Source organism: Pseudomonas sp. B14(2017) (genome assembly GCF_002113255.1).
Taxonomy (GTDB): domain Bacteria; phylum Pseudomonadota; class Gammaproteobacteria; order Pseudomonadales; family Pseudomonadaceae; genus Aquipseudomonas; species Aquipseudomonas putida_Z.
On record NZ_NEJY01000017.1, the window covers coordinates 56,311 to 169,187 of the forward strand.

The window sequence follows — 112,877 nt, forward strand, 5'->3', positions numbered from 1 at the left end:
AGGGCGGTGCGGAATACCGGCTGGCCAACGGCCGTGCGGCGCTGTTTGCCGAAGTCGATGCACTGATGAAGTGCCCGTGGCTGGTGATCGCCGACCTGGGCAGCCGCCAAGGTCAGCGCGAAGAACGCATCTATCTGGCTGCCGAATTCGATCCGGCGCTGCTCGAAAGCGTGCTGGCCGAACAGGTCGAGCGGGTCGATATCCTCGATTGGGACGAGCGTGAGCAGGTGCTGCGTGCCGAACGCCAGACCAAGGTCGGCGAGCTGGTGCTGGGTCGTGAACCGTTACCCAACCTGGATGACGATGCCCGCGCCAAAGCGTTGCTTGGCCTGGTGCGGCGCAAGGGCCTGAACCTGTTGACCTGGACCCCGGAACTTCGCCAATGGCAAGCGCGGGTGGCGCTGTTACGTCAGCTTGATCTGGACAAAGAGGGGCAAAGCGAATGGCCTGACCTGGGGGACGAAGCGCTGCTGGCGACCCTGGAAGACTGGCTGCAGCCATACTTGGGCAAGGTCTCGCGGCTGAGCCATTTCGCCGCCCTGGATGTGTCTTCGATCTTGCGCAATCTGCTGCCATGGCCATTGCCACAGCGCCTGGACGAATGGGCACCGGCGCATCTGGCGGTGCCCTCCGGCTCGAACATTCGCCTGGACTACAGTGAAAACCCACCGATTCTCGCCGTGCGTCTGCAGGAACTCTTCGGCCTCGCCGATACACCGCGTATTGCCCAAGGCCGTCAGCAGGTGAAGTTGCATTTGTTGTCACCGGCACGGCGGCCGGTACAAGTGACCCAGGATCTGGCCAACTTCTGGCGCACGACGTATGCCGAGGTGAAGAAGGATTTGAAAGGGCGTTATCCCAAGCACTATTGGCCGGATGACCCCTTGGTGGCCGATGCGACCGCGCGGGCGAAGCCGCGCGGCACCTGAATGTGACGCAGAGCGGTTGCCAGATCGGTTGCCTTGTTCAGAGGGTTAGAGATCTGGCTATCCTCATGAATCATGTGATTCGGCCAAAGAAAATTTGTGAAGGCTAAGAAGCCCCAATAGATGTGCGCTTCATCGAAGTGCTCCCTATGAATTAATATTTCGTCAGGTCGAAGGTGACGATCTGACCTTTCTTGACATTCAGCGGGGCTAACGTTTCTTGGTACTCGTCTCGTTTGTAGTCAATGGCGCCCACGCTCTGCCCGCTTTGGTCTCGCAGATGACAGATGAGAGATCCATTGAGCAGGTGCAGTGGCTCGATCATCCAGTAATCGGTGACTTCGGCATACTTGTAGAAGCCGAGGTAGCCATTGCGGCTGACACCCAACTTCTTGTCTGGTTGTCCCCAAAGGTGGATGTGATAATGCAGGCGATCTTCGGTTTTGGAGATATAACGGAACTCCAACAGTGGCGGCAGCGTGCGTCCGCCCAATATTAACCAGTCATCCCCAGGGGAGAAATCAAAGAAACTATCATCGGTTTTGTCGCCACTACGACTAAGCCGAGTATTGGCGTAACCACCGTCGAGGCGCATTAAAAGCCGGCCTCGAAACGATTCGGCATATTGAGTGCTGATTGTTTGCTCCATGACGTTTTCCTCTAATGGCATTGAAGGTGTGTTTACACTAATGCCACCGTCGGGCGTGCGAGCAGAATGAAGATTTTCCCAGATGCCTCAAGCCCCGGCTTCACCTTCCAGCAGCATGAACAGGCGATACAGCACCACGGTACTGAACAGCTGCAGGAAGCCGCTCAGGCTGTCCATGGCCAGTTGGGCACCCGCTGCGGGTTCGGGAAAAGCCATCAGCAATAGCCCGTCGATCAGCCAGATCGGTGCCAGCACCCCCAGCACGCAGATCATGATGCGCATGAAGTGTCCGGTGGTCATGCGTGCGCTCTCGCGCATCGACTGCACCACCGGCAGGCCGCGCAGCACCAGCAGGTACTCGGCGAACACCAGGTTGATCATGATCCACACGCCCGGGAAGATGAACAGCGCCAGGCCGGCCATGATCAGCAGCGAGCTGATCAGGATCAGCAGGGCCAGCTGCGGCCACAATTGCAGGGCTCGGGCGAACAGGTCGCGCTTTGCGATTTCCTGGCCATTGCTGCGGGTGTCGAGGTACAGGATCAGCGCGGCGCTGTACAGCGGGTAGAACAGCAGGCTGATCAGCATGCCGTAGGCCGGCGATGCCTGATCGCCCATCTGCCGGTACAGCAGCTGGGTGAGCAAGGCTTCCAGCACCACCAGCGGCAGGCACAGCTGGAGGATGTTCGGCAGGTGGCGGCGGAAGAAGTACAGGGAGTCGCGCAGGACGCTCAGCGGGTTCATCGGTCTACATCGCATGGCAGTAAAAACAGGGGCATAACTTTAGCCCAAAGCAGGCCTGGGGCTGTCACTTGCTGAAAAAAGTTTCACGCCGCCGGTGATTGAATCCCACGCCTGTACGCCCCATCTTTGACGCTGTCCGTTGTCCGCTCCCCCACGAGGTCGCCCCATGAATACTGAAGAACAAACCCTGATCGACGGCCTGTTCGGCCGCCTCAAGCAAGCCGAGGACCCGAGCCAGCCACGTGATGCGCAGGCCCAGGCATGCATCGAGGAACATGTGCGTCAGCAGCCGGCGGCGCCTTATTACATGGCCCAGGCGATCCTGGTGCAGGAGGCAGCGATCAAGCGCCTCGACGAGCAGAACAAGCAACTGGAAGCCGAACTGAAGCAGGCCCGTGCCCAGGCCGAGGCCGCCCGTGCCGGCAGCGCGCCGAGCAATGGCGGTGGTGGTTTCCTGTCCAGCATCTTTGGTTCGTCTGGGCGCAATGCGGCCCCGGCCGTGCAACAGCAGCGTCCAGCTGCAGCCCCCGTGGCATCTGGCGGTGGCTGGCGTGAGCCGTCGGCGCCGGGCTTTTCCCAGCCACAAACGCAGCAGCCTGGCTTTGGCGCTGCACCGGCACGCAGTGGTGCCAGCAGCTTCCTCGGCGGCGCAATGCAGACTGCAGCCGGTGTGGCGGGTGGTGTGTTGCTGGCGCAGGGCATCAGCAGCCTGTTCAACCACAACTCGCAGCCGGAGGAGGTGGTAGAGGTGATCAAGGAGGAGCCGGCGCCGGCCAGCGACAGCGGTGGCTGGAGCGACTCGGGGGCGCAGCAGCAGGTGGCTGACAACAGTGGTTGGGGCAGCGACCAGGGTGGTTATGCCGACAGCGATTATGGCAGCGATGATGGCGGGTTCTTCTCGGACGACGATTCGTACGTCTGACAGGTCTGGCATACTGCTGGCCAAACCCAGAGGTACATGACAACGCATGGCCGTGTACCTCGGGTTTTCCAGGGGCAACCTGTCAGGGGGCAGGTGCAGCCTGGCAGCTATCGGCGCGTGATAAGAAATGTCGCAATGTCGCCATCGTTCGTATTCAAATAGACATTCCTGTCCGGAGGCATGTGATACAGCGTTTTCACGGTACGGCCCGTATGGTCGCGCAGGCGGCAGCGCAGTGTGTCAGGGCCCCATTCCAGCGGTTCGAGTTTTATCAGGTCGACCGGTGAGTTGGTTCGGTACAAACCAAGATAGCCGTTGCGGCTGATCTCGACCTTTCTGTCGCTGTCGGTGCCCGTGCCGTTGATGTAGACATGGATTCGATCCGTTGTCTCGGAGTGGTATTCGATGTTGAACGTGGTGGGTGCTGCTTGGCGTCCGGTGATCAGCCAGCCTTCCTCCTGGCCGAGCCCGGAAGCGTCGCTCAGCCAGACTGGTTGATCTATCCCCGGTGAGTCGAAAGTCATTATGTCTTTGTACCTGTCTTGTGTGCCGTCCCAGTATTTCCAGACCGACTGACAATGTATGTGCGCCTTGAAAGATTTTGCTTCTGCGATCCAGTTGGTAATGCTGTTACTCATGACTGTTCTCCAATGAGGGAGTTGAACTCCCTATGCGTGGGTACAGTAGTAAGGCGCGGGACCGGGCCGAAGCTTGAAGTACTTCCTTGTTCATTGGCATTGCATGGGCGAGCAAGGCTGGGAGGCGACTACGTGGAATGCCGTCAGCGGTTATGCCAGCGATGATGGAGGGTTCTTCTCGGACGACGATTCTTGCGTTTGACAGGTCTGGCATACTGCTCGCAATTTTGGGGGCGCTTTGCGCCCCTTTCGCGACGCAAGGCCGCTCCTGCAAGGGTACGCGAACCCCTGTAGGAGCGGCCTTGTGTCGCGAAAGGGCTGCAAGGCAGCCCCCTGCATTCCAGGCCGACCAAGGGGTTCCAAGGTGAAAAAGATCGCGCTGTTCGCCGATGTGCAGAACCTCTACTACACCGTGCGCCAGGCCCACGGCTGCCACTTCAACTACACCGCCCTGTGGGCCGATGTCAGCCGCGAAGGCCAGATCGTCGAGGCCGTGGCCTATGCCATCGACCGTGGCGACAGCAAGCAACAGCAGTTCCAGCAGATCCTGCGCAATCTCGGTTTCGATGTGCGCCTCAAGCCCTTCATCCAGCGCAGCGATGGCTCGGCCAAAGGTGACTGGGATGTGGGTATTACCCTGGATGTGATCGACGCCGCCAGCCGCGTCGACCAAGTGGTACTGGCCTCCGGCGATGGTGATTTCGACCTGCTGCTGGAGCGGGTGATACAGCGCCATGGCACCGAGGCGGTGGTGTATGGTGTGCCCGGGCTTACCGCACTGTCGCTGATCCGTGCCGCCACCCGTTATGTGCCCATCGAGGGTGCGCTGTTGCTAAAACACTGAGATTTTTCATGGAACGTATCGCTGTCATCGACTTTGAAACCACCGGCATCAGCCCCGGCGCCGGCTGCCGCGCTACTGAGGTGGCGGTGGTGATGCTGGAGGGCGGGCGCATCGTCGAGCGCTACCAGAGCCTGATGAACGCGGGTGTGCCGGTACCGGCCTTCGTCGCCGGGCTCACTGGCATCACCACCGCCATGCTGCGCAGTGCGCCGCCGGTGGACAAGGTGATGAACGAAGTGGCCGAATTCGTCGGCGGCACCCCGTTGCTGGCACACAATGCCGCCTTCGACCAGAAGTTCTGGGACTACGAACTGGGCCGCATCGGCCGTAGCCGCAGCCAGGCCTTCGCCTGTTCCCTGCTGCTGTCACGGCGCCTGTTGCCGGCGGCACCGAACCACAAGCTGGGCACCCTGACCCGCTGGGCCGGGCTGCCGGATACCGGTACCGCGCACCGGGCCATGGCCGATGCCGAAATGGCCGCCAACCTGCTGCAACACCTGGCTGGCGTGCTGCGCCAGGGCCATGGTGTACAGCAGCTTTCGCACGACCTGCTCTGCCGCCTGCAGAAAACCCCGGCCGCGAAGGTTCGTGAAACCCTAGCCAGGTACTGTTAGGGCTTCTTCTCCAGTTGCGCCAGCGGCACCCGCCGCTCCACAGCGCTTGAGAGAATGATCGAGGTCTTGCTGAAGCCGAACTGCGCGACCCGGTTGATCAGTTCTTCCAGCTCCGGCATCGAACCCACCGCTGCCTGCATGATGACGCAGGGGTCGCCGGTTACCCGGTGGCATTCGGTCAATTGGGGGATCTGGGTCAACGCTTCGTAGGCCTGCTGGTTGCCGTGGCTGGCCAGGCGCAGTTCGATCACGCACTGGATCGGCAGGCCGATCTTGCTCATGTCGACCTTGGCCTGGTAGCCGGTGATAACCCCGCTGGCCTCGAGCTTGGCCACCCGCTCGGCCACCGCCGGCGCCGACAGGTTCACCTGGCGCGCCAGTTGCGCGAAGGTGGCGCGGCCATTGTCGAGCAGGGCGGCGAGCAGCATGCGGTCATACTTGTCCATGGGTTATTCCTGCCTGGTTTCGATTCGATTGAAAAGCATCCGAATAACCATGCAATGCAAAGTGTTCGGGTGATTTAAAGCTGTTTTGTAACTTAAGTTTACACGGTGGCCTTTCTAAACTAAGCCACCCGTAAACGGATTTCGAGTGTTTCCCATGCCTGCCTCCCGTCGCTTCCCGTTATTGCTCATTGGCGCTTTCCTGGCCTTGTACCTGGTCTGGGGCTCCACCTACCTGTTCATTCGCATAGGCGTCGAGAGCTGGCCACCGATGCTCATGGCCGGGGTGCGCTTCCTGATTGCCGGGGGCCTGCTGTATGGCTTCTTGCGCTGGCGCGGTGTGCCGGCACCGACCTGGCCGCAGTGGCGGGCTGCGGGGGCGATCGGTTTCCTGCTGCTCAGCTGTGGCAACGGTGGCGTGACCGTGGCCGAGCATGCCGGTGTGGCCTCGGGCGTGGCGGCACTGGCGGTGGCGACGGTGCCGCTGTTCACCTTGCTGTTCGGCCTGCTGTTCGGGCACCGCAATTCGAAGCTGGAGTGGGCGGGGATCGCCCTCGGGCTGGTGGGTATCGGCCTGCTGAACCTGGGCTCCAACCTGCAGGCAAGCCCGATTGGCGCGGCGCTGATCATTTTTGCGGCGGCGTCGTGGGCATTCGGCTCGGTGTGGAGCAAGACCTTGCCGCTGCCCCAGGGGCCCATGGCCAGCGCCGCGGAAATGCTGGTCGGTGGCGCTGTGCTGCTGCTCGGCAGCGTGCTGTCTGGCGAGCGCATGACGCAGATGCCGACCGCTGCCGGCTGGGGTGCACTGGCCTACCTGGTGTTCTTCGGTTCGATCCTGGCGTTCAGTGCCTACATGTACCTGCTCAAGCACGTACGCCCGGCAGCCGCCACCAGCTATGCCTACGTCAACCCGGCGGTGGCCGTGCTGCTGGGCATCGTCTTTGCCGGTGAGCAGATTGGTGCCGAAGAATGTGTGGCCATGGCGGTGATCATCGGCGCGGTGGTGCTGATCGGCCTGCCGCAGTGGCGCAAGGCACCTGAGCCGGCGCAGCCGTTGAAAGGCGAAATCTGCAAGTAGGCAGGGGTGATGCGGTAAACTTGCCGCCTTCGCTGAACCCCCTGACGGTATTGCCATGAATTTCGCCAAACTCGGCCTGATCGAACCGCTGCTGCGCACCCTGCAGCAACTGGACTACACCACCCCGACCCCGGTGCAGGCCAAGGCCATCCCCGCCGTGCTGGCCGGCCGCGACCTGATGGCCGCGGCCCAGACCGGCACCGGCAAGACCGCGGGCTTTGCCCTGCCTGTGCTGCAGCGCCTGGCGCTGGAAGGCGAGAAGGTGGCCAGCAACTCGATCCGCGCGCTGGTGCTGGTGCCCACCCGTGAGCTGGCCGAGCAGGTGCACAACAACGTGCGCGAGTACGCCGAGAACCTGCCGCTGAGCACCTACGCGGTGTATGGCGGGGTCAGCATCAACCCGCAGATGATGCGCCTGCGCCGTGGTGTCGACCTGCTGGTGGCCACCCCGGGGCGCTTGCTCGACCTGTTCCGGCAGAACGCCGTGAAGTTCAACCAGGTGCAGACCCTGGTGCTGGACGAAGCCGACCGCATGCTCGACCTGGGCTTTGCCGAAGAGCTGCAGTCGGTGTACGCCGCGCTGCCACGCAAGCGCCAGACGTTGCTGTTCTCCGCCACTTTCTCCGACCAGATCCGCATGCTGGCGGGGCTGGCCCTGAACGACCCGCTGAGCATCGAAGTCAGCCCGCGCAATGCCACGGCCACCAGCGTCAAGCAGTGGCTGGTGCCTGTGGATAAAAAGCGCAAGGTCGACCTGTTCTGCCACTTGCTGCGCAAGCAGCGCTGGAAGCAGGTGCTGGTGTTCGCCAAGACCCGCAATGGCGTCGATCAACTGGTGGAGCGCTTGCTGGCCGAGGGTGTGAATGCCGACGGTATCCACGGTGACCGCCCGCAAGCCACCCGCCAGCGCGCGCTGGACAGCTTCAAGGCCCGCGAAATCCAGGTGCTGGTGGCGACCGATGTGGCGGCCCGCGGCCTGGATATCGATGACTTGCCGCTGGTGGTCAACCTTGACCTGCCGATCGTTGCCGAGGATTACGTGCACCGCATCGGGCGTACCGGGCGGGCGGGCAACAAGGGCGAGGCGATCTCGCTGGTGTGTGCGGATGAAGTGCAACTGCTGGCGGCAATCGAAGTGCTGACCCGGCAGACCCTGCCGCGTCATGAAGAGCCGGACTTCATCCCTGACCACCGGGTGCCGATGACCGACGCCAGTGGCCAGGTGATCAAGAAGCTGAAGAAGCCCAAGAAGCCGAAGGAAAACAGCGCCAAGCGCGGGTTGGGGCGCTGGATGGACAGCGCTGAATCAGGCAGTGCGGAGCCGGCGGTGAAGGCGGTGCGCAAGGTGCCGAGCTTCAATGGTGGGGCGCGCAAGCGTAAGCCTTGATTGCCTGACCTGGCCTCATCGCCGGCAAGCCGGCTCCCACAGGTACTGCGCTGCTCTCAAGGCCACTGCTGTACTTGTGGGAGCTGGCTTGCCGGCGATGGGTTGCAAAGCAGCCCCGACAATCTGTCAGGAAACCCGCATAACCCAATCCGCCGCCGCCCGCCCGGCGCGCAAGCCGCTGGCAAAGCACGCTGTCAGCAGATACCCCCCGGTCGGTGCCTCCCAGTCCAGCATCTCGCCGGCACAGAACACCCCCGGCATGCCCTTGACCATCAAGCCCTCATCCAGCCCCTCGAAACGCACCCCGCCCGCGCTGCTGATCGCCTCATCCAGCGGCCGCGTGCGCACCAGCGTGATCGGCAATGCCTTGATCGCCTTCGCCAAGGCACCAGGGTCGGCAAAGGTCGCCTGATCGGTCAGCTCGCGCAACAGCGCAGCCTTGACCCCGTCGATACCCAGTTGGCTGTGCAGGTGCTTGGCCATGGAGCGCGAACCCCGTGGCTTGGCCAGCGCCTGGGCAATCTTGTCCACAGGCTTGTCCGGCAACAGGTCTAGCAGCAACACCCCGTGGCCCTCACGGTTGATGGCCTCGCGCACCGGCGCTGACCATGCATACACCAGGCTGCCTTCCACACCCTGCGCGGTGAGGATGAACTCGCCCTTGCGCGGCGCGCTGCCGGGAACGCTGAGGGCAATGTTCTTCAACGGCGCACCGGCGAACTTGTCCTTGAGCAGCGCGCTCCAGCCTGCCACTTCAAAACCGCAGTTGCTGGGCTGCAAGGGTGAGATATCCACAGCCCGTGCGGCCAGCAGCGGCTGCCAGCTACCGTCCGAGCCCAGTCGCGCCCAGCTGCCGCCACCCAGCGCCAGCACCACCACGGCGGCCTTCACCGCCCGCTCGCCTTGTGGATAAGCAATCCGCAATGCACCCTCGGCATTCCAGCCCAACCAGCGGTGACGGGTGTGGATAACTACCCCGCTGTCGCGCAGGCGCTTCAGCCAGGCGCGCAGCAGTGGCGCGGCTTTCATGTCGGTGGGGAACACTCGGCCCGAGGTGCCGACGAAGGTTTCGATGCCCAGGCCGTGAATCCACTGGCGCAAGGCGTCGGCATCGAAGTCGTGCAGCAGCGCGGCGATTTCGCCCTGGCGCTCGGCATACCGGCTGACGAACGCCGGGTAGGGCTCGGAATGGGTGATGTTCATGCCACCGACACCCGCCAGCAGGAACTTGCGACCCACCGAAGGCATGGCATCGAACACCTCGACCGCCAGGCCCGCCTGGGCCAGTGCTTCGGCGGCCATCAGGCCGGCTGGGCCGCCGCCGATGACGACAGCGAGGGGAGGGGAGGCGGGGCTCAGATCAGGCATGGTGGGCAGCAGGCTGTGGAAAGAGGCGCATTCTAGCGCAGCGTAGCCTGTGGAAGCACTGCTCAAAAAATGATCAGAGCTTTGCAGGCCTTGCCTGTAAAGGGCTGCAGCGCCTTTCCCGCAGGTTATCCACAAGCGGTTCCACAGTCATTGTGAACAACCGATGACGCGTGCCGCGCTGTGATGAAGGATGCCATGGCGCCTGGCCAGGGCTGCGCGGTCCTTGCTGTAGCCACCGCCGATCACGCCCACCACCGGGATGTCGCGGCCCAGGCAGTGGCGCAGCACCGCTTCGTCACGAGCGGCAACGCCTGCATCGGTCAGTTGCAGGTAGCCCAGGGCGTCGTCCTTGTGCACATCGACCCCGGCGTCGTACAGCACCAGGTCGGGTCGATAGAGTGGCAGCAGGTAGTTGAGGGCGTCGTCCACCACCTTCAGGTAGGCCATGTCACCCATGCCGCGGGGCAGGGGGATGTCCCAATCGCTTTGTGCCTTGCGCGCCGGGAAGTTCTGTTCGCAGTGCAGCGACACGGTGATGGCGTCTGGTGTGTCGTGCAGGATGCGCGCGGTGCCGTCACCCTGATGCACATCGCAGTCGAAGATCAGCACCCGGTGTACCCGGCCAGCCTCCAGCAGGTAGCGGCTGATCACGGCCAGGTCGTTGAAGATGCAGAAGCCGGCAGGGTGGTCGTAATGGGCGTGGTGGGTGCCGCCGGCAAGGTGGCAGGCGATGCCGTGCTGCAGCGCCATCTCGGCGCTCAGCAGCGAGCCGCCTACGGCGCGCACGGTACGCCGGGCCAGGGCCTCGCTCCAGGGCAGGCCGAGGCGGCGTTGGTCCTCGCGTGACAGGTCACCGTTCATGTAGCGCTCGATGTAGCTGCGGTCGTGGGCCAGGGCGAGGATGTCGTTGGGGCAGATGTCCGGGCGCAGCAGGGCTTGGTCAGTGGTCAGCCCGCTGTCGATCAAGTGGTCGTGCAGCAGGCGAAACTTGTCCATGGGGAAGCGGTGTTCGGCAGGGAACTCCGGGCTGTAGTCTTCGTGGTAGATCAGCGGCAACGGCATGGGTGGGGTCGCAATCGGGGCCAGTGCTGATCTTGCCATGGCTGGGGCAGCTTTGCTGCCCAATCGCCGGCAAGCCAGCTCCCACAGGTACTGCACAAGGCTAAAAGGCTATGGGATACCTGTGGGAGCTGGCTTGCCGGCGATGAGGCCAGAAAAGGTAGTGCAAGGCAGTTGCCCTGGTAGGCAGGAGCGGTGTCAGTGCTGTTTCGTGGTACTGGCCAGCACCCGTTGCCAGTCCGGTTCGTTCAGGCGGCCGAGGATGCGCGTCTTGCCATTGCCATCCACCGAAACGAACAGCGCACTGGCATAGCCGCTCTCACGCTCGCCCCCCGCAACTTTCTGCTGGCGGGCAAAATGGTCGATGCAGCCGTTGTGGGTCACCAGCACCAGGTTATGCCCCGGTCGTTTGTGTGCCAGCGCTTCGCTGGCGAACTGGCTGTCACAGCTTTCCAGCCAGTCCTCACTGGCCACCGCCTGGCCAAGGATGAAATGCGCGGTTTGCCGTGTGCGCAGTTTCGGGCTGCTGAGCATATCGGCGTTGCTCAGGCCCAGCTGGTGCAGCCCTTGGCCAACACGTCCGGCAGCCTGGCTGCCGGCCACGGTGATGCCGGTGGGGTCGTCCAGGCACGGGCCGGGGGCGCTGTCGCAGCGCTCGGCGTGGCGGATCATCACGATCACCGCACCGTCGGCCCAGTCCTGCAGCAGGCCGCTGTCACTCAATTGTCGTTCGTTGCCAAGGTCCACGATGTGCGTCCTCGTCGCCAGCCAGGTGCTCAACGCCGCCACGACCATGCACAGGCCAAGGGCGGCACCGAGGGCTTTGCGGGTCAGGCGTCGCTTGCGCCGGGCGTGGATGGCTGGGTGCCCCAGGGTGTTGCTCGATAGCATGCGTTGCTCCGTTGGCATGGTCGCGGCTGGCGCGGCGGTATTGGCTGGCATCCTGCCAACAGGCCTGTCGGGGGGCGGTGAAGGGCGTGTGAAAATTGCATTCGGCTGCGCCGGCTGGGTGAAACCTGCACCCGCGCCTACGCTGTAAACTGCAAGACGGTAAAACCGGAGCACGCCCGATGACCCCTATCCTGCAACTGGAAAGCGCGCGGCTGGTGCTGCGCCAATGGCATGACGACGACTTGCGCGAGTTCGCCGCCCTGTGTGCCGACCCGCAGGTGATGCGCTACTTCCCGGCGCCGCTGACGCGCGTGGAGGCAGCCGCGCTGATCGGCCGCGTGCGCGGGCATTTCAATGAGTACGGCTTTGGCCTGTGGGCCCTGGAGCGCAAGGACAGCGGTGCCTTCATCGGCATGACCGGGTTGCTGCACGTGGGCTTCGATGCCGATTTCGCGCCGGCGGTGGAGATCGGCTGGCGCCTGGCACGCCGCCACTGGGGCCTGGGTTTCGCCAGCGAGGCGGCGTGGACCTGCCTGCGCTGTGCTTTCGCCCAATTGCGCCTGGAGGAGGTGGTGTCGTTCACTAGCGAGAGCAACCTGCCCTCGCAGAAGGTCATGCAGGCCATCGGTATGCAGCAGGACCTGAATGGTAGTTTCGAACACCCCCGCCTGCCCGTGGGCCATCCGCTGCGCCCGCATGTGCTGTACCGCATCGACCGCGCACACTGGGAGCGTACCCTGCGCGCCTGAATGCATGGCCATGCCCGGCGCGAATGACAAACCCTGTATCATTTGCCTTCATAAGAGTGCTGTAGAGACCTGTTTGCCTTGCTAGGAGAACCCCCGATGAGTCATGTGTTGGACGACCTGGTCGACCTGTTGAGCCTCGAGTCCATCGAGGAGAACCTGTTCCGTGGCCGCAGCCAGGACCTGGGCTTCCGCCAGCTGTACGGTGGGCAGGTACTGGGCCAATCGTTGTCGGCGGCCAGCCAGACGGTCGAGGATGCACGCCATGTGCATTCGTTGCACGGCTACTTCCTGCGCCCTGGCGATGCCAGCCTGCCGGTGGTGTATTCGGTGGACCGCGTGCGCGATGGCGGCAGCTTCAGCACCCGGCGGGTGACTGCGATTCAGAAGGGCCAGCCGATCTTCACCTGCAGCGCCTCGTTCCAGTACGACGAGGACGGTTTCGAGCACCAGGCGCAGATGCCCGAGGTGGTCGGCCCGGAGAACCTGCCCACTGAAGTCGAGCTGGCCCGGGCCATGGCCGACCAGTTGCCCGAACGCATTCGCGACAAGGTGCTGTGCGCCAAGCCGATCGAGATCCGCCCGGTCACCGAGCGCGACCCGTTCAACCCCAAGCCTGGCGACCCGGTGAAGTACGCCTGGTTCCGCGCCGACGGCAACCTGCCCGATATCCCCGCCCTGCACAAATACATGCTGGCCTACGCCTCGGACTTCGGCCTGCTGACCACTGCGTTGCTGCCCCATGGCAAATCGGTGTGGCAGCGTGACATGCAGATCGCCAGCCTCGACCATTCGCTGTGGTTCCATGGCAACCTGCGTGCCGACGAGTGGCTGCTGTACGCCACCGACAGCCCTTGGGCGGGCAATGCCCGTGGCTTCTGCCGCGGCAGCATCTTCAACCAGGCCGGGCAACTGGTGGCGTCGTCGTGCCAGGAAGGCCTGATTCGCCATCGCAAGGACTGGGCATGAGCCTGGGCGAGGTGCGCAACTGGGTGTTCGACATGGACGGCACCCTGACCGTGGCCGTGCACGATTTTGCCGCCATCCGCGTAGCGCTGGATATCCCGGCCGAGCACGACATCCTCACCCACCTGGCAGCCTTGCCGGCGGACGAGGCGGCGGCCAAGCATGCCTGGCTGCTGGAGCACGAGCGTGACCTGGCGATTGCCTCCACGGCGGCCACCGGGGCGGTGGAACTGGTGCGCGAACTGGCCCAGCGTGGTTGCCGGCTGGGCATTCTGACCCGCAATGCCCGCGAGTTGGCGCATGTGACGCTGGAGGCCATCGGCCTGGCGGACTGCTTCCCGGTGGAGCACATTCTGGGGCGTGACGAAGCGGCGCCCAAGCCAAGCCCGGATGGGCTGCTGAAGATTGCCAATGCCTGGGGTGTGGCACCGGGTGAGCTGGTGATGGTGGGGGATTACCGGTTTGACCTGGACTGTGGGCGGGCCGCAGGGGCGCGCACGGTGCTGGTGAACCTGCCGGACAATCCGTGGCCGGAGCTGGTGGATTGGCATGCGGCCGATTGCCGGGCATTGAAGGTGATGCTGGGCTGAATCTTGTGTTGGCAATGTGGGCCCTATCGCCGGCAAGCCAGCTCCCACAGGGACACCACTAGAGCTGAGACTTGTGCAATACCTGTGGGAGCTGGCTTGCCGGCGATAGGGCCGGACCTGTCTATGCTGAACCCCAATCTATTCCCTGAACGGAGACCTATCCATGACCAGCAAGGCCATCTACGTAAAACCCGGCGGCGGCTACGACAAGGTCGAAGTTGGCAGCTGCGAGGCCCCTGCACCCGGGGCCGGTGAAATCACCGTGCGCCTGCACGCCAGCTCTCTCAACTACCACGATTTCGCCGTTGTCAGCGGCATGTGGGGCCCGAGCGAGCGGCGCATCCCCATGGCCGATGGCGCTGGCGAAGTGGTCGCGGTGGGTAGCGGCGTCACCGAGTTCCAGGTCGGCGACAATGTGGTCAGTACCTTTTTCCCCGACTGGCTCGACGGCCAGGCCAATGTGGAAGGCTTCGCCAGGGTGCCCGGCGACGGTATCGATGGTTACGCCCGAGAACAGGTCACCGCTCGCGCCACCGCCTTCACCCTGGCGCCCAAAGGCTTCAGCCATGCTGAAGCTGCCACGCTGACCACGGCTGGTCTCACGGCCTGGCGTGCGTTGATGAACGACGACCACCTCAAACCCGGCGATACGGTGCTGGTGCAGGGCACCGGCGGTGTGTCGATCTTCGCCCTGCAGTTTGCCAAGCTGGCTGGCGCGACGGTGATCGCCACCTCGTCCAGCGACGCCAAGCTTGAGCGCCTGAAAGCCCTGGGTGCCGACCACCTGATCAACTACAAGAGCACCCCGGCGTGGGGTGAGAAAGTGCGCGAGCTGACCGGCAACCGCGGCGTCGACCATGTGATCGAAGTGGGTGGCCCGGCGACGCTGGAGCAATCGATGATTGCCGCGCGCATTGGTGGGCATGTGTCGTTGATCGGCATCCTCACCGGCGTGGCCGGGCAGTTGCCACTGGTGCAGGCGCTGGTGCGGCAGATTCGCCTGCAAGGTGTGCTGGTGGGCAGCCGCGCCCAGCAGCAGGCGATGGTACGGGCGATCGATGCCAACGGCCTGCGGCCGGTGGTGGACAAGCATTTCGAGCTGGAACAGATCGTCGAGGCGTTCCGTTATCAGGAGAGCAATCGGCATTTCGGCAAGATCTGCCTGACCTGGTAATGGCCGGGGGCTGCTTTGCAGCCCATTCGCCGGCAAGCCAGCTCCCACCTCGACCGTATCGGCCTCGAGCCTTGCGCTACCCCTGTGGGAGCTGGCTTGCCGGCGATCGGGCCGCGTAGCGGCCCCTAGTCCGGCAACAACCGGTCGCGGCTATTGGACAGGTGCAGGCATACCGCTGCCCGCGCCGCGTCCGGGTCCTGCCGACGGATGGCATTGAGGATCGCCTCATGCTCGAGGTTGGCCAGGTACGCCTGCCGCGCCAGCTTCGCCCCGCTGCGTTCGGCCAGGGCCATGCGGTTGCGCGGGATTAGGCCGTTGCCCAGCTGCAACAGCATTTCAGTGAAGTACAGGTTGCCAGTGGCCTCGGCAATCAACAGGTGAAAGCGCCGGTCGGCCTCGATGCAGCTGTCGCCGGCGGCGGCCAGGTCCTGGTAGTCATCCAGCGCCTGGCGCATGCGCCTCAGGTGCCCCTCGTCACGGCGTAGCGCGGCCAGGGCGGCGGCCTGGCCTTCAAGGCCGATGCGCAGCTCCAGCAGGTCGCGCACATTCGCCGCGCTTTCCGCAGCGATGCGCAGGCCGGCCTGGGCCTGGCGCTCCATCACGAACGTACCGATACCGTGGCGTGGCTCCACCAGCCCCGAGGCCTGCAATTTCGACAGGGCCTCGCGGACCACGGTGCGGCTGACCCCATGCTCGCGCACCAGGCTGTTTTCCGAGGGCAACTTGTCGCCTGGCTTGAAGGTACCCAGCAAGATCTGTTGGGTCAGGCTGGAGACCAGGTCATGGGCACGGCTGTGGCCGCGTTTGTGGGCTTGTTCGGTGGCCATGGTGTGATCCGATTGTTGTTGTGCTTGTACGACAAGTTAATCGATAAAAATATTTTTTGCCGATTTTTCCTGCGGTCAAGCCGGTGAGTAGTTTGTCTATTTTTGCAAGTTCGATGCATATAGGCTTTGCGGTGGCTTGTATTTTGTGATTTTTCCGATGTTGCTGATCTTGTCGTACAACTGCGCTGCGCATATGCTCCTCCCCACTGCCATGTCAGACAACCTCGACCCGCACAAAAACAATTAGTGGGAGATCCGCAAGTGAACGATACCCTCGCTCCGTCTGCCCGGAATGAAGGCGACGCCCTGGCCAGCGCCGTGGCCAAGGTCAAGCGCCACGTCCTGCCGCTGTTCGTCATCATGTTCATCGTCAACTACCTGGACCGCGTCAACATCGGCTTCGTCCGCCCCCATCTGGAAAGCGACCTTGGCATCAGCGCCGCGGCCTATGGCTTTGGCGCCGGCCTGTTCTTCATTGGCTACGCGTTGTTCGAAGTGCCCTCGAACATGCTGCTGCAGAAGGTCGGCGCACGGCTGTGGCTGACCCGCATCATGTTCACCTGGGGGCTGGTGGCCACGGCCATGGCCTTCGTGCAGAACGAAACCCAGTTCTACGTGCTGCGCTTTCTGCTGGGCGTTGCCGAAGCGGGCTTCTTCCCCGGGGTGATCTACTACTTCACCCGCTGGCTGCCGGCCGCCGAGCGTGGCAAGGCGATTGCCATCTTCCTCAGCGGCTCGGCATTGGCGTCGCTGATTTCCGGGCCGCTGGCCGGCGCGCTGATGCAGATCCAGGGCCTGGGCATGCATGGCTGGCAGTGGATGCTGTTCATCGAAGGCATGGCCTCGGTGACGCTGTGCTTCTTCGTGTTCTTCTGGCTCGACTCCAGGCCGCAGGACGCCAAGTGGCTGAGCCAGGCCGAGCAGGAAGCACTGGTGGCCACCATCGATCGCGAGCAGCTTGAGCGCGAAGCGGTCGGCGCGGTCAGGCCATCGGCCTGGAGCCTGCTCAAGGACCGCCAGATCCTGCTGTTCTGCCTGATCTACTTCTGCATCCAGCTGACCATCTACGCCGCCACCTTCTGGCTGCCGAGCATCATCAAGCGCATGGGTGACCTCAGCGACCTGCAGGTTGGCTTCTTCAACTCGATCCCGTGGCTGATCTCGATCCTGGCCATGTATGCCTTCGCCGCCGGCTCGGCGCGCTGGAAGTTCCAGCAGGCCTGGGTCGCAGGTGCGCTGGTGATCGCTGCCATCGGCATGTTCATGTCCACCACGGGTGGGCCGGTGTTCGCCTTTGTCGCGGTGTGCTTCGCGGCCATCGGTTTCAAGTCGGCGTCGTCACTGTTCTGGCCGATCCCGCAGGGCTACCTGGATGCCCGCATCGCCGCTGCGGTGATCGCCTTGATCAACTCGGTTGGCAACCTCGGCGGCTTCGTCGCCCCCACCACCTTCGGCCTGCTGGAGCAGCAGACCGGTTCGATCCAGGGCGGCCTGTACGGCCTGGCGGTGACCTCGGTGCTGGCGGCCATTGCCATCTTCTTCGTACGCACTCGCCCAAAGGGCGTCCCTTCCGATGACCTCAAGGCCCCTTCGGCCCTGGGTCAGAGCCATTGATGACTGCGAGACAACAACCATGAACATGCAGACCCTTCACACCAGCACCCCCGTGGTCACTGATCTGCGCGTGATCCCCGTCGCCGGGCACGACAGCATGCTGCTCAACCTCAGTGGTGCCCATGGCCCGTTCTTCACCCGCAACGTGGTGGTGCTGCGTGACAGCGCCGGCAATACCGGGGTGGGCGAGGTGCCGGGCGGCGAGAAGATCCGCCAGACACTGGAGGACGCCCGCAGCCTGGTGGTCGGCCAGCCGATCGGGCATTACCAGCGCGTGCTCAATGCCATGCGCCAGACCTTCGCCAACCGTGACTCGGCTGGTCGCGGCCTGCAGACCTTCGACCTGCGCATCACCGTGCATGCGGTGACGGCCATCGAGTCGGCGCTGCTCGACCTGCTCGGCCAGCACCTGAACGTGCCGATGGCGGCACTGCTGGGTGAGGGGCAGCAGCGCGAGGCGGTGAAGATGCTCGGTTACCTGTTCTACATCGGCGACCGCCAGCAGACCGACCTGGCCTACCGCAACGAAGCCGATGCCGAGGACGACTGGTTCCGCCTGCGCCACGAAAAGGCCCTGACCCCGGACGCGGTGGTGCGCCTGGCCGAGGCCGCCAAGGCGCGCTATGGCTTCAGCGACTTCAAGCTCAAGGGCGGGGTGTTGCGCGGCGAGGAGGAGATGGAAGCGGTAACGGCGCTGGCCGAGCGCTTCCCCGAAGCCCGCATCACCCTCGACCCGAATGGTGCCTGGTCATTGAAGGAGGCCATTGCCCTGTGCCGCGACAAGCACGATGTGCTGGCCTACGCCGAAGACCCGTGCGGTGCCGAGAACGGCTACTCGGGCCGTGAGGTGATGGCCGAGTTCCGCCGCGCCACCGGCCTGCCCACCGCCACCAACATGATCGCTACCGACTGGCGGCAGATGGGCCATGCGATCCAGTTGCAGTCGGTGGACATTCCGCTGGCCGACCCGCACTTCTGGACCTTGCAGGGTTCGGTACGGGTGGCGCAGATGTGCAACGACTGGGGGCTGACCTGGGGTTCGCATTCCAACAACCACTTCGATATCTCGCTGGCAATGTTCACCCAGGTGGCGGCTGCGGCGCCGGGTGAAATCACTGCGATCGACACCCACTGGATCTGGCAGGACGGCCAGCGCCTGACCCGCGAACCACTGCGCATCGTCGACGGGCATGTGCACGTGCCGGCGCGGCCGGGGCTTGGGGTGGAGCTGGATGAAGACCAGCTGGCCAAGGCGCATGAGTGCTACCGCAACATGGGGTTGGGCGCGCGGGATGACAGCGTGGCAATGCAGTTCCTGATTCCGGGGTGGAGCTTCGATAACAAGCGGCCTTGCCTGGTGCGTTGAGGCTGCTGGCCTCTTCGCGGGTGAACCCGCTCCCACAGGTACTGCATATCGCTCAATGTTTATGCAAACCCAGTGGGAGCGGGTTTACCCGCGAAAGGGCCGGAACAGGTTAACCCTTCTCGAAGAAGGCCCGCGCCATCGCCACGAATGCCCCCAGCACCGGGTTGGGGTTATCCCGGCAGAACGCCAGGAAAATCTCCGCCTGCTGCTCCATCCCCACCAATGGCCTGAACACCACCTGCTCCAGGCGCAATGCCTGCGCCGAGGCCGGCACCACCGCGCAGCCCAGCCCCACATTGACCAGCCCCAGTATCGAGTGAGTCTGCCCCAGTTGGTGCAGGTACCGCGGCTGCACCTCATGCCGGGCAAACAGGTTGGCGATGCGGTCATGGAAGTAGCGCCCTTCGTTGGCGCTGTACATCACGAACGGTTGTTCATCGAAATCGCTCGGCCTGAGCCGCTCACGTGCCGCCAGCGCATGCCCGGCGGGCAGGGCGGCGATGAAGGGTTCGCGGTGGATCGGCAGGTACTCCACACGCGCGCTGGGCAGCACCTGGCGCACCAGGCCAACATCGATCAGCCCTGCCTCCAGGTCATGCACCTGGGTGCTGGAGACGCGTTCGCTGAGCACCAGTTCGATGTCCGGCAGCGCCTGCCCGGCATGCACCAGCAAGCGCGGGATCATGCTGTAGGCACCCACTGCGGTGAAACCCAGGGTCAACCGGCCCGCTTCGCCATGAGCGATGCGCCGCGCCGACTGGCTGGCCGACTCGGCGATCTGCAGGATGCGACGGGCGTCTTCGAGAAAGCTCTGGCCCGCCAGGGTCAGCCGCGCCTGGCGGTTGTTACGCTCGAGCAGCAACACGCCGAGGGCATGTTCCAGCAACTGGATCTGCCGGCTCAAGGGCGGTTGGGTCATGTGCAGGCGGGTGGCGGCGCGGCCGAAATGCAGCTCTTCGGCCACGGCCACGAAGCAGCGCAGCTGATGCAGCTCCATGATTCAATTCCTGAATTATTCGATCCAGCATCTATATTAGACCTGTATCAAATGCCGGCCTAGCATCGAGTCATGTCTTCGAACTGCCGGATGCCCACCATGAACGAAAACCCCATCGAAGTGCTGTTGACCCAGCCAGTACCAGAGGCCATCGATGCCCGGCTGGTCAGCGCCTATCGGGTACATCGCCTGTATCAGCATTCCAACCCGCAACAGTTGCTCGACGAAGCAGGCCCGCGCATTCGTGGTGTGGTTACAGGCGGTGCCAAGGGCCTGTCCAATGAGCTGATGGAGCAACTGCCCGCGCTCGAGATCATCGCCATCAGCGGCATCGGCACCGATGCCGTGGACCTGCGCCATGCGGCCAGCCGCGGCATCCATGTCACCACTACGCCGGGCGTGCTCACCGCCGATGTGGCCGACCTGGCCATGGGCTTGATCATTGGCACCTTGCGCCGCCTGGGCGAGGGTGAGCGGCTGGTACGTGATGGCTTGTGGGGCAAGGTCGACCTGCCATTGGCGCGCAAGGTCAGCGGTATCGAACTGGGCATCGTCGGGCTTGGCGAGGTGGGCAAGGCAATCGCTCGGCGTGCCGCTGCATTCGACATGCGCATTGCCTACAACGGGCGGCGCGAGCAACCAGAAACCGGCTACCGCTATGAGGCCGATCTGGTCGAGCTGGCGCGCTCGGTGGATGTGCTGGTGGTTGCAGCTGCCGCCGATGGCGGCCAGGTGCTGGTGACGGCCGAGGTGCTCGATGCACTGGGGCCGGAGGGGTACCTGGTCAATGTGGCGCGCGGCAAGTTGGTGGATGAGAACGCGCTGGTCGAGGCGTTGCGTGAGCAGCGCATTGCCGGGGCTGGGCTGGATGTGTTCGTCGATGAGCCGCATGTGCCGCCGGCGCTGCGTGACCTGAACCAGGTCGTTCTGCAGCCGCATCGAGGCAGCGCCACGCTGCAAACCCGGCTGGAAATGGGGCAGATGGTTTTATCGAATCTCGCTGCTTGCTTCCGCGGCGAGGTTCCCCCGAATTGCGCGTAGGCCCCATCGCCGTCAAGCCGGCTCCCACAGGGACAGCGCATGCCTTGAACACTGCATTGACCCTGTGGGAGCGGCTTTAGCCGCGAAGAGGCCGGTACAGGCAACACAAGGCCCCAAGGGCCACACCTTCTCCGCACAAGAACAATCGCTTCCACCGAGAAGCAAGAGGGTCCACATGAACAGCAAATCCGCCGTCGCCGCACCGCAGGCCGTGGCCGGGATCGGTCGCCATCGCTTCCTGGTCCTGGCACTGATCTTCGTCATCACCGTCATCAACTACGCCGACCGCGCCACCCTGTCGATTACCGGCACCGAGGTGCTCAAGGACCTCGGCCTGGACCCGGTCATGCTGGGCATGATCTTCTCTGCTTTCGCCTGGGCCTACGCCCTGGGCCAGGTACCTGGCGGCTGGTTGCTCGACCGCTTCGGCGCTCGCCGGGTCTACGGCATCAGCCTGATCCTCTGGTCGCTGTTCACCCTGCTGCAAGGGACCGTGGGCTGGATGGGCCTGGCTGGTGTGTCCGCCGCCGTGGCGCTGTTCTCCATGCGGTTCATGCTGGGCCTGGTGGAGTCGCCGGCCTTCCCGGCCAACTCGCGCATCGTCAGTTGCTGGTTCCCCACCCGCGAGCGCGGCACCGCCTCGGCACTGTTCAACTCGGCGCAGTACATGGCCGTGGTGGTGTTCGCACCGTTGATGGCGTGGATGACCCATGCGCTGAGCTGGGAACAGGTGTTCATCTGGATGGGCGTGCTGGGGCTGGCGCTGAGCGTGGTGTGGTTCCGCTTGTACCACGAGCCGCACAGTGCGCCAGGGCTGAGCCCCGAAGAGCTGGACTACATGCGTGAAGGCGGCGCCCTGGTCGACCTGGAAAAGGAACGCAAGACCGCCAAGAGCAAACCGACCCGGGCCGAGCTTGCGCAACTGTTCACCAGCCGTAACCTGTGGGCGGTGTACCTGGGCCAGTACTGCATCACCGCGCTCACCTACTTCTTCATCACCTGGTTCCCGATCTACCTGATCAAGGGCCGTGGCATGACCATCATGGAGGCCGGCTGGGTGGCCGCGTTGCCGGCAATCTGCGGTTTTACCGGTGGCATTCTCGGTGGCTTCGTGTCCGACTGGCTGATCCGCCGTGGCGTGCACCCGTCCAGGGCGCGCAAGACCCCGTTCATCATCGGCATGGGGCTGTCCACCAGCCTGGTGCTGGCCAACTATGTGGACGGCAATGCCGCAGTGATCGCCCTGATGACCCTGGCCTTCTTCGGCAAAGGCCTGGCGGCGGTGGGCTGGGCGGTGTTGTCGGATGTGGCGCCGAAGAAGATGGTTGGCCTGTGCGGTGGCGTGTTCAACGGCATCGGCAACATCGCCGGTATCGTCACCCCGTTGGTGATCGGTTATGTGGTGGCCAGCACCGGCTCGTTCCACAACGCACTCTGGTTCGTGGCCGCCCATGGCGTGCTGGGGATCCTCGCTTACCTGTTGCTGGCCCGACGCTTCGAGCGTACCGGGCAGGCGTAGGCAGACGCCTGGCAACAGAGGCCCCGGGAGACCGGGGCTTTTTTGTGGCTGGCAGAAAGTGGTGATGCCTGCACCGGCCCTTTCGCGGGCTTGCCCGCTCCCACAGGTACACCACAGGTTTGAGGGGCGTGGAAGTAACCTGTGGGAGCGGGCGAGCCCGCGAAAGGGCCAGTACAGCCACAAACACACCCAAATGAAAAACAAAAGCTCCAGACGGCCTGGTGGCGCGATCGGGCATGCCATTCACGACATCTGGCGTTCATGGAAATGCCCTGTCGTGATCGAACAGTTCCGGGGCGTTCTCGTGTAATTTCCCACAGCCCTGCGGGGCTTAAATGAAGCCCGACCTGCACTGACACGTTGCTCTGTGACGCGTGCCAAATATCAACAACAGAGCGCGAGTAACGTGTCGACTTATTGATTTCAAAGGAGATATTTTCGCCTACACCTGCCCGTCCATCCTTGTGTCAGCAAAAAGAGAACAACATCAATGAACACCGTGGGATCTGATGGCAACCTTGCACAAGGTTTCAAGCCACGTCATGTAACGATGCTGTCCATCGCCGGCATCATCGGCGCCGGACTTTTCGTCGGCTCTGGCCACGCCATCGCGGCAGCCGGGCCAGCTACCATAATTTCCTATTTCGTGGCCGGGACCCTGGTGGTACTGGTCATGCGCATGCTCGGCGAAATGGCCGTGGCACACCCGGACACCGGATCGTTTTCCACCTACGCCGAGCAGGCCATCGGCCGCTGGGCCGGCTACACCATCGGCTGGCTGTACTGGTGGTTCTGGGTACTGGTAATCCCGATCGAAGCACTGGCCGCCGGGCATGTGCTGAACGCCTGGTTCCCGCAGGTGGACAGCTGGATATTCGCCCTGGCTTCGGTGCTGCTGCTGGCCGGTACCAACCTGTTCAGCGTGGCCAAGTACGGGGAGTTCGAGTTCTGGTTCGCCATTCTCAAGGTCACGGCCATTCTCGGTTTCATCGGCTTGGGTTTCGCCGCACTGATGGGCTGGCTGCCCAACCGCGAGGTCAGCGGCCTGAGCGGCTTGATGGCCGAGCACGGTGGCTTCGCGCCGAAGGGCTGGTCGGCCGTGGTTGGTGCGTTCATCACCGTGATGTTCAGCTTCATCGGCACCGAAGCGGTGACCATCGCCGCGTCCGAATCCAGCGACCCGTCGCGCAACATCGCCAAGGCCACTCGCTCGGTGATTTGGCGCATCAGCACCTTCTACATCCTGTCGATCTTCGTGATCATTTCGGTGGTGCCGTGGAACGACCCGCAGCTGGCGGTGGTGGGTTCCTACCAGCGTGCGCTGGAGATCATGAACATCCCCAACGCGGCCTTCATGGTCGACCTGGTGGTGCTGGTGGCAGTGACCAGCTGCATGAACTCTTCGATCTACATTGCCTCGCGGATGATGTACTCGCTGGCCAAGCGCGGTGACGCCCCGGCCATGCTCAACAAGACCTCCAAGGTCGGTGTGCCACGCGCTGCGGTATTCGGCAGCACGCTGATCGGCGCGGCCATTGCCATCCTCAACTACTTCGCGCCGAAGGGCGTGTTCGAGTTCCTGCTGGCCAGCTCCGGCGCCATTGCCTTGCTGGTGTACATGGTCATCGCCATTTCGCAGCTGCGCATGCGCCGCCGCCTGGAGCGGGAAAACACCGAGCTGAAGTTCCGCATGTGGCTGTTCCCGTACCTGACCTGGGCGGTGATCCTGTTCATTGGCGGAGCACTGGCGGTCATGATGTTCACGCCTGAACACCGGGCGGAAGTGAGCTCGACATTGGGCCTGGCGATCGTGATTTCCTTCCTGGGGATCGTGACCACGCGGGGCAATGCGCAACCTGTGGGGGTGCGTTCGATGGGGTGATTGAGTTCACCTGGCGGTAGGGCAAAGGGCACCAGTGGATGGGTGCCCTTTGTTTTTTCAGCCCTTCATCATCTTGATGTATCTGATTGCCGCCGGCGCTTTCTCGAAGCGCCGGTGGATCAGGCTAAGCCACGAGCTGGCCTGGCAGTCGACAATACGCCGGTAGTTCACCTGCGGCAGGCTGATGCGTTGCACCACCGACTCTGGCACCACTGCGATGCCTTGGCCGAGTGACACCAGGGTGATCACCGCCACCAGGCTGCCCGGCTGGGGGCCGAGCCTCGGGACGAAACCACCTTGTGCGGCCACCTCCAGCGTGCCGGAGATTTGTTCGGGCAGGATGAAGGTTTCATTGGCCAGGCGCGAGGCCGGGATCTGCGGCACTTCATTTATCCGCGAACTGGCGGGCAGGGCGAGGACGAAACCTTCCTGGTGCAAGGCGATGGCTTCAAGCTCCTCGGGCAGCTCCATCGGTGAGCGCACATAGGCAAGGTCGAGCAGGCCGTCGCGGACCATGCCGGGCAGTTCGGCCATGGGCAGTTCGCGAATGCTCAGGCGCACGCCGGGGCAGGTTTCGCTGTAGCGGCTGACTTGCTGCTGGAGCATGCCCGAGTACGCGGCCGAGGCCACATAGCCCAGTTCTATGCGCCCGCTTTCGCCTCGGGCTGCCCGTTGCGCACCCAGTTGCGCAGCATCGAACTGGCGCACGGCATGTTCGGCCTCGACCAACAGGGCCTGGCCCGCTGCAGTGAGGTTGACCTCGCGCTGGTTGCGTTCGAACAGGCGCACGCCCAGCTCGCGCTCCATGTCCTGGATCTGCCGGCTGAGGGTGGGCGGGGCGATGCCCAGCTGTTCGGCGGCACGGGTGAAGTGACCGTGGCGGGCGACGCAGAGGAAGTAGCGGAAATGGCGGATTTCCATGGGTGTTACCTGCAGGGTAATGACGCGGGCCGCCGGGGCTAACAAGCCTGGGGGCTGGCGGCGTTATGGTGAGGCCAACACTACAAGGCTGGTGGCTTGGCAGCAAAGGCTGCCTGGGAATTGCAGGGGACCGCTTTGCGGTCCATCGCAGGCAAGCCAGCTCCTACAGGTATTGCGCAATCCTTGAAGGCGGAGCGGTCCCTGTAGGAGCTGGCTTGCCTGCGATGGGCTGCAAGGCAGCCCCGGCGATTTGAGCAACCAGCCCTGCATCCGGAGCCTCACCATGCCCTCTGCGCGTTTTACCCTGCTCACCGCCTCCCTGGTCTGCGCCCTGATCATCCTCGACACCAACATCGTCGCGGTCAGCCTGCCCAGCATCGCCCGCGACCTGTCCGGCTCGTTCGCCGATATCGAATGGGTGGTCAGCGCCTACCTGCTGGCCTTTGCCGCCTGCCTGCTGCCCGCTGGCAGCCTGGCCGACCGCTTTGGCCGCCGCCGCATGCTGCTGCTCGGCCTGGCCCTGTTCGGCATCGCCTCGCTGGCCTGCGGCGCGGCGCCCAACCTGCTGTTCCTCGACCTGGCCAGGGCAGCCAAGGGCGTTGGTGCGGCGCTGCTGCTGACCTCGGCCCTGGCCGCGATCGGCAACCGCTTCCACCAACCCCAGGAGCGCATGCGCGCCTGGGCCTTCTGGGGCGCCTGCATGGGCGCCACCATCATCTTTGCGCCGCTGCTGGGCGGGGTGATCGCCAGCACCCTTGGCTGGCGCTGGATCTTCTACATCAACCTGCCGTTGGTGGCAGTGCTCGCAGTGATGGTGCTGCGCAGTGTCGAAGAGTCCCGTGACAGCACTGCGGCCCGGCTCGACCCATGGGGCAGCCTGACTTTCGCCGGCAGCCTGGGTTACCTGATCTGGGCAATGATCGATGCCAACCAGGTGGGCTGGGGCAGTGCGCAAACCCTGGGACGGCTGGTGATCAGCGCCTTCCTGTTCGGCCTGTTCGTCATGGTCGAACGCAGCCAGGATCGGCCGATGATCGACCTGCGGCTGATGCGTAGCGGGCGTTTCGTTGGTGCCTTGCTGGGCATGTTCGCCTACGCGGCCTGCGCCCAGGTGATGATGACCCTGCTGCCGCTTTACTTGCAGAACGGCCTGCAGCTGTCGGCCCTGGCCGCAGGGGCGGGCATGCTGCCGTTTGCCGTGGCCATGCTGCTGACGCCACGCCTGGGTATGCGCCTGGCTGCACACTTGAGCCCGGCGCAGGTGTTCGCACTCGGCCTGGTATTGGTCGGGGCGGGTAACCTGCTGTGTGCCTGGGCCACGCAGCAGGGCGGTTACGGTGCATTCGCCCTGGCCAGCCTGGTGCTGGGTGCTGGTGCCGGGCTGCTGAATGGCGATACGCAGAAGAACATCATGGCTTGCGTGCCGCGTGAGCGCACCGGCATGGCGTCGGGGTTGAGTACAACCACGCGGTTCGGGGCGATCGTGCTGGCCATCGGTGGGCTGGGTGGTGTGCTGGCTGCACGTAGTGGGCAGTTGCTGTATGAGGCCATGGCTGCCGTGGCGCCTGGGCAATCGGGCCAGGTTGCCGCGATGGCTACCCGGGTTGCCGCGGGGGATTTGCAGGCGGCGTTGGCGTTGCTTGAGCCCGGGTTGCGGGAAACGGTGGCACCCTTGGCCCGCCAGGCGTTCATCGGGGGCTTCGAAGCCGTGTTGCAGGTCGCCGGTGTGGCGGCGCTGCTGTTCGCGATGCTGGTCGGCGTGTTGCTGAGCCGGCCGCTGCCGGCCATACCGGAGGTGTTGCTGGCCGAGGGACAATCATGAAGCGTGCGGCGGGGCACCACGACACAGCGACTGGGGGCATCAAGCCCCTCGTCGCGGCATTCGACAATCAATCATTCAACAGCCATGGCTTCAGTTCCTTGAGGTTGCTCACCACCAATTGCTGCGCCTCGGGAAGTACTGCCAGGTTGCGGTGGTCGATCTGGTAACGCTGCAACACGTACTTCACCAGCGCCCTGCGGCTGGGCACCACCAGTTGCCCCTGCGTCATGCCGAAGTCGGTTTCGATGATTGCCTTCTGCGCCGCGTTCAATCGCCCGTCAGGTTCGAAGATGACCGGCACCTCGACATTCCAGTCTTCATCCTGCTCGCGGGTGTTCGGCGATTGGTCGAGCAAGTCTGGCTGCCCACGCAGGCGGCTGAGGACGAAGTCGCGATACTGGCCGTTCTTTTCGCAGTAAGCCCTCACGTGCCAGCGCATGCCGGTGTAGACCAGCGTGTGCGGGGCAATGAGGCGCACCTCCACGTTGGGGGTGTTGAAGGACACGTATTCGGTTTCCAGGCGCAAACCTTCACGGCAGGCCTTGAGCAAGGGGCGCAGCACTTCCGGGCGAATAGGCCGGTCCGGCACTTCCAGCACCCGGGTATGCGCATAGGCCAGTGCCAGCCCGTCGATGTGCGGGGCCCGCTCATTGTTCTGATAAAGCAGGTGCAGGTAGGCGCTGGCGCTGTCGTCGATGAACAGCGGCTTGAACTGCTTGCTTGGTACATAGCCCTTGAGCTGCTTGTCATATGTCAAGTTTTTGGGCGCATGTTCGGTGATGTAGGTATTGATGTCCTTCGACGCCTGCTGGCGGCTGATGCCAAAGCTCTGCATCAGGTGGCCCGTGGTCAGCCGGCCTTCCCACCAGGCAACGGTCTCGATCAAGCGATAGCGAAGTGCCAGGTCCCAGCGTACCTGCTCGATGGATTGCTTGCGTTTCATACCCTCTCCATGTGCGCGATTACTTTACCTGTATAAGTCTACATTCTAGACCTGTCACTAAACACTACATATCGTGTTCCTGTCTTCGAAATAAGTTGAAGTCACGAAAGGAAGTGGACATGACCATGTCTGAAGCGGTTTCAACAGGAGCGTTGGTGTTGATCGGGGTGATCCTGGTGGTGCTCCTGATGCAGTACCTGCGGTTGCGAGAAATCTGGCACCTGGTTTTCGCCTGTCGCCAGGACGCGCGTTGGGCGCGGATATGGGAGATGGAAAACCGGGAGCTACGTGCGGCACAGCGTGCCGACAAAGCGCACATCGCACAGCTGCAAAGCAAGCTGGTGCTTTTGCAGAACCTGGTCTCTGCAGAAGAGTGACAAGGGAAGACATGAACAGACTTGAACGGATCAAAGGCTGCCTGCTAGGTGGCGCAGTGGGAGACGCGCTTGGCGCCCCCGTGGAGTTTCTCGAGTGGCCTGTGATCAAGGCCAGGTTCGGCGCGCAGGGCATCATTGATCTTGCCCCGGCCTACGGCATCACCGGTGCGATCAGCGACGATACGCAGATGATGCTGTTCACCGCTGAAGGCTTGCTGCGGGCTTATGTGCTTGGGAGTTCACGGCAGCGCTGTCATGTTCCGAGCATTATTCATCACGCGTTGCTGCGCTGGCTGATGACACAGGATTACCCCTCGACGATACCGGTGACCACGGATGGCTGGCTGATCAAGCACGTGGAGCTCTGGTCGCGCCGCGCCCCCGACGCAACTTGCCTGAATGCGCTCAAGAGCAGCGGGCGGCTGGGTGCGGTTGCCGAAAACAACAGCAAGGGCTGCGGTGCCCTGGTACGGGTTGCACCCTGTGCATTCTTTGCCCATGCATTTGACTACGCAGCGCAGTCCGGGCGACTGACGCACGGACATCCCACCGGTTACCTGGCGGCAGGGCTGTTCGCCGACATTCTCCAGCGCATTGTCGATCGACAAGATAGCGTGGAGCACGCTGTGACTCAGAGCCTGGCCAGGTACGGGCAGGTGCCTGGCATGGAGGAAACGCGCAGCCTGATCGAGCGCGTGCTGTTCTTCTATTACGAGGGCTATGCACCCACCCCGCAACGCATTGACGATTTTGGCGCTGCTTGGGTCGCTGACCAGGTGCTGGCGGTTGGGTTGTGGTGTGCGCTGACAGCTCGGTCACTCGAGGAAGGGGTAGCCATGGCGGTGAATCACAGCGGCGACAGCAGCAGTACCGGGCTGGTCGTCGGGCACTTGCTGGGTGCGCAACATGGTGCTGCCGCTATCCCTGCCCGCTGGCTCGAGCGCCTGGAACTGCGCCAGGTGATTGCGCAGGTAGCCGAAGATATCGAGCGCATTCCGCGGGAGTATTGTGGGGTTGGCGGGGAGTTTGATCAGCAGATCGAACTGGCTTATCCGGGTAGTTGAGTGCAGTGAAGGCCATGAGTTTGCGCGGGGCCGAGGAGCCGGGATGTTTCGTTTTACAGCCCGCTCCCGGTTCTCGAGTCGAGTGGATGATATTGATATCCACTCGAAATTCGTCGATGAGCCTGTTGATCGCTTGGTCGCCACTGAACTGGGTAGCCGAGATACCTATAAAAAGTAGACCAATCCGTCAAGATGCTGGTCCGGTGGTTTTGAAACTTTATGTTGCAGCTGTTAATCGGTATCATTAAGATTAAATTTCAGGACGCAAGGAGAGCATTGTCCATATAAAAAGAAGGTCATAAAAATAATGCTGAAAATGCTCCTCGTGTATGTTCATCTGCTCGCCACCTGTATTGCCCTCGGTAGGGTCTTGCTTGCCGATCACAAGCTTTGGAGTTGGCGCAAGGAAGCGCTGGATCAGGCAAAGCATGAGTACCTGGAAGAAACCAGGAAAATTGCCACCCTTGCGTTACTGGCTCTTTGGGGCAGTGGTCTGCTGTTGATACTTCAGGGATATCTTCTCGAGGGCGCAGCGTATTTGCTCAACCAGAAGCTCTGGGCCAAGGTTGCGGTTGTCGCGTTGCTGACATTGAACGGCGGCCTGTTGCATCGCATCGGCTTCCCGTTGTTGCAAAAAGCCCCTTTCGTCTTGTTACCGGGTTCCGACCGCGGTCGCCTTGCACTCTTGGGGGCGTTCTCCATGAGTGGTTGGCTGTTCGCCGCTTTTCTGGGGGTAGCCCGAGCCTGGAACCATGTCATGCCATGCATGCATGTGATGGCGGTGTTCACGGCATTCGCTTTGCTGGCTTGTATCGTGGCGCTTGTGGTCGCCAGCACGGCAGGCACCATGGAAACTACGGCTTCATAGTGGCTGTGACACAACTCAAGCGTAAATAGCATGAAACTTCCCGGGCGCAGGAACCAGGCAGCGTATTCGTACCTCCCCCGACTTCGGGGTGAGTTGCCCCACTAATGGGCGTGATACCCCAGCAGTTTGTGGGCCCCATTAACTGAGCGCTTCAAGCGCTGAACAATACCTGCTGGTCTTCCTGTTGCCCCGACATGTTTTTGCGGGGCTGGCAAGCCAATTGCTGAGTGAGCATATCCTGTTCATCAAAGGTGCAGAGTCGGGAAGCAGCGAAGCTGACAGTACCTATTGAGTGATTGCAGGTAACCATCGGTTGGCGGCACAAATACCCCTGGCTACTCAATAGAAGCATTGCTGCGCGCCTCTACAACCGCCCAGGGGAAATGCTTATGAGGCATACGTTTGTGCGGCTGGCACTGCCGAAGTTGTGTTTTCTGGCCTGCCTGCTGATGGCAACGCTGGTGGTGGTAGCCGAGGAACTTCAAGGCAATGACAATCAAGGTAACGAGAAGTGGCTGGAGCCGGCGCGCTCCAGGCTCTTGCATGTGACTGGCGCGATGCCGTTCTTTCCGCATCGGGCCAATACCCCCGGCAACCTGGTTCTCAATGTGCAGGACTTCGACAACGCCCAGGTATGCGGTGCTTGCCATACGGAAATCTACAAGCAGTGGCGCTCATCAATGATGTCCCAGGCCTGGGATGAACCTATCTATCGGGCGTTGCTCAAGCGTGCGAGTGCAGCCACGGAAGGCAAGGTCGACAACTTCTGCACCGGCTGCCATACCCCGATCGGTCTCACGACCGGGCAGATCAATTCGCAAGTCAATCGCTCCTCGATTGAAGACAGCGCCAAGAATCATCCGATGCCAGGGGTCGATTGCGAGTCCTGTCACAACATCAGTGCCCGTACTGGGCTTGATAACGGCGCCTATGTTCTGAGCCCTCGGGCACATGGTAAACCGACCAAGTTCGGCCCGCGCAAAGATGCCGTGTCGCCTTATCACGACACCGTATATTCCGACCTGCACACGCGTTCGGACTTTTGCGGCACCTGCCACAACGTCACGCATCCTTTCAGCAGCGTGGCGGTCGAGCGCACGTATGACGAATGGCAGGAGAGCGCGTACAGCCTTAACGGTGTCACCTGCCAAAGTTGCCATATGCCGGGTTTTGCGGGTAAGGCCGCGATCATGGGGCCGGACCGCGAAGATGTTGCCTCGCATTGGTTCAGCGGGGCCAACGCCATGATGCTCAAGCATCTTGGCCAGGAAGAGGGCGCGCAACGCGCGCGCGACATGCTTGCGCGCGCAGCGGAAATAACCTTCCAGCAACCGCCGGCAGTCATCACGCCCGGGCAATACACCTCGGTAGCCGTCAAGGTTGCCAACGTCGGTGCCGGGCACAAATTGCCGACTGGCTTTCCGGAGGGCCGGGAGATGTGGATCGATTTCCAGGTGCTGGATGCCAGTGGGCGAGAGCTCTATCGGCTGGGCTCGATCAAGGACGGCAAGACCGAGGACAACACGCGAAACTTCAAAGTGCACATAGGCGACAAGGACGGTAATCCGTTGGATGTGGAGGTGTGGAATGCCACGCAAATACTCTCGGACAACCGCATACTGCCCAAGGGTTACGAAATCGGCGAGTTCTCCTTCCTGGTACCGACCGACGCCGTCGGGCCGTTGACCCTGACTGCCACCCTGAACTACTGGCCGTTCTCGCAGAAATTGGCCGACTACCTGCTCGGCAAAGACCAGTTGCAGGTGGAAATCACCCAGATGGCCAAAGTCACACAGAGCGTCCCCCTGTCCCCGATCACTGCGTACCGACCCTAGTGGCATATGTTCATGCGTTGGTGGTGACGATATGGATCGGAAACGCCTGCAATCTGACCAGGCTGGAGGACGCGCTATACCGGTCAGCCCTTGGCGTCATTGGCTGGCTTGGCTTTGCTTTCAGCTACAGCGGCTTCTGCTTTCTGTTTCTCTGCGATCTGGAAGGCCTGCATCGAGGCTTTGCGGGCTGACTCCATGCGTGCGAAGGTCCGATCACCACCGCCGGAGGCCATCGCCAGAGTAGAAGCGGTCAGGGCGGCGGCAACGAAGAGAACTTTCATGGTTTTCATCTGGATATCCTCAAGTAAAACTTTGTGAACTGCTCAGCATGACCCCCAGCACTGTTTGGCTGGAGTGTGCTGTTGTAGGCTGAAATTGAATTTCAGCTATTTCTGGTAATTAACTTGCAGGGTTAGGCTGTCAAGATGATAGTGTTTCTCGCGAATGAACTTTTAATCATTCGCTCATGTCCGTTTTCAGGTGATGGAAACATCATTCGCACTGAATGCGTATGAGGTTTTACTTCCGTTTCTGGGGGGCTTTAACGTTGGGCGGATCAGGCCACGCCAGTAGGAGCTGCGGGGCTTCCACCCCATTCGAGGAAGCGGATCTTGTGAATCTCGCCCTTGCTGTCTTCATAAACTACGGTTACCGGTACCACACCGGTCTTGTCGGATGTATCGGTGCGTTGCAATACGCGTTTCACATCGATGTTCATCCCGTAGTGGTATTCGACGGCAGAGATATGCGCGCCGGGTTCTTGCAGGCTGTTATGGTCAAAGACACTTGGTGCGAGACTGGAAATCACGGCACTTACAATTGTGGCCATGCTCATAAGGCTGTACCTCTAATGAAGTTCGCTTGACAAGGACCTAATCTGACACGCTGAGAAAGTGAAGTTCATTTCACCACGACGAACGCGCTTGGCTGAAACGCCAGTAGTGGCAAAAAACTCCCAGCAATTCCCCGTGCCTGACACATTTCGACCATTCGTCCTTTGACCCCCGTATCTGTTGGGCGAAGTCCGTTTTTGAGGTTGGCCGAGCACGGGGAAGGGCTGTGTGGTGTTCAGCGCATCATGCCGAGTTCGGCATCATCCAGCAGTGCTTTGCCCAAGGCGCAGAGGTAGTGCGCGGCCCAGATCAGCTTCGGTTTGTCTTCCATCAGGCCGTCGATGGTCAGGTCCCGCGCGTAGCCCATCAGTTCCGAGGCTTGTTCACGGGCGTTCTGGCAGGGTATGCCGGGTTCGATGCGGAACAGTGGATGGGTCTGGTTTTCACCTTGGTAGAAGATGGTTTTACCGGCTGTGCATTGGGTGTCTTCGTTGGCCATTGATCTATCTCCCTCGTGTTGCAGATGCTTGTGCTGGCCCTGTCTCCGGCAAGCCCGGTTCTCATGGCAGGGGCCCAGTGGGAGCGGGTTTACCCGCGAACACCGGCGCAGCCGGTGCCATGCACCGCGTTGGATTTTTCGCGGCGGTTCGACGCCTCGATGAATCCGCTCCCACAGGTACAGCACTTGGCATGAAGTGAATCAGTGCAGTGGTTGCGAGACCGCTGGCTTGTGTATTTGCGCCAGCGCTGATTCGAGTAATTTGCGCAGGGCTTCAAGCTCGTGCATCGACGCCATGATCAACAATGACGCTGGCGATCGCGGCTGCATCAGCATCGCCTGCTGCGCTACGGCTTCTGCACAGAGCGCGTAGTCCGAGGCCAGCATGATGGTGTCTTCCAGGGAATGGAGATGGTGGGGTGGGTCGGGGACAATCTTCAGCATATTTTGGTCCTCAGTGGAGCGACCAGCGCTTGCTGTCAAACAAGTGGTGGCAGCCGTGTATGGGTTGACAGACCGGTGAAGACCAAACCGGCGCACACGAGGTGCCCCACACACAGCCGCCATAGGCAAAACCGTGTGCTTGGTCGTCATCAGCCTGTCAAAGCTGGTCGTTGATGTACAACGACCCGACGAGACTAAAACTCTGAAAAAACGACCGCAATGGAAAACAGGCGCTGGGAGTATCTTTGGGAAACGTCCTACGCGAAAGGGGTTAAATCTGATTTTACGGGCTCGCTCAGCCCAAAATCCAAGCACAAAAAAAGACGCCCGAGGGCGTCTTCTTCTTTGGAATTTGGTGGAGCCGGGGGGATTTGAACCCCCGTCCGCCAGTACTCCGCTGTCGGTACTACATGCTTAGCCGTGTCTACTGAGTTAATCCGCAGCCGCCCGACGGGCAGGGTGCTTTGGACGAGTTGGGTAAGTTTTAGTCGCTTTGCCCCCAACGTGCTACACGACGATCCTGTTCTGTATGACAATCATTTCGGGTTTACAGGCATCCCCTGATGATTGCTGGAGCCGAAGCTACCAGGAGAGCGGGCTCAGCTGCTTACGCAGCGAGAGCGTAGCCCTCGTAGTTTTCGTCATTGGCAACTATAGAAAGTTGCAACAGTGGATTTACGAGTTCTGTTACCAACTCGGCATGCACCTAGAGTTTCGCTACCGGCGTCGAATCCTGATCGGCCCCACACTAGCTCTAAGCTAACGCACCTTACGGTACGTGAGGCGGAGTATACGCCATTGCGCGGGCGACGTCGACAGCCGGTCCGGTCGCCCGCTTTTGGGCTCACGCGCCGCTACCGCCGCTGGTGCCGCTGCCTTTCTCGGTTTTTTCCAGGCGCTCCAGGACTTTGCTGGTGATGGCGATGCATTCCTTGGTGTCGCCCGAGGCTTGGGCAGCCTTGGCTTTGTCGACGTGCTCGGTGATGGCCTTGTCCAGGCCTTCGGAGGTAGCGCCGGCGGTGGCCATGCTGTCGTCGATCTTTTGCAGGTTGGCGGTGCACAGGTCTTCGGCGGCGAACACCGGCGAAGCCAGCAGGGTGGCGGCCGCGAACAGGGCCGATAGCGCGGTACCTTTCATGGGAGTCTCCTTCTGGGCCTCTGGAAGGTGGGCCTGTAACGGTGGACTGTGGGGGATTGGCGGGGGTTCAATCGGGATGCTGGCGGGATGGCACCGGCTTTGCCGGTGTTCGCGGCTGAAGCCGCTCCTACAGGTACAGCGTGGGCCCAAAGCCGGCGCGGTACCTGTGGGAGCGGGCGTGCCCGCGAAGCAGGCTGCGCGTTGTATGGCACCGGCTGCGCCGGTGTTCGCGGGCTTGCCCGCTCCCACAGGGATTGCGGCAGCTATCAGGTTTTGCGTTAAACGGTCAGGCCAATGCCGGTGTACAGGTGCAGCGTGGCCCCAAAGCCGGTGCAGTACTTGTGGGAGCGGGCGTGCCCGCGAAGCAGGCTGCGCGGTGGATGGCACCGGCTGCGCCGGTGTTCGCGGGCTTGCCCGCTCCCACAGGGATTGCGGCAGCTATCAGGTTTTGCGTTAAACGGTCAGATGCTACGCGGCCGGGTGACGCGGTCTACCAGGTAGACCAGCCCGTGGTAGTCGATGCCGCTATGGCTGGACAGGCCGATCTCGCAGGTGCGGCTGGTGGAAATACCTTCGCTGCAATACTGCACCGCATCCTTCAGGCTGCGCAGCGAGTGGGCGTTGAGCTCGGGGGTGGTGAAGCCTTTGTCACCGGCAAAGCCGCAGCAGTGTATGCCCTCCGGGATCACCACCTGTTTGCTGCAGCGCCGCGCCAGGTCGATCAGCGCCTGGCTTTCGCCCAGGTGCTGGGTACTGCAGGTCACATGCACGGCCACTGGTTCGTCCTGGGGGGTGAACTCCAGGCGCTCGAGCAGGTGGGTGCGGATGAAGCGCACCGGGTCGTACAGGTCCAGCCGGGTGTCGTTCAGGTCTTGCACCAGGCGCAAAGTGCAGGGGCTGGTGTCGCAGTAGATCGGGTCGAGGCCGCCGCGGCTTGCGTGCAGCAGGGCGGCAATCAGTTCCTGGCGTTTGTGTTCGGCCTGCTCGGGGTAGCCCTTGGAGGCGAACGGCTGGCCGCAGCACAGGCTGTCGGCGTTGTCGGGGAATATCACCTGGTAACCGGCCTTTTCCAGCAGGGCGCGGGTCTTGTCCAACAGCGAGCTTTGCTCGCGGTCGGCATAGGCCGGGCCCATCACCCGCGAGACGCAGGCGGCCAGGTACACCACGCGAGGGCGGGCATCGTTGCTGGCCGGGCCGAAGTCCAGTGGGCGCAGGGGTTGTGGCATCGCCGGGGTCCACTGTGGCAGGCGGCCTTTGCTGGCTTTGTTCAGCGAGGCGCTCAGGCGCCCCAGGCGTGGGGCGCCGAGCAGCTTGCGTGCGGTGTTGGCGGCGGTCAGGGTCAGGCGCGCGCCGCCCAGGGCAGTGTGGAAGTGTTCGGCCAGCCAGTCGGCGGTTTTTTCGTGCTCGGCGGCCTGGCTGCGCAGTTTCTTCACCAGTTCGCCGGTGTTGATGCCGACCGGGCAGCGCTGGGCGCACAGGCCGGTGGCGGCACAGGTGTCGATGCCCTGGTACTGGTAGGTCTGGCGCAGTTCGCGGGTGTCGATGCCAGCGCGCTGTTTGGCCTGGATGTCACGCCACATGACGATGCGCTGGCGCGGGCTGAGGGTCAGGCCTTTGGACGGGCACACCGGTTCGCAGAAGCCGCACTCGATGCACTTGTCGACGATCTCGTCGGCAGCGGGGAGCGGCTTGAGGTTCTTCAGGTGGATGTCAGGGTCTTCACTCAGCACCACATCGGGGTTGAGGATGCCGTTGGGGTCGAGCAGGCGCTTCAGCTTCCACATCAGTTGGTAGGCGTCATGGCCCCATTCCAGCTCCACGAACGGTGCCATGTTGCGCCCGGTGCCGTGCTCGGCCTTGAGCGAGCCGCCGAACTCCACCGCCACCAGTTGCGCCACATCGTCCATGAAGGCCTGGTAGCGGGCGACTTCCTCGGCACTGTTGAAGCCCTGGGTGAAGACGAAGTGCAGGTTGCCCTCCAGGGCGTGGCCGAAAATGATCGCTTCGTCGTAGCGGTGCTTGTCGAACAGCTGGATCAGGCGGTTGACGCCTTCTGCCAGTTGCTCGATGGGGAAGGTGACGTCTTCGATGATGACTGTGGTGCCGGTCTGGCGCACGGCGCCGACGGCGGGGAAGGTGTCCTTGCGGATTTTCCACAGCTGGTTGTACACGGCCGGGTCTTCGCTGAAGTCCACCTGCTGTTCCAGCGGGAAGTCGGCGATCGAGGTCATCACCTGTTGCAGCTGTTCATGCAGCAGGCTCTGGCTGGCGGCGCGGGACTCGATCAGCAGGGCGCAGGCATTGTCCGACAGGCCTTTTACCCACAGCGGCATGCCGGGCATGTTCTGCACCGAGCGCAGGCTGCGGCGGTCGAGCAGCTCCACGGCCGAGACCGGCTGGCGCTTGAGTACGGTCACCGCACGACAGCAGCTTTCCACGCTGGGGAACACCAGCAGGGCGCTGGCCTTGTGCGGGTGGTCGGGCACGGTGTCGTAGGTGACGGCACTGATGAAGCCCAGGGTGCCTTCGGAACCGACCAGCAGGTGCTGCAGGATATCCAGCGGTTGGTCGTAGTCCACCAGTGCGTTCAGCGACAGACCGGTGGTGTTCTTCAGCCGGTATTTGTGCCGGATGCGCTCGGCGAGTGCAGTGTTGGCGCGGGTCTCGCGGCCCAGGCGGGCCAGTGCTTCCAGCAGGTCGGCGTGGCTGGCCTCGAACGCGGCGACGCTGGCCGGGTCTTCGCTGTCCAGGCGCGTGCCGTCGGCCAGCACCAGGCGCAGGCCGGCCAGGGTGTGGTAGGTGTTCTGTGCGGTACCGCAGCACATGCCGCTGGCGTTGTTGGCGACGATGCCGCCGATCTTGCAGGCGTTGATCGAGGCCGGGTCGGGGCCGATCTTGCGCCCGAAGGGGGCCAGCCAGGCATTGGCCTGGGCGCCGATGACGCCGGGCTGCAGGCGGATCTGCTCGCCTTGGCCGCGGATTTCGCGGCCGTTCCAGTTATCGCCCAGCACGATCAGCACCGAGTCGCTGATGGCCTGGCCGGACAGGCTGGTGCCGGCGGCGCGGAAGGTGACCGGCACCCGCTCGCGCTGGGCCAGTTTGATCAGGCCGACCACTTCGTCTTCGGACTCGACGCGCACCACCAGCTTGGGGATCAGCCGGTAGAAGCTGGCGTCGGTGCCGAAGGCCAGGGTGGAGGTGGGGTCGTCGAAGCTGCGTTCGGCGGGGATCAGGCGCTCGGCATCACGCAGGAACGCGGCGGGCAGGCTCATGCAGTCTCCTCGCGGGGCCGTGGCGTCTGTGCGCCACATGCCCCGGGTCAATCAGGCGGTCGTTCTTGCGGGCGGTCAGGCGCCCAGTTCGCGTACCAGCGAGTCGCGGGTGATTTCGCTGATCGACTTGGCGCCGGTCAGCACCATCGCTACGCGCATTTCCTTCTCGAACAGCTCCAGCAGGTTCTTCACCCCGGCCTGGCCGTGCACGGCAAGGGCGTAGAGGAAGGCGCGGCCGATCAGTACGGTATCGGCGCCCAGGGCGATCATGCGCACCACGTCGAGGCCGCTGCGGATGCCGGAGTCGGCGAGGATCTTCAGGTCACCTTTGACCGCATCGGCAATTGCCGGCAGGGCACGGGCGCTGGACAGCACGCCGTCGAGCTGACGGCCGCCGTGGTTGGACACGACGATGCCGTCGGCACCGAACCTGACCGCATCGCGGGCGTCATCGGCATCGAGGATGCCCTTGATGATCATCGGGCCGTCCCAGAACTCGCGGATCCACTCCAGGTCTTTCCAGGAGATCGAAGGGTCGAAGTTGTTGGCCAGCCAGCCAATGTAGTCGGCAAGGCCGGTGGGGTTGCCGCGGTAGGTGGAAATGTTGCCCAGGTCGTGCGGGCGCCCCATCACGCCGACATCCCATGCCCACTCGGGGTGGGTCATGGCCTGCAGCACACGGCGCAGCGGGCCGTTCTTGCCGCTCATGCCAGAGTGGGCGTCGCGGTAGCGGGCGCCGGGTGTCGGCATGTCGACGGTGAACACCAGGGTCTTTACCCCGGCGGCCTTGGCCCGCTCCAGGGCGTTGCGCATGAAGCCGCGGTCCTTGAGCACGTACAGCTGGAACCACATCGGCCGGTCGATGGCCGGGGCCACTTCTTCGATCGGGCACACCGACACGGTGGACATGGTGAACGGAATACCGTGGGCAGCCGCCGCGCGCGCCGCCTGCACTTCACCACGGCGGGCGTACATGCCGGTGAGGCCGACCGGGGCCAGGGCCACCGGCATGCTCAGGGTTTCGTCGAACAGTTTGGTCTGAAGGCTGAGCTCGGACATGTTCTTCAGCACGCGTTGGCGCAGGGCAATGCTGGCCAGGTCCGAGACGTTGTGGCGCAGGGTGTGCTCGGCGTAGGCGCCGCCGTCGGCATAGTGGAACAGGAAGGGAGGCAGCTTGCGTTGGGCCGCGGCGCGATAGTCGGTAGAGGCGGAAATGATCATGGATTCTCGCAGCGTTGCGTGTGGGGATTGCCGGGCGCGCGATGGCGCCCGGCCCCTTTCACTTTAGTGATGAACCAGCATGCCGGTCAGCCAGTAGGCCTGGATCAGGGTGATCAGACCGACGATGGTGGCGAAGAACAGGCTGTGCTTGACGGTGAAGCGGAACAGGTCGGATTCCTTGCCAACCAGGCCGGTGGCGGCGCAGGCCACGGCGATCGACTGCGGCGAGATCATCTTGCCGGTCACGCCGCCGCTGGTGTTGGCCGCTACCAGCAGAGTGTCGTTGACCCCGATCTGGTGCGCAGTGGTGGCCTGCAGCGAGCTGAACAGGGCATTGGACGAGGTGTCGGAACCGGTCAGGAACACACCCAGCCAGCCAAGGAACGGCGAGAAGAACGGGAACGCGGCACCGGTACCGGCCAGTACCAGGGCCATGGTCGAGGACATGCCGGAGTAGTTGGTAACGAAGGCGAAGGCCAGCACCATGCCGATCGACAGGATTGGCCAGCGCAGCTCCCAGAAGGTTTCCTTGAAAGTGGTCAGACCAGTTTTGAAGTTGATCTTCAGCACGGCCATGGAGATCAGCGCCGAGAGGAAGATCGCGGTGCCGGTGGCAGAGATCGGGTCGAGCTTGAACACCGCTGGCATGGCGGTTGGCGCGGCGACGATCGGTGCGGTCTTGATCACCAGTTGGTCGAGGTGCGGGATGGCGAAGTTGAACACGAAGTTGTACATCGCGCCGCCCGGGGCGAAGGCCGCCTTGAACGGTTTCAGGGTCCAGATGGTGACCAGCACGGTGAGGATCAGGAACGGCGACCAGGCCTTGAAGATCTCGCCAAAGCTGTAGGGGCTTGGCTGGCTGCCGCTTGGCTGAACCACGGCGGCGCCGACGCTGCCTTTGGCTTCGGCGAACGAACGCTTGGGCTGCCAGACTTTCAGGAACAGGGTCAGGGCGATCAGGCTGGCCAGGGCCGAGGTGATGTCCGGCAGCTCCGGGCCGATGAAGTTCGAGGTGAAGTACTGGGTGACGGCGAAGCTCAGGCCGGCGACCAGGGCGGCAGGCCAGGTTTCCTTCACGCCACGCAGGCCGTCCATCATGAATACCAGCCAGAACGGCACGAACAGCGACAGCAGCGGCAGCTGGCGACCGGTCATGGCGCCGATGTGGAAGGCGTCGATGCCGGTGACCTGGCCGGCCACGATGATCGGGATGCCCAGGGCGCCGAAGGCCACTGGCGCGGTGTTGGCGATCAGGCACAGGCCGGCGGCGTACAGCGGGTTGAAGCCCAGGCCCACCAGCAGCGCGGCAGTGATTGCCACCGGTGCGCCAAAGCCTGCCGCACCTTCCAGGAAGGCACCGAAGCAGAAACCGATCAACAGCACTTGCAGGCGCTGGTCGTCGGTAATCGACAGCACCGAGCTGCGGATCACTTCGAACTGGCCGCTCTTGACCGTGAGTTTGTACAGGAACACCGCGGCAACGATGATCCAGGCAATCGGCCAGAGGCCGTAGAGGAAGCCATAACCCGCAGCGGCGAATGCCATGTCGACAGGCATCTGGAAGGCGAAGATCGCCACCAGGATCGACAATGCGAGGGTGATGCTGCCGGCCACGTGGCCTTTGAGGCGGAACACGGCGAGGGCAAGGAAGAAGAAGACGATGGGAATGACCGCCGCCAGTGCGGACAGGCCAAGACTACCAAGCGGACTATAGATTTGTTGCCAGGTTTGCATATGGGGTGGCCCCTAATTGTTGTTGGTCAGGCACTGGCATTGGATAATTGGTAAGACCAATTTACAATGGCTGGGCGCTAGGTTAAAAGCGTCTTCGTGGGTGTGTCAATTTGTCCCGTGCAAAACTTTGGTCGCGTGCCGATGAGCGGGCGCCTGGTGGGCAGGGAAAATCGTCGCCTGGTGGGTGTTTGCGCGATCTGGATCGGCGAGAATAGGCGCCCCCTGAAATCTGCCGGGGGTTTGTGGAGAGCATGTGATGGTTTTTGATCAGGTCCGCCAACGGCGCCTGTCCGATGACATTGTCGATCGGTTGGAAGGGATGATTCTGGAAGGCACGCTGACCTCGGGGCAGCGGCTGCCGGCCGAGCGCGTCCTTGCCGAGCAGTTCGGCGTGTCCCGCCCGTCACTGCGTGAGGCGATCCAGAAGCTGGTGGCCAAGGGGCTGCTGGTCAGCCGCCAGGGTGGGGGCAATTTTGTCGCCGAGTCCCTGGGGTCCACTTTCAGCGACCCGTTGTTGCAGCTGCTCGAGCACAGTGCCGAGGCTCAGCGTGACCTGCTCGAATTCCGCCATACCCTGGAGGCGTCCTGCGCCTACTACGCGGCCCAGCGCGCGACCCAGCCGGACCGGGCGCGGCTGAAGGCGGCGTTCGATGCGCTGCAGGACTGCTATGCCAGGGCCGACGAAGTGACTCGGGCGGAGGAGGGCGCGGCCGATGCGCGCTTCCACCTGGCGATTGCCGAGGCCAGCCATAATGCCGTGCTGCTGCACACCATTCGCGGCTTGTTCGACCTGCTCAAGCGCAACGTGGTGACCAACATCGGCGGCATGTACCAGCAACGGACCGAGACCCGGGACATGCTGATCAGCCAGCACCGGGAGCTGTACCTGGCGATAGTCGAGGGCAGGGCGGAGGATGCGCGGGAAGTGTCCAGCCGGCACATTCTGTATGTGCAGGAGGTGCTGGAAGAGGCGCATGAAGAAGCGCAGCGAGTGGCGCGGGCGGAGCGGCGGAGCGGGCGTTGAGATCGGTGTTGGAATCTTCGCGGGCTTGCCCGCTCCCACAGGATATGCGCCGGACCTGAAGGTGGCGCGATACCTGTGGGAGCGGGCGAGCCCGCGAAGAGGCCGGAACAGGCTGAAGAAGAGGTATTACTCTTCCTTGTCCTTGTTCCGCACAGCCCGCTGCAGCTCGCGGTTGGAATCGCGCTCGCGCATGGTGTCGCGCTTGTCGAATTCCTTCTTGCCCTTGCCCAGTGCGATTTCGCACTTGATCAGGTGCTTGCTCCAGTACAGCGCCAGGGCCACGCAGGTGTAGCCCTTTTGCGCCACGGCCGCTTCCAGGCGCTCGAGCTCGCGCTTGTTCAGCAGCAGCTTGCGAGTGCGGATGGGGTCGGCGATGACGTGGGTGCTGGCCGTGGTCAGCGGGGTGATGTGGCTGCCGAACAGCCAGGCCTCACCGTCTTTCAGCAGCACATAGCTGTCAGTCAGGTGCGCCTTGCCGGCTCGCAGGCTTTTTACTTCCCAGCCGGACAGGACCAGCCCGGCCTCGAACTTGTGTTCGATGAAGTAATCGTGTCGCGCCTTCTTGTTCTGCGCGATGGTCCCGGTCGGATGTTTCTTTTGTTTAGCCATAGGGGCGGCATTATAGGCAGTCGCCGCGTCGTCGGCTATGGGATTTCGGTGTGCTTGAGCCACTGCAATGAATACCGGACAATACAGCCCCTGTCTTTGCGACAGAACCTGTTTTCGGCACGCTGCGAAGCGCCGCCACCCAGCCTTGGAAGTGACGCCTGGATGACTACCCATATTCAACGCTCCGCCCTGCTGCCATACCCTGCCCAGGCGCTTTACGATCTGGTCAACGATGTGGCCAGCTATCCGCAGTTCCTGCCTTGGTGCTCGGCCTCGACGGTGATCGAAGCCAGCGACACGCACATGCGCGCCAAGCTCGATGTTGCCAAGGGCGGCATCAGCCAGCACTTCGTCACGCGCAACGTACTGGTGCCGGGGCAGTCCATCGAGATGAACCTGGAAGAGGGGCCGTTCACCCAGTTGCATGGCCTGTGGGTGTTCAAGCCATTGGGGGACAAGGCCTGCAAGATCAGCCTGGACCTGTCGTTCGATTATGCCGGGCCGCTGGTGCGCGCGACCCTGGGCCCGCTGTTCAACCAGGCGGCCAATACGCTGGTGGATGCTTTCTGCCAGCGTGCCAAGCAGCTGAATGCCTGACTGAAAAAGCGGCAACAAAAAGCCCGGACCAGGTCCGGGCTTTTTTGTATCTGCTCGCCGCTTATTGAGGCGAGGTTTCCAGCGGAGCCGGAGTCGGGACCGGGGTGGTCTCGATGGTGTCGATCTCGCGCTGGATGGATTCTTCCACCGAGCCTGGCTTGGCCGGTTTTTCTTCAGGCTGCACGGTTGGCTGTTCTGGCTGGTTGGCCGGGCTGACCGTGGTGTCGCTGCTGCCACCGAGGATTTCCTGGTCGCGGCTGACGCCTGGCATGAAGTCGCCAGAAAGGCTGACCAACTGGTCGCTTTCGTTGAAGAACACGCTCATGCGTTCTTGCTGGCGTTTGCCGCCGCCTGGCTGCAGGCTGTACAGGTAATCCCAACGGTTGGTGTTGAAGGTGTCCTGGATCAGCGGGTTACCCATGATAAACCTTACTTGCCGGCGGGTCATTCCGGGGCGCAATTGGTCTATCATGTCTTGCGTAACGACATTGCCCTGCTGGATGTCGATTTTGTAAACCCCGGGAAACGAGCAACCGGCGAGTGCGAGCAGTCCCACTAGGGTGAGGCTGGTTAGCAAGAGCTTGGTGTTTTGCATCGGTGGGCGACTTCCACTATCTTGGCTGGACAACGTAAACCCCGATCATACCCGTATTAAGAGAAGCTGCGAAGCAGCATCGGCGAGAAAGCTGACCATGGTTGAAAATAGCGAATTGCGCAAAGCCGGTCTCAAGGTGACCCTGCCTCGAGTCAAGATCCTTCAGATGCTCGACTCCACCGAGCAGCGTCACATGAGCGCCGAGGATGTCTACAAGGCGCTTATGGAAGCTGGCGAGGACGTGGGCCTGGCCACCGTCTACCGCGTACTGACCCAGTTCGAAGCGGCGGGTCTGGTGGTTCGCCACAACTTCGACGGCGGTCATGCGGTGTTCGAACTGGCCGATGGCGGTCACCACGACCATATGGTCAACGTGGACACCAGTGAAGTCATCGAGTTCATGGATGCCGAGATCGAGAAACGCCAGCGCGAAATCGTGGCCGAGCATGGCTACGAGCTGGTGGACCACAATCTGGTCCTGTATGTGCGTAAAAAGAAGTAACGATTTTTTATCGTTATGAATGGCAAAGGCGACCTTCGGGTCGCCTTTGTGCTTTCTGAGGCAGAGAGCTGTGTCGTTTGTGCCGGCCTCTTCGCGGGTAAACCCGCTCCCACAGGTACTGCGCAGGCTCAGGTCCGGTGAATATCCTGTGGGAGCGGGTTTACCCGCGAATGGGCCTGAAAAAAGAAGGGTTCAGGCCTTGCCGCTTACCACCATCTTGCGCGCATGTGCCAGGGATTCCTTGGTCAGGTCTATGCCGCCCAGCATCCGCGCCACTTCCTCCACTCGCTCGCGCTTGCCCAGGTTGGCCACGGCGGTATGGGTGGTGTCGCTGTTGCGCACCTTGTGCACGAACAGGTGGTGATGCCCTTGTGCCGCCACCTGCGGCAGGTGGGTAACGGTCAGCACCTGGCCGCGTTCGCCCAGGCGGCGCAGCAGTTGGCCGACGATTTCGGCAGTAGGCCCGCCGATACCGACGTCGACTTCGTCGAACACCAGGGTTGGAATGCGTGAGGTCTGCGCGGTAATCACCTGGATCGCCAGGCTGATGCGGGACAGTTCGCCACCTGAAGCCACCTTGGCCAGGCCCTTGAGCGGTTGGCCAGGGTTGGCGCTGACCAGTAGCTCGATCTGCTCCAGGCCATGAGGCGAAAGGTCTGCTCCCTCATTGGGGGTAAGTGCGATGCAGAAGCGCCCGCCGGGCATGCCCAGGCGTTGGATCTCCTGCTCGACGGCCACTGCCAGCTGCTGGGCAGCTTGTTGGCGTAGTGCGCTGAGCTCGCGAGCCTTCTCTTTATAGTGCTGGGCGAAGGCGGCAAGCTCTTCACCCAACCGCTCGATCGACTCGTCACTGGCGTTCAGGCCCTCCAGCTCTTCCATCAGCTGCTGTTGCAGGTGGGGCAGTTCGGTGGGGTGCACACGGTGTTTGCGCGCCAGCGTATAGATAGTGTCGAGGCGTTCTTCCAGTGCCTGCAGGCGCATGGGGTCGGCGTCGAAGTTGTCGAGGAAACGGTTGAGCTCGCCCACGGCTTCCTCGACCTGGATCTGCGCACTGGCGATCAGGTTGGCTGCTTCCCCCAGTGCCTTTGGCGAGTTGGTGGCGGCACCCAGGCGGTTGAGGCTGGAGGTGAGGGCGCTGAGCACATTGCCCGAATCGCTCTCGCTGCACTGGTCGATGACCTGGCGGCAGATGCCGAACAGGGCTTCGGCGCTGGTCAGGTTCTTGTGTTCCTGCTCCAACTGCTCCAGCTCGTGTTCGCCCAAGCCGAGGTTGTCGAGTTCCTCCAGCTGATAGCTCAGCAGCTGATGGCGGGCGCGCTGCTCGTCGCCGGAGTTGGACAGGCGCTCCAGTTCCAGGCGGGTCTGGTTCCAGCGCTTGGCCGCCAGCTGTACCTGGCGGGCCAGGTCGACGGCGCCGGCGTACTCGTCGAGCAGGCGGCGGTGGGTGTCGGTCTTGAGTAGTGACTGGTGCTCGTGCTGGCTGTGGATATCGATCAGCAACTCGCCCAGCGCCTTGAGGTCGCCGAGCGGGCAGGGCGTGCCATTGATGTAGCCGCGGCTGCGGCCTTCGGCGGTGATCACTCGGCGCAGGATGCACAGGCCGTCGTTGTCCAGGTCGCGCTCGGCCAGCCAGGCATGCGCCTCGGGGATGTCCACCAGATCGAAGGTGGCGAGGATGTCTGCCTTGTCCGTGCCAGGGCGCACCACGCCGCTGTCGGCCCGGTCGCCCAGTGCCAGGCCGAGGGCGTCGAGCATGATCGACTTGCCGGCACCGGTCTCGCCGGTGATGACGGACATGCCGCGGGCGATTTCGAGGTCGAGGTGCTCGACGATGGCGTAGTTGTGAATGGACAGGTGCACCAGCATGGGGCGGCTCCCGAAAGTCAGGTCTGGTTATTTATACAGTACTTTTTTCAGGCCTGCCAATGTCCCTTGGCAGATTCTGTTGCAGCCGGGAAAACCACCTTACCCCTTGAAGCTGGTTTTTCCGGCCCCATATAGCCGACATCCAAGGCGAGCCTGGCTCGCAGTCCACAAAATTGCGCAGGAGAGACCCCATGGCTGACGAACAGCTGAACGAGAAAGACCTTAACGTCGAAGAGACCGGTGCAGGTAATGCTGCCGACGCCCGCGTCCTGGAACTCGAGGAGCAGCTGGCCGCCGCCAAGGACCAGGCGCTGCGCGCCGTTGCCGACGTGCAGAACGTGCGCCGTCGTGCCGAGCAGGATGTCGAGAAAGCCCATAAGTTCGCCCTGGAGAAGTTCTCTGGCGACCTGCTGCCGGTGATCGACAGCCTGGAGCTGGCCCTGGCGCACTCCAGTGCCGACGATGAGCACGTCAAGCAGATCCGCGAAGGCGTCGAGCTGACCCTGAAGATGTTCCAGGACACCCTCAAGCGCTACAACCTCGAAGCGGTCGACCCGCACGGCCAGCCGTTCAACCCTGAGCACCACCAGGCCATGGCCATGCAGGAAAACGCCGAGGTAGAGCCGAACAGCGTGCTGAACGTGTTCCAGAAGGGCTACCTGCTCAACGGTCGTCTGCTGCGCCCCGCCATGGTGGTGGTCAGCAAGGCGCCGAGCGCGGCGCAACCCTCGATCAATGAAAAGGCTTGAAATCCTTCCGGGCATCCCCATCTAGGTGTCAAGCCTTCAAGTATTACTGCAGTTGGCCAAAGTAGTCGCTGCTACCAAATTCAAGTTTCGGGAGAGTTAACATGGGCAAAATCATCGGTATCGACCTGGGGACCACCAACTCGTGCGTCTCCATTCTGGAAAACGGTAACGTCAAGGTCATCGAAAACGCCGAAGGCGCGCGTACTACCCCTTCGATCGTGGCCTACGCCAACGACGGCGAAATCCTGGTTGGCCAGTCGGCCAAGCGCCAGGCCGTCACCAACCCGCACAACACCCTGTTCGCGGTGAAGCGCCTGATCGGCCGCCGTTTCGAAGAGCAGGTCGTGCAGAAAGACATCCAGCTGGTTCCGTACAAGATCGCCAAGGCCGACAACGGTGACGCCTGGGTCGAAGTGAACGGCCAGAAAATGGCGCCGCCGCAAATCAGCGCCGAAGTTCTGAAAAAGATGAAGAAAACCGCCGAAGACTACCTCGGCGAGCCTGTCACCGAAGCGGTCATCACCGTACCGGCCTACTTCAACGACAGCCAGCGCCAGGCTACCAAGGATGCCGGTCGCATCGCTGGTCTGGACGTAAAACGTATCATCAACGAACCGACCGCCGCTGCGCTGGCCTACGGCATGGACAAGGCCAAGGGCGACCACACTGTCATCGTTTATGACCTGGGTGGCGGTACCTTCGACGTTTCGGTCATCGAAATCGCCGAAGTCGACGGTGAGCACCAGTTCGAAGTACTGGCCACCAACGGCGACACCTTCCTGGGTGGCGAAGACTTCGACATGCTGCTGATCGACTACCTGGTCGAAGAGTTCAAGAAAGAAACCGGCATGAACCTGAAAGGCGACCCGCTGGCCATGCAGCGCCTGAAGGAAGCTGCTGAAAAGGCCAAGATCGAGCTGTCGTCCGCTCAGTCGACCGACGTCAACCTGCCGTACATCACTGCAGATGCCACCGGTCCGAAGCACCTGAACGTGAAGATCTCCCGCGCCAAGCTGGAGTCGCTGGTGGAAGGCCTGGTTCAGCGCACCATCGAGCCTTGCCGCATCGCCCTGAAGGACGCCGGTATCGACGTTGCCAAGATCGACGACGTGATCCTGGTCGGCGGCCAGACCCGTATGCCGCTGGTACAGAAAACCGTTGCCGACTTCTTCGGCAAGGAAGCGCGCAAGGACGTCAACCCGGACGAAGCCGTGGCCATGGGTGCTGCCATCCAGGGCGCCGTGCTGGCCGGTGACGTGAAAGACGTACTGCTGCTGGACGTCAGCCCGCTGACCCTGGGTATCGAAACCATGGGTGGCGTGATGACTTCGCTGATCGAGAAGAACACCACCATCCCGACCAAGAAGTCGCAGGTGTTCTCGACTGCCGATGACAACCAGGGTGCCGTGACCATTCACGTGCTGCAGGGTGAGCGCAAGCAGGCTGCACAGAACAAGTCGCTGGGCAAGTTCGACCTGGCTGACATTCCGCCGGCTCCGCGTGGCGTGCCGCAGATCGAAGTAACCTTCGACATCGACGCCAACGGCATCCTGCACGTCAGCGCCAAGGACAAGGCCACCGGCAAGTCGCAGTCGATCGTGATCAAGGCCAACTCCGGCCTGTCGGACGAAGAGATCGAGCGCATGGTGCGTGACGCCGAGGCCAATGCCGAGGAAGACCGCAAGTTCGAAGAGCTGGCCGCTGCCCGTAACCAGGGTGATGCGCTGGTTCACTCGACCCGCAAGATGGTCGCTGACGCTGGTGACAAGGTTACCGCTGAAGAGAAAACCGCCATCGAGGCTGCCGTTGTTGCCCTGGAAGCCGCTGTCAAAGGCGACGACAAGGCTGCCATCGACGCCAAGGTCGAAGAGCTGTCCAAGGTATCGGCACCGGTTGCCCAGAAGATGTACGCCGAGCAGTCGGCCGAACAGCCACAGGGCGGCGCACAGCAGGCCGAGCCGGAAGCCAAGCACGATGACGTGGTTGACGCTGAGTTCGAAGAAGTGAAAGACAACAACAAGCAGTAATCCCTGCATGTTGTCGGCCGGTTCACCGCCGTTTGGCGGTGAGCTGGTAGGATGTCGCCGCGCGGGGGCTTGCTCCCGCGTTGGCGTATCTGGAATTCGAGAATTTTTACAGCATCTGTCAGTGGCCCTGGTGGGCAAAAGGCAGGTGCTGATGGCGCGGCGCAGATGCCAGACGCCCAACAAGGTGCAAATGACCTATGTCCAAGCGTGATTATTATGAGGTACTGGGTGTCGAGCGCGGCGCCAGCGAAGCTGACCTCAAGAAGGCTTACCGCCGCCTGGCGATGAAGTACCACCCGGACCGCAACCCGGGCGACAAAGAGTCGGAAGACAAGTTCAAGGAGGCCAACGAGGCCTACGAAGTGCTGTCTGACGCCAGCAAGCGTGCGGCCTTCGACCAATACGGCCATGCGGGTGTAGACCCGAGTATGGGTGGCGGTGGCGCCGGTTTCGGCGGTGCCAACTTCTCCGACATCTTCGGCGATGTGTTCAGCGACTTCTTCGGTGGCGGCCGCGGCGGCTCGCGTGGCGGCGCTCAGCGCGGCAGCGACCTGCGCTACACCCTGGAACTGAACCTGGAAGAAGCGGTGCGTGGCACCACGGTCAGCATCCGCGTGCCCACCCTGGTCAACTGCCAGCCTTGCGATGGCTCCGGTGCCAAGAAGGGCTCGACCCCGTCCACCTGCCCGACTTGTGGTGGTATCGGCCAGGTGCGCATGCAGCAGGGCTTCTTCTCGGTACAGCAGACCTGCCCGCGCTGCCATGGCCAGGGCAAGATCATTACCGACCCCTGCACCTCGTGCCACGGCGAAGGCCGTGTCGAGGAATACAAGACGCTGTCGGTCAAGGTGCCGGCAGGTGTCGATACCGGCGACCGCATCCGCCTGTCGGGCGAGGGCGAGGCCGGTACCCATGGTGGCCCGACTGGCGACCTGTATGTGGTGATCAACGTGCGTGAGCACGAGATCTTCCAGCGAGACGGCAAGCACTTGTACTGCGAAGTACCGATCAGCTACACCGATGCCGCCCTGGGTGGCGAGCTGGAAGTGCCGACCCTCGATGGTCGGGTGAAGCTGAAGATCCCGGAAGGTACCCAGACCGGCAAGCAGTTCCGCCTGCGCGGCAAGGGTGTTGCCCCGGTGCGTGGTGGTGGTGCGGGTGACCTGCTGTGCCGCGTGGCGGTGGAAACCCCGGTCAACCTCAGCCGCCGCCAGCGCGAGTTGCTCGAAGAGCTGCGTGATTCGCTGGAAGGCGATAGCTCCCACTCGCCCAAGGCCAGTGGCTGGTTCGATGGCGTGAAGCGCTTCTTCGGCGATCTCTGACAAGGAAATGGCTATGCGACGTATTGCAGTGATGGGCGCGGCAGGGCGGATGGGCAAGACCCTCGTCGAAGCCGTGCAGCAGCAGGCTCCCCAGGCGGGCCTGACGGCGGCGATCGACCGCCCGGACAGCTCGCTGGTGGGGGCTGATGCTGGTGAGCTGGCGGCCCTGGGCCGTATTGGTGTGCCGATTTCCGACGACCTGAGCAAGGTGGTCGATGAGTTCGACGTGCTGATCGACTTCACCCACCCTTCGGTAACCCTGAAGAACCTGGCGTTCTGCCGCAAGGCGGGCAAGGCCATGGTCATCGGCACCACTGGCTTCACTCCAGAAGAGAAGCAGCAGTTGGCCGAAGCCGGCAAGGAAATCCCGATCGTCTTCGCCGCCAACTTCAGCGTCGGCGTCAACCTGTGCCTGAAGCTGCTGGATACCGCGGCGCGCGTGCTGGGTGACGATGTGGATATCGAAATCCTCGAAGCGCACCACCGGCACAAGGTCGATGCGCCGTCGGGCACCGCGCTGCGCATGGGTGAAGTGGTTGCCCAGGCGCTGGGTCGCAACCTGCAGGAAGTGGCCGTGTATGGCCGTGAAGGGCAGACCGGTGCGCGTGAGCGTCAGACCATCGGCTTCGCCACCGTGCGTGCCGGTGATGTGGTGGGTGACCATACCGTGCTGTTCGCCGCCGAAGGCGAGCGCGTCGAGATTACCCACAAGGCTTCCAGCCGCATGACCTTCGCCAAGGGCGCCGTGCGTGCGGCGCTGTGGCTGGACGGGCGTGAGCCTGGCCTGTACGACATGCAGGATGTGCTCGAGCTGCGTTAAGCAGTTGGAGTTGTGTTGGCTTCTTCGCGGGCTTGCCCGCTCCCACAGGGATAGCGCAAGCCTTGAGGTTTGTGGAGCCTTGTGGGAGCGGGCAAGCCCGCGAAGAAGCCAGCACAGATGTCAGCCTGTCGCATTGATGTGTTTTAGAGGCACATCCGCGGTAGACCGAAAACGCACTTTTCTGTAAGCTACAGCTTTAGTGTGTCCACTAAAAGCGCGCAGCGAATTGAATTCAGCACATGAAAGCGGGGTGACGTGTCCATACGTCACTCCGCTTTTTTGCAACCTGCGATCGCCCTTTCATGCTTGATTTACGGGAGGTCTTCTTGACAAAGCCAGCCATACTCGCCCTTGCCGACGGCAGTATTTTCCGCGGTGAAGCTATCGGTGCCGACGGTCAGACCGTTGGTGAGGTGGTATTCAACACCGCTATGACCGGCTACCAGGAAATCCTTACAGACCCTTCCTACGCGCAGCAAATCGTTACCCTGACCTACCCGCACATCGGCAACACCGGTACTACCCCGGAAGACGCCGAGTCGAACCGCGTCTGGTCCGCTGGCCTGGTCATCCGTGACCTGCCGCTGCTGGCCAGCAACTGGCGTAATACCCAGTCGCTGCCTGAGTACCTCAAGGCCAACAACGTCGTCGCCATCGCTGGCATCGACACCCGTCGCCTGACCCGAATCCTGCGTGAAAAGGGCGCTCAGAACGGTTGCATTCTCGCCGGTGACAACATCAGCGAAGAAGCCGCCATCGCCGCTGCCCGCGCCTTCCCGGGCCTGAAGGGCATGGACCTGGCCAAGGTCGTTTCCACCAAGGAACGCTACGAGTGGCGCTCCAGCGTGTGGGAACTGAAGACCGACAGCCACCCGACCATCGAAGCCGCTGACCTGCCATACCACGTGGTCGCCTTCGACTACGGCGTCAAGCTGAACATCCTGCGCATGCTGGTTGCCCGTGGCTGCCGCGTGACCGTGGTGCCGGCCCAGACCCCGGCCAGCGAAGTGCTGGCACTCAACCCGGACGGCGTGTTCCTGTCCAACGGCCCTGGCGACCCCGAGCCGTGCGACTACGCCATCCAGGCGATCAAGGACATCCTCGAGACCGAGATCCCGGTATTCGGCATCTGCCTGGGCCACCAGCTGCTGGCCCTGGCCTCTGGCGCCAAGACCGTGAAAATGGGCCACGGCCACCACGGTGCCAACCACCCGGTCCAGGACCTGGACACCGGTGTGGTCATGATCACCAGCCAGAACCACGGCTTTGCCGTTGACGAGGCCACCCTGCCGGGCAACGTCCGCGCCATCCACAAGTCGCTGTTCGACGGCACCCTGCAGGGTATCGAGCGTACCGACAAGAGCGCGTTCAGCTTCCAGGGCCACCCTGAAGCGAGCCCAGGCCCGACCGACGTCGCGCCACTGTTCGATCGTTTCATCGATGCCATGGCCAAGCGCCGCTGAGCATCCTGCTTCAAGGCCCCGGGCCGGCTTGCGCCGCGCCCGGAAGCGCCTGACCCAGATTGTTCAAAGCGGCTTGCCGACTGACCCCGGATTTGAGTGACAACCATGCCAAAACGTACAGACATCAAAAGCATCCTGATTCTCGGCGCTGGCCCGATCGTGATCGGCCAGGCCTGCGAATTCGACTACTCCGGCGCCCAGGCTTGTAAGGCCCTGCGCGAGGAAGGTTTCCGCGTCATCCTGGTGAACTCCAACCCGGCCACCATCATGACCGACCCGGCCATGGCCGACGCCACCTACATCGAGCCGATCAAGTGGCAGTCGGTGGCCAAGATCATCGAGAAAGAGCGCCCGGACGCACTGCTGCCGACCATGGGTGGCCAGACTGCACTGAACTGCGCCCTGGACCTGGAGCGCCACGGCGTTCTGGAAAAGTTCGGCGTGGAAATGATCGGTGCCAACGCCGACACCATCGACAAGGCCGAAGACCGCTCGCGCTTCGACAAGGCGATGAAGGACATCGGCCTGGAGTGCCCGCGCTCCGGTATCGCCCACAGCATGGAAGAAGCCAACGCCGTCCTCGAACGCCTGGGCTTCCCGTGCATCATCCGTCCGTCGTTCACCATGGGCGGCACCGGTGGTGGTATCGCCTACAACCGTGAAGAATTCGAAGAAATCTGCGCCCGTGGCCTGGACCTGTCGCCGACCAAGGAACTGCTGATCGACGAATCGCTGATCGGTTGGAAGGAATACGAGATGGAGGTGGTCCGCGACAAGAAGGACAACTGCATCATCGTCTGCTCGATCGAGAACTTCGACCCGATGGGCGTGCACACCGGTGACTCGATCACCGTTGCCCCGGCACAGACCCTGACCGACAAGGAATACCAGATCATGCGCAACGCCTCGCTGGCGGTGCTGCGTGAAATCGGTGTGGAAACCGGCGGTTCCAACGTGCAGTTCGGTATCTGCCCGAACACTGGCCGCATGGTCGTGATCGAGATGAACCCGCGCGTTTCGCGTTCCTCGGCGCTGGCTTCCAAGGCCACCGGCTTCCCGATCGCCAAGATCGCTGCCAAGCTGGCTGTCGGCTATACCCTCGACGAACTGCAGAACGACATCACCGGCGGCCGCACCCCGGCGTCCTTCGAGCCGTCGATCGACTACGTCGTCACCAAGCTGCCGCGTTTCGCCTTCGAGAAATTCCCGAAAGCCGACGCCCGCCTGACCACCCAGATGAAGTCCGTGGGTGAAGTCATGGCCATCGGCCGTACCTTCCAGGAGTCCCTGCAGAAAGCCCTGCGCGGCCTGGAAGTCGGCGCCTGCGGCCTCGACCCGAAAGTCGACCTGGCCAACCCTGAAGCCAGCAGCATCCTCAAGCGCGAGCTGACCGTACCGGGCGCCGAGCGAATCTGGTACGTGGCCGACGCCATGCGTGCCGGCATGACCTGCGAGCAGATCTTCGACCTGACCGGCATCGATATGTGGTTCCTGGTGCAGATGGAAGACCTGATCAAGGAAGAGGAGAAGGTCAAGACCCTGGCCCTGTCGTCGATCGACAAGGACTACATGCTGCGCCTCAAGCGCAAGGGCTTCTCCGACCAGCGCCTGGCCAAGCTGCTGGGTATCACCGACAAGAACCTGCGCCGTCACCGCCACAAGCTGGAAGTGTTCCCGGTGTACAAGCGCGTCGACACCTGCGCTGCCGAGTTCGCCACCGACACCGCCTACCTGTACTCCACCTACGAGGAAGAGTGCGAGGCCAACCCGTCGACCCGCGACAAGATCATGATCCTGGGTGGCGGCCCTAACCGTATCGGCCAGGGTATCGAGTTCGACTACTGCTGCGTACACGCCGCACTGGCGCTGCGTGAAGACGGTTACGAGACCATCATGGTCAACTGCAACCCGGAAACCGTCTCCACCGACTACGACACCTCCGACCGCCTGTACTTCGAGCCGCTGACCCTGGAAGATGTGCTGGAAGTGTGCCGCGTCGAGAAGCCGAAAGGCGTGATCGTCCACTACGGCGGCCAGACCCCGCTGAAACTGGCCCGCGCCCTGGAAGAAGCCGGCGTACCGATCATCGGTACCAGCCCGGACGCCATCGACCGCGCCGAAGACCGCGAGCGCTTCCAGCAGATGGTTCAGCGCCTGAACCTGCTGCAGCCGCCAAACGCCACCGTGCGCAGCGAAGAAGAAGCCATCAGCGCCGCTGGCGGCATCGGCTACCCGCTGGTAGTGCGCCCGTCCTACGTGCTGGGCGGCCGTGCCATGGAAATCGTCTACGAACTGGACGAGCTCAAGCGCTACCTGCGTGAAGCCGTACAGGTGTCCAACGACAGCCCGGTACTGCTCGACCACTTCCTCAACTGCGCCATCGAGATGGATGTGGATGCGGTGTGCGACGGCACCGACGTGGTGATCGGCGCGATCATGCAGCACATCGAACAGGCCGGCGTTCACTCCGGTGACTCGGCGTGCTCGCTGCCACCTTACTCGCTGAGCAAGGAAGTGCAGGACGAAGTCCGCGTACAGGTCAAGAAAATGGCCCTGGAGCTGGGCGTGGTCGGCCTGATGAACGTGCAGCTTGCCCTGCAGGGCGACAAGATCTACGTGATCGAAGTCAACCCGCGTGCTTCGCGTACCGTGCCGTTCGTCTCCAAGTGCATCGGCACCTCCCTGGCTATGATCGCAGCCCGCGTCATGGCCGGCAAAACCCTCAAAGAGCTGGGCTTCACCCAGGAAATCATCCCGAACTTCTACAGCGTCAAGGAAGCCGTCTTCCCGTTCGCCAAGTTCCCGGGGGTTGACCCGATCCTCGGCCCTGAGATGAAATCGACCGGTGAAGTCATGGGTGTCGGTGACAGCTTCGGTGAAGCCTTCGCCAAGGCCCAGATGGGAGCCAGCGAAGTGCTGCCGACCGGCGGTACCGCCTTCATCAGCGTGCGTGACGACGACAAGCCGCAAGTGGCTGGCGTTGCCCGCGACCTGATCGCCCTGGGCTTCGAAGTGGTTGCAACTGCCGGCACTGCCAAGGTTATCGAAGCGGCAGGCCTGAAAGTGCGCCGTGTGAACAAGGTGACCGAAGGTCGCCCGCACGTGGTCGACATGATCAAGAACGACGAAGTGTCGCTGATCATCAACACCACCGAAGGCCGCCAGTCGATCGCCGATTCCTACTCGATTCGTCGCAATGCGCTGCAGCACAAGATTTACTGCACCACTACCATTGCGGCCGGTGAAGCCATCTGCGAGGCGCTGAAGTTCGGTCCGGAAAAGACCGTTCGTCGCCTGCAGGATCTGCATGCAGGACTGAAAGCATGAGCATTACCAAGTACCCGATGACCGTCCAGGGCGCTCGCGCCCTGGAAGAGGAGCACCTGTTCCTGAGCAAGACCGAGCGCCCGCGCCTGAGCCAGGCCATCGGAGAAGCGCGCGAACTGGGCGACCTCAAGGAAAACGCCGAATACCATGCCGCCCGTGAAGAGCAGGGCATGGTCGAGGCGCGTATCCGCGATATCGAAGGCCGCCTGCAGAACTCGGTGGTGATCGATGTGACCACCATCCCTCACACCGGCAAGGTGATTTTCGGTACCACCGTGGTGCTGGCCAACACCGAAACCGATGAAGAGGTGTCCTACCAGATCGTCGGCGAGGATGAAGCTGACGTGAAGCAGGGCAAGCTCTCGAGCGGTGCGCCGATTGCCCGTGCCATCATCGGCAAGGAAGAAGGTGATACTGTCGTCGTCAAGACGCCTAGCGGGACGGTCGAGTACGAGATTGTCGAAGTCAAGCACATCTGACCGGCGCCTGCGGGCGCCATCCCTCGAGGGTATCCTCTGGCAGCTGGCCCAGGTTTTCTGGGTCGGTGGCTTGTGGGTGTTTCACGTGGGGCTGGTGCCCGCGCTCAAGGTCAGTGGTCTGGCGCCGCTGCTGGTGCAGGATATCGCCGGGCAGATCGACCGCTGGTTGATCGGTGTGGCGCTGCTTGGCTTGTTGACCCAGCTGGCGGTGCTGGCAAGGGTGGACGGCCTGTCGGCCTGGTGGCAGCAGTTCCGTGGCCAGATGCTGTTGCTCGGCTTCGGTGCCTGCGTGGGGTATTACACCTTGCGCTACGGTATTTCCGTTGGCGAGCGCTGGCAGCTGCTCTGTTTCCTGGTGCTGGGCTTTTCCGGCATCGTGCTGGTGGCCCAGCCGGTTCCGGTCAAGGTGCGCCGCTAAGCAGCTCGAGATCGCTGGGGCCGCTTTGCGGCCCATCGCCGGCAAGCCGGCTCCCACACCGACCGCATCGAATTCAGGCCATGCGCCGTACCTGTGGGAGCTGGCTTGCCGGCGATGGGCTGCGCAGCAGCCCCCGTGCCGTTACTTGTAACGGTGGATATTGGACAGCTGCTTGTTCGGCTGTGGGTTCTTGCGGTAGATCAGGGCTTTCTTGCCAATGGTCTGCACCAGTTCGGCACGGCCGGCCTTGCACAGTTCGGCAATGGTCTCGGCCCGCTCTTCGCGGTCTTCCGAGCGAATTTCGACCTTGATCAGCTCATGGTCGACCAGGGCGCGCTCCAGTTCGGCGATGACGCCTTCATTCAAACCGTTGCCAGCAACGATCAGGACCGGCTTCAGGTCATGACCAATGGACTTGTATTGCTTCTTCTGCTCGTTATTGAGCGGCATAATCTGACCCTTTCCGTCTGATTCTGTAAAATTGACCGGCATTTTACCCGAGGGCCACCGGCTCCGCCCAGTCAATCACGACGCATATCATCGAGGTGCCCCGTGGTACAACGTTCCAAAAGCAGCGCAAACTGGCTGCGAGAGCATTTCAACGATCCTTTTGTGAAACAGGCGCAAAAGGATGGCTACCGCTCGCGTGCGAGCTACAAATTGCTGGAGATCCAGGAAAAGGACCGGCTGATCCGCCCAGGCATGAGCGTGATCGACCTCGGCGCGGCTCCTGGTGGCTGGTCGCAGGTGACCAGTCGTCTGATTGGTGGCCAGGGCCGCCTGATCGCGTCCGACATCCTGGAGATGGACTCGATCCCCGATGTGACCTTCATCCAGGGCGATTTCACCCATGATGAAGTGCTGCAGCGCATTCTCGAGGCCGTCGGCGATTCGCACGTGGACCTTGTGATTTCCGACATGGCCCCCAATATGAGTGGTACGCCTGCGGTGGACATGCCGCGTGCCATGTTCCTCTGCGAGCTGGCCCTCGATCTGGCAACCCGCGTGCTGAAGCCCGGCGGCGATTTCCTGATCAAGATTTTCCAGGGCGAAGGTTTTGACGTGTACCTCAAGGACGTGCGCAGCAAGTTCGACAAGGTACAGATGCGCAAGCCGTCGTCGTCGCGTGACCGTTCCCGCGAGCAGTACCTGCTGGGCAGGGGTTTCAAAGGGGCATGAAAGGCGTGAAGCGTGGTGGCCGATAGTTATTTCCAATCGGCCGCTGCGTCAGGATCGTCCGAACTTCGTGTAGTCTAGCTTTCACAAAGGGTTACAGACGGTGCCTGCGGCTGCGTAGGTAATGTAGTAAGTTAGGGCGATGAATATCATGCGAGGAACGGCTGCGTCGTGCGCCGACCTCAGAGGGTAGCGAATTGAACGACATGGCAAAGAATCTGATCCTGTGGTTGATCATCGCAGCTGTCCTGGTGACAGTGATGAACAACTTCTCCAGCCCTAACGAGCCGCAGACCCTCAACTATTCCGACTTCATCCAGCAGGTCAAGGATGGCAAGGTCGAGCGTGTGACCGTCGACGGCTACATCATTACCGGCAAGCGCGCCGACGGCGACAATTTCAAGACCGTTCGCCCGGCCATTACCGACAACGGCCTGATCGGCGACCTGGTCGACAACCACGTCATCGTCGAAGGCAAGCAGCCTGAGCAGCAGAGCATCTGGACCCAGCTGCTGGTGGCGAGCTTCCCGATCCTGGTGATCATCGCCGTGTTCATGTTCTTCATGCGCCAGATGCAGGGCGGCGCGGGCGGCAAGGGCGGGCCGATGAGCTTCGGCAAGAGCAAGGCGCGCCTGCTGTCCGAAGACCAGGTCAAGACCACCCTGGCCGACGTTGCAGGTTGCGACGAAGCCAAGGAAGAGGTTGGCGAGCTGGTCGAGTTCCTGCGCGACCCGGGCAAGTTCCAGCGCCTGGGCGGCCGTATCCCGCGTGGCGTGCTGATGGTCGGCCCGCCCGGTACCGGTAAGACCTTGCTTGCCAAGGCCATCGCCGGCGAGGCGAAGGTGCCGTTCTTCACCATCTCCGGTTCGGACTTCGTGGAAATGTTCGTCGGTGTCGGTGCCAGCCGTGTGCGCGACATGTTCGAGCAGGCCAAGAAGCACGCCCCGTGCATCATCTTCATCGACGAGATCGACGCCGTTGGTCGCCACCGTGGCGCCGGCATGGGTGGCGGTCACGACGAGCGTGAGCAAACCCTCAACCAGTTGCTGGTGGAGATGGACGGCTTCGAAATGAACGATGGCATCATCGTCATCGCCGCTACCAACCGTCCGGACGTGCTCGACCCGGCTCTGCTGCGCCCCGGCCGCTTCGACCGCCAGGTGGTGGTTGGCCTGCCGGACATTCGTGGTCGTGAGCAGATCCTCAAGGTGCACATGCGCAAGGTGCCGGTCGGCGAGAACGTCAACCCGGCGGTCATTGCCCGTGGTACCCCTGGCTTCTCCGGTGCAGACCTGGCCAACCTGGTCAACGAGGCCTCGCTGTTTGCCGCGCGCGCCAACAAGCGCCTGGTCGAAATGAAAGAGTTCGAGCTGGCCAAGGACAAGATCATGATGGGCGCCGAGCGCAAGACCATGGTCATGTCCGAGAAAGAGAAGCAGAACACTGCCTATCACGAGGCTGGCCACGCCATTGTCGGTCGCCTGGTGCCTGAGCACGATCCGGTCTACAAGGTTTCGATCATTCCGCGCGGTCGTGCCCTGGGCGTGACCATGTTCCTGCCGGAAGAAGACCGCTACAGCCTGTCCAAGCGCGCACTGATCAGCCAGATCTGTTCGCTGTACGGCGGCCGTATTGCCGAAGAAATGACCCTGGGCTTCGACGGTGTCACTACCGGCGCGTCCAACGACATCATGCGTGCCAGCCAGATCGCCCGAAACATGGTGACCAAGTGGGGCCTTTCCGAAAAACTCGGCCCGCTGATGTACGCCGAGGAAGAAGGCGAGGTGTTCCTGGGCCGCAGTGCTGCCAGCCAGCACGCCAGCGTTTCCGGCGAAACCGCCAAGCTGATCGACTCGGAAGTGCGCAGCATCATCGACCAGTGCTACGCCACGGCCAAGCAGTTGCTCACCGACAACCGTGACAAGCTCGATGCCATGGCCGAAGCGCTGATGAAGTACGAGACCATCGACGCCGAGCAGATTGACGATATCATGGCCGGCCGTACCCCCCGCGAACCGCGCGACTGGGATGATGACTCGGCTTCGGGCAAGCCTGCAGCCCAGGGTGATCGCCCGGAATCGCCGATCGGCGGTCCAGCGGCTCAACACTAAGGGCATCTATGAGCTCAGCGCAGTACCCGACCCGGTTGCCTTGCGGCAACCGGGTTCTTGATTTGTCGCGTACCCATGTCATGGGTATTCTCAATATCACCCCTGATTCCTTCTCCGATGGCGGGCGCTTCAACCAGCGCGACGAGGCGTTGCGTCATGCCGAAGCGATGGTTGCCGCAGGCGCCACGCTGATCGACATCGGCGGCGAGTCCACGCGTCCGGGCGCGCGCGCGGTATCGGTGACCGAGGAGCTGGAGCGGGTAGCCCCCATGGTCGAGGCGATCAACAGCCGCCTCGATGTGGTCATCTCGGTCGATACCTCCACCCCGGCGGTCATGCGTGAATCGGCGCGCCTCGGTGCCGGGCTGATCAACGACGTGAGAGCCCTGGAGCGCGATGGCGCCCTGGACGCTGCCGCGGATACCGGCCTGCCGGTATGCCTCATGCACATGCGCGGCGAGCCGGGTAACATGCAGGACGACCCACATTACGAAGATGTGACCGCCGACGTTACGCGTTACCTTGAGCAGCGAATGGCCGCCTGCGCTGCGGCGGGCATCGACGCAAACAGAATCATCCTTGATCCGGGCTTCGGTTTCGCCAAGACACTGGCGCACAACCTGAGCCTGTTCAAGCATATGGAAGCGCTCTATCGCCTTGGGCGCCCGCTGCTGGTGGGTGTTTCACGCAAGAGCATGATCGGCCTGACGCTGGAACGTCCGGTCGGCGAGCGGTTGTACGGCAGCCTCGCGCTGGCGGCGTTGGCCATGACCAAGGGGGCGAGCATCCTTCGTGTCCATGACGTGGCCGAAACCGTTGATGTGGTGCGCATGATCGCTGCGGTGCAAAACGCCGAATAAGAACATTGGAGTCCCTATGAGCAGAAAATACTTTGGTACCGACGGCATTCGTGGCCGTGTCGGCGAATACCCGATCACGCCTGACTTCATGCTGAAGCTTGGTTGGGCGGCCGGCATGGCCTTCCGCAAGCAAGGCCACTGCCGGGTGCTGGTTGGCAAGGACACGCGTATTTCCGGCTACATGTTCGAGTCCGCACTCGAAGCCGGCCTGTCCGCGGCAGGTGCCGACGTGATGCTGCTCGGGCCGATGCCTACGCCGGCCATCGCCTACCTGACGCGTACCTTCCACGCCGAAGCCGGCATCGTCATCAGCGCCTCGCACAACCCGCACGATGACAACGGCATCAAGTTCTTCTCGGGCCAGGGGACCAAGCTGCCGGACGAAGTCGAGCTGATGATCGAGGAATTGCTCGACCAGCCGATGACCGTTGTCGAGTCGGGCAAGCTGGGCAAGGTTTCGCGCATCAACGATGCCGCCGGCCGCTACATCGAGTTCTGCAAGAGCAGCGTGCCGAGCAGCACCAGCTTCGACGGCCTCAAGCTGGTGGTCGATTGCGCCCATGGCGCCACCTACAAGGTCGCGCCAAGCGTGTTCCGCGAGCTGGGTGCCGACGTGACCGTGCTGCATGCCCAGCCCGACGGCCTGAACATCAACGAAGGCTGTGGCTCGACTCACATCGAATCGCTGCAGGCTGCCGTGCTGGTCGGTCATGCCGACCTGGGCATCGCCTTCGACGGTGATGGCGACCGCGTGCTGATGGTCGACCACACCGGCGCCATCGTCGATGGTGACGAACTGCTGTTCATTATCGCCCGCGACATGCAGGAGCGGGGCAAGCTGCAGGGCGGGGTAGTGGGCACGCTGATGAGCAACCTGGGCCTGGAGCTTGCGCTGAAGGAGCTGGATATCCCGTTCGTGCGGGCCAAGGTCGGTGACCGTTATGTCATGGCCGAGCTGCTGGAGCGTGAGTGGCTGGTCGGTGGTGAAAACTCTGGGCACGTCGTGTGCTGCAATCACACCACCACTGGTGACGCGATCATCGCTGCGCTGCAGGTGCTGATGGCACTCAAACGTCGTGGCGAAACCCTGGCCCAGGCTCGTCAGGCCCTGCGCAAGTGCCCGCAGGTGCTGATCAATGTGCGCTATGGCGCCAGCAAGGTCGACCCGCTGGAGCACCCGGCGGTCAAGGAAGCCAGTGCCAAGGTGACCGAGGCCTTGGCCGGCCGCGGCCGCGTGCTGCTGCGCAAATCCGGTACCGAGCCGTTGGTGCGGGTGATGGTCGAGGGCGAGGACGAAAGCCAGGTGCGTGCGCACGCAGAAGCGTTGGCCAAACTGGTTGGCGAAGTTTGTGTCTGAAGGCGCTTGCCAGCGCAGATAGGGTTGGGTACTATCTGCGCCCACTTTGACCGACGAGGTAAAGCATGCGTCGCCCTATGGTAGCTGGTAACTGGAAGATGCACGGTACCCGCGCTAGCGTCGCTGAGCTGACCGAAGGCTTGAGAAATCTGGCCTTGCCGAGCGGAGTGGAAGTCGCGGTGTTTCCACCGGCCTTGTTCATCAATCAAGTGATCGATGGCCTGGCAGGCAAGGAAATTACTGTCGGCGCACAGAATTCTGCAGTACAACCCGAACAGGGTGCGCTGACCGGAGAAGTTGCTCCGGAACAGCTGGTTGAAGCAGGCTGCAAGTTGGTGTTGATTGGCCATTCGGAGCGTCGCCAGATCATTGGTGAAACCGACGAAGTGCTCAATCGCAAGTTTGCAGCGGCCCAAGCCAAAGGTTTGAAGCCAGTGCTTTGCATCGGGGAAACCCTTGAAGAGCGCGAGGCCGGCAAAACGCTCGAAGTTGTCGGGCGTCAACTAAGCAGTATCATCGAGGCATTCGGTGTTAAGGCTTTTGCCAATGCAGTAATTGCCTATGAGCCTGTATGGGCCATTGGCACTGGCCTTACGGCCACGCCACAGCAGGCCCAGGATGTGCATGCAGCCATCCGCGGCCAGCTGGCGGCAGAAGATGCTGAAGTGGCTGCGAAGGTGCAGTTGCTCTACGGCGGCAGCGTGAAGGCGGCCAATGCGGCCGAACTGTTCGGCATGCCGGATATCGATGGGGGGCTCATTGGTGGAGCTTCCCTGAACGCAGACGAATTCGGTGCAATTTGTCGCGCCGCAGGAAACTGAACAAATGCTGGAAACAGTCATCGTTGTTTTTCATCTGTTGGCAGCGCTGTCGCTTGTAGTGCTGGTTCTGTTGCAACAGGGTAAAGGTGCGGAAGCAGGTGCATCTTTCGGCGCGGGTGCTTCAAATACCGTGTTCGGGAGCCAGGGCTCTGCAACGTTCCTGAGTAAATTAACTGCTATACTCGCTGCCACTTTCTTTTTGACAGCACTTGGGTTAGGATACTTCGCGAAGCAACAAGCTCACCAGCTTAGCCAAGCAGGTCTTCCAGATCCAGCAGTGCTAGAAGTGAAAGAGCCGCAGAAACCGGCAGTTAATGATGATGTACCGGTGCTCCAGCAGCAGAAGAGCGAAACCACTCCTAATACGGGTGATGTACCTCCTCCAGCACAAGAGCAGAAGTAACGGGTTTCAAGTAGTAGTATTGCCGAGGTGGTGGAATTGGTAGACACGCAACCTTGAGGTGGTTGTGCCCATAGGGTGTAGGGGTTCGAGTCCCCTTCTCGGTACCAATTAAAGCTTGAGAGCCCGCTTTAGCGGGCTTTCTTGCAGGTGAAGGTTCGGATTTGACCCTCAGGAGGGTTCGGTCTTATACTTTTGCCCCAGCTTTGTCGCGGGGTGGAGCAGCTTGGTAGCTCGTCGGGCTCATAACCCGAAGGTCGTTGGTTCAAATCCAGCCCCCGCAACCAGCTTCAGCGGAGCCCCTTTTCAGGGGCTTTTTGCTAACCGAACAGTTTTCGGCGTCGTTGTCCAACGGCGCTTTCAGGGATGGGCGCTTCGCCCATTTTTTATTTGCACAGCATGCACGAGGGGGTTCAGGTGTCGAGCAAGCTAGAACAGTTGCAGGCCTTGTTGGCCCCGGTTGTCGAGGGTCTGGGCTATCAATGCTGGGGGATCGAATACGTTTCCCAGGGTAAGCATTCGGTACTGCGCATCTACATCGACAAGGAAGGCGGCATCCTGGTGGACGACTGCGAAGCGGTCAGCCGTCAGGCCAGCGCAATTCTCGATGTGGAAGATCCGATCAGCAGTGAATACACCCTCGAGGTGTCTTCTCCAGGCATGGATCGCCCACTGTTCACTCTGGAACAGTTTGCCTCGCATGCCGGCGAACAAGTGAAGATCAAGCTGCGCTCACCCTTCGAGGGTCGTCGTAACTTCCAGGGCCTTCTCCGCGGTGTGGAGGAGCAGGACGTGGTGGTCCAGGTGGACAATCAAGAGTTCCTGTTGCCGATCGACTCGATCGACAAGGCCAATATTATTCCCAGTTTTGACTGAGACGTGCCGGGCCCGGCGGACTATCCGGGCCCAATGGCTTGCGCAAGGCGAGGCGTACGATGAGCAAAGAAGTACTGCTGGTTGTTGAATCGGTATCCAACGAAAAAGGTGTACCGCCCGGCGTCATTTTCGAAGCGCTGGAAGTGGCACTGGCCACTGCAACCAAAAAACGTTTTGAGGACGAAGTCGACCTGCGTGTGGAAATCAACCGCCACACCGGTAGCTACGAGACCTTCCGTCGCTGGACCGTGGTCGACGAAGCCGATCTTGATGATCCGGCGATCGAGACCTGGTTGAGCAAGATTCATGAAACCCACCCTGAAGCCAAGGTCGGTGACGTGATCGAAGAGAAGATCGAGTCCATCGAGTTCGGTCGTATTGCCGCCCAGACCGCCAAGCAGGTCATCGTGCAGAAGGTCCGTGAGGCCGAGCGTGCCCAGGTGGTCGATGCCTACCGCGAGCGCGTTGGCGAGATCATCTCCGGCACCGTCAAAAAGGTTACCCGCGACAACGTCATCGTTGACCTGGGCAACAACGCCGAGGCCCTGCTGGCCCGCGAAGACATCATTCCGCGTGAGACCTTCCGTGTTGGCGTGCGCCTGCGTGCGCTGCTCAAGGAAATTCGCACCGAGAACCGTGGCCCTCAGCTGATCCTGTCGCGCACCGCGCCACAGATGCTGATCGAGCTTTTCCGCATCGAAGTGCCGGAAATTGCCGAAGGCCTCATCGAAGTCATGGCTGCCTCCCGTGATCCGGGTTCGCGAGCCAAGATCGCCGTCCGCTCCAAGGACAAGCGCATCGACCCGCAAGGCGCCTGCATCGGCATGCGTGGTTCGCGCGTCCAGGCCGTATCCGGGGAGCTGGGTGGTGAGCGTGTGGATATCGTCCTGTGGGACGATAACCCGGCGCAGTTTGTCATCAACGCCATGTCGCCGGCTGAAGTCGCGGCGATCATCGTTGATGAAGATGCCCATGCCATGGACATCGCCGTTGCCGAGGACAACCTGGCCCAGGCCATTGGTCGTGGCGGTCAGAACGTTCGCCTGGCCAGTCAGCTGACCGGCTGGACCCTGAACGTGATGACCGAGAAGGACATCCAGGCCAAGCAGCAGGCCGAAACCGGTGACATCCTGCGCAATTTCATCGATGAACTGGAAGTCGACGAGGAGCTGGCCCAAGTGCTGGTCGACGAAGGCTTCACCAGCCTCGAAGAAATTGCCTACGTACCGTTGGAAGAAATGCTCAACATCGATGGCTTTGACGAAGATATCGTCAACGAGCTCCGCGCTCGAGCCAAGGACCGTTTGTTGACCAAGGCCATCGCTACCGAAGAAAAACTGGCAGACGCCCATCCGGCTGACGACCTGCTCTCCCTCGAGGGCATGGACAAGGACCTGGCGGCGGAACTGGCGGTGCGCGGCGTGGTTAACCGCGAAGACCTGGCCGAGCAGTCGATCGACGATCTGCTCGACATCGACGGCATCGACGAAGAGCGTGCCGGCAAGTTGATCATGGCCGCCCGAGCCCACTGGTTCGAGTAATTAGGCGCGGCCTGAGGAGAGAAGTGCATGACGCAAGTCACGGTGAAAGAACTGGCCCAAGAGGTCGAGGCACCGGTAGAGCGCCTGCTGCAGCAGATGCGTGAGGCAGGTCTGCCGCACACCGACGCCGGTCAGGTAGTGACCGACAATGAGAAGCAGACCTTGCTGACTCATTTGAAGAGCAGCCACAAGAGCAAGGCGGAAGAACCGCGCAAGATTACCTTGCAGCGCAAAACCACCAGCACCCTGCGTGTCGCCGGTAGCAAGAGCATCAGCGTAGAAGTACGCAAGAAGAAAGTATTCGTGCAGCGCAGCCCGGAAGAAATCCAGGCTGAGCAGAAGCGTGAACTGGATGAGCGCCGCGCGGCTGAAAATGCCGCTCGCGAGAAGGTCGAGGCCGAAGTTCGCCAGCGCAACGAAGAGCAGGCTCGCCGTCAGGCCGCCGATACCGCTGCTGCAGCCCCTGCGCCTGCCGCCAAGCCAGAGGCGGCGCCTGCCGCTGCCCCGGCCCCGGTAGTTGCCGACGCCCCGGCGTCCGAAGACGCCGCAGCCCGTGCTGCCGAGCGCAAGAAGGACGAAGCCCGTCGCAACGAAGGCCGCACCCGTGACGAAGACCGTCGTGGTGGCGAGCGTCGTGGCGAGGCCCCGCGCGTGTCGATCAAGGTCAAGGTCAAGGAGAAGGAAAAGGCTCCGACTCCTCGTGCCGCACCGCGCACCACCGATGAAGAGAGCGATGGCGTACGCCGTGGCCGCGGTGGCAAGAGCAAGCTGAAGAAGCGCAACCAGCACGGCTTCCAGAACCCGACCGGTCCAGTCATCCGTGACGTGACCATCGGCGAGACCATCACCGTCTCGGAACTGGCCCAACAGATGTCGGTCAAGGCCGCTGAAGTGGTCAAGTTCATGTTCAAGCTGGGTACCCCGGTCACCATCAACCAGGTGCTCGACCAGGAAACCGCTCAGCTGGTCGCCGAAGAACTGGGCCACAAAGTGACCCTGGTCAGCGATACCGCCCTGGAAGACTCCCTGGCCGAATCGCTGAAGTTCGAAGGTGAAGTCGAATCGCGTGCGCCGGTCGTTACCGTCATGGGTCACGTTGACCACGGCAAGACCTCGCTGCTCGACTACATCCGTCGTGCCAAGGTTGCCGCTGGCGAAGCCGGTGGTATTACCCAGCACATCGGTGCCTACCACGTGGAAACCGACCGCGGCATGGTCACCTTCCTCGATACCCCAGGCCACGCTGCGTTCACCGCAATGCGTGCCCGTGGTGCCAAGGCTACCGACATCGTCATCCTGGTGGTGGCGGCGGACGACGGCGTGATGCCGCAAACCCGCGAAGCCGTTCAGCATGCCAAGGCAGCTGGCGTTCCGCTGGTGGTTGCGGTGAACAAGATCGACAAGCCGGGTGCCGATATCGATCGCATCCGCAACGAGCTGGCCGTCGAAGGCGTGACCTCCGAGGACTGGGGTGGTGATACTCCGTTCGTCAAGGTTTCGGCGAAGATGGGTACCGGCGTCGACGAACTGCTCGAAGCTGTCCTGCTGCAGGCCGAGATCCTCGAGCTGACCGCTACCCCGACCGCTCCAGGTCGTGGCGTGGTTGTCGAATCGCGTCTGGACAAGGGCCGTGGCCCGGTGGCGACCATCCTGGTTCAGGACGGTACCCTGCGTCAGGGCGACATGGTCCTGTGCGGTTCCAACTATGGCCGCGTGCGCGCCATGCTCGACGAGAACGGCAAGCCTGTGAAGGAAGCCGGCCCGTCGATCCCGGTCGAGATCCTCGGCCTGGACGGTACCCCGGAAGCCGGTGACGAGCTGTCCGTGGTTGCCGACGAGAAGAAGGCCCGTGAAGTTGCCCTGTTCCGTCAAGGCAAGTACCGCGAGGTCAAGCTGGCCCGTGCTCACGCCGGCAAGCTGGAAAACATCTTCGAGACCATGGGTCAGGAAGAGAAGAAGACCCTCAACATCGTCCTCAAGACCGACGTGCGTGGTTCCCTGGAAGCACTGCAGGGTTCGCTGTCGGGCCTGGGCAACGACGAAGTTCAGGTACGCGTGATCGGTGGCGGCGTCGGTGGTATCACCGAGAGCGACGCCAACCTGGCGCTGGCTTCGAATGCAGTACTGTTCGGCTTCAACGTGCGTGCCGATGCCGGCGCGCGCAAGATCGTCGAGCAGGAAGGTCTGGATATGCGTTACTACAACGTGATCTACGACATCATCGAAGACGTCAAGAAGGCCCTGACCGGCATGCTCGGCAGCGATGTTCGCGAGAACATCCTGGGTGTCGCCGAAGTACGTGACGTGTTCCGTTCGCCGAAGTTCGGCGCCATCGCTGGCTGTATGGTCATCGAGGGTACCGTGTACCGCAACCGTCCGATCCGCGTACTGCGCGAAGACGTTGTGATCTTCGAAGGTGAACTGGAGTCGCTGCGTCGCTTCAAGGACGACGCCTCCGAAGTGCGTAACGGCATGGAGTGCGGTATTGGCGTGAAGAGCTACAACGACGTCAAGGTCGGCGACAAGATCGAAGTCTTCGAGAAAGTCCAGGTTGCTCGTACCCTTTAAGGGTGAGCAGGGCGCCAGCCCCCGCCGCAGGGCGGTGGGCAGTGCCTCAGTAGGTAGCGCCCGGTCAGGCATCAGCCTGACCGGGCGTTTGCCGCTTTAAGTTACAGGTAGCAAGAATGGCCAAAGAATACAGCCGTACCCAACGTATCGGTGATCAGATGCAGCGCGAGCTGGCCGAGCTGATCCGCCGTGAAGTCAAGGACCCCCGCGTCGGTCTGGTCACCATCACCGCTGTGGATGTCAGCCGCGACCTAGGCCATGCCAAGGTCTTCATCACCGTCATGGGCGAAGAAACGCCAGACGCAGTGCAGCAGTCGCTCAAGGCCCTGAACAGCGCCGCCAGCTTCCTACGCCTGCACCTGGGCCGCTCGATGCAGCTGCGCAGCGTGCCGCAACTGCATTTCCACTTCGACGAAAGCGTCAGCCGCGGTGTCCACCTGTCGGCACTGATCGAGCGCGCGGTCGCCGAAGACCGTCTGCACAAGGATGCCGACAAGCCGGACGCCGAGGAGTAAGCGGTGGCCCAGGTCAAACGTATCCGCCGCAACGTCAGCGGCATCATCCTGCTCGACAAGCCGCTGGGCTTCACCTCCAACGCTGCCCTGCAAAAGGTGCGCTGGCTGCTCAACGCGGAAAAGGCCGGCCACACCGGCAGCCTCGACCCGCTGGCAACCGGCGTGCTGCCGCTGTGCTTCGGCGAAGCGACCAAGTTTTCGCAGTACCTGCTCGATTCCGACAAGGGCTACGAAACGGTCATGCAGATGGGGCAGACTACCAACACCGGTGATGCCGAAGGTGAGGTGCTGCAGAGCCGCGAGGTGACCGTTGGTCGCGCCGACATCGAGGCCCTGCTGCCGCGTTTTCGTGGCCAGATCAGCCAGATACCGCCGATGTACTCGGCGCTCAAGCGTGACGGCCAGCCGCTGTACAAGCTGGCACGTGCAGGAGAGGTAGTGGAGCGCGAGGCGCGTTCTGTTACTATTGGCCGCTTGGAGTTGCTCGAGTGCGAAGGCACCCGTGCACGGTTGAGCGTAGGATGCAGCAAAGGCACCTATATCCGCACCCTGGTGGAGGATATCGGCGAGGCCCTTGGCTGCGGCGCCTATGTCGCCGAGCTGCGCAGGACCCAGGCCGGGCCTTTCGCACTGGCACAGACGGTCACCCTCGAGGAACTCGAACAGGCCCACGCCGAAGGCGGCAACGAAGCGCTCGACCGCTTCCTCATGCCCTCGGACAGCGGCCTGCAGGACTGGCCGCTGGTGTGCCTGTCCGAACACAGTGCGTTCTACTGGCTGCATGGGCAGGCGGTACGCGCGCCGGACGCGCCACAATTTGGCATGGTCCGGGTACAGGATCACAATGCACGCTTCATCGGTATCGGTGAAGTGAGCGAAGACGGGCGCATTGCGCCGCGTCGGCTGATTCGGTCGGAATGACCGAAACCGCGAGGCCAGGCAGTTGCCAGGCCCCACGGCACCAAGGGTGGCTGTCAGTAGGCACGGTCACACCTTTTTTATTAATACAGGGATTTGTCCCTGGCCTATTGGACCCCGCATGCGGGATCCGTTATCAGGAGAAGCCAAATGGCCCTCAGCGTTGAAGAAAAAGCTCAGATCGTTGCCGAATACCAGCAAGCCGCCGGCGATACCGGTAGCCCGGAAGTGCAGGTTGCTCTGCTGACCGCCAACATCAACAAGCTGCAAGGCCACTTCAAGGCCAACGACAAAGACCACCACTCCCGTCGTGGTCTGATTCGTATGGTCAACCAGCGTCGTAAGCTGCTGGACTACCTGAAGGGCAAAGACACCACTCGTTACAGCGCCCTGATCGGTCGCCTGGGTCTGCGTCGCTAATAGCGGCCTGGCCAGTGGTGTGCATGGCGTGTCGCAGGCTTCGGCAGGGCTGTTTTGCAGTGCTGCCGTTGGACACGCCACGCGTATCTCCGAGGTTGGCAGCCTGGCAATGCTGAGCGGATTTTCCGCTTGGTGCCAGGCTCCCAGCCTCGTGTTGTATCTGGACGGTCAATGGGGCCGATTCCCCGTTCTGCCCAAGAATTCGCAAGAAACCAGTTCCCCCAAGAGCCACTGAAAAAGGTAGGAAACCGTGAACCCGGTAATCAAGACTTTCCAGTTCGGTCAATCGACCGTTACTCTCGAAACGGGCCGTATTGCCCGTCAGGCAACCGGCGCCGTGCTGGTGACCGTCGACAACGACGTCACCGTGCTGGTGACTGTGGTAGGCGCCAAACAGGCCGATCCAGGCAAGGGTTTCTTCCCGTTGTCGGTCCACTACCAGGAAAAGACCTACGCCGCCGGCAAGATCCCGGGTGGCTTCTTCAAGCGTGAAGGCCGTCCTTCCGAGAAAGAGACCCTGACCTCGCGCCTGATCGACCGTCCGATCCGTCCGCTGTTCCCGGAAGGCTTCATGAACGAAGTGCAGGTCGTCTGCACCGTGGTTTCCACCAGCAAGAAGACCGACCCGGACATCGCTGCGATGATCGGTACCTCGGCTGCCCTGGCCATTTCCGGCATTCCGTTCGAAGGCCCGATCGGCGCCGCTCGCGTTGCCTTCCACGAAAGCACCGGCTACCTGCTGAACCCGACCTACGAGCAACTGGCTGCCTCGAGCCTGGACATGGTCGTTGCCGGTACCTCCGACGCTGTACTGATGGTTGAATCGGAAGCCAAAGAGCTGACCGAAGACCAGATGCTGGGCGCCGTACTGTTCGCCCACGACGAATTCCAGGCCGTGATCCAGGCCGTCAAGGAACTGGCCGCCGAAGCCGGCAAGCCGACCTGGGACTGGCAGCCAGCCCCAGCCAACGTCGAGCTGATGAACCTGGTGCGTGGCGAGTTCGGCGAAGCCGTTTCGCAGGCCTACACCATCACTCAGAAGGCTGACCGTTACAACCGCCTGGGCCAGCTGCGCGACGAGGCTGTTGCCCGTCTGAGCAACGAAGAGACCGGCCCTTCCGCCGGCGCCATCAAGGACATCTTCGGCGAGCTGGAATACCGCACCGTCCGCGAGAACATCGTCAACGGCAAACCGCGTATCGACGGCCGTGACACCCGCACCGTGCGCCCGCTGAACATCGAAGTCGGCGTATTGCCGAAGACCCACGGTTCGGCGCTGTTCACCCGTGGCGAAACCCAGGCCCTGGTCGTCGCGACCCTGGGTACTGCCCGTGACGCCCAGCTGCTGGACACCCTGGAAGGCGAGAAGAAAGACCCGTTCATGCTGCACTACAACTTCCCGCCATTCTCGGTGGGTGAGTGCGGCCGCATGGGCGGCGCCGGCCGTCGTGAAATCGGCCACGGCCGCCTGGCCCGTCGTGGCGTGCAGGCCATGCTGCCGAGCGACAGCGACTTCCCGTACACCATCCGCGTGGTATCGGAAATCACCGAATCCAACGGTTCCAGCTCCATGGCTTCGGTCTGTGGTGCTTCCCTGGCCCTGATGGACGCCGGTGTACCGATGAAGGCACCGGTTGCCGGTATCGCCATGGGCCTGGTCAAGGAAGGTGACAAGTTCGCCGTCCTGACCGACATCCTGGGTGACGAAGACCATCTGGGCGACATGGACTTCAAGGTAGCCGGTACCGCCAAGGGTGTTACTGCGCTGCAGATGGACATCAAGATCAACGGCATCACCGAAGAGATCATGGAAATCGCCCTGGGCCAGGCCCTGGAAGCGCGCCTGAACATCCTCGGCCAGATGAACCAGATCATCGCCCAGTCGCGTAGCGAGCTGTCGGCCAACGCCCCGACCATGATCGCGATGAAGATCGACACCGACAAGATCCGTGACGTCATCGGTAAAGGTGGTGCCACCATTCGCGCCATCTGCGAAGAGACCAAGGCTTCGATCGACATCGAAGACGACGGCTCGATCAAGATCTTCGGCGAAACCAAGGAAGCGGCAGAGGCTGCCAAGCAGCGCATCCTGGGCATCACCGCCGAGGCCGAGATCGGCAAGATCTACGTCGGCAAGGTCGAGCGCATCGTCGACTTCGGTGCCTTCGTCAACATCCTGCCTGGCAAGGACGGCCTGGTGCACATCTCCATGCTGAGCGATGCTCGCGTCGAGAAAGTCACCGACATCCTGAAAGAAGGCCAGGAAGTCGAAGTACTGGTACTGGACGTGGACAACCGCGGCCGTATCAAGCTGTCGATCAAGGACGTTGCCGCGGCCAAGGCCTCGGGCGTCTAAGCGACTGCCACGCAACAGGAAAAGGGCCCTTCGGGGCCCTTTTTTCATGGGCGAAAGGGAACCTTTTGCGGACTTGCATCTTGCATGCAGGTTTACCGTGCAGATTGCAAAATGCACGACGACGGGAATGCTGGTTTTTCGCTAACTTATTGATTTGAAAGGAAACAAGCGAAGCGAAAAATCTGGCACAGCGCGTGCAACTACCTTCATATCTGACGCCAGGACATACGGCGCAGACCTTTCGAAAAACAGGAGTGACTCACATGAAGAAGTTCGCCATTGCTGCCGCTACTGCTACCGCCCTGACCCTGACCATGGCTAACGGCGCATTCGCTGCAGAGCCAACCCAGGCTCCAGTCATGTTGGCCGCCAATACCGTGGACAACGCCAAGCAGGAAGGATCTGACACCTGGATCACCACCAAAGTGAAAGCGGACCTGCTGACTGAAAAAGGTATTCCAGGCAGCGACATCAAAGTCGAGACCAGCCAAGGTGTCGTCTCGCTGTCGTCTGACGTGGCGGTGACTCAGTCCCAGAAAGAAGAAGCTGTTCGTATTACCAAGAACATCAAAGGCGTCAAAAGTGTGATGTCGGACGGCCTGAAAGCCGAATAAGGAATGTCCCGTCGGCCAAAAGGATTTGGCCACCTTCGCTCCGAGCCCCGGCTATTTGCCGGGGCTTTTCATTGGTGGCTAGTACACCGGATTACGCGCAATCACATCACTCTCGAAGCATTCCTGCTCGACGATCAGCGGCTCGACCAACGGCCGGCTATCGCGAAAGTGCGCAGTCTGCGTATGCGCGTCATACGCCGCATCATCGCGGTAGATCTCGTACAGGTAGATGACCTCCGGCTCGACCCGGTCCTGCGACACATCGAACACCAGACAGCCAGGTTCGTTGGCAACGGAAGCCGCGGCATTGACCTTGATCGCAGTCAGAAATTCCTCGGCGCAACCGGGCTTCACTCGGGTCTTGATGAACAGGCTATACACAAGGCTCTCCTTTTGTTTTAAATTCTATTGTGAATTGTATACAAAAATGGAGACTCGCCAATGTCCGAATTGCCTGCACGCCCTGGCCGCCTGAACGGCCTGCGTCATATTGCCTTGTTGGTACCCAACCTGGAGGAGTGTGAACGCTTCTACGTCGATGTGCTGGGCATGGAAGTGCTGAACCGCGCCAACGAAGACCTGGTGTATCTCACTTGTGGTAACGACAACCTGTCGCTGGGGCGCGGGGCAGGGGCGGCCAATGGGTTGCAGACCCTGGACCACTATGGGTTCATCGTCGATAGCGTGGAGGAGCTGGAAGCCTGGTACCAGTACTTCAAGGCGCACGGCGTGACCTTGCTGGACCGGCCGTTCAACCATGGTGACGGGGCGCACAGCTTCCACCTGTTGGACCCGGCAGGGAACAAGGTGCAGCCGTTGTACCATCCGGCGGTGTCGGGGCAGCGTTTGGTGTGAAGCCTGTACCGGCCTCTTCGCGGGCTTGCCCGCTCCCACAGGTACTGCACAGGCCTTGAACTGTGTGCGGTCCCTGTGGGAGCGGGCAAGCCCGCGAAGAGGCCAGACCTGCTAGTAGAAGTTACTCGGCATCCAGATGCATCGGCGTCACCACCCGCCCATCGCTCTCGGCCTGGCCCAGGTTGGTATCGATGAAGTACACCCGGTCATCTTCCAGCTGGCCTTTGTCCACCAGGTAATCCTTGATGCTGCTGGCCCGCTCCTGGCCCAGCGTGCGCAGTAGCGCAGTACTCTCGGCCCAGGACTTGATCACCGCCTCGCGCAGCTTGGCGGTGCGCTCGTCGCGGCCCAGTTGCTCCCATTCGGCAGGCGGCTGCTGCTTCAGGCGGTTACGGTAGATGCCTTCGAGCATCGCCGGTTTGTCACTGTCGTCGACCACCAGCATCGAGGCATTGGCCGGCACCTTGTCACCGCGACGCTGCAGGATCTTGTACCAGGTGGCCTGGTACTCGCGCTCCAGGCGCTGCTGGGCGATCAGCGGGCCATCGCTGGCCTGGGCGCTGGTGCCTTCGATTTCCAGGCGCAGTTCCGGGCGTTCCTTCAGGGCCGACGCCAGCTTGTCCAGCGATGCCTGGGCGTCGCTACCGAGCTCGCTGGAGCCCGGGGCGAAGGCCACGTTGCCCAAGTCTTCCGAACCACCGCCGGCAACCAGCCCGCCAATGAACTTGAACGGTGCCTGCGCCGCACGCAACACCAGGTTGCGCAGGGTTTGCCAGACGATCGGCATCACGCTGAACTGCGGGTTGTTGAGGTCGCCGGACACCGGCAGCTCGATCGAGATCTTGCCTTCGGTGTCCTTCAGCAGCGCCACCGCCAGGCGGATCGGCAGGTCCACGGCGTCCGGGCTGTCGACCTTCTCGCCCAACTGCAGCTGCTCTACCACCACCTTGTTTTCGGCCTTCAGCTGGCCATTGGTGATCAGGTAGTGCAGGTCGAGGTTGAGCCGGCCCTTGCGGATGCGGAAGCCGGCGAACTTGCCGGAGTAGGGGGTGAGTGTGGTCAGCTCGACCCGCTTGAAGCTGGTGGCGATGTCCAGGCTGGCCAGCGGGTTGAACGGGTTGAGGGCGCCTTTGATGGTGACCGGCGCGTAGCGGTCGACCTTGCCCTTGACGTCGACCTTGGCCGGCACCGGCTTGCGGTTGTCGATGGTGCCGATCCGGCCGTTGAGCTGCTGGATGGCCGTCGCGAAGTTGGGGGTGAGGGACAGGTCGGCGAAGTTGGCCGAGCCGTCGTTGATGTCGATCTGGCCGATGTGGATGCCCAGCGGCTTGTCGTTGCTGGCAGCGGCCGGCTTGGCCTGGCTGGTCGTCGGGGCGCCGGCCGGCTGCGGGATCAGCAGGTCGTTGATGTTGGTGGTGCGGTCCTCGTTGATGATGAAGCGCGCATAGGGTTGCAGCAGAGTCACCTTGTCGATCGACAGCGCATCGCCGTGCACGTAGGACAGGCCGTCGACGTTCACTTGCTGCCATTTGACGAAGTCACGGCTCTTGATGGTGTCGAGGGTGTGCAGCTGGCTGACCTGTGCCTTGCCGGTAACACTGAAGGCCAGCGGTGCGGTGTTCTTCAGGTCGACCTTGAGGTCGCTGGCGAGCATGCCGCTGCGCAGCTCCAGCAGGATGAACGGGCTGATATAGGCCTGGGCCACTCGCAGGTCGATGTCGCGGGTGCTCACGTCCAGCTTGGCCCAGATGGGCGCCAGGTTGACCTGGCCGGCCGCCTGCAGTTTGCCTTGCTTGCCCACGCCGGTATCGAGCTTGAGGGTGAAGGGCGACTTGTTGAGGCTGTCGAAACCTTGCAGGTCGGCGTTGAGCGGGCCGACGTCGAGGGCCACTGGCTCCTTCTGGGTACGGTCTGCCAGGTGCACCAGGTAGTTACGCAGTTGCACATCCTTGAGCAGCACCTGCCAGGGTTTGCTCGGCTCCTTGGCGGCTTGCTGTTCGGGCGTGGGTTCGGCGGCTGCCGGCTCGGCCTTTTCCTTCGGCGTAGCCTTGGCCGGCTGGCTGGCGAACAGCTTCTGCCAGTCAAGCTGGCCGTCCTTTTCCAGCGCAGCCCAGGTTTCCAGTTTTTCGCTGCGGATCTTGCCCACGGTGACCAGCTGCTTGACCAGGTCGACCGAGGTTTCGCTTACTTCCAGGCTGGCCAGGTGTGCCAGCGGGCGGCCATCCGGGGCCTTGATGGCAAACGGGGCGATGCGCACCGACGCGTTGTCCAGCAACAGTTCGGTCTGTTTGGCAAGGTTGAGCTTGTAGTGGGTGTCGAGGCTGACCACGCCCTCTTCCAGCACCAGTGGCACGGCATCGCGCACATAGGGCCAGAATGCCTTCATCTTGCCTTCGGTGATCTTCAGTGTGCCTTCAGAGGCGATCGGGGCCAGGCTCAGGGTACCTTTCCAGTCGATGCGCCCGCCGTTGGGGCCGATGGCCACCAGGGTCATGTCGGCATTGTCGTTGGGCAGGGTGCTGAGGTTTTTCAGCTCCAGGTTCATGTTGTCGTAGAGGAACTCGATCGGCTCGCTCGGGCGCAGGTCCTCGAAGTGCAGGTAGCCGTCGCTGAGCTTGATGCTGCCGATGCGTAGCGGGAACGGGTCGCTGGGCGGCTCGTCAGGCTTGGCTTCGCTGGCTGGCAGTTTGAACAGGCGGGTCAGGTTGAGGGTACCGTCCTTGGCGAACAGTACTTCGTTGCGTGGCTTGACCAGTTCCACTGCGTCCAGGTGCAGGGCACCGCTCCACAGGCTGTCGAGCGAGAGGTTGGCGTACAGCCGCTCGAAGCCGACCTGCTCCTTGCCCGGCTCGCCGATCTGCAGGCCCCACAGCGTCAGCTCGAGGCTGAAGGGGTTGAGCTCGATCCGTTCGAGGTGGGCAGGCACGGTCGCGTACTGGGCCAACTGCTGGTTGGCGATGCGCAGCGCGACACCGGGGAGAACGAGAAAGCCGAGAAGGCTGTAGAGGGCTACGAGGGCCAGCAGTGCGCCAGCGGCGCGAGTCAATCCTTTGTACATGTGTCGCTTCGTCTGTCTAAGCAGGAGAGCTTGGAGTATGGCACGTTAAATCAGTTCCGCTGAGGCGACCATTTGACCTCATTCGATACCCATGCGCCGTTTGGCCCGATGCGCCGAGCCGTCGCGCATCGCCCAGCGCAGTATCGGCGCGGTGCGTTGCAGCCCCAGGCGGATCATGCGTCGCTGCAACGGGCCGTGCTGCAGGCCGAGCATGGCCTGGGCCCAGGCCGGCAGCAGGTCGATGCCGGCGTGCAGCATCAGCTTGCCCACTGGCTGTGCCAGGCGGCTGGGGGCGGGGGCATCGAGCAGGATGCCGACCACCTCATGGCTGCGGGCGTCGCAGTGCAACTGTGGGCGCATGCGCTGCAGGTAGTCCTCGACTTGCTGGCACGAGCGCGGCACGTCGCGGGCGCCAAGACGCTCGGCAATCAGCGCGATCTCTGCGTAGTAGGCATCCTGCTCGGTGCGCGCAAGGTGCGGGTTGCGGTAACGCAGGTGGGCGGCGAGGAAGCTGCTGACTTCCGCCACATGCACCCAGGTCAGCAGGTCCGGGTCGCTGGCCGCATATGGGCGGCCATCCGGCGCGGTGCCGGTCACCTGTAGGTGGATGGTGCGCACCTTGTCGATCAGCCACTCGGCATCGCGGGTGGCGCCGAAGGTGGTGCCGGAGATGAATTGGCTGGTGCGGCGCAGGCGGCCGAGCAGGTCTTCACGGAAGTTGGAATGGTCCCACACCCCGGCCAGGGCCAGCGGGTGCAGCAATTGCAGCATGAGGGCGCTGATGCCACCGACCAGCATGCTCGGGAAGTCGCCATGTACCCGCCAGCTGATACTGTGCGGGCCGAACAGGCCGGGGTCGCCCTTGGGCGATTCCAGGTCGAGCTGGCCGAGGGCCAGCCCGGTAAGGCTCATGACCTGGGTTTCGATGCGGCGGCGAAGGGCTTCCATGGCGACCTGTGGTTCAGGGCGGCCATGAACAGCGGCCGCCGGTTACTGGTTGAGGCGTTTGTCGATCAGGCCCTGCACCACGCTTGGGTCGGCCAGGGTCGAGGTATCGCCCAGGTTGTCGAGTTCGTTGCAGGCGATCTTGCGCAGTATACGCCGCATGATCTTGCCTGAGCGTGTCTTGGGCAGCGCCGGGGCCCACTGGATCAGCTCGGGCTTGGCGAAACTGCCGATTTCCTTGCTGACCAGGGCCAGCAACTCGGCCTTGAGCGCGTCGTCCGGCGTTACGCCATTCATGGGCGTGACGAAGGCGTACACGCCCTGGCCCTTCAGGTCGTGGGGGTAACCGACCACCGCCGCTTCGGCGACGCTGTCATGCAGCACCAGCGCGCTTTCCACTTCGGCGGTACCGATACGGTGGCCGGAAACGTTGATCACGTCATCGATACGCCCGGTGATCCAGTAGTCACCATCGGCATCGCGGCGGGCACCGTCGCCGGTGAAGTAATAGCCGGGCATCGGCTTGAAGTAGGTGTCGACCATGCGCTGATGGTCGCCATAGACGCTACGGATCTGCCCGGGCCAGCTGGCCTTGATCACCAGCAGGCCGGCACCGGGGCCTTCGATGAGCTTGCCCTTTTCGTCCAGCAGCACTGGTTGTACGCCGAACATGGGCTGGGTGGCACAGCCGGGCTTGAGCGACTGCGAGCCGGGCAACGGGGTGAGCATGATGCCGCCGGTTTCTGTCTGCCACCAGGTATCGACGATGGGGCAGCGCTTTTGCCCGACTTCCTCGAAATACCACTCCCAGGCTTCGGGGTTGATCGGCTCGCCGACGCTGCCCAGCAGGCGCAGGCTCTGGCGTGAAGTGTTTTGCAGCGGCGCGGAGCCTTCGCGCATCAGCGCGCGCAGGGCAGTCGGGGCGGTGTAGAAGATGTTCACCTGGTGCTTGTCCACCACTTGCCAGAAGCGCGAGGTGTCCGGGTAGTTGGGTACGCCTTCGAACATCAGCGAGATCGCGCCATTGGCCAGAGGGCCATAGACGATGTAGCTGTGGCCGGTGACCCAGCCGACATCGGCGGTGCACCAGAACACCTCGCCGTCTCGGTAGTCGAACACCACCTTGAAGGTGAGGGTGGCCTGCAGCAGGTAGCCGCCGGTAGTGTGCAGCACGCCTTTGGGTTTGCCGGTGCTGCCGGAGGTGTAGAGGATGAACAGCGGGTCTTCGGCGCCCATCGGTTCGGGAGCGCAGTCGTCGCCGGCCTTTTCCGTTGCCTCGTGGTACCAGAGGTCACGGCCTTCGGCCCAGGCGACATCGCCGCCGGTGCGGCGCACCACGAATACGCTACTGACCGCGGGGCAGCTGGCCAGGGCCTTGTCGACGTTCTGTTTCAGCGGGATGCGTTTGCCGCCGCGCACGCCTCCATCGGCGGTGATCACCGTACGGCAGTCGGCATCGAGAATACGGTCGCGCAGGGCATCGGGCGAGAAGCCGCCGAACACCACCGAGTGGATGGCACCGATGCGGGTGCAGGCAAGCATGGCGAAGGCGGCCTCGGGGATCATCGGCATGTAGATGCACACCCGGTCGCCTTTCTTCACCCCGCGTGCTTTCAGCGCATTGGCCAGGCGGCAGACCTGGCGGTGCAGTTCGCGGTAGGTGATGGCCTTGGAATCCTTGGGATCATCACCTTCCCACAGCAGGGCGGTCTGTTCGCCGCGTCGGGCCAGGTGGCGGTCGATGCAGTTGTAGCTGACGTTGAGCTGGGCGCCGTCGAACCAGCGGGCGCTGCCGGTCCTCAGGTCGCATTGCTGCACGCTCGACCAGGGTTTTATCCAATCCAGGCGCTTGGCCTGTTCGGCCCAGAAGGTGTCGGGGTCATCCACCGACTGGCGGTAGAGGCGGCGGTACTCATCGGGGTTGAGGGCGGCGGACTGGCTGACGGCCAGGGCCTGGGGGTAGTTGCGGATATCGAACATGGCGGGTGGTCCTGCTCTTGTAAGGGGCGATGGACTGCAACGGCTATTCGATAGGACAGTGTAGCCAGAGGTGATGTTCCTTGAGGGTAGACTCGGTCCCTGTAGGAGCGGCCTTGTGTCGCGATGGGCCGCAGAGCGGCCCCGGGATCTCAGCGCTGGCGCATCAATTGTTGGGGCCGCTCTGCGGCCCATCGCGGCACAAGGCCGCTCCTACACGGAGCGACCGTGTGACGGCTTTGGGATCAACCGCGGTGACGGCCGCGGAAGTAGTTGATCAGGCCTTGGGTAGAGCCATCTTCGGCGCTGTCTTCCAGGCTGCCGACCAGGCGTTGGTAAACGCCCTTGCCCAGCTCCTTGCCCAGCTCCACGCCCCACTGGTCGAAGGCGTTGATGCCCCAGATCACGCTCTGTACGAAGACCTTGTGCTCGTACATCGCCACCAGCGCGCCCAGGCGGCGCGGGCTGATGCGCTCCACCACCAGGGTATTGCTCGGGCGGTTGCCCGGGATGACCTTGTGCGGGGCCAGCTTTTCGATATCCGCTTCGTTCAGGCCCTTGCCACGCAGCTCGGCTTCGGCTTCCTCGCGGGTCTTGCCCAGCATCAGCGCCTGGCTCTGCGACAGGCAGTTGGCGTACAGCCACTGGTGATGGTCGGCCACCGGGTTGAAGCTCACCACCGGCACGATGAAGTCGGCCGGAATCAGCTGGGTGCCCTGGTGCAGCAACTGGTGGTAGGCATGCTGGCCGTTGCAGCCGACGCCGCCCCAGATCACCGGGCCGGTGTCGGTTTTCACCGGGGTGCCGTCCTGCAGCACGCTCTTGCCGTTGGACTCCATGTCCAGCTGTTGCAGGTGCTTGGTGATGTTGCGCAGGTAGTGGTCGTACGGCAGGATCGCGTGGCTCTGGGCGCCCCAGAAGTTGCCGTACCACACGCCCAGCAGGGCCAGCAGTACCGGCATGTTCTTTTCGAACGGTGCGGTCTGGAAGTGCTGGTCCATGGTGTAGGCACCGGACAGCAGTTCCTTGAAGTTGGCGGTACCGATGGCCAGGGCGATCGGCAGGCCGATGGCCGACCACAGCGAGTAGCGCCCGCCCACCCAGTCCCACATCGGGAAGATGTTTTCTTCACGGATGCCGAAGGCCACGGCGGCGGCCTTGTTGCTGGAAACGGCGATGAAGTGGCGGTACAGCTCGGCTTCCGAGCCGCCCTGGGCCAGATACCAGGTACGCGCGGCCATGGCGTTCTTCAGGGTCTCGAGGGTGTTGAACGACTTCGACGAGACGATGAACAGGGTGGTTTCGGCGCGCAGGTTGGCCGACAGCTCGTGGAACTCACTGCCATCGATGTTCGCCAGGTAGTGGCAGCGCACACCGCGCTGGGCGTAGGGCAGCAGCGCCTCGGAGACCAGCTCGGGGCCGAGGAACGAGCCACCGATGCCGATGTTGACCACGTCGGTGATCGGTTTTTCGCTGTAGCCGCGCCACAGGCCGTCGTGGATGCGGCCGACCAGTTCGGTGATCTGGTTGAGCACCTTGTGCACTTCCGGCATGACGTTCACGCCGTTGACACTGAGCTTGTCGCCCACCGGCCGGCGCAGGGCGGTGTGCAGCACCGGGCGCCCTTCGGAGGCGTTGATGATTTCGCCACTGAACATCGACTTGATGGCGTCCTGCAGGCCCACTTCGTTGGCCAGGTTCACCAGCAGGTCGCGGCTTTGTTCGGTGATCAGGTTTTTCGAGTAGTCGAGGAACAGGCCGCAGGAGCTCAGGGAGAACTGGTCGAAGCGCTTGGTATCGGCGGCGAAGGCTTCGCGCATGCTGAAACCTTGCATGGCGTCGCGGTGTTGCTGGAGCGCCTGCCAGGCGGGCAGGGCCGTGACATCGTGGGGTGTACGGTAATACGCCATTGCGCGGGGTTCCCTTGGTGCGTGGTGAGACCTTGGACACGGCACTCATTGCCGGGTTCAGGCTGGCACCATTATAGGCAAAGGCCACTTGCAGGGAATGGGTATGGCGGGGAATTTGGGGGAGGCAACTGTCTTGTATTGCCTGTATTGGCCTCATCGCCGGCAAGCCAGCTCCCACAGGGATAGCGCATGGATCGAGGCCGATGCGTCGAGGTGTGATTTGGGGCGCAGCGGTCTTTGTGTTACCGGTACTGGCCTCATCGCCGGCAAGCCAGCTCCCACAGAAATAGCGCATGGCTCGAGGCCGATGCGGTCGGGGTGTGATTTGAGGCGCAGCAGTCTTTGTGTTACCGGTACTGGCCTCATCGCCGGCAAGCCAGCTCCCACAGGAATAGCGCATGGCTGGCCGATGCGGTCGGGGTGTGATTTGGGGGCGCAGCGGTCTTTGTGTTACCGGTACTGGCCTCATCGCTGGCAAGCTCCCACAGGGATAGCGCATGGCTCGAGGCCGATGCGGTCGAGGTGGGAGCTGGCTTGCCGGCGAATGGGCTGCAAGGCAGCCCAAGGCCGTTACGCGGTCTTCACTTCCAGATGCAGGTACAGGTTGTCGATCAACCGTGTGTTACCCAGGTAAGCCGCCGCAATCACCACCAGGTCTCGATCATCGATCACTGCCGGGCGCAGGCTCACGGCATGACGCACTTCCAGGTAATCCGGCCGGAAACCAGCGGCGGTCAACTGCGCCTGGCCTTCGGCAACCAGCGCGGCAAAGTCCCGTTGGCCACGGCCGATGCCAGCAGCGATGTGCTGCAGCGTGCGGTACAACGCTGGCGCCGCAGCACGCTGCTCAGGCGTGAGGTAACCGTTGCGCGACGACAGCGCCAGGCCGTCCTCGGCCCGCACGGTGGGCTCGCCGATGATCTGGATCGGCATGTTCAGGTCTCGCACCATGGCACGGATCACCGCCAGCTGCTGGAAGTCCTTTTCACCGAACACGGCAAGGTCGGGCTGGACCATGTTGAACAGCTTGCTGACCACGGTGGCCACGCCTTCGAAATGCCCGGGCCGGCTGGCGCCGCACAGGCCTTCGGAAAGGTGGGGCACGCTGACGCGGGTTTGCACGCTCATGCCGTCGGGGTACATCTCTTCGACACTGGGCGCGAACAGCAGATTGCAGCCAGCCTGGAGCAGGCGCTCCTGGTCGGCGGCCAGGGTGCGAGGGTACTTGTCGAGGTCTTCGTTGGCGCCGAACTGCAGCGGGTTGACGAAGATGCTGGCGACCACGAAATCGGCGCGCTGCGCAGCCTTGGTCACCAGGGCTGCATGGCCGCTGTGCAGGTTGCCCATGGTCGGCACGAAGCCGATGCGCTTGCCTTCACCGCGGGCGCGGGCGACTGCGGCGCGCAGTTCGCGGACGGTCTTGACTGTATTCATGCACTGAACCCGTGTTCGCTGCCTGGGAAGCTGACTTGCTTGACCGCCTCGACGTAAGCGACGAGGGCGCTGTGGATATCCGGCTGGCCTTGCATGAAGTTCTTCACGAACTTCGGTACCCGGCCGCTCAGCGACAGCCCGAGCATGTCGTGCAGGACCAGTACCTGGCCATCGGTGCCGCTGCCGGCGCCAATGCCGATCACCGGGATGGATACGGCACTGGTGATTTCCGCCGCCAGTTCGCTGGGCACGCATTCGAGCAGCAGCATGGCTGCACCGGCCTGTTCCAGGGCGATGGCGTCGGCGCGCATCTGCCGGGCCTGGGCTTCATGGCGGCCCTGCACCTTGTAGCCGCCCAGCACGTTGACAGTCTGCGGGGTCAGGCCCATGTGCGCGCACACCGGCACGCCACGCTCGGCCAGCAGGCGGATGGTCTCGGCCAGCCAGGCAGCGCCTTCGATCTTGATCATGTGGGCGCCGGCCTGCATCAGCGTGGCGCTGTTGGCGAAGGCCTGCTCCGGGGTGGCGTGCGCCATGAACGGCAGGTCGGCGAGGATCAGCGCGCCGTCGTTGCCACGTTTGACGCTGGCGGTATGGTAGGCCATGTCCGCGGTGGTCACCGGCAGTGTGCTGTCGTGGCCTTGCAGGACCATGCCCAGCGAGTCGCCCACCAGCAACACTTCGACACCGGCCTGGCTGGCGGCCTTGGCGAAGGTCGCGTCGTAGCAGGTCAGCATGGTGATTTTTTCACCCTTGGCCTTGAGGCCATTGAGGGTGGTCAGGGTTACTTCAGGCATGTAGGAAATTCCTCGTTCAGGCGCTGTAAGAAACGACTGCATTCAACGCGTGTAGTCATCTTCCGGAGCGGCACATCATCGCGCGTGATGTTCGGGCACAGGTCCGTCCGGGCCTAAATACGGGTATGCGGCACTTTGGTGCCACACGGGACGCCTATAGTCGTGAGCGAGGTTGGGGAAGTCAATCACCCTGTTACCGCATTGTTACGATCAGGGTGTTACTGGCGTTACCGCGCCAGTGTGCAAGGCTGGAACGCCCGGTTTACAGGCGTTCCAGGCCGACGAACGGGCAGTCGTCGAGCAGTTGCGCGAGGGCGCGGCCATCGGCCAGGCGGAAATCGCCCGGTACCAGTTCCGCCAGCGGGTACAGCACGAAAGGCCGGGCATGCATGTGGTAATGCGGCACTTTCAGGCGCGGCTCATCGAGCACCTGGTCGCCGAACAGCAGGATGTCCAGGTCCAGCGTGCGCGGGCCCCAGCGTTCCTTGCGCACGCGGCCCTGATCGTTCTCGATGGCCTGCAGTGCATCGAGCAGGGCCAGCGGTGGCAGGGCGGTGTCCAGGGCGGCGACGGCGTTGGTGTAGCGCGGCTGGCCGGGCAGCAGCGAATCGCTGGTGTACAGGGCCGAGGCCGCCACCAGGCGTGTGGCTTCGACCTGGTCGAGGGCCTGCAAGGCGCTGCGCAGCTGCTCGGCAGGTGCGTCCAGGTTGCTGCCCAGGCCGATATAGGCGCGGGTACTCACTCGAACGCCTCGTCGCCACTGCGCTTGCGCTTGCCACCGCTACGCTTGCGTTTGCGCGGGCCGGCGCCGGTGCCTTCGTCACGGCTGCCCAGCTCGCGGATCATCTCGCGGCGCTCGCTGTCGTTGGCATCCTGGTAGTCGGTCCACCACTGGCCGAGGTCGTCGGTTTCTTCCCCGGCGCTTTCGCGCAGCAGCAGGAAGTCGTAGCCGGCACGGAAGCGCGGGTTGTCCAGCAGCATGTCGGCGCGCTTGCCGCTGCGGCGTGGCAGGCGCTCCTGCATGTCCCAGATCTCGCGGATCGGCAGGGTGAAGCGCTTGGGGATGGCGATGCGTGCGCATTGCTCGGCGATCAGGTCGTGGGCCGCACCGTTCATGGCCGGGATCGGCGGCACGCCCTGGTTCTGCAGGTGTAGCACGCGGGCCGGCAGGGCTGGCCACAGCAGCGCGGCGAAGAGGAAGGCCGGAGTTACCGGTTTGCCTTGCTTCACGCGCAGGTCGGTGTTGTTCAGCGCCTGGCTGATCAGCGTGTGGGTGTAGGTCGGGCGCTCGTCCAGGGCATGCGAACTGGCCGGGAACAGCGGCTCGAACAACTGCAGGTCGACCAGCATCTCGAAGACGATGGCGCCCTGGCCGGAGAGGAACAGCTTGAGGCTCTCTTCGAACAGGCGCGCTGGCGGAATCTCGCGCAGCAGTGGGGCCAGCTCGCGGATCGGCTGGACCGTGTGCTTTTCGATGCCGAAGTCGAGCTTGGCGGCGAAACGCACCGCGCGCAGCATGCGCACCGGGTCTTCCTGGTAGCGGTGGGTAGGGTCACCGATCAGGCGCAGCAGGCGGTTGCGAATATCGTGCACGCCGTTGGCGTAGTCGAGGATGCGCTCGCTGACCGGGTCGTAGTACAGGGCGTTGATGGTGAAGTCGCGACGTTGCGCGTCCTCTTCCAGGGTGCCGTACACGTTGTCACGCAGGATGCGGCCACTGGCATTGTGCGACGAACGGTGGCTGTCGCCCTGGTCGTCTTCCGAGTGGTGGGCGCGGAAGGTGGCGACTTCGATGATCTCACGGCCGAAATGCACGTGGACCAGCTTGAAGCGGCGGCCAATGATGCGCGCGTTGCGGAACTCGGCACGGACCTGTTCGGGGGTGGCACTGGTGGCGACGTCGAAGTCTTTCGGCGTGATGCCCAGCATCAGGTCGCGGACACAGCCACCGACCAGGTAAGCCTGGTAACCGGCGCTCTGCAGGCGTTCCACGATGTTCACCGCATGGCGGCTGAACTGGTGGCGTTGCAGCGAGTGCTGGCTCTTGTTGATCACCTCAGGCGTGGTGCGCCTGTGGTGCGGGCCCGGTACGGGCGGGCGGAACGACTGGAACAGCTTCTTCAGCATGGGATGCACTGTTTGAAGGAATGTTCGGCCAAGAATAGGAGAATGGCCGCATGATGGGCGGGGATTCTAGCATTTACTCAAGGAATGGTGTAGGCGGGTAGCAGGATGCATGCCGGAAGGGTAGAAACGACAAGGGGAGCCTAAGCTCCCCAAGAAGTCGTTGCGTGCTCTTATTGTTTTTTTGCTGGGCTTCTTGTTTTTGTTGAGTGCCCTGTCCACAAATCTCGAAGCTTGTGGACGACCCCCAATCCAGGGGTTAAGAGCAAACGGATTGCTTTGGTCGCTGATGTCACGTTGATCTGTCGATCCAACCAGTTCAGGCGCTGCTTTTTAGTGCAGTTTTTATTGTTCTCTGCCTGGTTGTGGGGCAAGCCCCAAACACGCATCCTCTCCAAAAGAATCAGTTAGCTGCGCCTCCGCCGTCTTGTTTTTATTGTGCGTGAGCCGTTTCGTCTTGTTCTTATTCTGAGTTGCAGTGCTTGTTATTGTTCTTGTACCAGACATATAGCAGGTGCCGTGCCAACTTTTGCAAACCCAGTAAAATCAAGGGGTTGGAGGTGGCGAGCAGTTTTTCAGCGGTCGAAAATGTCGAAATTTCGTTACCGTACGCCTCGGGAACTGTTACGGCGGAAAGCTTGGGTAACAGATTTTTGCGGGGGCTGATGTGTTACCTGGGGTGTGTGCGCTGGCTTTGCCGGCCCTTTCGCGGGCTCGCCCGCTCCCACAGGGGTTGCACCACCCTTTAGGGCAGTGAAATTCCTGTGGGAGCGGGCGTGCCTGCGAAGAGGACGGAGAGGTTGTAGATAGGGGCAGGAGGAGCCTCCCGCCCAGGCAGCGCGCTTACTCGCTGGTAGCGTTACTCTTGCGCCGCGGGATACCCAGGCGCTGGCGGCGTTCCCACAGGCACTTGCGGCTGACCCCGAGCTTGCGGGCCAGTTCGGTCTCGGTCATGTGGTCCTGGTGCTCGAGCACGAAGTGCTGGAAATAGTCTTCCAGCGACAGGTCCTCGGTCGGCTCATGGCTGGCATTCGCCGAACTGGCCACGACCAGGGCGTTGTCGAGGATTTCGTCCTCCTCCAGGTCACCTAGCTCGATGTCGATGCCCAGCAGGTCGGCGGAAATTTCTGCGCTCTCGCTGAGGATCACCGCACGCTCAACGGCGTTTTCCAGCTCTCGCACGTTACCCGGCCAGCTGTAGTGACGAATGGCCTGCTCGGCTTCGGCCGAGAAGTGCAGGTCGTCGCGGCCGATGCGCGCGCTCTGGCGGGCGAGGAAGGCGCTGGCGATCTCGTTGACGTCGCTGCCGCGCTCGCGCAGGGCAGGCAGTTTCAGGGCGATCACGTGCAGGCGGTAATACAGGTCTTCACGGAACTGGCCGGCCTTGGCCAGGTTCTTCAGGTCGCGGTGGGTCGCGGCGATCAGGCGTACATCGACCTTTTGCGACTGTACCGAACCCACCCGGCGAATCTCGCCTTCCTGCAGCACGCGCAGCAGGCGGGCCTGGGCTTCCAGCGGCAGTTCGCCGATTTCGTCGAGGAACAGGGTACCGCCATCGGCAGCTTCCACCAGGCCAGCGCGCCCGGCGCTGGCGCCGGTGAACGCGCCTTTCTCGTGGCCGAACAGCTCGGACTCGATCAGTGTCTCGGGGATGGCTGCGCAGTTCACCGAAATCATTGGTGCCTTGGCCCGACGCGACAGATTGTGCAGGGCGCGTGCGACCAGCTCTTTACCGGTGCCCGACTCGCCCTGGATCAGCACGTTGGAGTCGGTGGGCGCGACCTTGCGGATCTTGCTGTACATGTCCTGCATTGGCGGGCACGAGCCGATGATGCCGATTTCGCCATTGGCGGCTGCCGCGCTGCCTTTGTCGGCCGGGGCGGCCTTGCCATTGGTGGCGCGTGGCTCGGCCGCCGGTGCGGCAGCCGGGGCGTTCTGCCGGTCGCGCAGGATACGCGCCACCGCTTGCAGCATCTCGTCGTGGTCGAAGGGCTTGGCGATGTAGTCCACCGCGCCCATTTTCATCGAGTCTACTGCCGAGCGCAGGCTGGCGTAGCTGGTCATGATCAGCACCGGAGTGCCCTGGCCGAGCTTGATCAGTTCGGTGCCGGGCGCGCCTGGCAGGCGCAGGTCGCTGACGATCAGGTCGAAGGTGGCAATGCTGAAGCGTTCCTGGGCTTCCTGCACCGAGCCGGCTTCGCTGACCTGGTACTGGTTCCGTTCGAGCAGGCGACGCAAGGCCGAGCGGATGATGGTTTCGTCTTCGACGATCAGAATGTGCGGCATTGATTCAATTCTCTCGACGGTCTCGAATTTCAGGGGACGTCGCTACGACATGCCGGGGCAGGGTCACGCGGATCCGGGTGCCACGTTGCCGTTCGATATCGGCCGGGCTGTCGATGGTGATTTGCCCATAATGCTCTTCCACGATGGAATAGACCAGAGCGAGCCCCAGTCCGGTTCCTTCGCCCGGGTCCTTGGTGGTGAAGAAGGGTTCGAACAGGCGGTCCATGATGTTCTTCGGGATCCCGCTGCCTTCATCCTCGACGATCAGGTCGACGGTGTGCTCGCTGACTTCGCTGCGCACGCGCACGGCGCTGCCGGGCTTTGATGCGTCGCGGGCGTTGGAGAGCAGGTTGATCAGCACCTGGGCCAGGCGCTGCGGGTCCCCTTCGGCCCAGTGCTCCGGGTCGCAGAGGTTGAAGAACTGTACTTCGAAATTGCGCCGGTTCAACGCCAGCAGACCGATGGCGTCCTGCGCCACTTCGGCCAGGCATACCGGCTCTTCGCTGTTCTGGTGGCTGCCGCCGGCATGGGCGAAGCTCATCAGCGACTGGACGATGCGCGATACCCGCTTGGTCTGTTCGAGAATCTGGCTGGACAGCTCGATGATTTCGCCATCGCCCTCACGCTCCTCGCGCAGGTTCTGCGCCAGGCAGGCGATGCCGGTTATCGGGTTGCCGATCTCGTGCGCAACGCCGGCGGCCAGACGGCCGATGCTGGCCAGGCGTTCGGAGTGCACCAGCTTGTCTTCCAGCGCCTGGGTTTCGGTAAGGTCCTCTACCAGCAGCACCAGGCCGCTGTTGCCCGGGGCCAGTGGCTCGTCGATGGCCGCCTTGTGCAGGTTCAGCCAGCGCGGCTGGCCGTCCAGCGCCAGGCGCTGCTTGTGCAGGTGCTCGTCGGGCACGTTGATGAAGCCTTGCAGCAGGCCGCGCCAGGGTTCGCTGATGGTGACCAGGCGCGAGCCGACCACGTGCTTGGCAGCGATGCCGGTGAGCTCTTCCATGGCCTTGTTCCACATCAGGATTTCCTGGTCCTTGGCCAGCGAGCAGACGCCCATGGGCAGTTCCTGCAGGGTCTGGCGGTGGTAGCGGCGCAGGGCGTCGAGCTCGGCGGCCAGGCCGGTCAGGCGCGAGTGGTAGTCTTCCAGGCGGCTTTCGATGAAGTGGATGTCCTCGGTCACGTAGTTTTCGTTACCGGACTTGTACGGCAGGAAGGTCTCGACCATGTCCTGGGCCACGCTCGGCCCCATCAGGCCGGACAGGTTGGCCTCGATACGGTCGCGCAGGCGGCGCAAGGCATAGGGGCGGCGCTCGTCGAATGGCAGGTAGAGGTCGCGCAGGGCCTGCTCCACTTCCTTCTGCGCGGCCTTGGCACCCAGCGGCTTGGCCAGTTGGGTGGCGAACTCCTGTGGCGAGGCAGCGTGCAGTTCGCGGCGTTGCGGGCGGCGCACGTTGTCCACCGCGCAGGCTTCGGCGGCGCTGACCTCTTCGTTGCTGGCGTTGGTGAACAGCGAGATCAGGGTGAACAACAGCACGTTGGCCGCCAGCGAGGCGATGGCCGCCATGTGCCAGCTGGTGTCGTCCAGCACGTAGATCATGTCCAGCAGCGGGATGTAGAAGCCCTGCAGGTTGCCCAGCAGTGGCAGCAGCATGGTCACCATCCACACCAGGGTGCCGGCCAGCAGGCCGGCGATGAAGCCACGGCGGTTGGCAGTCGGCCAGTACAGTACCGACAGCACGCCCGGCAGGAACTGCAACGTGGCCACGAAGGCGACGATGCCCAGGTTGGCCAGGCTCTGATGGTTGTTCTGAGTCAGGTAGAACATGAACCCGGCGGTGATGATGGCGACGATCAGCGCGCGGCGGGTCCATTTCAGCCAGCGGTAGATGTTGCCTTCGGCCGGCGGCTGGTACAGCGGCAGCACCAGGTGGTTGAGGGCCATGCCCGACAGCGCCAGGGTGGTGACGATGATCAACCCGCTGGCGGCCGACAAGCCGCCGACGTAGGCCAGCAGCGCCAGTGCCTGGTTGTTGGCGGCAAGCCCCAGGCCCAGGGTGAAGTACTCGGGGTTGGTGGTGGCGCCCAGGCGCAGGCCGGCCCACAGCACCAGCGGCACGGCCAGGCTCATCAGCAGCAGGAACAGCGGCAGGCCCCAGCTGGCGCTGACCAGCGAGCGCGGGTTGAGGTTTTCGGTGAAGGCCATGTGGTACATGTGCGGCATGACGATGGCCGAGGCGAAGAACACCAGCAGCAGGGTGCGCCATGGGCCTTCCTGCAGCGGCGTATGCAGAGCCGCCAGGGCGGTCTGGTTCTGCAGCAGCCACACTTCCAGTTCGTGCGGGCCGCCGAACACGCCATACAGGGCGTACAGGCCGATACCGCCCAGGGCCAGCAGCTTGATCACCGACTCGAAGGCGATGGCGAACACCAGCCCTTCGTGCTTTTCGCGTGTGGCGATGTGCCGCGAGCCGAAGAAGATGGTGAACAGGATGATCAGCGCACAGAAGGCGAAGGCCACCCGTGCCTTGACCGGTTCACCGGTGAGGATGCTGATCGAGTCGGCCACCGCCTGGATCTGCAGGGCCAGCAAGGGCAGCACGCCGATCAGCATGATGATGGTGGTCAGCGCCCCGGCCCAGGTGCTGCGGAAACGGAACGCCAGCAGGTCGGCCAGCGAGGACAGCTGGTAGGTACGGGTGATCTTGAGGATCGGGTAGAGCAGCACCGGCGCCAGCAGGAACGCACCGGACACCCCCAGGTAACAGGCAAGGAAGCCGTAGCCGTACTGGTAGGCCAGGCCCACCGAGCCATAGAAAGCCCAGGCACTGGCGTACACGCCCAGCGACAGGGTGTAGGTCAGCGGGTGGCGAATGATCGAGCGCGGGATCAACCCCCGCTCGCTGATCCAGGCCACGCCGAACAGCACCATGAGGTACGCGGCGCTGATCAGGATCATCTGGGTCAGGCTAAAGCTCATCGGCATCTCGTTGGCTCTGCAGGATGAAGGTGACGACGATCAGGATCAGCCAGAGCAGGTAAGGGCGATACCAGGCTCCGGTCGGTTCGATCCACCAGTCCATGATGGCCGGGGAGAACAGGTAGATCCCCACGACCAGAAGCAGGACCAAACGATAGATGTACATGCTGGCCTCGATGGTTGGGCGCTGCGGGCTTGGACTTATTATTGGCGCAAATGGCTGGGCGGATGCTAGCGGGAATCCATAGTGTTCGCCAAGAGGTTGAATTTATTGGGCTTTTGTTTTTGAGGGGTGGGTTGCCTGTTCTCGCCCTATCGCCGGCAAGCCAGCTCCCACAGGATCACCACAGGATCTGAGTGCTGCGCTGTACCTGTGGGAGCTGGCTTGCCGGCGATAGGGCCGGTAATGCCTCAGCGCAAATCAGCCTCTGGCACCGTGGTCCGCTGTGCAATCGCCTCGGGCCGCCACTGCTTGCGAGCTACCGCCAATACCTCCGCCGGCGTTGCCAGCAACAACTCGGGGTCTGCTTCCTGCCCCAGCGCCCGCAACGCCCGCAGCAATAGCGGTGTCGCCTGGTCCGCCTGCAGCGGCGGCGAGCGGTACGACTTGCCCAGCTTGTGCCCGTCCGGCTGCACGATCAGCGGAATATGCAGGTAACGCGGCTGCGAAAAGCCCAGCAACTCTTGCAGGTACAGCTGGCGCGGGGTGTTGTCGAGCAGGTCGGCGCCACGCACGATGTCGGTAACACCTTGCCAGGCATCGTCCAGTACCACCGCCAGCTGGTAGGCATACAGCCCGTCGCGGCGCTGGATGACGAAATCGCCCACTTCACGCCCCAGGTGCTGCTGGAACTCGCCCTGCACGCGGTCGGTAAAGCGGTAGATCAGCTCTGGCACGCGCAGGCGGATCGCCGCGCCTTCCCGAGCATGCCCGGCGTTGCGGCAAAGGCCCGGGTAGATGCCGTTGTAACCCTCAAGCTGCTTGCGCGAGCAGGTGCAGGCGTAGGCCAGGCCCATGTTGAACAGGCGGTCGACCACCGCGGCATAGGCATCGTGCCGCTGGCTCTGGAACACCACTTCGCCGTCCCACTCCAGGCCGTAGCGCTCCAGGGTCTGCAGGATGGCATCGCGAGCACCGGGCATTTCCCGAGGCGGGTCGGTGTCTTCCATGCGCAGCAGCCAGCGGCCGTTCACGGCGCGGGCATCGAGCCAGGAGGCGAGGGCTGCGACCAGCGAGCCGAAGTGCAGGAAGCCGCTGGGGGTGGGGGCGAAACGCCCGATGTAGCTTGATTCGGTCATGGTCAGGCTGGGCATATAAATGAAACGGGGCGCATGATGCGCCCCGTTCAGGTGGAAAGAAAGATCAGCCTTTGCCGACCGTCTTTTCCTTTTTCTCGGCGATTTCCTTGCAGTCGAAGCACAGGTCGGCGGTAGGGCGGGCCTCCAGGCGACGCAGGCCGATCTCGATGCCGCACGATTCGCACCAGCCGTACTCGTCGGCCTTGATCTTGTCGAGGGTCTTGTCGATTTTCTTGATCAGCTTGCGCTCGCGATCGCGGTTGCGCAGCTCCAGGGCGAATTCTTCTTCCTGGCTGGCACGGTCGGCCGGGTCGGGGAAGTTGGCTGCCTCGTCCTTCATGTGGTCCACAGTGCGGTCGACACTGTTCATCAGCTCTTGCTTCCAGGCGCCGAGAAGCTTGGTGAAGTGCTTTTTCATGGGCTCGCCCATGTACTCTTCACCCTTGGTTTCTACGTAGGGCTCGACACCGTACATGGTCTGGGCTTTTTGCTTTTCTACGGTGGACATGAATAGACCGCCTCTCACTCATCTGATCCAATGCGCAGGCTGCTCCATCTCCGGCACCCGCCGGCCCTGCGACTGCGAGCCGCCGAACTTACCAGATAGATCGGGGGTGCGCTACCCCGCCCGATCCTGGTAATTGACAGCGGCGCGAGCCGCACGTTCGGTGGCGTGCAGAGGTAGAATCTCCAGTTTAGACCCAATTGAGAGAAGGTCATGGCCCACCCCTACAGTGCGCGCAGCCGCGCCATCGAACCCTTCCACGTCATGGCGCTGCTGGCCCGGGCCAACGAGCTGCAGGCGGCCGGGCACGACATGATCCACCTGGAAATCGGCGAGCCGGACTTCACCACGGCCGCGCCCATCGTTGCCGCCGGCCAGGCAGCATTGGCCGCCGGGCACACCCGCTACACCGCCGCACGTGGCCTGCCGGCACTGCGCGAAGCCATTGCCGGGTTCTATGGCCAGCGTTACGGCCTGAGTGTCGACCCTGAACGCATCCTCATCACCCCGGGTGGCTCCGGTGCGTTGCTGCTGGCCAGCAGCTTGCTGGTAGACCCAGGCAAGCACTGGCTGCTGGCCGACCCAGGCTACCCGTGCAACCGCCACTTCCTGCGCCTGGTCGAGGGCGGGGCGCAGCTGGTGCCGGTGGGCCCGGACGTGAATTACCAGCTGACCGCCGACCTTGTCGACCGCTACTGGGACAAGGACACGGTCGGAGCCCTGGTCGCCTCGCCGGCCAACCCGACCGGCACCGTGCTGGGGCGTGACGAGCTGGCCGGCCTGTCTCGCGCCACCCGCGAACGGCATGGCCACCTGGTGGTGGACGAGATCTACCACGGGCTGACCTATGGCATGGACGCACCCAGCGTGCTGGAAGTGGACGACTCGGCATTCGTCCTGAATAGTTTTTCCAAGTATTTCGGCATGACCGGTTGGCGCCTCGGCTGGCTGGTGGCGCCTCCTGGCGCGGTGGCCGACCTGGAGAAGCTGGCACAAAACCTGTACATCAGTGCGCCAAGCATGGCCCAGCATGCCGCGCTGGCGTGTTTCCAGCCCGAGACCCTGGCCATTTTCGAGGAGCGCCGCGCCGAGTTCGCCCGCCGCCGCGACTACCTGTTGCCTGCCCTGCGCGAACTGGGCTTCCGCATTGCCGTCGAGCCGCAGGGGGCGTTCTACCTGTATGCCGACATCAGTGCCTTTGGCGGTGACGCGTTCGCCTTCTGCCGGCACTTCCTGGAGACCGAGCACCTGGCCTTCACCCCGGGCCTGGACTTCGGCCGTCACCTGGCCGGCCACCATGTGCGCTTTGCCTACACCCAAAGCCTGCCGCGCCTGGAAGAGGCGGTACAACGGATTGCCCGCGGCCTGCGGAGTTGGCAAGGCTGATGCAATTCCATCCCCCACTCGAACAGGGCCGCCTGCTGCGCCGCTACAAACGCTTTCTGGCGGATATCGAACTGCCCGGCGGCGAACAACTGACCATCCACTGCCCCAACACCGGCTCCATGCTCAACTGCATGCGAGAAGGCGGGCAGGTGTGGTTCAGCCGCTCCAACGACCCCAAGCGCAAGCTCCCGGGCACCTGGGAAATCAGCGAAACCCCGCAGGGGCGGCTGGCCTGTGTGAATACCGGGCGGGCCAATACACTGGTCGAAGAGGCCCTGCGTGCCGGCATCATCGCCGAACTGGCCGGCTTCAGTGCTCTAAGGCGTGAAGTGGCCTACGGCGAGGAAGGCAGCCGCATCGACTTTCGCCTGGAGTTCGACGGTGCCCCGGCCTATGTCGAGGTCAAGAGCGTGACCCTGGGCTACCCAGACAGCAGGGTCGCGGCCTTCCCTGATGCGGTGACCCAGCGCGGTGCCAAACACCTGCGCGAGCTGGCGAAGCTGGCCAGGCAGGGCGTGCGGGCGGTGCAGCTGTATTGCGTGAACCTGACCGGTATCGACGCGGTGCGCCCGGCCGAGGAAATCGATGCGGCCTATGCCCAGGCCCTGCGCGCGGCGGTGGCGGACGGGGTGGAGGTGCTGGCCTACGGCACGCGCCTGGACGCCGAAGGCATCGTCATCGACCGCCGCCTGCCGGTGCTGCTTACCCCTTGAACCAGATGCCCTGGCTGTCCTCGTGGCAGCTCAGGGCCTGCAGTTGCTCGCCCTCGCACGGCCCGGCCACGCATTCGCCGCTTTCGATCAGGAACAGCGCGCCATGATGGGCGCAGTGAATCAGGCTGGCGCTGTCATCGAGAAACGCATCTTCCGCCCAGTTCAGCGGGATGCTGCGGTGCGGGCAACGGTTGCGGTAGAGGTACACCTGGCCCTGGCGGCGTACGCCGAACAGTTCGATGCCGTCTACGCTGAAGGCGCGGCTTTGGCCTTCGGCCAGGCCGTGGGAGGTACAAAGGAAGTGCATGGCAAGGATGACTCGTGAAACAAGTGGTAGCTTGACGCTTCAATGCGAATAATTATCAAATTTCCCGCATTCGCTGCGCCCGGCTGCTTATGGTGCGCAGTTCCGTCGCCCGCCACAAGGCGCGCGGCCCGCCTGCAGAAGGAACCCGATGATGCGCCGTCCCGTCGCCTTGCTCGCCCTGTGCGCGAGCCTTGTGCTCTCCACCCAGGCCCTGGCGGCCGAGCTGCCGCAGCGTTGGGTCAGCGCTGGTGGTGCACTGAGCGAATGGATCAGCGCGCTGGGTGGTGAAGCGCGGTTGGTGGGGGTGGACACCACCAGCCAGCATCCGCCATCGCTGAAGTCACTGCCCAGTGTCGGCTACCAGCGGCAGCTGTCTGCGGAAGGCATTCTCAGCCTGCGCCCGGATGTGCTGGTGGGCACCGAGGAAATGGGGCCGCCACCGGTATTGGCGCAAATCCGCAAGGCTGGCGTGCGGGTCGAACTGTTCTCCAGCAAGGCCGAACTGGCGGCGGTGGATGAAAACCTCAAGCACCTGGGGCAGTTGCTGGGCGCAGAACAGCAGGCCGCGGTCCTGGCATCGGGCTACCACCAGCAGCTCGATGCCTTGCAGGCCAAGGTCAGGCAGGCCCGGGCGGAGCAGAAGGCACCAGGGGTGTTACTGCTGGTCGGGCATGCCGGGGCCAAGCCGCTGATCGCCGGGCAGGGTACTGCCGGTGACTGGCTGCTGAGCCAGGCAGGCGGGCGCAACCTCGCAGAACATCAGGGCTACAAGAATTTCTCCAGCGAAGCACTGGCGGCGCTGGACCCGGATGTGATCGTGTTTTCCGACCGGGCGCTGGCCGATGAGCAGGCCTTGCAGGCGTTGCTTAAAGAAAACCCCGCGCTGGCGGCCTCGCGCGCTGTGCGCGAGAAACGCCTGGTATCGCTTGACCCGACGCTGTTGGTCGGCGGGCTCGGGCCACGCCTGCCGGCAACACTGCAGTTGCTTGCGGCCACCTTCTATCCGGCTGCCAAGGCCAGCCTAGCCCAATGAAACAGCGGGTCCAGCCACGCACGCTGCTCGTTTGCCTGAGCCTGTTGTGCCTGCTGGCGGTGTGGTTGTCTTTGGCCCTGGGGCCGGTCAGCCTGCCGCTGTTCGATACCCTGCGTGCCGGCCTGCGCCTGCTGGGGCTGCCCATTGCCGCTGATGGCCTGCAGCAGGCCGAGATGATCCTCGGCCAGATCCGCCTGCCACGCACCTTGCTGGGGTTGGCGGTGGGCGCGGTGCTGGCGTTGTCCGGTGTGGCCATGCAGGGGCTGTTCCGTAACCCACTGGCCGACCCCGGGCTGGTAGGGGTTGCCGCCGGGGCGGCGGTGGGCGCGGCGGTGGCCATCGTTGGCGGCAGTTGGCTGGGCGGCATGCCGGATGTGCTTGCCCCTTACTTGTTGTCGCTGTGTGCTTTCATCGGTGGGCTGGGCGTGACTGCGCTGGTCTATCGTCTGGGGCGGCGCGACGGCCAGACCAACGTCGCCACGATGCTGCTGGCCGGTGTGGCCATGACCGCGCTGGGTGGTGCTGCCGTGGGGTTGTTCTCCTACCTGGCCGACGACGCCACGCTGCGCACGCTGACGTTCTGGAACCTGGGCAGCCTCAATGGTGCCAGTTACCAGCGGCTGTGGCCGTTGCTGCTGGTGGCTGCTGGCGTGGCAGTGTGGCTGCCACGCCGGGCCAAGGCGTTGAATGCCATGCTGCTGGGTGAGTCGGAGGCGCGCCACCTGGGCATCGATGTGGAGCGGCTCAAGCGCGAGCTGGTGTTCTGCACGGCGCTGGGCGTGGGTGCGGCGGTGGCGGCTGCCGGGTTGATCGGTTTCATCGGCCTGGTGGTACCGCACCTGGTGCGCTTGCTGGCCGGGCCTGATCACCGTGTGGTGCTGCCAGCTTCCTTGTTGGCGGGCGGTGTGCTGATGCTGTTCGCCGATTTGGCGGCGCGGCTGCTGCTGGCGCCTGCCGAGCTGCCGATCGGCATCGTCACGGCCTTTATCGGTGCACCGTTTTTCCTGTTCCTGCTGATACGAGGACGCAGCTGATGTTGCAAGCCGAGGGCCTGTACTTGCGGCGGGGCAGCAACGAAGTGCTGCATGACATTCATTTGCAGCTGAGCCCGGGGCAGGTGGTGGGCGTGCTCGGCCCCAACGGTGCCGGCAAGAGCAGCCTGCTGGGTGTACTGTGTGGTGAGCTGGCGCCCGATCGCGGATGGGTGACGCTACAGGGCAGGCCGCTGGCCAACTGGGCCGGGCAGGAACGGGCCAGGCGCCTGGCGGTGTTGCCGCAGGTGTCCAGCCTGGGGTTCTCGTTCCGGGTCGAGGAAGTGGTGGGCATGGGGCGCATGCCCCATGGCACCGGGCAGCGGCGCGATGCGGAAATCGTCGAAGCGGCCTTGCGGGCGGCGGATGCCTGGCACCTGGTGGAGCGCAGTTACCTGGCGTTGTCTGGGGGCGAGCGGCAACGGGTGCACCTGGCGCGGGTGCTGGCGCAGCTATGGCCGGGCGAGGCGGGTAGCACGCTGCTGCTCGACGAGCCAACCTCGATGCTCGACCCGTTGCACCAGCATACCACCCTGGAAGCCGTGCGCCGCTTTGCCGACCGTGGCGCCGCGGTGCTGGTGATCCTGCATGACCTGAACCTGGCGGCGCGCTACTGTGACCGTATCCTGCTGCTGGAGCAGGGGCGCTGCCATGCCTTTGCCGCACCCGAAGCAGTGCTGACGCCGGCGGCGTTGAAGGCGGTATACGGGATCGATGTACTGGTACAGGCGCACCCGGAGCGTGGGCATCCGCTGATCATCACCCGTTGATGTGGGGATTCAAGACGCCGAGGCGTGCGCGATTTTTGTGGGAGCGGCCTTGTGTCGCGAAAGGGCCGCAAAGCGGCCCCGGATTTTCAGCAGTGATGCACAAATTGCTGGGGCTGCTCCGCAGCCCTTTCGCGACACAAGGCCGCTCCCACAAGAGCCGGTGCAGGCCTATACATTGTTGAATGACATGGAGGTACTGCCCATGCGACATCCGCTGCTGTCCGCTTTCTCGCTGTGCCTGGTGCTGGTACTGGGTGGCTGCCAGGCCAGCCTGCCACCGCTGCCCGCCTGGCAGAGCAGTGAAGGGCGCAGCCATGCCGAGCTGGGGCATATCGTCGATCTTGCCAATGGCCAGCTGATCAGCCCTGAGCAACTGGTGCAGCACCTGTCTGCCGCCCCCCGGGTGCTGGTCGGCGAGAAACACGACAACCCCGACCATCACGCACTGCAGCTGTGGCTGCTGCGAGCCCTGCAAGGCCAACGTGTGCAGGGCAGCCTGCTGCTGGAAATGCTGCAGCCCGAGCAGCAACCGCTGCTGAACAAGCTCGCGGGGCAACCTTTGCCGGCAGACCTGCCCAAGGCCCTGGCTTGGCAGGACGGCTGGGATTGGCAGCTGTACGGGCCAATCGTGACTGAAGCTTTGCAGCAGCGGGTGCCTGTGCTGGCCGCCAATCTCTCGCCCGGCGAGATGCGCCAGGCCTATCGGCAGCCAGCTCCGTTGCCGGGCGATAGGTCCAATGCGCCGACGGTCAAGGCCGCCTTGCTGGAGCATGTGCGTGCCGGGCATTGCGGGATGCTGCCAGAAAGCCAGTTGCCGGCGATGCTGGCCGTGCAGCAGCAGCGCGACCGGCGCATGGCCGAGCGCTTGCTGGCGGCGCCGCAGCCGGCACTGCTGCTGGCCGGGGCTTATCACGTGCGCAAGGAACTGGGTGTGCCGTTGCACCTGGCTGACCTGCAAGCGCAGGGGGAGAGCAAGGTACTGCTGTTGGCAGAGGTCGGTGAGCAGGTCGAGGCAGGCGAGGCTGATTTTGTGTGGTACACGGCAGCGATGCCGGAGCAGGACTATTGCGCGCAACTGCGGTGACAGGGCTGCAAAGAGGCAAAAAAAGACCCGGCAAATTGCCGGGTCAATAACCGTGATTAGCCTGATGAGGAGATAATCTGAGAGTCCGAACCAGGGGCTCTTAGCTTATCCAACCAGTCTCGCGACCAGTTGTGATAATCATAACGATTCTCATTTCTCCGTCAATCCCCTTCCTGAAATTATTTCTGATTTTTTTGCGCAGGGCTTTTCGCATCCAGTTGTTGGTTGAGCGCTTCTTTACGCTCCAGCGGCAAATCGTTCCAGTGCATGTCCAGCAGGGCGCCTTCAATGGCATACAACAGCACCTTCGATGCGCGGAACCCTCGTGTCTTCACGGCCTGGTACGCACCCACCGCGCCCAGGCGGCGCAGATCCGATGCACTGTGGATGCCGGCTGCATGCAGCCACTGCGCAGAGGTCTTGCCAAGGTTCTTCAGATGCTGCAATTCATCGTTCATCGAGCCTCCTTGCGATGGCTGAACGGGGATTGGGGGATAAATCGCGAGCAGGTCAGAGAGGAGTGTAGCGGGGGATGGGAAATGCGCGGCCTTTTGCCATAGGGGGCGACGAGATGTCCCGCACTGGCCTCTTCGCGGGCTTGCCCGCTCCCACAGGTACAGCACAGTCCTTGAAGCTGTGCCTCACCTGTGGGAGCGGGCAAGCCCGCGAAGAGGCCGGCCCAGGAAAACGCTAACCTTACAGCCCAGGCAAGCGCTGGCGAATCTGCTCGATCACCTGGTCCATGCTCCCGGCACTCTGGGTATCGACGCGGGTGCTCTGCACCAGCTCTTGTGCACTCAGCGGCTCACGGCTGGCCTGCTGGGCCTTGACCACTTCCAGGGTGGCATCTGACGGGTCGGTGTTTTCTGCCCGACGCTGCTCCAGCCAGCTGGCGATGACCGCATCCGGCGCATGGCAGTCGAGGATCAGGAATGGCACGCCGGTCTGGCTGGCGATGTCCGCCGCGGCCTGGCGCTGATCACGCTTGAGGTAGGTGGCATCCAGCACCACCGGGAAGCCGGCTCGCAGCACGGTCGCCGCCACCTCGTGCAGGCGCTGGTAGGTCGCGACACTAGCGTCCTGGTCATAGATGCCGGTACTCAGCTGGCCAGCGTCAGCCTGCTGCTGTTCGCCGAACAGGCGTTTGCGCTCCACATCCGAACGCACGCGGACCGCACCCAGGGCCTCGACCATGCGCATGGCGACGTGGCTTTTGCCCACTGCCGAAACACCGTGGGTAATGGCCAGCAGGCGCGACGGGATGGCGCTGTAGCTTTCTGCCAGGTTGGCATAGTTGCGGTAGGTGCGCAGGGTGGTGGCGCGCTGCACGCCATCGGCATCGGCTGGCATGCTGAACAGTGCAACCTTGGCCCGCACCAGCGCGCGGTAGGCTTTGTAGAAGTTGAGCAGTTCCAGGCCTTCGTAGTCGCCGGTCAGTTCCAGGTACTGGCTGATGAAGCGGCGGGCCAGGCATTTCAGGCCGCGGTCTTCCAGGTCCATGGCCAGGAAGCCGGTGTCGGCATACACGTCGGTCAGGCGGAACGGTTCGTTGAACTCGATGCAGTCGAAGATCACCACCTTGCCGTCGATCAGGGTGGCGTTGCCCAGGTGGATGTCACCGTGGCATTCACGGATGAAACCATTGGCCTTGCGCTTTTCCAGCAGGCCATGCAGGCGCTCGAAGCTGCTGCGTGCCCAGGCCTGAAGGGCGTCGAGTTGCTGCAGGTCGGTCTTGTCGCTGAGGAACGGGCGAATCTGCTCGAAGTTCTGTTCCACCGGCGCCATCACGCTGTTCGGCGTGCCGAGCGGGTGCTCCACCGGAACGCGTGGGGCCTGCAGGTGGAACTCGGCGATCTGCCGGGCCATCTGGTCGATGTGCGCGGCGTTCAGCTCGCCATTGGCCTGCAGGGTATTGAGCATCTGCCCCTGGGGGAACTGGCGCATCTTCAGCACGTACTCGATGGCTTCGCCTTCACCACCGATCTGCGGCGCGTCGACGCTACCGGTGATCGGCAACACTTCCAGGTACAGGCCGTCGGTCAGGCGCTGGTTCAGGCGCAATTCTTCGTTACAGAAATGCTGGCGCTGGTCCAGGCCGGTGAAGTCGAGGAAGCCGAAGTTCATCGGCTTCTTGATCTTGTAGGCATACTCGCCAGTGAGCAGGACCCAGGAGATATGCGTCTCGATGAGCTGGAACCCATCCACGGGGTGAGGGTACAGGGCGGGGTTCTGCAACGCAGTGATAAGGGCTTGGCTCACGGGAAATCCTTCCGGGGGCAGGGAATTCGAATGCGCCATTATGGTCAATGGTGCCGTCCCTGCCTACCGCCGGGGGCGTCTGCCCAGCCTTTATAAAGTGCGTATAATCCGCCGCCATGACCCGAACCCGAAATCCCCGTACCCCTCAGAAACGCCCGACCGGCCGCTCCCGCGCCTGGCTGGGCTGGGCTTTGAAGCTCAGCCTGGTCGGCCTGGTGATCGTTGCCGGCTTCGCGGTTTACCTCGATGCCGTCGTCCAGGAAAAGTTTTCCGGCAAGCGCTGGACCATCCCGGCCAAGGTGTATGCCCGGCCGCTGGAGCTGTTCTCCGGCCAGAAGCTGAGCAAGAACGACTTCCTCACCGAGCTGGACGCGCTCGGCTACCGGCGTGAAAGCGCGGCCAACGGCCCGGGCGCGGCGGCAGTCAACGGCAACACCGTCGAGCTCAATACCCGTGGCTTCCAGTTCTACGAGGGCATGGAGCCGGCGCAGTTCGTGCGTGTGCGCTTCTCCGGCGATTACGTGGCGGGCCTTTCCGGCGCCAACGGCAAGACGCTCGACGTAGTGCGCCTGGAGCCGCTGATGATCGGCGGCATCTACCCGAAAAACCTCGAAGACCGCATCCTGATCAAGATCGACCAGGTACCGCCGTACCTGCTCGAAACCCTGGTGGCGACGGAAGACCGCGATTTCTACAGCCACTTCGGGGTGTCGCCCAAGTCCATCGCCCGGGCCATGTGGGTCAACACCTCGGCAGGTTCCATGCGCCAGGGTGGCAGTACCCTGACCCAGCAGCTGGTGAAGAATTTCTACCTCACCAGCGAGCGCAGCCTCAGCCGCAAGCTGACCGAGGCGATGATGGCCGTGCTGCTGGAGCTGCACTACGACAAGCGCGAGATCCTCGAGGCCTACCTCAACGAGGTGTTCGTCGGCCAGGATGGCCAGCGTGCGGTGCACGGCTTCGGCCTCGCCAGCCAGTTCTTCTTCAGCCAACCGCTGTCGGAGCTGAAACTGCACCAGATCGCCTTGCTGGTGGGCATGGTCAAGGGGCCGTCCTACTACAACCCGCGTCGCTATCCGGACCGCGCCCTGGCCCGCCGCAACCTGGTGCTCGACCTGGTGGCCGAGCAGGGCGTGGCCAGCCAGGCAGAAGTCGATGCAGCGAAGAAGATGCCGCTGGGCGTGACCAAGCGCGGCAGCCTGGCCGACAGCTCGTTCCCGGCGTTCCTCGACCTGGTCAAGCGCCAGTTGCGCCAGGACTACCGCGATGAAGACTTGACCGAAGAAGGTCTGCGCATCTTCACCAGCTTCGACCCGATCCTGCAGATGAAGGCCGAAACCTCGATGAGCGAGACCTTCAAGCGCCTGGCGGGCCGCAAGGGGGCGGACGAGGTGGAGTCGGCGATGGTCGTGACCAACCCGGAAACCGGTGAAGTGCAGGCGCTGATCGGCAGCCGCCAGGCCGGTTTCGCCGGCTTCAACCGCGCCATCGATGCCGTGCGGCCGATCGGCTCGCTGGTCAAGCCGGCGGTTTACCTGACCGCGCTGGAGCAACCGACCAGGTACACCCTGACCAGCCTGGTTCAGGACGAGCCGTTCTCGGTCAAAGGTGCCGACGGCCAGGTCTGGCGCCCGCAAAACTACGACCGCCGCCCGCATGGCACCATCTACCTGTACCAGGGGCTGGCCAACTCCTACAACCTGTCGACTGCCAAGATCGGCCTGGATGTGGGCGTGCCCAACGTGATCAAGACCATTGGCAGGCTGGGTGTGAATGTCGACTGGCCAGCCTTCCCGGCCATGCTGCTGGGTGCCGGCGGCATGTCGCCGATGCAGGTCGCGACCATGTACCAGACCATCGCCAACGGCGGCTTCAATACCCCGATGCGTGGTATCCGCAGCGTGCTCACCGCCGAGGGCGAGCCGCTCAAGCGCTACCCGTTCCAGATCCAGCAAACCTTCGACCCGGGGGCCATCTACCTGGTGCAGAACGCCATGCAGCGGGTGATGCGCGAAGGCACCGGCCGCTCGGTGTACAACACTTTGCCGCGTAATCTCACCCTGGCGGGCAAGACCGGTACCAGTAACGATTCGCGCGATAGCTGGTTCTCCGGTTTCAGCCAGGACCTGCTGGCCGTGGTATGGATGGGCCGTGACGATAACGGCAAGACGCCATTTACCGGTGCTACCGGTGCCCTGCAGGTGTGGACCAGCTTCATGAAGAAGGCCGACCCGCTGCCGCTGGACATGCCGCAACCGGACAACGTGGTGCAGGCCTGGATCGACCCGTACAGTGGCCACGGGTCTGATGGCAGCTGTCCGGGAGCGGTGCAGATGCCGTATATTCGCGGCAGTGAACCGCCCGCCGGCGCGACCTGTGGCGGCGAGCAGGATCCAGTTGAATCGGTCATGGACTGGGTCAAGGGCTGGATGAATTAAGCACAGGCTGCATTGATGAGGTGTGACGTGAACAAGTGGCTGTTTCCTGCCGTGACGGCGCTGGCTGTGCTCCAGGGGTGCGCCAGCGTCCCGCGCGGCAATATTCCGGTGGTCGACTCGAGCACCCGCGTGTCCAACAGCGAACGCGTGACGGCCAACCGCTCTGCGGGTGGCTATAACGCGGGCACCGCGCAGGCGCAAACGCTGCCTGAAGACTCCGGCGTCACCGTGATGATCCCGCAGGGCGCTGGCGCTTCGGGCATCCAGACGTTCCCGGCGGCCAATGGCGCGGCGCCGATCAGCACCTCGCCGATTACCCCGGGGCCGATCACCCCGGGCCCGATTACCACAGGGCCGGTCACTTCGGCACCGATGACCACCAACCCCAACCCGATCGCCGACGAACCCTTCGACATCGCGGCGATGAACAGTGCCCCGCAAACCACCAGCGCGCCAACCGGTATCCCGCGTAGCAGTGCCGCTGCAGGTGGCCTGTCGGCCGACGAGCAGCTGGACGGCCCGGTGCTGGCGCTGCTGACCACCGCGAAGACCCAGCAGGGCAGTGGCGACTTCAACGGTGCCGCCTCGAGCCTGGAGCGTGCCCAGCGCATTGCCCCGCGCGAGCCGCAGGTGCTGTACCGCCTGGCCCAGGTACGCCTGTCGCAAGGTGATGCGCCGCAGGCCGAGCAACTGGCGCGTCGTGCCCTGACTTACGCCAATGGCCGCCCGAGCCTGCAGGCCGAGCTGTGGAACACCATCGCCCAGGCCCGCGAGAAGCAGGGTGATAACGCCGGCGCCGCACTGGCCCGGCAAAAGGCACGGGTCAATTCGTGATGATCGAACAGCGCATTCTGGATATTGCCGACCACCTGCTGCTGATCGAGCGTGAGCTGCAGGTGCAAGGCTGGTGGGATGACGAGCCGCCAAGCGACGAGGCACTGGCCAGTACGGTGCCTTTCGCTGTCGATACCCTCAGTTTCGAGCAGTGGCTGCAATGGATCTTCCTGCCGCGCATGAAGATCATCATCGAGCTGGGCCACCCGTTGCCCAACGCCTCCGGCATCCTGGTCATGGCCGAAACCGTGTTTACCGACCGGCCAGAGCAAAGTCGTGAGCTACGCCGCCTGTTGGCAGCATTTGACCAATTGATTGCTCCTTCCGCCTGATTTCTTCAGTTTTTCCTTCAAGGGCCGCAGATTGTGGCCCTTTTTTGTGGAAATCTTATTTATTCTGCTGCTGAAGCGATTTTTAGTGGTGGCAGGAATTCATCTTGGGGAAAAATTGGCAATAATTTTTCTTGACTTGTTGGCGCCGAATCAGAAGAATCCAATCTCCGCTGTAGAGGGACTGCCAGAAGCAGACCCGCTAAGCAGATCATGAGGCGCACACCCGCGCCGACCTGTTACACCCCGCAACGCGTTACCTCGCGCTGGGTGGGAAAACCCCGCAACACTCTGGGGCGCTCCCAATACTTGCTCAGTCAGTGCTGACGTTCGCTCATGCTCTGCTTGGCAGTAAACCTATTAAGACCCGTCCAGTGAGGACGGTATTCTGGCGTTTTAGAGGTGAACAACGTGGAGCTTTTATCTGGCGCTGAGATGGTCGTCCGCTTCTTGCGTGACGAAGGCGTTAAGCACATCTACGGGTACCCTGGTGGTGCTCTCCTGCATGTTTACGACGCGCTGTTCAAGGAACCGGAAGTCGAGCACATCCTGGTTCGTCATGAGCAGGCAGCTACCCATATGGCGGACGGTTACGCCCGCGCCACCGGCAAGGCCGGCGTGGTGCTGGTAACCTCCGGCCCGGGCGCGACCAATGCCATTACCGGTATTGCCACCGCCTACATGGACTCGATTCCGATGGTCATCCTGTCCGGCCAGGTGCCTAGCACCATGGTGGGTACCGATGCCTTCCAGGAAACCGACATGATCGGTATTTCGCGGCCGATCGTGAAGCACAGCTTCATGATCAAACATGCCAGCGAAATCCCCGAAGTTCTGAAAAAAGCATTCTACCTGGCGCAATCCGGTCGCCCAGGTCCGGTCGTGGTCGACATTCCAAAAGATATGACCAACCCGGCCGAGAAGTTTGAATACGTCTACCCGAAAAAGGTCAAGCTGCGCTCCTACAGCCCTGCGGTACGCGGCCACTCCGGCCAGATCCGCAAGGCTGCCGAGATGCTGCTGGCGGCCAAGCGTCCGATCGTCTACTCCGGTGGCGGCGTGATCCTCGGTGGTGGCTCCGAAGCCCTGACCGAAATCGCCAAGTCGCTGAACCTGCCGGTCACCAATACCCTGATGGGTCTGGGTGGCTTCCCGGGTACCGACCGCCAGTTCCTCGGCATGCTCGGCATGCACGGCAGCTTCACTGCCAACATGGCCATGCACCATGCCGACGTCATCTTCGCCGTCGGTGCCCGTTTTGACGACCGCGTGGTCAACGGCCCGGCCAAGTTCTGCCCGAACGCCAAGATCATCCATATCGATATCGACCCGGCGTCGATCTCCAAGATGATCAAGGCCGACGTGCCGATCGTCGGCCCGGTCGACAGCGTGCTCAGCGAAATGCTCGGCATCCTCAAGGAAATCGGCGAGCAGCCTGACAAGGCGGCGCTGGATGCCTGGTGGAAGCAGATCGACGAATGGCGTGGCAATGGCGAGCTGTTCCCTTACGACAAGGGTGACGGCAATGTCATCAAGCCGCAGAAAGTCATCGAGACCCTGTGCGAAGTGACCAATGGCGATGCCTTCGTCACCTCCGACGTGGGCCAGCACCAGATGTTCGCGGCGCAGTACTACCGCTTCAACAAGCCGAACCGCTGGATCAACTCCGGTGGCCTGGGCACCATGGGCTTCGGCTTCCCGGCGGCGATGGGCGTCAAGCTCAACTTCCCGGACCAGGACGTGGCCTGCGTGACCGGCGAAGGCAGCATCCAGATGAACATCCAGGAGCTGTCCACCTGCATGCAGTACGGCCTGCCGGTGAAGATCGTCAACCTGAACAACGGTGTGTTGGGCATGGTCCGTCAGTGGCAGGACATGGCCTACAACGGTCGTCACTCGCACTCGTACGTCGAGTCGCTGCCTGACTTCATCAAGCTGGCCGAGGCCTATGGCCATGTGGGTATCCGCATCACCAGCCTGAAGGACCTCAAGCCGAAGCTGGAAGAAGCGTTTGCGATGAAGGACCGCCTGGTGTTCATCGACATCGCGGTTGACCGCAGTGAGCACGTCTATCCGATGCAGATCAAGGATGGCTCGATGCGTGACATGTGGCTGAGCAAGACGGAGCGTACCTGATATGCGGCACATCATCTCCCTGCTGCTGGAAAACGAACCAGGTGCGCTGTCCCGCGTGGTCGGCCTGTTCTCCCAGCGTAACTACAACATTGAAAGCCTGACCGTGGCGCCGACCGAAGACCCGACCCTGTCGCGTCTGACGCTGACCACCGTTGGCCATGACGAAGTGATCGAACAGATCACCAAGAACCTGAACAAGCTGGTCGAAGTGGTCAAGCTCGTCGACCTGTCGGAAAGCGCTCACATCGAGCGTGAACTGATGCTGGTCAAGGTCAAGGCCACCGGTGCCCAGCGCGCCGAGATCAAGCGCACCACGGATATCTTCCGTGGCCAGATCGTCGATGTGACCGCCAGCGTGTACACCGTGCAGCTGAGCGGCACCAGCGACAAACTGGACAGCTTCATCCAGGCGATCGGCACTGCATCGATTCTCGAAACCGTGCGCAGCGGCGTTACCGGCATTGCCCGTGGCGACAAAGTGCTCAGCATCTAAATTCAAAAATTAGCGATGGCTCCGCAGGGGCCGAGATATAACCAGGGGTATTTTCATGAAAGTTTTCTACGATAAAGACTGCGACCTTTCCATCATCCAGGGTAAGAAAGTCGCCATCATCGGTTACGGTTCCCAGGGCCACGCTCAGGCGTGCAACCTGAAGGACTCCGGTGTAGATGTCACCATCGGTCTGCGTAAAGGTTCGGCCACCGTTGCCAAGGCAGAAGCCCATGGCCTGAAAGTGACCGACGTTGCCTCTGCCGTCGCTGCTGCCGACCTGGTCATGATCCTGACCCCGGACGAGTTCCAGGGCCAACTGTACAAGCAGGAAATCGAGCCGAACATCAAGAAGGGCGCTACCCTGGCCTTCTCCCATGGCTTCTCGATCCACTACAACCAGGTCGTTCCACGTGCCGACCTCGACGTGATCATGATCGCGCCGAAGGCCCCGGGCCACACCGTTCGCTCCGAGTTCGTCAAGGGCGGCGGTATCCCTGACCTGATCGCCATCTACCAGGACGCCTCCGGCAACGCCAAGAATGTTGCCCTGTCGTACGCTTCGGGCGTAGGCGGCGGCCGTACCGGCATCATCGAAACCACCTTCAAGGACGAGACCGAAACCGACCTGTTCGGTGAGCAGGCTGTTCTGTGCGGCGGTACCGTAGAGCTGGTCAAGGCCGGTTTCGAAACCCTGGTCGAAGCTGGCTACGCGCCGGAAATGGCCTACTTCGAGTGCCTGCACGAACTGAAGCTGATCGTTGACCTCATGTACGAAGGCGGCATCGCCAACATGAACTACTCGATCTCCAACAACGCCGAGTACGGTGAGTACGTAACCGGTCCGGAAGTCATCAACGAAGAATCCCGCAAGGCCATGCGCAACGCCCTGAAGCGCATCCAGGACGGCGAGTACGCGAAGATGTTCATCTCCGAAGGTGCTACCAACTACCCATCGATGACCGCCAAGCGCCGCAACAACGCCGCTCACGGCATCGAAATCATCGGCGAGCAACTGCGCTCGATGATGCCGTGGATCTCGGCTAACAAAATCGTCGACAAGACCAAGAACTAAGTCTTATCGAAAGATGAAAAACGCGGCTTCGGCCGCGTTTTTTCGTTCTGACAGTCAGCTTCTGGTATAAAGCAGACCAGTGGCCTGCCGTCAGAACCTGTTTTGCAGGCCCGTGTCGAACATTTTCCATCCTGTTGCAAGGTACCCTCCATGAGCGAACGTCCCGAAGAGCCGAACAAGCCCTCCGACGCCGAAAGCCTGCTACCTGTCGATGAGCACGTTGAAGAAGGGCATGACGCCGAAGGGCGCAAGGTGCGCCATCGTGGCATCTACCTGCTGCCCAACCTGTTTACCACCGCCAACCTGTTTGCCGGTTTCTATTCCATCATCAGCTCGATGAGCGCGCAGAGCGCCCTGAGCGCCGGTGACCCGCGCGAGGCGAGCAAGTACTTTGCCTTCGCTGCCATCGCCATCTTCGTGGCCATGGTGCTCGACGGCCTCGATGGCCGTGTCGCGCGCATGACCAACACCCAGAGCGCCTTTGGTGCCGAGTACGACTCGCTGTCGGACATGGTCGCCTTCGGTGTGGCTCCGGCCTTGCTGGCCTTTGGCTGGGCGCTGGGCGACATGGGCAAGGTCGGCTGGATGGTCGCCTTCATCTATGTGGCCGGTGCAGCACTGCGCCTGGCACGCTTCAATACCCAGGTCGGCACCGCCGACAAGCGCTACTTCATCGGCCTGGCCAGCCCGGCTGCCGCGGGCGTGGTCGCGGGTACCGTGTGGGCGTTCAGCGACTACGGCATCCAGGGCTCCAAGCTGTCGTTCCTGGTGGCGCTGCTGGTGGCTGCTGCCGGCATGCTGATGGTCAGCAACATCAAGTACAACAGCTTCAAGGAGCTGGACCTCAAGGGCCGTGTACCGTTCGTGGCTATCCTGGCCGTGGTGCTGGTGTTTGCCGTGGTGTTCAGTGACCCGCCGCGTATCTTGCTGCTGATCTTCCTCGCCTATGCGGCTTCGGGGCCGATCCAGTTCCTGCTCAAGGCACGCCGTCGTAAAGCGTGACAATCATTTAATGCAGGAATAACCCGCCGGCTCCATAGTCTTACTGGTACATCCGTTATCCAGTGCTGTGGAGCCGCTCATGCTCATCAAGCTACCCAGGTCTTCCGAGTGCAAGGCGTCGGAGATCACCCCCGAAGGCATCTACCTCTCCCGTCGTACCCTGCTGGGTGGCTCGTTGGCCGGCCTGGCCTTGGGTGCCTTGCCGAGCATGGCGCGCGCAGCTGAAACCAGCCGTTACGCCGATGTCGAGGCGGGCAGGGCGCCTGGCTGGTTCAGTGAAAAGCTCGCGGCCACCCGATGGCAGGCAGTAACGGTCAAGGGTGAGGCAATCACACCGTTCAAGGATGCCACCCACTACAACAATTTCTACGAATTCGGGCCCGACAAGGGCGACCCGGCGGCCAATGGCGACAGCCTGAAAACCGAACCGTGGAGCGTTGTGGTCGATGGCGAAGTGGGTAAGCCCGGGCGCTATGCACTGGAAGACTTCGTCAAACCGTACCAGCTTGAGGAGCGCATCTACCGGCTGCGTTGCGTGGAGGCGTGGTCGATGGTCATTCCGTGGCTGGGCTTCCCGTTGGCGCAGGTGCTCAAGCAGGTCGAGCCGACATCCAAGGCGCGCTATGTGCGCTTCGAAACCCTGAAAGACCCGGAGCACATGCCGGGGCAGCGTTCGGGGTTCGCCTTGATCGACTGGCCTTATAGAGAAGGCTTGCGTCTGGATGAGGCGATGCATCCTTTGGCGATCCTGGCAGTCGGCATGTATGGCCGGGAGCTGCCCAACCAGAATGGCGCGCCGTTGCGGCTGGTGGTGCCGTGGAAGTATGGCTTCAAGAGCATCAAGTCGATCGTGCGTATCAGCCTGGTGGCCGAGCAACCGGGCACCACCTGGGAAGGGCTGGCGCCGGATGAATATGGGTTCTATGCCAATGTGAACCCGACGGTCGACCACCCCCGTTGGAGCCAGGCGCGTGAACGGCGGCTGCCCAGCGGGCTGTTCAGTCCCAATGTGCGGGAAACCCAGATGTTCAATGGCTATGCCGATGAAGTGGCGTCGCTGTATACCGGGCTTGATCTGCGGAAGAACTATTGATGCGTTATCCCTGGTTTCGTCTGGCCATCTTCATCGTGGGGTGCCTGTTCCCGGTCTGGTGGTTTTATGAGGCGGCGATGAATCTGCTAGGGCCTGACCCTGGCAAGATCATGATGGACCGGCTTGGGCTCGGGGCGTTGACCTTCCTGCTGGTTACCTTGGGCATGACGCCGCTGCAGAAGCTGACGGGATGGTCGGGCTGGATCGTGGTGCGCCGGCAACTGGGGTTGTGGGTGTTTGCCTATATCGTGCTGCACATCCTGGCTTACCTGTTCTTTATCCTTGGGCTGGACTGGGGGCAGCTGACGGTTGAGTTGCGCAAGCGGCCTTACATTATTGTGGGTGCGCTTGGGTTTCTTGGGTTGCTGGCCCTGGCGGTTACCTCGAATCGGTATAGCCAGCGGCGGTTGGGTGCGCGTTGGAAGAAGCTGCACCGGTTGGTGTACGTGATACTTGGGTTGGGGTTGCTGCATTTCTTGTGGATCGTGCGCTCGGATCTACGGGAGTGGGCGATTTATGCGGTTATCGGGGCTGTGTTGATGGTGTTGCGGGTTCCTGCTGTTGCGCGGGTGCTGCCCAGGGTTGGTCGGAGGCAGGGAAGGGTGGTTTGAGCATTTATTTCAATTTCTTGAAATTAAAGGTTGACGCCCTTTCGAATCCCCTTATAATGCGCCCCACTTCCAGCGACGCCGGAACGACAAACTCCTTGAGATTCAATGAGTTAGATAGTTGAAGCGAAGTTGAAAGGGCTACGATCGAATGATCGACAGCGGTTGAGATGATGGTTGACAGCGCTTCTAAACGCTGTATGATTCGCCTCCCGCTACGAGAGATCGCAGCGAGTCAAGTGTTTGAAGCTAAACGAGTTTCTCGCAAAAAACTTCAAAATAAACGCTTGACAGCAAATGAGGAAAGCGTAGAATGCGCGCCTCGGTTGAGACGAAAGGCTCTTAACCAAACGCTCTTTAACAAATCGAATCAAGCAATTCGTGTGGGTGCTTGTGAGTATGGACTGATAGTCACAAAGATTATCAGCATCACAAGTGACCATGCGAGAAATCACATAGTCATTTGAGATTGCTGAGCCAAGTTTAGGGTTTCTTAAAAACCCAAGCAGTATTGAACTGAAGAGTTTGATCATGGCTC

General features: G+C 62.6%; 101 protein-coding genes, 2 tRNA genes and 1 other RNA gene (1 of these 104 running past the window's edge). 63 read left to right on the plus strand and 41 right to left on the minus strand.

The window, feature by feature from the left end:
• Positions 1–929, plus strand: the 3' end of a protein-coding gene (gene hrpB / locus CAG34_RS18250) for an ATP-dependent helicase HrpB (protein ID WP_085591642.1). It extends 1,600 nt beyond the left edge of the window; 929 of the gene's 2,529 nt are visible here — the last part of the coding sequence; its start codon lies off the left edge, out of view; it ends in the stop codon at positions 927–929.
• A gap of 151 nt (positions 930–1,080) precedes the next feature.
• Here the strand turns inward: hrpB and CAG34_RS18255 are convergent, their stop codons facing one another.
• Positions 1,081–1,575, minus strand: a complete 495-nt coding sequence (locus tag CAG34_RS18255) for a hypothetical protein (protein WP_075046458.1) — start codon at positions 1,573–1,575, stop codon at positions 1,081–1,083.
• Positions 1,576–1,662: 87 nt separating this feature from the next.
• Positions 1,663–2,319: a YciC family protein gene (locus tag CAG34_RS18260; RefSeq protein ID WP_085591644.1), complete on the minus strand. Its 657-nt coding sequence runs from the start codon at positions 2,317–2,319 to the stop codon at positions 1,663–1,665.
• A gap of 166 nt (positions 2,320–2,485) precedes the next feature.
• On the opposite strand from CAG34_RS18260, the gene CAG34_RS18265 reads away from it, so the two are divergent.
• Positions 2,486–3,241 (plus strand): DUF2076 domain-containing protein, encoded by a 756-nt coding sequence (locus CAG34_RS18265; RefSeq protein ID WP_085591646.1) that lies wholly within the window; start codon positions 2,486–2,488, stop codon positions 3,239–3,241.
• A 107-nt stretch (positions 3,242–3,348) separates the two neighbouring features.
• On the opposite strand, the gene CAG34_RS18270 is transcribed toward CAG34_RS18265, so the two are convergent.
• On the minus strand, positions 3,349–3,879 hold the full coding sequence (locus CAG34_RS18270) for a hypothetical protein (protein ID WP_085591648.1): 531 nt from the start codon (positions 3,877–3,879) through the stop codon (positions 3,349–3,351).
• Positions 3,880–4,243: 364 nt separating this feature from the next.
• On the opposite strand from CAG34_RS18270, the gene CAG34_RS18275 reads away from it, so the two are divergent.
• On the plus strand, positions 4,244–4,723 hold the full coding sequence (locus CAG34_RS18275; RefSeq protein ID WP_004576858.1) for an NYN domain-containing protein: 480 nt from the start codon (positions 4,244–4,246) through the stop codon (positions 4,721–4,723).
• 8 nt (positions 4,724–4,731) lie between these two features.
• Positions 4,732–5,337, plus strand: coding sequence for a PolC-type DNA polymerase III (locus tag CAG34_RS18280; protein ID WP_085591651.1), 606 nt, complete (start codon positions 4,732–4,734; stop codon positions 5,335–5,337).
• Here CAG34_RS18280 and CAG34_RS18285 read toward each other — a convergent pair.
• A complete protein-coding gene (locus CAG34_RS18285) occupies positions 5,334–5,783 on the minus strand; it encodes an Lrp/AsnC family transcriptional regulator (protein WP_015271918.1) in 450 nt (149 codons plus the stop codon). The genes CAG34_RS18280 and CAG34_RS18285 overlap by 4 nt on opposite strands.
• 154 nt (positions 5,784–5,937) lie before the next feature.
• On the opposite strand from CAG34_RS18285, the gene yedA reads away from it, so the two are divergent.
• On the plus strand, positions 5,938–6,858 hold the full coding sequence (gene yedA / locus CAG34_RS18290) for a drug/metabolite exporter YedA (RefSeq protein ID WP_025340737.1): 921 nt from the start codon (positions 5,938–5,940) through the stop codon (positions 6,856–6,858).
• A gap of 55 nt (positions 6,859–6,913) precedes the next feature.
• Positions 6,914–8,245, plus strand: a complete 1,332-nt coding sequence (locus tag CAG34_RS18295; RefSeq protein ID WP_085591653.1) for a DEAD/DEAH box helicase — start codon at positions 6,914–6,916, stop codon at positions 8,243–8,245.
• A 126-nt stretch (positions 8,246–8,371) separates the two neighbouring features.
• Here the strand turns inward: CAG34_RS18295 and CAG34_RS18300 are convergent, their stop codons facing one another.
• The 3 genes from CAG34_RS18300 to CAG34_RS18310 all read right to left on the minus strand — a co-directional run bounded on the left by CAG34_RS18300 (position 8,372) and on the right by CAG34_RS18310 (position 11,563).
• Entirely contained in the window at positions 8,372–9,613 is a 1,242-nt protein-coding gene (locus CAG34_RS18300; protein ID WP_085591655.1) for a TIGR03862 family flavoprotein, read from the minus strand.
• Positions 9,614–9,760: 147 nt separating this feature from the next.
• Positions 9,761–10,675 (minus strand): histone deacetylase, encoded by a 915-nt coding sequence (locus CAG34_RS18305; protein WP_015271914.1) that lies wholly within the window; start codon positions 10,673–10,675, stop codon positions 9,761–9,763.
• A gap of 195 nt (positions 10,676–10,870) precedes the next feature.
• Positions 10,871–11,563: a histidine phosphatase family protein gene (locus tag CAG34_RS18310; protein ID WP_085591657.1), complete on the minus strand. Its 693-nt coding sequence runs from the start codon at positions 11,561–11,563 to the stop codon at positions 10,871–10,873.
• Between the two features lie 179 nt (positions 11,564–11,742).
• Between CAG34_RS18310 and CAG34_RS18315 the strand changes: the two genes are divergently transcribed.
• The 4 genes from CAG34_RS18315 to CAG34_RS18330 all read left to right on the plus strand — a co-directional run bounded on the left by CAG34_RS18315 (position 11,743) and on the right by CAG34_RS18330 (position 15,039).
• Complete coding sequence (locus CAG34_RS18315; protein ID WP_084785273.1) at positions 11,743–12,312, plus strand: GNAT family N-acetyltransferase; 570 nt, start codon at positions 11,743–11,745, stop codon at positions 12,310–12,312.
• Between the two features lie 96 nt (positions 12,313–12,408).
• Complete coding sequence (gene tesB / locus CAG34_RS18320; protein ID WP_085591659.1) at positions 12,409–13,278, plus strand: acyl-CoA thioesterase II; 870 nt, start codon at positions 12,409–12,411, stop codon at positions 13,276–13,278.
• Positions 13,275–13,865, plus strand: coding sequence for an HAD family hydrolase (locus CAG34_RS18325; protein ID WP_025340732.1), 591 nt, complete (start codon positions 13,275–13,277; stop codon positions 13,863–13,865). Before tesB ends, CAG34_RS18325 begins: the two co-directional genes overlap by 4 nt.
• 163 nt (positions 13,866–14,028) lie before the next feature.
• Positions 14,029–15,039 carry an NAD(P)-dependent alcohol dehydrogenase gene (locus tag CAG34_RS18330; protein WP_085591661.1) on the plus strand — a complete coding sequence of 337 codons (1,011 nt, stop codon included), beginning with the start codon at positions 14,029–14,031 and terminating at the stop codon, positions 15,037–15,039.
• 125 nt (positions 15,040–15,164) lie between these two features.
• On the opposite strand, the gene CAG34_RS18335 is transcribed toward CAG34_RS18330, so the two are convergent.
• Positions 15,165–15,866 (minus strand): FadR/GntR family transcriptional regulator, encoded by a 702-nt coding sequence (locus tag CAG34_RS18335; RefSeq protein ID WP_061551844.1) that lies wholly within the window; start codon positions 15,864–15,866, stop codon positions 15,165–15,167.
• A 261-nt stretch (positions 15,867–16,127) separates the two neighbouring features.
• Here CAG34_RS18335 and CAG34_RS18340 point away from each other — a divergent pair, with 261 nt between their 5' ends.
• Together CAG34_RS18340 and gudD are read left to right on the plus strand one after the other, a co-directional pair.
• Entirely contained in the window at positions 16,128–17,480 is a 1,353-nt protein-coding gene (locus tag CAG34_RS18340; protein ID WP_085591663.1) for an MFS transporter, read from the plus strand.
• 19 nt (positions 17,481–17,499) lie between these two features.
• Complete coding sequence (gene gudD, locus CAG34_RS18345; protein ID WP_085591665.1) at positions 17,500–18,846, plus strand: glucarate dehydratase; 1,347 nt, start codon at positions 17,500–17,502, stop codon at positions 18,844–18,846.
• Between the two features lie 109 nt (positions 18,847–18,955).
• Here the strand turns inward: gudD and CAG34_RS18350 are convergent, their stop codons facing one another.
• A complete protein-coding gene (locus CAG34_RS18350; protein WP_085591667.1) occupies positions 18,956–19,843 on the minus strand; it encodes a LysR substrate-binding domain-containing protein in 888 nt (295 codons plus the stop codon).
• A gap of 99 nt (positions 19,844–19,942) precedes the next feature.
• Between CAG34_RS18350 and CAG34_RS18355 the strand changes: the two genes are divergently transcribed.
• From CAG34_RS18355 to gabP, 3 genes are all read left to right on the plus strand, one after another.
• Positions 19,943–20,884 (plus strand): 2-hydroxyacid dehydrogenase, encoded by a 942-nt coding sequence (locus CAG34_RS18355; protein ID WP_085591669.1) that lies wholly within the window; start codon positions 19,943–19,945, stop codon positions 20,882–20,884.
• Between the two features lie 175 nt (positions 20,885–21,059).
• Positions 21,060–22,403 carry an MFS transporter gene (locus CAG34_RS18360; RefSeq protein WP_025340726.1) on the plus strand — a complete coding sequence of 448 codons (1,344 nt, stop codon included), beginning with the start codon at positions 21,060–21,062 and terminating at the stop codon, positions 22,401–22,403.
• A 490-nt stretch (positions 22,404–22,893) separates the two neighbouring features.
• The gene (gene gabP, locus CAG34_RS18365) at positions 22,894–24,285 is read left to right on the plus strand and encodes a GABA permease (protein ID WP_075046444.1); all 1,392 of its coding nucleotides are present in this window, start codon (positions 22,894–22,896) and stop codon (positions 24,283–24,285) included.
• A 57-nt stretch (positions 24,286–24,342) separates the two neighbouring features.
• Here gabP and CAG34_RS18370 read toward each other — a convergent pair whose 3' ends face one another.
• The gene (locus CAG34_RS18370) at positions 24,343–25,206 is read right to left on the minus strand and encodes a LysR family transcriptional regulator (RefSeq protein ID WP_085591671.1); all 864 of its coding nucleotides are present in this window, start codon (positions 25,204–25,206) and stop codon (positions 24,343–24,345) included.
• A gap of 283 nt (positions 25,207–25,489) precedes the next feature.
• Here CAG34_RS18370 and CAG34_RS18375 point away from each other — a divergent pair, with 283 nt between their 5' ends.
• Positions 25,490–27,028, plus strand: coding sequence for an MFS transporter (locus CAG34_RS18375; protein ID WP_085591673.1), 1,539 nt, complete (start codon positions 25,490–25,492; stop codon positions 27,026–27,028).
• 67 nt (positions 27,029–27,095) lie between these two features.
• On the opposite strand, the gene CAG34_RS18380 is transcribed toward CAG34_RS18375, so the two are convergent.
• Entirely contained in the window at positions 27,096–27,971 is an 876-nt protein-coding gene (locus CAG34_RS18380) for a WYL domain-containing protein (RefSeq protein WP_025340723.1), read from the minus strand.
• Positions 27,972–28,090: 119 nt separating this feature from the next.
• On the opposite strand from CAG34_RS18380, the gene CAG34_RS18385 reads away from it, so the two are divergent.
• The 4 genes from CAG34_RS18385 (at position 28,091) to CAG34_RS18405 (ending at position 32,115) form a co-directional block, all read left to right on the plus strand.
• Positions 28,091–28,348, plus strand: a complete 258-nt coding sequence (locus CAG34_RS18385; RefSeq protein WP_025340722.1) for a hypothetical protein — start codon at positions 28,091–28,093, stop codon at positions 28,346–28,348.
• An 11-nt stretch (positions 28,349–28,359) separates the two neighbouring features.
• On the plus strand, positions 28,360–29,412 hold the full coding sequence (locus tag CAG34_RS18390) for an ADP-ribosylglycohydrolase family protein (protein ID WP_085591676.1): 1,053 nt from the start codon (positions 28,360–28,362) through the stop codon (positions 29,410–29,412).
• 307 nt (positions 29,413–29,719) lie between these two features.
• On the plus strand, positions 29,720–30,280 hold the full coding sequence (locus tag CAG34_RS18395) for a hypothetical protein (protein WP_025340720.1): 561 nt from the start codon (positions 29,720–29,722) through the stop codon (positions 30,278–30,280).
• A 389-nt stretch (positions 30,281–30,669) separates the two neighbouring features.
• Positions 30,670–32,115: a multiheme c-type cytochrome gene (locus tag CAG34_RS18405; protein ID WP_371858051.1), complete on the plus strand. Its 1,446-nt coding sequence runs from the start codon at positions 30,670–30,672 to the stop codon at positions 32,113–32,115.
• 83 nt (positions 32,116–32,198) lie between these two features.
• Here the strand turns inward: CAG34_RS18405 and CAG34_RS18410 are convergent, their stop codons facing one another.
• The 9 genes from CAG34_RS18410 to CAG34_RS18455 all read right to left on the minus strand — a co-directional run bounded on the left by CAG34_RS18410 (position 32,199) and on the right by CAG34_RS18455 (position 41,256).
• On the minus strand, positions 32,199–32,405 hold the full coding sequence (locus CAG34_RS18410; RefSeq protein ID WP_085591680.1) for a co-regulatory protein PtrA N-terminal domain-containing protein: 207 nt from the start codon (positions 32,403–32,405) through the stop codon (positions 32,199–32,201).
• Between the two features lie 266 nt (positions 32,406–32,671).
• The gene (locus tag CAG34_RS18415) at positions 32,672–32,950 is read right to left on the minus strand and encodes a DUF2790 domain-containing protein (protein WP_061303559.1); all 279 of its coding nucleotides are present in this window, start codon (positions 32,948–32,950) and stop codon (positions 32,672–32,674) included.
• A gap of 233 nt (positions 32,951–33,183) precedes the next feature.
• A complete protein-coding gene (locus CAG34_RS18420) occupies positions 33,184–33,447 on the minus strand; it encodes a DUF3077 domain-containing protein (protein ID WP_085591682.1) in 264 nt (87 codons plus the stop codon).
• A 201-nt stretch (positions 33,448–33,648) separates the two neighbouring features.
• The gene (locus CAG34_RS18425) at positions 33,649–33,891 is read right to left on the minus strand and encodes a hypothetical protein (RefSeq protein ID WP_085591684.1); all 243 of its coding nucleotides are present in this window, start codon (positions 33,889–33,891) and stop codon (positions 33,649–33,651) included.
• A gap of 353 nt (positions 33,892–34,244) precedes the next feature.
• Positions 34,245–34,636, minus strand: a transfer-messenger RNA (tmRNA) gene (gene ssrA / locus CAG34_RS18430).
• A 99-nt stretch (positions 34,637–34,735) separates the two neighbouring features.
• Entirely contained in the window at positions 34,736–35,029 is a 294-nt protein-coding gene (locus CAG34_RS18435; RefSeq protein WP_085591686.1) for a hypothetical protein, read from the minus strand.
• A 461-nt stretch (positions 35,030–35,490) separates the two neighbouring features.
• Positions 35,491–38,301, minus strand: coding sequence for an FAD-binding and (Fe-S)-binding domain-containing protein (locus tag CAG34_RS18445; RefSeq protein ID WP_085591690.1), 2,811 nt, complete (start codon positions 38,299–38,301; stop codon positions 35,491–35,493).
• 75 nt (positions 38,302–38,376) lie between these two features.
• Complete coding sequence (lldD, locus tag CAG34_RS18450) at positions 38,377–39,522, minus strand: FMN-dependent L-lactate dehydrogenase LldD (protein ID WP_013974303.1); 1,146 nt, start codon at positions 39,520–39,522, stop codon at positions 38,377–38,379.
• A gap of 63 nt (positions 39,523–39,585) precedes the next feature.
• On the minus strand, positions 39,586–41,256 hold the full coding sequence (locus CAG34_RS18455; RefSeq protein WP_015271872.1) for a lactate permease LctP family transporter: 1,671 nt from the start codon (positions 41,254–41,256) through the stop codon (positions 39,586–39,588).
• A gap of 256 nt (positions 41,257–41,512) precedes the next feature.
• Between CAG34_RS18455 and CAG34_RS18460 the strand changes: the two genes are divergently transcribed.
• Positions 41,513–42,280 carry an FCD domain-containing protein gene (locus tag CAG34_RS18460; protein ID WP_013974301.1) on the plus strand — a complete coding sequence of 256 codons (768 nt, stop codon included), beginning with the start codon at positions 41,513–41,515 and terminating at the stop codon, positions 42,278–42,280.
• Positions 42,281–42,406: 126 nt separating this feature from the next.
• On the opposite strand, the gene smpB is transcribed toward CAG34_RS18460, so the two are convergent.
• The gene (gene smpB / locus CAG34_RS18465) at positions 42,407–42,889 is read right to left on the minus strand and encodes an SsrA-binding protein SmpB (RefSeq protein ID WP_085591692.1); all 483 of its coding nucleotides are present in this window, start codon (positions 42,887–42,889) and stop codon (positions 42,407–42,409) included.
• A 162-nt stretch (positions 42,890–43,051) separates the two neighbouring features.
• Between smpB and CAG34_RS18470 the strand changes: the two genes are divergently transcribed.
• Positions 43,052–43,486, plus strand: coding sequence for a type II toxin-antitoxin system RatA family toxin (locus CAG34_RS18470; protein ID WP_085591694.1), 435 nt, complete (start codon positions 43,052–43,054; stop codon positions 43,484–43,486).
• A 61-nt stretch (positions 43,487–43,547) separates the two neighbouring features.
• Here the strand turns inward: CAG34_RS18470 and CAG34_RS18475 are convergent, their stop codons facing one another.
• On the minus strand, positions 43,548–44,081 hold the full coding sequence (locus CAG34_RS18475; protein ID WP_025340711.1) for an outer membrane protein assembly factor BamE: 534 nt from the start codon (positions 44,079–44,081) through the stop codon (positions 43,548–43,550).
• A 97-nt stretch (positions 44,082–44,178) separates the two neighbouring features.
• On the opposite strand from CAG34_RS18475, the gene fur reads away from it, so the two are divergent.
• A complete protein-coding gene (gene fur, locus CAG34_RS18480; RefSeq protein WP_012274258.1) occupies positions 44,179–44,583 on the plus strand; it encodes a ferric iron uptake transcriptional regulator in 405 nt (134 codons plus the stop codon).
• 192 nt (positions 44,584–44,775) lie between these two features.
• On the opposite strand, the gene recN is transcribed toward fur, so the two are convergent.
• On the minus strand, positions 44,776–46,449 hold the full coding sequence (gene recN / locus CAG34_RS18485) for a DNA repair protein RecN (RefSeq protein WP_025340710.1): 1,674 nt from the start codon (positions 46,447–46,449) through the stop codon (positions 44,776–44,778).
• Positions 46,450–46,640: 191 nt separating this feature from the next.
• On the opposite strand from recN, the gene grpE reads away from it, so the two are divergent.
• The 8 genes from grpE to CAG34_RS18525 all read left to right on the plus strand — a co-directional run bounded on the left by grpE (position 46,641) and on the right by CAG34_RS18525 (position 57,054).
• Positions 46,641–47,198, plus strand: coding sequence for a nucleotide exchange factor GrpE (grpE, locus tag CAG34_RS18490; RefSeq protein WP_085591696.1), 558 nt, complete (start codon positions 46,641–46,643; stop codon positions 47,196–47,198).
• A 101-nt stretch (positions 47,199–47,299) separates the two neighbouring features.
• Positions 47,300–49,225, plus strand: a complete 1,926-nt coding sequence (dnaK, locus tag CAG34_RS18495) for a molecular chaperone DnaK (RefSeq protein ID WP_085591698.1) — start codon at positions 47,300–47,302, stop codon at positions 49,223–49,225.
• A 197-nt stretch (positions 49,226–49,422) separates the two neighbouring features.
• Entirely contained in the window at positions 49,423–50,547 is a 1,125-nt protein-coding gene (gene dnaJ, locus CAG34_RS18500; protein ID WP_025340707.1) for a molecular chaperone DnaJ, read from the plus strand.
• A 13-nt stretch (positions 50,548–50,560) separates the two neighbouring features.
• Positions 50,561–51,367, plus strand: coding sequence for a 4-hydroxy-tetrahydrodipicolinate reductase (gene dapB / locus CAG34_RS18505; protein ID WP_013974295.1), 807 nt, complete (start codon positions 50,561–50,563; stop codon positions 51,365–51,367).
• A gap of 326 nt (positions 51,368–51,693) precedes the next feature.
• The gene (carA, locus tag CAG34_RS18510) at positions 51,694–52,830 is read left to right on the plus strand and encodes a glutamine-hydrolyzing carbamoyl-phosphate synthase small subunit (protein WP_025340706.1); all 1,137 of its coding nucleotides are present in this window, start codon (positions 51,694–51,696) and stop codon (positions 52,828–52,830) included.
• Between the two features lie 105 nt (positions 52,831–52,935).
• Positions 52,936–56,157: a carbamoyl-phosphate synthase large subunit gene (gene carB, locus CAG34_RS18515; protein ID WP_015271865.1), complete on the plus strand. Its 3,222-nt coding sequence runs from the start codon at positions 52,936–52,938 to the stop codon at positions 56,155–56,157.
• The gene (greA, locus tag CAG34_RS18520; RefSeq protein WP_013974292.1) at positions 56,154–56,636 is read left to right on the plus strand and encodes a transcription elongation factor GreA; all 483 of its coding nucleotides are present in this window, start codon (positions 56,154–56,156) and stop codon (positions 56,634–56,636) included. The genes carB and greA overlap by 4 nt, the downstream gene beginning before the upstream one ends.
• The gene (locus CAG34_RS18525) at positions 56,614–57,054 is read left to right on the plus strand and encodes a hypothetical protein (RefSeq protein ID WP_049798463.1); all 441 of its coding nucleotides are present in this window, start codon (positions 56,614–56,616) and stop codon (positions 57,052–57,054) included. The genes greA and CAG34_RS18525 overlap by 23 nt, the downstream gene beginning before the upstream one ends.
• A gap of 141 nt (positions 57,055–57,195) precedes the next feature.
• On the opposite strand, the gene yhbY is transcribed toward CAG34_RS18525, so the two are convergent.
• Positions 57,196–57,504, minus strand: coding sequence for a ribosome assembly RNA-binding protein YhbY (gene yhbY, locus CAG34_RS18530; protein WP_003249945.1), 309 nt, complete (start codon positions 57,502–57,504; stop codon positions 57,196–57,198).
• A gap of 102 nt (positions 57,505–57,606) precedes the next feature.
• On the opposite strand from yhbY, the gene rlmE reads away from it, so the two are divergent.
• The 16 genes from rlmE to CAG34_RS18615 all read left to right on the plus strand — a co-directional run bounded on the left by rlmE (position 57,607) and on the right by CAG34_RS18615 (position 73,587).
• Positions 57,607–58,233, plus strand: coding sequence for a 23S rRNA (uridine(2552)-2'-O)-methyltransferase RlmE (gene rlmE, locus CAG34_RS18535; protein WP_025340705.1), 627 nt, complete (start codon positions 57,607–57,609; stop codon positions 58,231–58,233).
• A 203-nt stretch (positions 58,234–58,436) separates the two neighbouring features.
• Complete coding sequence (gene ftsH / locus CAG34_RS18540; protein ID WP_025340704.1) at positions 58,437–60,341, plus strand: ATP-dependent zinc metalloprotease FtsH; 1,905 nt, start codon at positions 58,437–58,439, stop codon at positions 60,339–60,341.
• Between the two features lie 8 nt (positions 60,342–60,349).
• On the plus strand, positions 60,350–61,201 hold the full coding sequence (gene folP / locus CAG34_RS18545; protein WP_075046426.1) for a dihydropteroate synthase: 852 nt from the start codon (positions 60,350–60,352) through the stop codon (positions 61,199–61,201).
• A 16-nt stretch (positions 61,202–61,217) separates the two neighbouring features.
• Positions 61,218–62,558 (plus strand): phosphoglucosamine mutase, encoded by a 1,341-nt coding sequence (gene glmM, locus CAG34_RS18550; protein WP_085591700.1) that lies wholly within the window; start codon positions 61,218–61,220, stop codon positions 62,556–62,558.
• A 65-nt stretch (positions 62,559–62,623) separates the two neighbouring features.
• Positions 62,624–63,379: a triose-phosphate isomerase gene (tpiA, locus tag CAG34_RS18555; protein WP_025340701.1), complete on the plus strand. Its 756-nt coding sequence runs from the start codon at positions 62,624–62,626 to the stop codon at positions 63,377–63,379.
• Between the two features lie 4 nt (positions 63,380–63,383).
• Positions 63,384–63,782, plus strand: coding sequence for a preprotein translocase subunit SecG (gene secG / locus CAG34_RS18560; RefSeq protein ID WP_015271857.1), 399 nt, complete (start codon positions 63,384–63,386; stop codon positions 63,780–63,782).
• Positions 63,783–63,803: 21 nt separating this feature from the next.
• Positions 63,804–63,889: transfer RNA gene (locus tag CAG34_RS18565), tRNA-Leu, on the plus strand.
• Between the two features lie 100 nt (positions 63,890–63,989).
• Positions 63,990–64,066, plus strand: a tRNA-Met gene (locus CAG34_RS18570).
• A 130-nt stretch (positions 64,067–64,196) separates the two neighbouring features.
• Positions 64,197–64,655, plus strand: a complete 459-nt coding sequence (gene rimP, locus CAG34_RS18575) for a ribosome maturation factor RimP (protein ID WP_003249960.1) — start codon at positions 64,197–64,199, stop codon at positions 64,653–64,655.
• A 59-nt stretch (positions 64,656–64,714) separates the two neighbouring features.
• Complete coding sequence (nusA, locus tag CAG34_RS18580; RefSeq protein ID WP_003258062.1) at positions 64,715–66,196, plus strand: transcription termination factor NusA; 1,482 nt, start codon at positions 64,715–64,717, stop codon at positions 66,194–66,196.
• A 27-nt stretch (positions 66,197–66,223) separates the two neighbouring features.
• Positions 66,224–68,764, plus strand: coding sequence for a translation initiation factor IF-2 (gene infB / locus CAG34_RS18585; RefSeq protein WP_025340700.1), 2,541 nt, complete (start codon positions 66,224–66,226; stop codon positions 68,762–68,764).
• Between the two features lie 116 nt (positions 68,765–68,880).
• The gene (rbfA, locus tag CAG34_RS18590; RefSeq protein ID WP_025340699.1) at positions 68,881–69,279 is read left to right on the plus strand and encodes a 30S ribosome-binding factor RbfA; all 399 of its coding nucleotides are present in this window, start codon (positions 68,881–68,883) and stop codon (positions 69,277–69,279) included.
• Between the two features lie 3 nt (positions 69,280–69,282).
• Positions 69,283–70,200 carry a tRNA pseudouridine(55) synthase TruB gene (truB, locus tag CAG34_RS18595; RefSeq protein WP_085591702.1) on the plus strand — a complete coding sequence of 306 codons (918 nt, stop codon included), beginning with the start codon at positions 69,283–69,285 and terminating at the stop codon, positions 70,198–70,200.
• A gap of 147 nt (positions 70,201–70,347) precedes the next feature.
• A complete protein-coding gene (gene rpsO / locus CAG34_RS18600) occupies positions 70,348–70,617 on the plus strand; it encodes a 30S ribosomal protein S15 (RefSeq protein ID WP_003249971.1) in 270 nt (89 codons plus the stop codon).
• Positions 70,618–70,867: 250 nt separating this feature from the next.
• Positions 70,868–72,973, plus strand: a complete 2,106-nt coding sequence (pnp, locus tag CAG34_RS18610; protein WP_025340698.1) for a polyribonucleotide nucleotidyltransferase — start codon at positions 70,868–70,870, stop codon at positions 72,971–72,973.
• 263 nt (positions 72,974–73,236) lie between these two features.
• Positions 73,237–73,587, plus strand: coding sequence for a BON domain-containing protein (locus CAG34_RS18615; protein ID WP_025340697.1), 351 nt, complete (start codon positions 73,237–73,239; stop codon positions 73,585–73,587).
• A gap of 78 nt (positions 73,588–73,665) precedes the next feature.
• Here CAG34_RS18615 and CAG34_RS18620 read toward each other — a convergent pair whose 3' ends face one another.
• Positions 73,666–73,968 (minus strand): putative quinol monooxygenase, encoded by a 303-nt coding sequence (locus CAG34_RS18620; RefSeq protein ID WP_085591704.1) that lies wholly within the window; start codon positions 73,966–73,968, stop codon positions 73,666–73,668.
• Between the two features lie 60 nt (positions 73,969–74,028).
• On the opposite strand from CAG34_RS18620, the gene CAG34_RS18625 reads away from it, so the two are divergent.
• Complete coding sequence (locus CAG34_RS18625) at positions 74,029–74,442, plus strand: VOC family protein (RefSeq protein WP_085591705.1); 414 nt, start codon at positions 74,029–74,031, stop codon at positions 74,440–74,442.
• A gap of 121 nt (positions 74,443–74,563) precedes the next feature.
• Here the strand turns inward: CAG34_RS18625 and CAG34_RS18635 are convergent, their stop codons facing one another.
• The 13 genes from CAG34_RS18635 to dksA all read right to left on the minus strand — a co-directional run bounded on the left by CAG34_RS18635 (position 74,564) and on the right by dksA (position 93,754).
• Entirely contained in the window at positions 74,564–77,500 is a 2,937-nt protein-coding gene (locus CAG34_RS18635) for a DUF748 domain-containing protein (protein ID WP_085591707.1), read from the minus strand.
• Positions 77,501–77,578: 78 nt separating this feature from the next.
• Positions 77,579–78,448 (minus strand): oxygenase MpaB family protein, encoded by an 870-nt coding sequence (locus tag CAG34_RS18640; protein WP_085591709.1) that lies wholly within the window; start codon positions 78,446–78,448, stop codon positions 77,579–77,581.
• 42 nt (positions 78,449–78,490) lie between these two features.
• Entirely contained in the window at positions 78,491–80,425 is a 1,935-nt protein-coding gene (gene acs, locus CAG34_RS18645; protein ID WP_085591711.1) for an acetate--CoA ligase, read from the minus strand.
• A gap of 242 nt (positions 80,426–80,667) precedes the next feature.
• Positions 80,668–82,332: a glucose-6-phosphate isomerase gene (gene pgi / locus CAG34_RS18650; RefSeq protein WP_085591714.1), complete on the minus strand. Its 1,665-nt coding sequence runs from the start codon at positions 82,330–82,332 to the stop codon at positions 80,668–80,670.
• Positions 82,333–82,902: 570 nt separating this feature from the next.
• Complete coding sequence (gene panC, locus CAG34_RS18655; RefSeq protein ID WP_085591716.1) at positions 82,903–83,766, minus strand: pantoate--beta-alanine ligase; 864 nt, start codon at positions 83,764–83,766, stop codon at positions 82,903–82,905.
• Positions 83,763–84,563 carry a 3-methyl-2-oxobutanoate hydroxymethyltransferase gene (gene panB, locus CAG34_RS18660; RefSeq protein ID WP_075046418.1) on the minus strand — a complete coding sequence of 267 codons (801 nt, stop codon included), beginning with the start codon at positions 84,561–84,563 and terminating at the stop codon, positions 83,763–83,765. The genes panC and panB overlap by 4 nt, the downstream gene beginning before the upstream one ends.
• A gap of 262 nt (positions 84,564–84,825) precedes the next feature.
• The gene (gene folK / locus CAG34_RS18665) at positions 84,826–85,305 is read right to left on the minus strand and encodes a 2-amino-4-hydroxy-6-hydroxymethyldihydropteridine diphosphokinase (RefSeq protein ID WP_013974273.1); all 480 of its coding nucleotides are present in this window, start codon (positions 85,303–85,305) and stop codon (positions 84,826–84,828) included.
• The gene (locus tag CAG34_RS18670) at positions 85,302–86,690 is read right to left on the minus strand and encodes a polynucleotide adenylyltransferase PcnB (RefSeq protein WP_015271847.1); all 1,389 of its coding nucleotides are present in this window, start codon (positions 86,688–86,690) and stop codon (positions 85,302–85,304) included. The genes folK and CAG34_RS18670 overlap by 4 nt, the downstream gene beginning before the upstream one ends.
• 840 nt (positions 86,691–87,530) lie before the next feature.
• Positions 87,531–88,973 carry a sigma-54 dependent transcriptional regulator gene (locus CAG34_RS18675; protein WP_013974271.1) on the minus strand — a complete coding sequence of 481 codons (1,443 nt, stop codon included), beginning with the start codon at positions 88,971–88,973 and terminating at the stop codon, positions 87,531–87,533.
• 4 nt (positions 88,974–88,977) lie between these two features.
• Entirely contained in the window at positions 88,978–91,953 is a 2,976-nt protein-coding gene (locus CAG34_RS18680) for a sensor histidine kinase (protein WP_170929334.1), read from the minus strand.
• Positions 91,937–92,113, minus strand: a complete 177-nt coding sequence (locus CAG34_RS28405; RefSeq protein ID WP_003250005.1) for a hypothetical protein — start codon at positions 92,111–92,113, stop codon at positions 91,937–91,939. The genes CAG34_RS18680 and CAG34_RS28405 overlap by 17 nt, the downstream gene beginning before the upstream one ends.
• Positions 92,114–92,358: 245 nt before the next feature.
• Positions 92,359–93,246 carry a tRNA glutamyl-Q(34) synthetase GluQRS gene (gene gluQRS / locus CAG34_RS18685; RefSeq protein WP_084785353.1) on the minus strand — a complete coding sequence of 296 codons (888 nt, stop codon included), beginning with the start codon at positions 93,244–93,246 and terminating at the stop codon, positions 92,359–92,361.
• 64 nt (positions 93,247–93,310) lie between these two features.
• Positions 93,311–93,754 (minus strand): RNA polymerase-binding protein DksA, encoded by a 444-nt coding sequence (gene dksA / locus CAG34_RS18690; RefSeq protein ID WP_025340685.1) that lies wholly within the window; start codon positions 93,752–93,754, stop codon positions 93,311–93,313.
• A 210-nt stretch (positions 93,755–93,964) separates the two neighbouring features.
• On the opposite strand from dksA, the gene CAG34_RS18695 reads away from it, so the two are divergent.
• Together CAG34_RS18695 and sfsA are read left to right on the plus strand one after the other, a co-directional pair.
• Positions 93,965–95,137, plus strand: coding sequence for a pyridoxal phosphate-dependent aminotransferase (locus tag CAG34_RS18695; protein ID WP_085591720.1), 1,173 nt, complete (start codon positions 93,965–93,967; stop codon positions 95,135–95,137).
• A complete protein-coding gene (gene sfsA, locus CAG34_RS18700; protein ID WP_085591722.1) occupies positions 95,137–95,850 on the plus strand; it encodes a DNA/RNA nuclease SfsA in 714 nt (237 codons plus the stop codon). Before CAG34_RS18695 ends, sfsA begins: the two co-directional genes overlap by 1 nt.
• Here sfsA and CAG34_RS18705 read toward each other — a convergent pair.
• Positions 95,840–96,157 (minus strand): Rieske (2Fe-2S) protein, encoded by a 318-nt coding sequence (locus tag CAG34_RS18705; RefSeq protein WP_085591724.1) that lies wholly within the window; start codon positions 96,155–96,157, stop codon positions 95,840–95,842. The genes sfsA and CAG34_RS18705 overlap by 11 nt on opposite strands.
• 148 nt (positions 96,158–96,305) lie before the next feature.
• Here CAG34_RS18705 and CAG34_RS18710 point away from each other — a divergent pair, with 148 nt between their 5' ends.
• The 4 genes from CAG34_RS18710 to CAG34_RS18725 all read left to right on the plus strand — a co-directional run bounded on the left by CAG34_RS18710 (position 96,306) and on the right by CAG34_RS18725 (position 100,075).
• Positions 96,306–97,190 carry a hemin ABC transporter substrate-binding protein gene (locus tag CAG34_RS18710; RefSeq protein WP_085591727.1) on the plus strand — a complete coding sequence of 295 codons (885 nt, stop codon included), beginning with the start codon at positions 96,306–96,308 and terminating at the stop codon, positions 97,188–97,190.
• Between the two features lie 50 nt (positions 97,191–97,240).
• The gene (locus tag CAG34_RS18715) at positions 97,241–98,224 is read left to right on the plus strand and encodes an iron ABC transporter permease (RefSeq protein ID WP_162276790.1); all 984 of its coding nucleotides are present in this window, start codon (positions 97,241–97,243) and stop codon (positions 98,222–98,224) included.
• Complete coding sequence (locus CAG34_RS18720) at positions 98,224–98,991, plus strand: heme ABC transporter ATP-binding protein (protein ID WP_085591731.1); 768 nt, start codon at positions 98,224–98,226, stop codon at positions 98,989–98,991. The genes CAG34_RS18715 and CAG34_RS18720 overlap by 1 nt, the downstream gene beginning before the upstream one ends.
• A 202-nt stretch (positions 98,992–99,193) precedes the next feature.
• Positions 99,194–100,075, plus strand: a complete 882-nt coding sequence (locus CAG34_RS18725; RefSeq protein WP_085591745.1) for a ChaN family lipoprotein — start codon at positions 99,194–99,196, stop codon at positions 100,073–100,075.
• A 179-nt stretch (positions 100,076–100,254) separates the two neighbouring features.
• Here CAG34_RS18725 and CAG34_RS18730 read toward each other — a convergent pair whose 3' ends face one another.
• A complete protein-coding gene (locus tag CAG34_RS18730) occupies positions 100,255–100,533 on the minus strand; it encodes a TfoX/Sxy family protein (protein ID WP_013974260.1) in 279 nt (92 codons plus the stop codon).
• Between the two features lie 238 nt (positions 100,534–100,771).
• Complete coding sequence (locus CAG34_RS18735; RefSeq protein WP_085591733.1) at positions 100,772–102,334, minus strand: bifunctional aminoglycoside phosphotransferase/ATP-binding protein; 1,563 nt, start codon at positions 102,332–102,334, stop codon at positions 100,772–100,774.
• A 116-nt stretch (positions 102,335–102,450) separates the two neighbouring features.
• Between CAG34_RS18735 and mrcB the strand changes: the two genes are divergently transcribed.
• The 9 genes from mrcB (at position 102,451) to msrQ (ending at position 112,342) form a co-directional block, all read left to right on the plus strand.
• Positions 102,451–104,772, plus strand: coding sequence for a penicillin-binding protein 1B (gene mrcB, locus CAG34_RS18740; RefSeq protein WP_085591736.1), 2,322 nt, complete (start codon positions 102,451–102,453; stop codon positions 104,770–104,772).
• A gap of 15 nt (positions 104,773–104,787) precedes the next feature.
• On the plus strand, positions 104,788–105,606 hold the full coding sequence (locus tag CAG34_RS18745) for a M48 family metallopeptidase (RefSeq protein ID WP_038408278.1): 819 nt from the start codon (positions 104,788–104,790) through the stop codon (positions 105,604–105,606).
• Positions 105,606–105,938 (plus strand): YqcC family protein, encoded by a 333-nt coding sequence (locus CAG34_RS18750; protein ID WP_025340674.1) that lies wholly within the window; start codon positions 105,606–105,608, stop codon positions 105,936–105,938. The genes CAG34_RS18745 and CAG34_RS18750 overlap by 1 nt, the downstream gene beginning before the upstream one ends.
• A 408-nt stretch (positions 105,939–106,346) precedes the next feature.
• Positions 106,347–108,071, plus strand: coding sequence for an acetolactate synthase 3 large subunit (locus CAG34_RS18755; protein ID WP_015271834.1), 1,725 nt, complete (start codon positions 106,347–106,349; stop codon positions 108,069–108,071).
• A 1-nt stretch (position 108,072) separates the two neighbouring features.
• Entirely contained in the window at positions 108,073–108,564 is a 492-nt protein-coding gene (gene ilvN, locus CAG34_RS18760) for an acetolactate synthase small subunit (RefSeq protein ID WP_003250040.1), read from the plus strand.
• 55 nt (positions 108,565–108,619) lie between these two features.
• Positions 108,620–109,636 carry a ketol-acid reductoisomerase gene (ilvC, locus tag CAG34_RS18765; protein WP_013974255.1) on the plus strand — a complete coding sequence of 339 codons (1,017 nt, stop codon included), beginning with the start codon at positions 108,620–108,622 and terminating at the stop codon, positions 109,634–109,636.
• A 150-nt stretch (positions 109,637–109,786) separates the two neighbouring features.
• Positions 109,787–110,638, plus strand: a complete 852-nt coding sequence (gene pssA, locus CAG34_RS18770; protein ID WP_003250045.1) for a CDP-diacylglycerol--serine O-phosphatidyltransferase — start codon at positions 109,787–109,789, stop codon at positions 110,636–110,638.
• A gap of 79 nt (positions 110,639–110,717) precedes the next feature.
• Positions 110,718–111,731, plus strand: coding sequence for a protein-methionine-sulfoxide reductase catalytic subunit MsrP (msrP, locus tag CAG34_RS18775; protein WP_085591739.1), 1,014 nt, complete (start codon positions 110,718–110,720; stop codon positions 111,729–111,731).
• Positions 111,731–112,342 carry a protein-methionine-sulfoxide reductase heme-binding subunit MsrQ gene (gene msrQ / locus CAG34_RS18780; protein WP_085591741.1) on the plus strand — a complete coding sequence of 204 codons (612 nt, stop codon included), beginning with the start codon at positions 111,731–111,733 and terminating at the stop codon, positions 112,340–112,342. The genes msrP and msrQ overlap by 1 nt, the downstream gene beginning before the upstream one ends.
• The last annotated feature ends 535 nt before the right edge of the window (positions 112,343–112,877 follow it).

Excerpts from the sequence above, each read along its gene's own strand:
- CAG34_RS18695 (WP_085591720.1), top strand. The coding sequence starts at position 93,965 with ATGGCCCACCCCTACAGTGCGCGCAGCCGCGCCATCGAACCCTTCCAC.
- CAG34_RS18330 (WP_085591661.1), top strand. The coding sequence starts at position 14,029 with ATGACCAGCAAGGCCATCTACGTAAAACCCGGCGGCGGCTACGACAAG.
- CAG34_RS18270 (WP_085591648.1), bottom strand. The coding sequence starts at position 3,879 with ATGAGTAACAGCATTACCAACTGGATCGCAGAAGCAAAATCTTTCAAG.
- CAG34_RS18455 (WP_015271872.1), bottom strand. The coding sequence starts at position 41,256 with ATGCAAACCTGGCAACAAATCTATAGTCCGCTTGGTAGTCTTGGCCTG.
- CAG34_RS18415 (WP_061303559.1), bottom strand. The coding sequence starts at position 32,950 with ATGAGCATGGCCACAATTGTAAGTGCCGTGATTTCCAGTCTCGCACCA.
- glmM (WP_085591700.1), top strand. The coding sequence starts at position 61,218 with ATGAGCAGAAAATACTTTGGTACCGACGGCATTCGTGGCCGTGTCGGC.
- gluQRS (WP_084785353.1), bottom strand. The coding sequence starts at position 93,246 with ATGACCGAATCAAGCTACATCGGGCGTTTCGCCCCCACCCCCAGCGGC.
- CAG34_RS18435 (WP_085591686.1), bottom strand. The coding sequence starts at position 35,029 with ATGAAAGGTACCGCGCTATCGGCCCTGTTCGCGGCCGCCACCCTGCTG.
- CAG34_RS18335 (WP_061551844.1), bottom strand. The coding sequence starts at position 15,866 with ATGGCCACCGAACAAGCCCACAAACGCGGCCACAGCCGTGCCCATGAC.
- CAG34_RS18265 (WP_085591646.1), top strand. The coding sequence starts at position 2,486 with ATGAATACTGAAGAACAAACCCTGATCGACGGCCTGTTCGGCCGCCTC.
- tesB (WP_085591659.1), top strand. The coding sequence starts at position 12,409 with ATGAGTCATGTGTTGGACGACCTGGTCGACCTGTTGAGCCTCGAGTCC.
- CAG34_RS18745 (WP_038408278.1), top strand. The coding sequence starts at position 104,788 with ATGAGGTGTGACGTGAACAAGTGGCTGTTTCCTGCCGTGACGGCGCTG.
- CAG34_RS18750 (WP_025340674.1), top strand. The coding sequence starts at position 105,606 with ATGATCGAACAGCGCATTCTGGATATTGCCGACCACCTGCTGCTGATC.
- CAG34_RS18675 (WP_013974271.1), bottom strand. The coding sequence starts at position 88,973 with ATGCCGCACATTCTGATCGTCGAAGACGAAACCATCATCCGCTCGGCC.
- sfsA (WP_085591722.1), top strand. The coding sequence starts at position 95,137 with ATGCAATTCCATCCCCCACTCGAACAGGGCCGCCTGCTGCGCCGCTAC.
- ilvC (WP_013974255.1), top strand. The coding sequence starts at position 108,620 with ATGAAAGTTTTCTACGATAAAGACTGCGACCTTTCCATCATCCAGGGT.
- rpsO (WP_003249971.1), top strand. The coding sequence starts at position 70,348 with ATGGCCCTCAGCGTTGAAGAAAAAGCTCAGATCGTTGCCGAATACCAG.
- rbfA (WP_025340699.1), top strand. The coding sequence starts at position 68,881 with ATGGCCAAAGAATACAGCCGTACCCAACGTATCGGTGATCAGATGCAG.
- gudD (WP_085591665.1), top strand. The coding sequence starts at position 17,500 with ATGAACATGCAGACCCTTCACACCAGCACCCCCGTGGTCACTGATCTG.
- grpE (WP_085591696.1), top strand. The coding sequence starts at position 46,641 with ATGGCTGACGAACAGCTGAACGAGAAAGACCTTAACGTCGAAGAGACC.
- CAG34_RS18615 (WP_025340697.1), top strand. The coding sequence starts at position 73,237 with ATGAAGAAGTTCGCCATTGCTGCCGCTACTGCTACCGCCCTGACCCTG.
- CAG34_RS18350 (WP_085591667.1), bottom strand. The coding sequence starts at position 19,843 with ATGGAGCTGCATCAGCTGCGCTGCTTCGTGGCCGTGGCCGAAGAGCTG.
- dnaJ (WP_025340707.1), top strand. The coding sequence starts at position 49,423 with ATGTCCAAGCGTGATTATTATGAGGTACTGGGTGTCGAGCGCGGCGCC.
- CAG34_RS18305 (WP_015271914.1), bottom strand. The coding sequence starts at position 10,675 with ATGCCGTTGCCGCTGATCTACCACGAAGACTACAGCCCGGAGTTCCCT.
- CAG34_RS18725 (WP_085591745.1), top strand. The coding sequence starts at position 99,194 with ATGCGACATCCGCTGCTGTCCGCTTTCTCGCTGTGCCTGGTGCTGGTA.
- acs (WP_085591711.1), bottom strand. The coding sequence starts at position 80,425 with ATGTTCGATATCCGCAACTACCCCCAGGCCCTGGCCGTCAGCCAGTCC.
- CAG34_RS18730 (WP_013974260.1), bottom strand. The coding sequence starts at position 100,533 with ATGAACGATGAATTGCAGCATCTGAAGAACCTTGGCAAGACCTCTGCG.
- CAG34_RS18625 (WP_085591705.1), top strand. The coding sequence starts at position 74,029 with ATGTCCGAATTGCCTGCACGCCCTGGCCGCCTGAACGGCCTGCGTCAT.
- CAG34_RS18425 (WP_085591684.1), bottom strand. The coding sequence starts at position 33,891 with ATGCTGAAGATTGTCCCCGACCCACCCCACCATCTCCATTCCCTGGAA.
- nusA (WP_003258062.1), top strand. The coding sequence starts at position 64,715 with ATGAGCAAAGAAGTACTGCTGGTTGTTGAATCGGTATCCAACGAAAAA.
- CAG34_RS18475 (WP_025340711.1), bottom strand. The coding sequence starts at position 44,081 with ATGCAAAACACCAAGCTCTTGCTAACCAGCCTCACCCTAGTGGGACTG.
- CAG34_RS18385 (WP_025340722.1), top strand. The coding sequence starts at position 28,091 with ATGACCATGTCTGAAGCGGTTTCAACAGGAGCGTTGGTGTTGATCGGG.
- mrcB (WP_085591736.1), top strand. The coding sequence starts at position 102,451 with ATGACCCGAACCCGAAATCCCCGTACCCCTCAGAAACGCCCGACCGGC.
- secG (WP_015271857.1), top strand. The coding sequence starts at position 63,384 with ATGCTGGAAACAGTCATCGTTGTTTTTCATCTGTTGGCAGCGCTGTCG.
- folP (WP_075046426.1), top strand. The coding sequence starts at position 60,350 with ATGAGCTCAGCGCAGTACCCGACCCGGTTGCCTTGCGGCAACCGGGTT.
- CAG34_RS18470 (WP_085591694.1), top strand. The coding sequence starts at position 43,052 with ATGACTACCCATATTCAACGCTCCGCCCTGCTGCCATACCCTGCCCAG.
- pgi (WP_085591714.1), bottom strand. The coding sequence starts at position 82,332 with ATGGCGTATTACCGTACACCCCACGATGTCACGGCCCTGCCCGCCTGG.
- msrQ (WP_085591741.1), top strand. The coding sequence starts at position 111,731 with ATGCGTTATCCCTGGTTTCGTCTGGCCATCTTCATCGTGGGGTGCCTG.
- smpB (WP_085591692.1), bottom strand. The coding sequence starts at position 42,889 with ATGGCTAAACAAAAGAAACATCCGACCGGGACCATCGCGCAGAACAAG.
- CAG34_RS18635 (WP_085591707.1), bottom strand. The coding sequence starts at position 77,500 with ATGTACAAAGGATTGACTCGCGCCGCTGGCGCACTGCTGGCCCTCGTA.
- CAG34_RS18410 (WP_085591680.1), bottom strand. The coding sequence starts at position 32,405 with ATGAAAACCATGAAAGTTCTCTTCGTTGCCGCCGCCCTGACCGCTTCT.
- CAG34_RS18405 (WP_371858051.1), top strand. The coding sequence starts at position 30,670 with ATGAGGCATACGTTTGTGCGGCTGGCACTGCCGAAGTTGTGTTTTCTG.
- CAG34_RS18255 (WP_075046458.1), bottom strand. The coding sequence starts at position 1,575 with ATGGAGCAAACAATCAGCACTCAATATGCCGAATCGTTTCGAGGCCGG.
- lldD (WP_013974303.1), bottom strand. The coding sequence starts at position 39,522 with ATGATCATTTCCGCCTCTACCGACTATCGCGCCGCGGCCCAACGCAAG.
- CAG34_RS18670 (WP_015271847.1), bottom strand. The coding sequence starts at position 86,690 with ATGCTGAAGAAGCTGTTCCAGTCGTTCCGCCCGCCCGTACCGGGCCCG.
- CAG34_RS18720 (WP_085591731.1), top strand. The coding sequence starts at position 98,224 with ATGTTGCAAGCCGAGGGCCTGTACTTGCGGCGGGGCAGCAACGAAGTG.
- pssA (WP_003250045.1), top strand. The coding sequence starts at position 109,787 with ATGAGCGAACGTCCCGAAGAGCCGAACAAGCCCTCCGACGCCGAAAGC.
- CAG34_RS18460 (WP_013974301.1), top strand. The coding sequence starts at position 41,513 with ATGGTTTTTGATCAGGTCCGCCAACGGCGCCTGTCCGATGACATTGTC.
- CAG34_RS18640 (WP_085591709.1), bottom strand. The coding sequence starts at position 78,448 with ATGGAAGCCCTTCGCCGCCGCATCGAAACCCAGGTCATGAGCCTTACC.
- CAG34_RS18420 (WP_085591682.1), bottom strand. The coding sequence starts at position 33,447 with ATGGCCAACGAAGACACCCAATGCACAGCCGGTAAAACCATCTTCTAC.
- dksA (WP_025340685.1), bottom strand. The coding sequence starts at position 93,754 with ATGTCCACCGTAGAAAAGCAAAAAGCCCAGACCATGTACGGTGTCGAG.
- CAG34_RS18380 (WP_025340723.1), bottom strand. The coding sequence starts at position 27,971 with ATGAAACGCAAGCAATCCATCGAGCAGGTACGCTGGGACCTGGCACTT.
- CAG34_RS18375 (WP_085591673.1), top strand. The coding sequence starts at position 25,490 with ATGCCCTCTGCGCGTTTTACCCTGCTCACCGCCTCCCTGGTCTGCGCC.
- dapB (WP_013974295.1), top strand. The coding sequence starts at position 50,561 with ATGCGACGTATTGCAGTGATGGGCGCGGCAGGGCGGATGGGCAAGACC.
- CAG34_RS18310 (WP_085591657.1), bottom strand. The coding sequence starts at position 11,563 with ATGCTATCGAGCAACACCCTGGGGCACCCAGCCATCCACGCCCGGCGC.
- gabP (WP_075046444.1), top strand. The coding sequence starts at position 22,894 with ATGAACACCGTGGGATCTGATGGCAACCTTGCACAAGGTTTCAAGCCA.
- CAG34_RS18360 (WP_025340726.1), top strand. The coding sequence starts at position 21,060 with ATGAACAGCAAATCCGCCGTCGCCGCACCGCAGGCCGTGGCCGGGATC.
- CAG34_RS18325 (WP_025340732.1), top strand. The coding sequence starts at position 13,275 with ATGAGCCTGGGCGAGGTGCGCAACTGGGTGTTCGACATGGACGGCACC.
- tpiA (WP_025340701.1), top strand. The coding sequence starts at position 62,624 with ATGCGTCGCCCTATGGTAGCTGGTAACTGGAAGATGCACGGTACCCGC.
- CAG34_RS18680 (WP_170929334.1), bottom strand. The coding sequence starts at position 91,953 with ATGCCGATGAGCTTTAGCCTGACCCAGATGATCCTGATCAGCGCCGCG.
- CAG34_RS18300 (WP_085591655.1), bottom strand. The coding sequence starts at position 9,613 with ATGCCTGATCTGAGCCCCGCCTCCCCTCCCCTCGCTGTCGTCATCGGC.
- greA (WP_013974292.1), top strand. The coding sequence starts at position 56,154 with ATGAGCATTACCAAGTACCCGATGACCGTCCAGGGCGCTCGCGCCCTG.
- fur (WP_012274258.1), top strand. The coding sequence starts at position 44,179 with ATGGTTGAAAATAGCGAATTGCGCAAAGCCGGTCTCAAGGTGACCCTG.
- ftsH (WP_025340704.1), top strand. The coding sequence starts at position 58,437 with ATGGCAAAGAATCTGATCCTGTGGTTGATCATCGCAGCTGTCCTGGTG.
- CAG34_RS18710 (WP_085591727.1), top strand. The coding sequence starts at position 96,306 with ATGATGCGCCGTCCCGTCGCCTTGCTCGCCCTGTGCGCGAGCCTTGTG.
- CAG34_RS28405 (WP_003250005.1), bottom strand. The coding sequence starts at position 92,113 with ATGTACATCTATCGTTTGGTCCTGCTTCTGGTCGTGGGGATCTACCTG.
- yhbY (WP_003249945.1), bottom strand. The coding sequence starts at position 57,504 with ATGCCGCTCAATAACGAGCAGAAGAAGCAATACAAGTCCATTGGTCAT.
- infB (WP_025340700.1), top strand. The coding sequence starts at position 66,224 with ATGACGCAAGTCACGGTGAAAGAACTGGCCCAAGAGGTCGAGGCACCG.
- carB (WP_015271865.1), top strand. The coding sequence starts at position 52,936 with ATGCCAAAACGTACAGACATCAAAAGCATCCTGATTCTCGGCGCTGGC.
- CAG34_RS18395 (WP_025340720.1), top strand. The coding sequence starts at position 29,720 with ATGCTGAAAATGCTCCTCGTGTATGTTCATCTGCTCGCCACCTGTATT.
- CAG34_RS18355 (WP_085591669.1), top strand. The coding sequence starts at position 19,943 with ATGAACGAAAACCCCATCGAAGTGCTGTTGACCCAGCCAGTACCAGAG.
- CAG34_RS18315 (WP_084785273.1), top strand. The coding sequence starts at position 11,743 with ATGACCCCTATCCTGCAACTGGAAAGCGCGCGGCTGGTGCTGCGCCAA.
- CAG34_RS18445 (WP_085591690.1), bottom strand. The coding sequence starts at position 38,301 with ATGAGCCTGCCCGCCGCGTTCCTGCGTGATGCCGAGCGCCTGATCCCC.
- panB (WP_075046418.1), bottom strand. The coding sequence starts at position 84,563 with ATGCCTGAAGTAACCCTGACCACCCTCAATGGCCTCAAGGCCAAGGGT.
- ilvN (WP_003250040.1), top strand. The coding sequence starts at position 108,073 with ATGCGGCACATCATCTCCCTGCTGCTGGAAAACGAACCAGGTGCGCTG.
- CAG34_RS18705 (WP_085591724.1), bottom strand. The coding sequence starts at position 96,157 with ATGCACTTCCTTTGTACCTCCCACGGCCTGGCCGAAGGCCAAAGCCGC.
- dnaK (WP_085591698.1), top strand. The coding sequence starts at position 47,300 with ATGGGCAAAATCATCGGTATCGACCTGGGGACCACCAACTCGTGCGTC.
- CAG34_RS18295 (WP_085591653.1), top strand. The coding sequence starts at position 6,914 with ATGAATTTCGCCAAACTCGGCCTGATCGAACCGCTGCTGCGCACCCTG.
- yedA (WP_025340737.1), top strand. The coding sequence starts at position 5,938 with ATGCCTGCCTCCCGTCGCTTCCCGTTATTGCTCATTGGCGCTTTCCTG.
- CAG34_RS18280 (WP_085591651.1), top strand. The coding sequence starts at position 4,732 with ATGGAACGTATCGCTGTCATCGACTTTGAAACCACCGGCATCAGCCCC.
- CAG34_RS18370 (WP_085591671.1), bottom strand. The coding sequence starts at position 25,206 with ATGGAAATCCGCCATTTCCGCTACTTCCTCTGCGTCGCCCGCCACGGT.
- panC (WP_085591716.1), bottom strand. The coding sequence starts at position 83,766 with ATGAATACAGTCAAGACCGTCCGCGAACTGCGCGCCGCAGTCGCCCGC.
- msrP (WP_085591739.1), top strand. The coding sequence starts at position 110,718 with ATGCTCATCAAGCTACCCAGGTCTTCCGAGTGCAAGGCGTCGGAGATC.
- recN (WP_025340710.1), bottom strand. The coding sequence starts at position 46,449 with ATGCTGGTGCACCTGTCCATTCACAACTACGCCATCGTCGAGCACCTC.
- CAG34_RS18285 (WP_015271918.1), bottom strand. The coding sequence starts at position 5,783 with ATGGACAAGTATGACCGCATGCTGCTCGCCGCCCTGCTCGACAATGGC.
- CAG34_RS18390 (WP_085591676.1), top strand. The coding sequence starts at position 28,360 with ATGAACAGACTTGAACGGATCAAAGGCTGCCTGCTAGGTGGCGCAGTG.
- CAG34_RS18260 (WP_085591644.1), bottom strand. The coding sequence starts at position 2,319 with ATGAACCCGCTGAGCGTCCTGCGCGACTCCCTGTACTTCTTCCGCCGC.